At 73.7% G+C, this 114,202-nt stretch carries 100 protein-coding genes and 1 other RNA gene (1 of these 101 cut by a window edge); 33 read left to right on the top strand and 68 right to left on the bottom strand.

Translation table 11 applies throughout. The features are described from left to right. Positions 1-618, top strand: the end of a protein-coding gene (locus ACFPM7_RS10135; RefSeq protein WP_378246280.1) for an MFS transporter. Its footprint begins 948 nt before the window's first position; 618 of the gene's 1,566 nt are visible here — the last part of the coding sequence; its start codon lies off the left edge, out of view; its stop codon occupies positions 616-618. Here ACFPM7_RS10135 and ACFPM7_RS10130 read toward each other — a convergent pair. Continuing rightward, a complete protein-coding gene (locus ACFPM7_RS10130; protein WP_378246278.1) occupies positions 602-2,155 on the bottom strand; it encodes an alpha/beta hydrolase in 1,554 nt (517 codons plus the stop codon). The two genes, ACFPM7_RS10135 and ACFPM7_RS10130, sit on opposite strands and share 17 nt — an antisense overlap. Before the next feature lie 156 nt (positions 2,156-2,311). Between ACFPM7_RS10130 and secA2 the strand changes: the two genes are divergently transcribed. The 5 genes from secA2 (at position 2,312) to ACFPM7_RS10105 (ending at position 8,952) form a co-directional block, all read left to right on the top strand. Continuing rightward, positions 2,312-4,648, top strand: a complete 2,337-nt coding sequence (gene secA2, locus ACFPM7_RS10125; RefSeq protein WP_378246276.1) for an accessory Sec system translocase SecA2 — start codon at positions 2,312-2,314, stop codon at positions 4,646-4,648. Between the two features lie 53 nt (positions 4,649-4,701). Next, the gene (locus ACFPM7_RS10120) at positions 4,702-6,420 is read left to right on the top strand and encodes an NAD+ synthase (protein WP_378246274.1); all 1,719 of its coding nucleotides are present in this window, start codon (positions 4,702-4,704) and stop codon (positions 6,418-6,420) included. A gap of 130 nt (positions 6,421-6,550) precedes the next feature. Then, positions 6,551-7,411: a 3-methyl-2-oxobutanoate hydroxymethyltransferase gene (gene panB / locus ACFPM7_RS10115; protein WP_378246272.1), complete on the top strand. Its 861-nt coding sequence runs from the start codon at positions 6,551-6,553 to the stop codon at positions 7,409-7,411. Positions 7,412-7,494: 83 nt separating this feature from the next. Continuing rightward, the gene (locus ACFPM7_RS10110) at positions 7,495-8,631 is read left to right on the top strand and encodes a DUF418 domain-containing protein (protein ID WP_378246270.1); all 1,137 of its coding nucleotides are present in this window, start codon (positions 7,495-7,497) and stop codon (positions 8,629-8,631) included. A gap of 123 nt (positions 8,632-8,754) precedes the next feature. Then, positions 8,755-8,952 carry a histidine kinase gene (locus ACFPM7_RS10105; protein WP_378246365.1) on the top strand — a complete coding sequence of 66 codons (198 nt, stop codon included), beginning with the start codon at positions 8,755-8,757 and terminating at the stop codon, positions 8,950-8,952. On the opposite strand, the gene ACFPM7_RS10100 is transcribed toward ACFPM7_RS10105, so the two are convergent. After that, positions 8,947-9,855, bottom strand: coding sequence for a glutathione S-transferase family protein (locus tag ACFPM7_RS10100; protein ID WP_378246268.1), 909 nt, complete (start codon positions 9,853-9,855; stop codon positions 8,947-8,949). The genes ACFPM7_RS10105 and ACFPM7_RS10100 overlap by 6 nt on opposite strands. 25 nt (positions 9,856-9,880) lie before the next feature. Between ACFPM7_RS10100 and pip the strand changes: the two genes are divergently transcribed. Next, on the top strand, positions 9,881-10,804 hold the full coding sequence (gene pip, locus ACFPM7_RS10095) for a prolyl aminopeptidase (RefSeq protein WP_378246266.1): 924 nt from the start codon (positions 9,881-9,883) through the stop codon (positions 10,802-10,804). 357 nt (positions 10,805-11,161) lie between these two features. Here the strand turns inward: pip and ACFPM7_RS10090 are convergent, their stop codons facing one another. The 16 genes from ACFPM7_RS10090 to cobC form a co-directional block, all read right to left on the bottom strand. After that, positions 11,162-11,923 (bottom strand): helical backbone metal receptor, encoded by a 762-nt coding sequence (locus ACFPM7_RS10090; protein ID WP_378246264.1) that lies wholly within the window; start codon positions 11,921-11,923, stop codon positions 11,162-11,164. 1 nt (position 11,924) lies between these two features. Next, positions 11,925-12,602, bottom strand: a complete 678-nt coding sequence (gene npdG, locus ACFPM7_RS10085) for an NADPH-dependent F420 reductase (protein WP_378246262.1) — start codon at positions 12,600-12,602, stop codon at positions 11,925-11,927. A 148-nt stretch (positions 12,603-12,750) separates the two neighbouring features. Beyond that, entirely contained in the window at positions 12,751-14,169 is a 1,419-nt protein-coding gene (locus ACFPM7_RS10080) for an RNB domain-containing ribonuclease (protein WP_378246260.1), read from the bottom strand. A gap of 53 nt (positions 14,170-14,222) precedes the next feature. Beyond that, positions 14,223-14,414: a hypothetical protein gene (locus ACFPM7_RS10075; RefSeq protein ID WP_378246258.1), complete on the bottom strand. Its 192-nt coding sequence runs from the start codon at positions 14,412-14,414 to the stop codon at positions 14,223-14,225. An 8-nt stretch (positions 14,415-14,422) separates the two neighbouring features. Continuing rightward, positions 14,423-14,905, bottom strand: coding sequence for a hypothetical protein (locus ACFPM7_RS10070; protein ID WP_378246256.1), 483 nt, complete (start codon positions 14,903-14,905; stop codon positions 14,423-14,425). A gap of 9 nt (positions 14,906-14,914) precedes the next feature. Beyond that, positions 14,915-15,919 carry a C40 family peptidase gene (locus ACFPM7_RS10065; RefSeq protein WP_378246254.1) on the bottom strand — a complete coding sequence of 335 codons (1,005 nt, stop codon included), beginning with the start codon at positions 15,917-15,919 and terminating at the stop codon, positions 14,915-14,917. A gap of 1 nt (position 15,920) precedes the next feature. Beyond that, positions 15,921-16,541, bottom strand: a complete 621-nt coding sequence (locus tag ACFPM7_RS10060) for a hypothetical protein (protein ID WP_378246252.1) — start codon at positions 16,539-16,541, stop codon at positions 15,921-15,923. A gap of 4 nt (positions 16,542-16,545) precedes the next feature. Further along, positions 16,546-18,528, bottom strand: a complete 1,983-nt coding sequence (locus ACFPM7_RS10055; protein ID WP_378246250.1) for a magnesium transporter — start codon at positions 18,526-18,528, stop codon at positions 16,546-16,548. 34 nt (positions 18,529-18,562) lie between these two features. Next, positions 18,563-21,391 carry an ATP-binding protein gene (locus tag ACFPM7_RS10050; RefSeq protein WP_378246363.1) on the bottom strand — a complete coding sequence of 943 codons (2,829 nt, stop codon included), beginning with the start codon at positions 21,389-21,391 and terminating at the stop codon, positions 18,563-18,565. A gap of 73 nt (positions 21,392-21,464) precedes the next feature. Beyond that, a complete protein-coding gene (locus ACFPM7_RS10045; protein ID WP_378246248.1) occupies positions 21,465-21,911 on the bottom strand; it encodes a hypothetical protein in 447 nt (148 codons plus the stop codon). Between the two features lie 18 nt (positions 21,912-21,929). Next, positions 21,930-22,220, bottom strand: a complete 291-nt coding sequence (locus ACFPM7_RS10040) for a hypothetical protein (protein ID WP_378246246.1) — start codon at positions 22,218-22,220, stop codon at positions 21,930-21,932. A gap of 344 nt (positions 22,221-22,564) precedes the next feature. Beyond that, an RNA gene (rnpB, locus tag ACFPM7_RS10035) (RNase P RNA component class A) lies at positions 22,565-22,947 on the bottom strand. Positions 22,948-23,074: 127 nt separating this feature from the next. Beyond that, positions 23,075-24,187: a bifunctional RNase H/acid phosphatase gene (locus ACFPM7_RS10030; RefSeq protein WP_378246361.1), complete on the bottom strand. Its 1,113-nt coding sequence runs from the start codon at positions 24,185-24,187 to the stop codon at positions 23,075-23,077. Between the two features lie 13 nt (positions 24,188-24,200). Further along, positions 24,201-24,935, bottom strand: coding sequence for a zinc ribbon domain-containing protein (locus ACFPM7_RS10025; protein WP_378246244.1), 735 nt, complete (start codon positions 24,933-24,935; stop codon positions 24,201-24,203). After that, positions 24,932-25,768, bottom strand: coding sequence for a Nif3-like dinuclear metal center hexameric protein (locus tag ACFPM7_RS10020; RefSeq protein ID WP_378246242.1), 837 nt, complete (start codon positions 25,766-25,768; stop codon positions 24,932-24,934). The genes ACFPM7_RS10025 and ACFPM7_RS10020 overlap by 4 nt, the downstream gene beginning before the upstream one ends. Next, positions 25,765-26,823, bottom strand: a complete 1,059-nt coding sequence (cobC, locus tag ACFPM7_RS10015) for an Rv2231c family pyridoxal phosphate-dependent protein CobC (RefSeq protein WP_378246240.1) — start codon at positions 26,821-26,823, stop codon at positions 25,765-25,767. Before cobC ends, ACFPM7_RS10020 begins: the two co-directional genes overlap by 4 nt. Before the next feature lie 203 nt (positions 26,824-27,026). Here cobC and ACFPM7_RS10010 point away from each other — a divergent pair, with 203 nt between their 5' ends. Genes ACFPM7_RS10010 through ACFPM7_RS10000 form a run of 3 tightly spaced genes read left to right on the top strand, consistent with a single transcriptional unit; the run spans position 27,027 to position 29,223 of the window. Then, positions 27,027-27,443 (top strand): low molecular weight protein-tyrosine-phosphatase, encoded by a 417-nt coding sequence (locus tag ACFPM7_RS10010; protein ID WP_378246359.1) that lies wholly within the window; start codon positions 27,027-27,029, stop codon positions 27,441-27,443. Further along, positions 27,440-28,327 carry a fructosamine kinase family protein gene (locus ACFPM7_RS10005; RefSeq protein ID WP_378246238.1) on the top strand — a complete coding sequence of 296 codons (888 nt, stop codon included), beginning with the start codon at positions 27,440-27,442 and terminating at the stop codon, positions 28,325-28,327. Before ACFPM7_RS10010 ends, ACFPM7_RS10005 begins: the two co-directional genes overlap by 4 nt. Positions 28,328-28,347: 20 nt before the next feature. Then, positions 28,348-29,223, top strand: coding sequence for an SURF1 family cytochrome oxidase biogenesis protein (locus tag ACFPM7_RS10000; protein ID WP_378246236.1), 876 nt, complete (start codon positions 28,348-28,350; stop codon positions 29,221-29,223). On the opposite strand, the gene ACFPM7_RS09995 is transcribed toward ACFPM7_RS10000, so the two are convergent. Beyond that, positions 29,201-30,133, bottom strand: a complete 933-nt coding sequence (locus ACFPM7_RS09995; protein ID WP_378246234.1) for a cobalamin biosynthesis protein — start codon at positions 30,131-30,133, stop codon at positions 29,201-29,203. The genes ACFPM7_RS10000 and ACFPM7_RS09995 overlap by 23 nt on opposite strands. Before the next feature lie 91 nt (positions 30,134-30,224). Between ACFPM7_RS09995 and ACFPM7_RS09990 the strand changes: the two genes are divergently transcribed. Genes ACFPM7_RS09990 through ACFPM7_RS09975 form a run of 4 tightly spaced genes read left to right on the top strand, consistent with a single transcriptional unit; the run spans position 30,225 to position 38,162 of the window. After that, on the top strand, positions 30,225-31,763 hold the full coding sequence (locus ACFPM7_RS09990) for a DUF2397 domain-containing protein (RefSeq protein WP_378246232.1): 1,539 nt from the start codon (positions 30,225-30,227) through the stop codon (positions 31,761-31,763). Then, positions 31,763-32,956, top strand: a complete 1,194-nt coding sequence (locus tag ACFPM7_RS09985) for a TIGR02678 family protein (RefSeq protein WP_378246230.1) — start codon at positions 31,763-31,765, stop codon at positions 32,954-32,956. The genes ACFPM7_RS09990 and ACFPM7_RS09985 overlap by 1 nt, the downstream gene beginning before the upstream one ends. Further along, a complete protein-coding gene (locus tag ACFPM7_RS09980; RefSeq protein ID WP_378246228.1) occupies positions 32,953-37,029 on the top strand; it encodes a TIGR02680 family protein in 4,077 nt (1,358 codons plus the stop codon). The genes ACFPM7_RS09985 and ACFPM7_RS09980 overlap by 4 nt, the downstream gene beginning before the upstream one ends. After that, positions 37,026-38,162: a DUF2399 domain-containing protein gene (locus ACFPM7_RS09975; protein WP_378246226.1), complete on the top strand. Its 1,137-nt coding sequence runs from the start codon at positions 37,026-37,028 to the stop codon at positions 38,160-38,162. Before ACFPM7_RS09980 ends, ACFPM7_RS09975 begins: the two co-directional genes overlap by 4 nt. A 159-nt stretch (positions 38,163-38,321) precedes the next feature. Here the strand turns inward: ACFPM7_RS09975 and ACFPM7_RS09970 are convergent, their stop codons facing one another. The 6 genes from ACFPM7_RS09970 to ACFPM7_RS09945 all read right to left on the bottom strand — a co-directional run bounded on the left by ACFPM7_RS09970 (position 38,322) and on the right by ACFPM7_RS09945 (position 49,217). Beyond that, a complete protein-coding gene (locus tag ACFPM7_RS09970) occupies positions 38,322-41,678 on the bottom strand; it encodes a fibronectin type III domain-containing protein (protein WP_378246224.1) in 3,357 nt (1,118 codons plus the stop codon). Between the two features lie 395 nt (positions 41,679-42,073). After that, entirely contained in the window at positions 42,074-43,042 is a 969-nt protein-coding gene (gene nudC / locus ACFPM7_RS09965; RefSeq protein WP_378246222.1) for an NAD(+) diphosphatase, read from the bottom strand. Further along, a complete protein-coding gene (locus ACFPM7_RS09960; RefSeq protein WP_378246220.1) occupies positions 43,039-44,394 on the bottom strand; it encodes a M16 family metallopeptidase in 1,356 nt (451 codons plus the stop codon). Before ACFPM7_RS09960 ends, nudC begins: the two co-directional genes overlap by 4 nt. A gap of 201 nt (positions 44,395-44,595) precedes the next feature. Then, positions 44,596-45,879 carry a M16 family metallopeptidase gene (locus ACFPM7_RS09955; RefSeq protein WP_378246218.1) on the bottom strand — a complete coding sequence of 428 codons (1,284 nt, stop codon included), beginning with the start codon at positions 45,877-45,879 and terminating at the stop codon, positions 44,596-44,598. A gap of 106 nt (positions 45,880-45,985) precedes the next feature. Further along, positions 45,986-47,404 (bottom strand): LPXTG cell wall anchor domain-containing protein, encoded by a 1,419-nt coding sequence (locus tag ACFPM7_RS09950; RefSeq protein ID WP_378246216.1) that lies wholly within the window; start codon positions 47,402-47,404, stop codon positions 45,986-45,988. Between the two features lie 94 nt (positions 47,405-47,498). After that, complete coding sequence (locus ACFPM7_RS09945) at positions 47,499-49,217, bottom strand: DUF2207 family protein (protein ID WP_378246214.1); 1,719 nt, start codon at positions 49,215-49,217, stop codon at positions 47,499-47,501. Between the two features lie 67 nt (positions 49,218-49,284). On the opposite strand from ACFPM7_RS09945, the gene ACFPM7_RS09940 reads away from it, so the two are divergent. Further along, complete coding sequence (locus tag ACFPM7_RS09940; RefSeq protein WP_378246212.1) at positions 49,285-50,565, top strand: neutral zinc metallopeptidase; 1,281 nt, start codon at positions 49,285-49,287, stop codon at positions 50,563-50,565. On the opposite strand, the gene ACFPM7_RS09935 is transcribed toward ACFPM7_RS09940, so the two are convergent. The 4 genes from ACFPM7_RS09935 to ACFPM7_RS09920 all read right to left on the bottom strand — a co-directional run bounded on the left by ACFPM7_RS09935 (position 50,558) and on the right by ACFPM7_RS09920 (position 58,637). Further along, positions 50,558-50,977 (bottom strand): hypothetical protein, encoded by a 420-nt coding sequence (locus ACFPM7_RS09935; protein ID WP_378246210.1) that lies wholly within the window; start codon positions 50,975-50,977, stop codon positions 50,558-50,560. The genes ACFPM7_RS09940 and ACFPM7_RS09935 overlap by 8 nt on opposite strands. 35 nt (positions 50,978-51,012) lie before the next feature. Then, positions 51,013-52,056, bottom strand: coding sequence for a potassium channel family protein (locus ACFPM7_RS09930; RefSeq protein WP_378246357.1), 1,044 nt, complete (start codon positions 52,054-52,056; stop codon positions 51,013-51,015). Positions 52,057-52,152: 96 nt separating this feature from the next. After that, positions 52,153-55,419 carry an ATP-dependent helicase gene (locus ACFPM7_RS09925; protein ID WP_378246208.1) on the bottom strand — a complete coding sequence of 1,089 codons (3,267 nt, stop codon included), beginning with the start codon at positions 55,417-55,419 and terminating at the stop codon, positions 52,153-52,155. Beyond that, the gene (locus ACFPM7_RS09920; protein ID WP_378246206.1) at positions 55,416-58,637 is read right to left on the bottom strand and encodes an ATP-dependent helicase; all 3,222 of its coding nucleotides are present in this window, start codon (positions 58,635-58,637) and stop codon (positions 55,416-55,418) included. The genes ACFPM7_RS09925 and ACFPM7_RS09920 overlap by 4 nt, the downstream gene beginning before the upstream one ends. Positions 58,638-58,652: 15 nt before the next feature. On the opposite strand from ACFPM7_RS09920, the gene ACFPM7_RS09915 reads away from it, so the two are divergent. Next, positions 58,653-59,411: an alpha/beta fold hydrolase gene (locus ACFPM7_RS09915; RefSeq protein WP_378246204.1), complete on the top strand. Its 759-nt coding sequence runs from the start codon at positions 58,653-58,655 to the stop codon at positions 59,409-59,411. Further along, positions 59,408-59,695 carry an MGMT family protein gene (locus ACFPM7_RS09910; RefSeq protein WP_378246202.1) on the top strand — a complete coding sequence of 96 codons (288 nt, stop codon included), beginning with the start codon at positions 59,408-59,410 and terminating at the stop codon, positions 59,693-59,695. Before ACFPM7_RS09915 ends, ACFPM7_RS09910 begins: the two co-directional genes overlap by 4 nt. 28 nt (positions 59,696-59,723) lie before the next feature. On the opposite strand, the gene ACFPM7_RS09905 is transcribed toward ACFPM7_RS09910, so the two are convergent. From ACFPM7_RS09905 to nirB, 8 genes are all read right to left on the bottom strand, one after another. Further along, complete coding sequence (locus tag ACFPM7_RS09905; RefSeq protein WP_378246200.1) at positions 59,724-59,900, bottom strand: hypothetical protein; 177 nt, start codon at positions 59,898-59,900, stop codon at positions 59,724-59,726. A gap of 145 nt (positions 59,901-60,045) precedes the next feature. Next, positions 60,046-60,441, bottom strand: a complete 396-nt coding sequence (locus tag ACFPM7_RS09900) for a tetratricopeptide repeat protein (protein ID WP_378246198.1) — start codon at positions 60,439-60,441, stop codon at positions 60,046-60,048. Between the two features lie 56 nt (positions 60,442-60,497). Continuing rightward, positions 60,498-61,475, bottom strand: a complete 978-nt coding sequence (locus tag ACFPM7_RS09895; RefSeq protein WP_378246196.1) for a pirin family protein — start codon at positions 61,473-61,475, stop codon at positions 60,498-60,500. Between the two features lie 71 nt (positions 61,476-61,546). Further along, entirely contained in the window at positions 61,547-62,818 is a 1,272-nt protein-coding gene (locus ACFPM7_RS09890) for a BtrH N-terminal domain-containing protein (RefSeq protein WP_378246194.1), read from the bottom strand. Positions 62,819-63,009: 191 nt separating this feature from the next. Beyond that, positions 63,010-63,681, bottom strand: coding sequence for a sirohydrochlorin chelatase (locus ACFPM7_RS09885; protein ID WP_378246192.1), 672 nt, complete (start codon positions 63,679-63,681; stop codon positions 63,010-63,012). After that, complete coding sequence (locus ACFPM7_RS09880) at positions 63,678-64,847, bottom strand: uroporphyrinogen-III synthase (RefSeq protein WP_378246190.1); 1,170 nt, start codon at positions 64,845-64,847, stop codon at positions 63,678-63,680. Before ACFPM7_RS09880 ends, ACFPM7_RS09885 begins: the two co-directional genes overlap by 4 nt. Beyond that, a complete protein-coding gene (gene nirD / locus ACFPM7_RS09875) occupies positions 64,844-65,185 on the bottom strand; it encodes a nitrite reductase small subunit NirD (RefSeq protein ID WP_378246188.1) in 342 nt (113 codons plus the stop codon). The genes ACFPM7_RS09880 and nirD overlap by 4 nt, the downstream gene beginning before the upstream one ends. Continuing rightward, positions 65,182-67,695: a nitrite reductase large subunit NirB gene (gene nirB / locus ACFPM7_RS09870; protein ID WP_378246186.1), complete on the bottom strand. Its 2,514-nt coding sequence runs from the start codon at positions 67,693-67,695 to the stop codon at positions 65,182-65,184. The genes nirD and nirB overlap by 4 nt, the downstream gene beginning before the upstream one ends. A gap of 195 nt (positions 67,696-67,890) precedes the next feature. Between nirB and ACFPM7_RS09865 the strand changes: the two genes are divergently transcribed. Next, complete coding sequence (locus ACFPM7_RS09865) at positions 67,891-68,520, top strand: hypothetical protein (RefSeq protein ID WP_378246184.1); 630 nt, start codon at positions 67,891-67,893, stop codon at positions 68,518-68,520. On the opposite strand, the gene ACFPM7_RS09860 is transcribed toward ACFPM7_RS09865, so the two are convergent. From ACFPM7_RS09860 to ACFPM7_RS09850, 3 genes are all read right to left on the bottom strand, one after another. Next, a complete protein-coding gene (locus ACFPM7_RS09860) occupies positions 68,517-69,911 on the bottom strand; it encodes an MFS transporter (protein WP_378246182.1) in 1,395 nt (464 codons plus the stop codon). The genes ACFPM7_RS09865 and ACFPM7_RS09860 overlap by 4 nt on opposite strands. A 199-nt stretch (positions 69,912-70,110) precedes the next feature. After that, the gene (locus tag ACFPM7_RS09855; RefSeq protein WP_378246180.1) at positions 70,111-71,553 is read right to left on the bottom strand and encodes an FAD-dependent oxidoreductase; all 1,443 of its coding nucleotides are present in this window, start codon (positions 71,551-71,553) and stop codon (positions 70,111-70,113) included. After that, positions 71,550-73,622 (bottom strand): molybdopterin oxidoreductase family protein, encoded by a 2,073-nt coding sequence (locus ACFPM7_RS09850; protein WP_378246178.1) that lies wholly within the window; start codon positions 73,620-73,622, stop codon positions 71,550-71,552. The genes ACFPM7_RS09855 and ACFPM7_RS09850 overlap by 4 nt, the downstream gene beginning before the upstream one ends. 259 nt (positions 73,623-73,881) lie before the next feature. Here ACFPM7_RS09850 and ACFPM7_RS09845 point away from each other — a divergent pair, with 259 nt between their 5' ends. Next, a complete protein-coding gene (locus ACFPM7_RS09845; protein ID WP_378246176.1) occupies positions 73,882-74,619 on the top strand; it encodes an esterase/lipase family protein in 738 nt (245 codons plus the stop codon). 129 nt (positions 74,620-74,748) lie between these two features. On the opposite strand, the gene ACFPM7_RS09840 is transcribed toward ACFPM7_RS09845, so the two are convergent. The 4 genes from ACFPM7_RS09840 to ACFPM7_RS09825 form a co-directional block, all read right to left on the bottom strand. Next, the gene (locus tag ACFPM7_RS09840; RefSeq protein WP_378246174.1) at positions 74,749-75,537 is read right to left on the bottom strand and encodes a TIGR02569 family protein; all 789 of its coding nucleotides are present in this window, start codon (positions 75,535-75,537) and stop codon (positions 74,749-74,751) included. Between the two features lie 77 nt (positions 75,538-75,614). Then, on the bottom strand, positions 75,615-76,793 hold the full coding sequence (gene moeZ, locus ACFPM7_RS09835) for an adenylyltransferase/sulfurtransferase MoeZ (protein WP_378246172.1): 1,179 nt from the start codon (positions 76,791-76,793) through the stop codon (positions 75,615-75,617). A gap of 101 nt (positions 76,794-76,894) precedes the next feature. Further along, the gene (locus ACFPM7_RS09830) at positions 76,895-77,914 is read right to left on the bottom strand and encodes a DUF3152 domain-containing protein (protein WP_378246170.1); all 1,020 of its coding nucleotides are present in this window, start codon (positions 77,912-77,914) and stop codon (positions 76,895-76,897) included. A 46-nt stretch (positions 77,915-77,960) separates the two neighbouring features. After that, positions 77,961-78,923, bottom strand: coding sequence for an alpha/beta fold hydrolase (locus ACFPM7_RS09825; RefSeq protein WP_378246168.1), 963 nt, complete (start codon positions 78,921-78,923; stop codon positions 77,961-77,963). A 175-nt stretch (positions 78,924-79,098) separates the two neighbouring features. Between ACFPM7_RS09825 and ACFPM7_RS09820 the strand changes: the two genes are divergently transcribed. From ACFPM7_RS09820 to ACFPM7_RS09810, 3 genes are read left to right on the top strand one after another with little or no spacing between them, the layout of a single operon-like run. Next, positions 79,099-79,731, top strand: a complete 633-nt coding sequence (locus tag ACFPM7_RS09820; protein WP_378246166.1) for a TetR/AcrR family transcriptional regulator — start codon at positions 79,099-79,101, stop codon at positions 79,729-79,731. A 60-nt stretch (positions 79,732-79,791) separates the two neighbouring features. Further along, complete coding sequence (locus ACFPM7_RS09815; protein WP_378246164.1) at positions 79,792-80,508, top strand: PP2C family protein-serine/threonine phosphatase; 717 nt, start codon at positions 79,792-79,794, stop codon at positions 80,506-80,508. Then, a complete protein-coding gene (locus tag ACFPM7_RS09810; protein ID WP_378246162.1) occupies positions 80,496-81,191 on the top strand; it encodes a hypothetical protein in 696 nt (231 codons plus the stop codon). The genes ACFPM7_RS09815 and ACFPM7_RS09810 overlap by 13 nt, the downstream gene beginning before the upstream one ends. A gap of 1 nt (position 81,192) precedes the next feature. Here ACFPM7_RS09810 and ACFPM7_RS09805 read toward each other — a convergent pair whose 3' ends face one another. Both ACFPM7_RS09805 and ACFPM7_RS09800 read right to left on the bottom strand, forming a co-directional pair. Further along, complete coding sequence (locus ACFPM7_RS09805) at positions 81,193-82,104, bottom strand: alpha/beta fold hydrolase (RefSeq protein ID WP_378246160.1); 912 nt, start codon at positions 82,102-82,104, stop codon at positions 81,193-81,195. A 13-nt stretch (positions 82,105-82,117) separates the two neighbouring features. Continuing rightward, positions 82,118-83,041: an AurF N-oxygenase family protein gene (locus ACFPM7_RS09800; protein WP_378246158.1), complete on the bottom strand. Its 924-nt coding sequence runs from the start codon at positions 83,039-83,041 to the stop codon at positions 82,118-82,120. Positions 83,042-83,106: 65 nt separating this feature from the next. Between ACFPM7_RS09800 and ACFPM7_RS09795 the strand changes: the two genes are divergently transcribed. The 3 genes from ACFPM7_RS09795 (at position 83,107) to ACFPM7_RS09785 (ending at position 86,954) form a co-directional block, all read left to right on the top strand. After that, positions 83,107-83,847: a TetR/AcrR family transcriptional regulator gene (locus ACFPM7_RS09795; RefSeq protein ID WP_378246156.1), complete on the top strand. Its 741-nt coding sequence runs from the start codon at positions 83,107-83,109 to the stop codon at positions 83,845-83,847. A gap of 10 nt (positions 83,848-83,857) precedes the next feature. Then, complete coding sequence (locus tag ACFPM7_RS09790) at positions 83,858-84,229, top strand: DUF4873 domain-containing protein (RefSeq protein WP_378246154.1); 372 nt, start codon at positions 83,858-83,860, stop codon at positions 84,227-84,229. Between the two features lie 208 nt (positions 84,230-84,437). After that, positions 84,438-86,954 carry an ATP-binding protein gene (locus tag ACFPM7_RS09785; RefSeq protein WP_378246152.1) on the top strand — a complete coding sequence of 839 codons (2,517 nt, stop codon included), beginning with the start codon at positions 84,438-84,440 and terminating at the stop codon, positions 86,952-86,954. 238 nt (positions 86,955-87,192) lie between these two features. Here the strand turns inward: ACFPM7_RS09785 and ACFPM7_RS09780 are convergent, their stop codons facing one another. Then, positions 87,193-87,417 carry a DUF3107 domain-containing protein gene (locus ACFPM7_RS09780; protein WP_378246150.1) on the bottom strand — a complete coding sequence of 75 codons (225 nt, stop codon included), beginning with the start codon at positions 87,415-87,417 and terminating at the stop codon, positions 87,193-87,195. Between the two features lie 97 nt (positions 87,418-87,514). Then, complete coding sequence (locus ACFPM7_RS09775; protein WP_378246148.1) at positions 87,515-88,183, bottom strand: ferritin-like fold-containing protein; 669 nt, start codon at positions 88,181-88,183, stop codon at positions 87,515-87,517. A 284-nt stretch (positions 88,184-88,467) separates the two neighbouring features. Between ACFPM7_RS09775 and ACFPM7_RS09770 the strand changes: the two genes are divergently transcribed. From ACFPM7_RS09770 to ACFPM7_RS09760, 3 genes are read left to right on the top strand one after another with little or no spacing between them, the layout of a single operon-like run. Next, the gene (locus ACFPM7_RS09770; protein ID WP_378246355.1) at positions 88,468-90,111 is read left to right on the top strand and encodes a DEAD/DEAH box helicase; all 1,644 of its coding nucleotides are present in this window, start codon (positions 88,468-88,470) and stop codon (positions 90,109-90,111) included. Between the two features lie 4 nt (positions 90,112-90,115). Further along, entirely contained in the window at positions 90,116-91,576 is a 1,461-nt protein-coding gene (locus ACFPM7_RS09765) for an Rv3212 family protein (protein WP_378246146.1), read from the top strand. 35 nt (positions 91,577-91,611) lie between these two features. Next, a complete protein-coding gene (locus tag ACFPM7_RS09760) occupies positions 91,612-92,484 on the top strand; it encodes an alpha/beta fold hydrolase (RefSeq protein ID WP_378246144.1) in 873 nt (290 codons plus the stop codon). A gap of 34 nt (positions 92,485-92,518) precedes the next feature. Here the strand turns inward: ACFPM7_RS09760 and ACFPM7_RS09755 are convergent, their stop codons facing one another. Then, on the bottom strand, positions 92,519-92,932 hold the full coding sequence (locus ACFPM7_RS09755) for a hypothetical protein (protein WP_378246142.1): 414 nt from the start codon (positions 92,930-92,932) through the stop codon (positions 92,519-92,521). Continuing rightward, the gene (locus ACFPM7_RS09750; protein ID WP_378246353.1) at positions 92,929-93,735 is read right to left on the bottom strand and encodes a RecB family exonuclease; all 807 of its coding nucleotides are present in this window, start codon (positions 93,733-93,735) and stop codon (positions 92,929-92,931) included. Before ACFPM7_RS09750 ends, ACFPM7_RS09755 begins: the two co-directional genes overlap by 4 nt. A gap of 116 nt (positions 93,736-93,851) precedes the next feature. Between ACFPM7_RS09750 and ACFPM7_RS09745 the strand changes: the two genes are divergently transcribed. Beyond that, complete coding sequence (locus ACFPM7_RS09745) at positions 93,852-94,199, top strand: ArsC/Spx/MgsR family protein (protein ID WP_378246140.1); 348 nt, start codon at positions 93,852-93,854, stop codon at positions 94,197-94,199. A 33-nt stretch (positions 94,200-94,232) separates the two neighbouring features. Here the strand turns inward: ACFPM7_RS09745 and ACFPM7_RS09740 are convergent, their stop codons facing one another. From ACFPM7_RS09740 to ACFPM7_RS09725, 4 genes are all read right to left on the bottom strand, one after another. Next, positions 94,233-94,838 carry a MarC family protein gene (locus ACFPM7_RS09740; protein ID WP_378246138.1) on the bottom strand — a complete coding sequence of 202 codons (606 nt, stop codon included), beginning with the start codon at positions 94,836-94,838 and terminating at the stop codon, positions 94,233-94,235. Beyond that, positions 94,838-95,701, bottom strand: coding sequence for a PHP domain-containing protein (locus tag ACFPM7_RS09735; protein ID WP_378246136.1), 864 nt, complete (start codon positions 95,699-95,701; stop codon positions 94,838-94,840). The genes ACFPM7_RS09740 and ACFPM7_RS09735 overlap by 1 nt, the downstream gene beginning before the upstream one ends. Positions 95,702-95,769: 68 nt before the next feature. Further along, positions 95,770-96,339, bottom strand: coding sequence for a PH domain-containing protein (locus ACFPM7_RS09730; protein ID WP_378246134.1), 570 nt, complete (start codon positions 96,337-96,339; stop codon positions 95,770-95,772). 19 nt (positions 96,340-96,358) lie between these two features. Continuing rightward, positions 96,359-96,520, bottom strand: coding sequence for a hypothetical protein (locus ACFPM7_RS09725; RefSeq protein WP_378246132.1), 162 nt, complete (start codon positions 96,518-96,520; stop codon positions 96,359-96,361). Between the two features lie 144 nt (positions 96,521-96,664). Between ACFPM7_RS09725 and ACFPM7_RS09720 the strand changes: the two genes are divergently transcribed. Then, the gene (locus tag ACFPM7_RS09720) at positions 96,665-97,087 is read left to right on the top strand and encodes an NUDIX hydrolase (RefSeq protein WP_378246130.1); all 423 of its coding nucleotides are present in this window, start codon (positions 96,665-96,667) and stop codon (positions 97,085-97,087) included. Positions 97,088-97,103: 16 nt separating this feature from the next. Here ACFPM7_RS09720 and ACFPM7_RS09715 read toward each other — a convergent pair whose 3' ends face one another. Continuing rightward, on the bottom strand, positions 97,104-98,210 hold the full coding sequence (locus ACFPM7_RS09715) for a DUF2332 domain-containing protein (protein WP_378246128.1): 1,107 nt from the start codon (positions 98,208-98,210) through the stop codon (positions 97,104-97,106). A gap of 57 nt (positions 98,211-98,267) precedes the next feature. After that, positions 98,268-98,774, bottom strand: coding sequence for a MaoC family dehydratase (locus ACFPM7_RS09710; protein WP_378246126.1), 507 nt, complete (start codon positions 98,772-98,774; stop codon positions 98,268-98,270). A 362-nt stretch (positions 98,775-99,136) separates the two neighbouring features. On the opposite strand from ACFPM7_RS09710, the gene ACFPM7_RS09705 reads away from it, so the two are divergent. After that, positions 99,137-100,225: a magnesium and cobalt transport protein CorA gene (locus ACFPM7_RS09705; protein WP_378246124.1), complete on the top strand. Its 1,089-nt coding sequence runs from the start codon at positions 99,137-99,139 to the stop codon at positions 100,223-100,225. Positions 100,226-100,369: 144 nt separating this feature from the next. Here the strand turns inward: ACFPM7_RS09705 and ACFPM7_RS09700 are convergent, their stop codons facing one another. From ACFPM7_RS09700 to ACFPM7_RS09675, 6 genes are all read right to left on the bottom strand, one after another. Then, the gene (locus ACFPM7_RS09700) at positions 100,370-101,191 is read right to left on the bottom strand and encodes an ESX secretion-associated protein EspG (RefSeq protein WP_378246122.1); all 822 of its coding nucleotides are present in this window, start codon (positions 101,189-101,191) and stop codon (positions 100,370-100,372) included. Further along, positions 101,191-101,532 carry a hypothetical protein gene (locus tag ACFPM7_RS09695; protein ID WP_378246121.1) on the bottom strand — a complete coding sequence of 114 codons (342 nt, stop codon included), beginning with the start codon at positions 101,530-101,532 and terminating at the stop codon, positions 101,191-101,193. Before ACFPM7_RS09695 ends, ACFPM7_RS09700 begins: the two co-directional genes overlap by 1 nt. A 15-nt stretch (positions 101,533-101,547) precedes the next feature. Continuing rightward, entirely contained in the window at positions 101,548-102,891 is a 1,344-nt protein-coding gene (locus ACFPM7_RS09690) for a WXG100 family type VII secretion target (RefSeq protein WP_378246119.1), read from the bottom strand. A gap of 142 nt (positions 102,892-103,033) precedes the next feature. After that, a complete protein-coding gene (locus ACFPM7_RS09685; protein WP_378246117.1) occupies positions 103,034-103,822 on the bottom strand; it encodes an ESX secretion-associated protein EspG in 789 nt (262 codons plus the stop codon). Next, complete coding sequence (locus ACFPM7_RS09680; protein WP_378246115.1) at positions 103,822-104,184, bottom strand: hypothetical protein; 363 nt, start codon at positions 104,182-104,184, stop codon at positions 103,822-103,824. The genes ACFPM7_RS09685 and ACFPM7_RS09680 overlap by 1 nt, the downstream gene beginning before the upstream one ends. 1,315 nt (positions 104,185-105,499) lie before the next feature. Then, positions 105,500-106,621, bottom strand: a complete 1,122-nt coding sequence (locus ACFPM7_RS09675) for a WXG100 family type VII secretion target (protein WP_378246113.1) — start codon at positions 106,619-106,621, stop codon at positions 105,500-105,502. A 320-nt stretch (positions 106,622-106,941) separates the two neighbouring features. On the opposite strand from ACFPM7_RS09675, the gene ACFPM7_RS09670 reads away from it, so the two are divergent. Next, the gene (locus tag ACFPM7_RS09670) at positions 106,942-107,613 is read left to right on the top strand and encodes a metallophosphoesterase family protein (protein WP_378246111.1); all 672 of its coding nucleotides are present in this window, start codon (positions 106,942-106,944) and stop codon (positions 107,611-107,613) included. A gap of 43 nt (positions 107,614-107,656) precedes the next feature. After that, entirely contained in the window at positions 107,657-108,466 is an 810-nt protein-coding gene (locus tag ACFPM7_RS09665) for a chromosome partitioning protein ParB (protein WP_378246351.1), read from the top strand. Here the strand turns inward: ACFPM7_RS09665 and ACFPM7_RS09660 are convergent. From ACFPM7_RS09660 to ACFPM7_RS09635, 6 genes are all read right to left on the bottom strand, one after another. Then, positions 108,463-108,807 (bottom strand): peptidase inhibitor family I36 protein, encoded by a 345-nt coding sequence (locus tag ACFPM7_RS09660; protein ID WP_378246109.1) that lies wholly within the window; start codon positions 108,805-108,807, stop codon positions 108,463-108,465. The genes ACFPM7_RS09665 and ACFPM7_RS09660 overlap by 4 nt on opposite strands. A gap of 100 nt (positions 108,808-108,907) precedes the next feature. Beyond that, positions 108,908-110,089 (bottom strand): ABC transporter ATP-binding protein, encoded by a 1,182-nt coding sequence (locus tag ACFPM7_RS09655; protein WP_378246107.1) that lies wholly within the window; start codon positions 110,087-110,089, stop codon positions 108,908-108,910. A gap of 5 nt (positions 110,090-110,094) precedes the next feature. Continuing rightward, positions 110,095-110,928 (bottom strand): carbohydrate ABC transporter permease, encoded by an 834-nt coding sequence (locus ACFPM7_RS09650; protein WP_378246105.1) that lies wholly within the window; start codon positions 110,926-110,928, stop codon positions 110,095-110,097. Then, complete coding sequence (locus tag ACFPM7_RS09645) at positions 110,928-111,866, bottom strand: carbohydrate ABC transporter permease (protein WP_378246103.1); 939 nt, start codon at positions 111,864-111,866, stop codon at positions 110,928-110,930. Before ACFPM7_RS09645 ends, ACFPM7_RS09650 begins: the two co-directional genes overlap by 1 nt. Then, a complete protein-coding gene (locus ACFPM7_RS09640) occupies positions 111,863-113,119 on the bottom strand; it encodes an ABC transporter substrate-binding protein (protein ID WP_378246101.1) in 1,257 nt (418 codons plus the stop codon). The genes ACFPM7_RS09645 and ACFPM7_RS09640 overlap by 4 nt, the downstream gene beginning before the upstream one ends. Before the next feature lie 164 nt (positions 113,120-113,283). Next, positions 113,284-113,790, bottom strand: a complete 507-nt coding sequence (locus ACFPM7_RS09635; RefSeq protein WP_378246099.1) for a YflT domain-containing protein — start codon at positions 113,788-113,790, stop codon at positions 113,284-113,286. Between the last annotated feature and the right edge of the window lie 412 nt (positions 113,791-114,202).

Here is a 114,202-nt window from a genome sequence, read left to right as displayed (position 1 = left end):
TTCGCCCAGACGCTGCTGGGCCGTGACGACCGCGGCGGCGTGCTGCTCCTGCTGCGCTTCCTCGTCGCGCTGCCGATCGGGGCGGTGCTCGGCGGGTGGCTGGCCGGGCGCTTCGGCGACCGGTGGGTGACGGTCTCGGGCATGGCGATCGCCGCGGTCGGCTATCTGCTGATGTCGTTCTGGCCGGTGGACGTGCTGTCGAGCCCGCACCCGCTGGGCCTGCCCCGGCTGGACACCGACCTGGCGATCGCGGGATTCGGGCTCGGGCTGGTCATCGCGCCGCTGTCGGCGGCGGTGCTCAAGGCGGTGCCCGCGCGCGAGCACGGGGTGGCCTCGGCGGGGGTGGTCGTGGCCCGCATGACCGGCATGCTGGTGGGTGTGGCCGGGCTGTCGGCGTGGGGCCTGCACCGCTTCCACAGCCTGACCGCCGATCTGGCGGTGCCGCTGCCCTTCGGCAAGGACCCGGCGGTGGCCGAGCGGGAGCTGGCCGGCTACCGGGCCGCGGTCAACGACGCGCTGCTCACCCAGTACACCGAGATCTTCCTGATCACCGCGGCGCTGTGCGCGGTGGGCGCGGTGCTCGCGGTGTGGCTGAAGGCGGCTAGCCCTCGCAGGTGAGGTCCTCGGCGGGGAGTTCGAGGTCGAGCAGGTAGGCGATGCCGACGTCGTCCACGCACTTCTCGCCCTGCAGGAACACCGTGTGCTGCACGGCGTCGTAGGTCAGCAGCCGGGCGCTGAGCGCCTTGGCCAGGCCGACGCCCGCCTGGTACGGGGTCGCGGGGTCGCCGGTGGTGGAGATCACCAGCACCTGGGGCAGCCCGTCGACCTGCGGCTGGCGCGGCTCGGCGGTGTTGGGGGCCGGCCAGAAGGCGCACACGTCGAGGGCGGCCAGCGGCGGCTCGGTGCCCGCGATGAACGATCCCTTGGTGGCCTCGGCGACCTCGGCGGTCACCCGCTCGACCTCGGCGCGGTCGGTGATGCGCGGCTCGTCGACGCAGCGCACCGCGATCAGCGCGTCCTGGGTGTTGGAGTACTCGCCGTTCTGGTCGCGGCCGATGTAGAGGTCGGCGAGCAGCAGCATCATGGTGCCGTCGTCGTCGACCAGGGAGTCCAGCGCCTGCTGCAGCACCGACCACAGCTGGTCGTCGTAGAGCGCGGCGGCGATGCCGGTGACGACGTCGCTGGCCGAGAGCTTGCGCGACCCGACCGCCAGCGGCTTGTCTTCCATGTCCTCGATGAGCTTGTTCAGCTCGGCCTCGTCGGCGACGGCGCAGCCGCGGCACTGGGCGAGGAAGGCGTCGAGCGCCTGGTCGAAGCCCTTGGCCTGGCCGATGGCCTGCTGCACCGGGTCCTCCAGCGGGTCGACGGCGCCGTCGAGGACCATCGCGCGGACGTTGCCGGTGAACGCCTCGGCGTAGGCGGTGCCGATGCGGGTGCCGTAGGAGTAGCCGAGGTAGGTCAGCTTCTCCTCGCCGAGGGCCGAGCGCAGCACGTCCATGTCGCGCACGACATCGCGGGTCCCCATGTTGGCCAGGACCTCGGCGCCGCCGCTGCGCTCGGCGCACTTGGCGGCGAAGTCCTTGTTCTCGGCCTCGACCTCGGCGACGGTCTCCTCGGCCGGTTCCAGCCGTTCGGCGTCGGCCTCGGCGTCGGTCAGGCAGCGGATCTCCGGCTCGCTGACGCCGATGCCGCGCGGGTCGAAGCCGACGAGGTCATAGGAGACGCCCAGCTGGGTGCGGGAGTAGTCCTTGGCCAGCGACGCCGCCGACACCATGCCGGAGACCCCCGGCCCGCCCGGGTTGATGACCAGTGAGCCCTTGCGCTCGCCGGTGGCCGGGATGCGCAGCAGGCCGATGGTGATGGCGCGGCCGCCGGGATCGGCGTAGTCCAGCGGGACGTTCAGCCGCGCGCAGCGGGCGGCGCGGTTGCCGAAGGTGGCCTTGGACTGGTCGTCGTGGATGAGCGGGCGGCAGTCCTGCCAGGTCAGCGGCTGGGAGTAGAAGGTCTCCAGGCCTGCCGGGACTGCGCCCGCGGGCCCTCTGTGTTCGACCGCGCCCGCGGCGGGAACACCCTCCATGACGACGGTGCAGCCCGACAGCGGCAGCAGGACCGTGAGGAGGGCGGTCAGGAGGGCGGCGACGCGCGAACGGGGCACGGGACCCAGTCTGTCAAAAGTCCCGGACCAGGGCGGACGCGAGTCGGGCGGGGCGGGCGGGAACCGACCTGTCATCCTCCGGCGTTAGGTGGCAGGGTTCGAGTGTCGACCGACACACGGCGACGAGAGCGCGGCGAGGAAAGGCGGCCTTCGGACGTGGCTGGGTTGCTCACACGGGTCAAGGGACGGTTCCAGCGTCTGCTGGAGCGGCCCGCCACAGTCGACCTCAAGAAGTACGCAGACCAGCTCACCGCGATCGAGAAGCGCGAGAAGGCACTGGCCGACCTGGACGACGCCGGGCTGACCGGGGCGGCGGCCGAGCTGCGCGAGAAGGGCAAGCTGGACGAGGCGGGCATGGTCGAGCTGTGCGCGCTGGGCCGGGAGGCGGCGCGGCGCGGCATCGGCGAGCGCCCCTACGACATGCAGCTCATCGGCGCGATGGAGCTGCTGCACGGCCGCGTGGTGGAGATGGGCACCGGTGAGGGCAAGACGCTCGCGGGCGCGCTGGCCGCGGCCGGGTACGCCGTCCAGGGCCGCTCGGTGCACGTCATGTCGGTCAACGACTACCTCGCCCGCCGCGACGCCGAGTGGATGTCGCCGGTGTTCGGCCTGCTCGGGGTGTCCGTCGGCTGGGTGTCGCAGGAGTCGACCCAGGAGCAGCGCCGGTCGGCCTACGCCTGCGACGTCACCTACGGCGCGGTCAGCGAGATCGGCTTCGACGTGCTGCGCGACCGCACGGCCGTGGACGAGGCGGAGCTGGTGCAGCGCGACCCGGACGTGGTCCTGGTCGACGAGGCCGACTCGGTGCTGGTCGACGAGGCCAGGGTGCCGCTGGTGATGGCGGGCGCGACCGACGACGTGCAGGACGACCAGGAGGTCGCCGCGGTCGTGCGGACGCTGCGCCCCGGCGACCACTACGAGCGCGACGAGGACAACCGCAACGCCTGGCTGACCACCCGCGGCGCGGGCATCGTGGAGAAGGCGCTGGGCAGCATCGACCTGTACTCCGGCGAGCACAGTGACCGCCTCGCCGCGGTCAACGCCGCGCTGCACGCGCACGCGCTGCTGGAACGCGACGTCGACTACATCGTCCGTGACGGCAAGGTCCACCTGATCAACACCTCGCGCGGGCGGATCGCGGTGCTGCAGCGCTGGCCGGACGGCCTGCAGGCCGCGGTCGAGGCGAAGGAGAAGCTCAAGCCGACCGAGAGCGGCGAGGTGCTGGACTCGATCTCGGTGCAGGGGCTGATCAACCGCTACAAGTCGGTGTGCGGCATGACAGGCACGGCGACCGCGGTGGCCGAGCAGCTGCGCGAGTTCTACGACCTGCGCGTGGCCGTGGTCCCGCCGAACAAGCCGTGCGTGCGCGAGGACGAGCCCGACCGGGTCTACGACTCGATCGAGGCCAAGGAGAAGGCGCTGCTGGCCGAGATCGTGCAGGTGCACGCCACCGGCAGGCCGATCCTGGTCGGCACGATGGACGTCGCCGAGTCCGAGCGGCTGGCCGGGAAGCTGGTCGAGGCCGGGATGAGCCCGGTGGTGCTCAACGCCAAGAACGACGCCGAGGAGGCCGCGATCGTGGCCGACGCGGGCGCGCACCAGGCGGTGACGGTGTCCACCCAGATGGCCGGGCGCGGCACCGACATCCGCCTCGGCGGGGCCAACGGCGACGCCGAAGCCCACGACCTGGTGGCCGAGCTGGGCGGGCTCTACGTCGTCGGCTCCGGGCACTACACCAGCAGCAGGCTGGATGACCAGCTGCGCGGGCGCTCCGGGCGTCAGGGCGACCCCGGCGGCTCGGTGGTGTTCGCCAGCCTCGCCGACGACCTGGTCGCGCAGTACGCGCCGGAGGCGACGGCAGGCGGCGACGCCGACGAGGACGGCAGGCTGGACGACGCCACCTCGGCGCGCTTCATCGCCCACGCGCAGCGCGTCGCCGAGGGCGTGCACCTCGACGTCCACCGCAACACCTGGCGCTACACCCGGCTCACCGAGCAGCAGCGCGGGATCGTGCTGGCCTTCCGCGACGACGTGCTGCGCACCGACCTGGCCTCCCGCTCGCTCAAGGAGCGCTGCCCGGACCGCTGGGCCGAGCTGGAGGAGAAGCTGGACACCGAGGTGCTCGACGGGGTGGCCCGGCGGATCGTGCTGCACCACGTCGACCGGCGCTGGTCGGATCACCTGGCGTTCCTGTCCGACGTGCGGGAGACGATCCACCTGCGCGCGCTGGCCAGGGAGACCCCCATCGACGAGTTCCACCGCGCGGCGATCGGCGAGTTCAAGGGCCTGCTGAAGGAGGTCGCCGACCTGTCGGCGGAGACCCTGGAGAGCGCCGAGATCACCGTCGACGGCATCGACCTGGAGCAGGCCGGGCTGCGCAGGCCGTCCTCCACCTGGACGTACATGGTTCACGACAACCCCTTCGACTCCGACGCCGAGCAGGCCCTGCAGCGGGTCCGCGCGGCGATGCGGAAGGTGAAGGCCAAGGGCTGACACGCCGGTCACATTTTCGCCTCAAAGGCGAAAACGTGGAGGAGGATGACGACATGCCGCAGCTACGCATCGCCCTGGCCCAGGTCAACCCCACGGTCGGGGACCTCGCGGGCAACGCGGACCTCATCGTCCGCTGGACCCGCGAGGCCGTCGGGCAAGACGCCGACGTCGTCGTCTTCCCCGAGATGGTGCTCACCGGCTACCCGGTGGAAGACCTGGCGCTGCGGCACTCGTTCAGCGGCGCCTCCCGCGCGGCGCTCGACGCGCTGGCCATCGCGCTCGCCGAGGCCGGCTGCGGCGAGGTCCCGGTGTGGGTGGGCTACCTGGACCGCGACGAGGTCGGCCCGCGCAACGCGGCGGCGGTGCTGCACGGCGGCACGGTCGTGGCCCGCCAGTTCAAGCACCACCTGCCCAACTACGGCGTCTTCGACGAGCGGCGGCTGTTCAAGTCGGGCACGTCGCTGGACATCGTCCAGGTCCGCGGCCTGCACATCGGCATGGTGATCTGCGAGGACGTGTGGCAGGAGGGCGGCCCGGTGGCCGCGCTCGGCCAGGCGGGCGTCGACCTCATCGTCTCCCCCAACGCCTCCCCCTACGAGCGCTCCAAGGACGACCAGCGCCTGCCGCTGATCGCCCGCCGCTCCCGCGAGGCGCAGGCGCCGCTGGTCTACGTCAACCAGGTCGGCGGCCAGGACGACCTGGTCTTCGACGGCGACTCGATGGTCGTGGCCGAGGACGGCGCGCTGCTGCTGCGCGCGCCGCAGTTCGTGGAGCACCTGGCCCTGCTGGACCTGGACCTGCCCGGCGGCGCGACCCGCACCGACGCCGAGGTCGTCGCCGACTTCAGCGTCCGCAGGGTGGCCCTGTCCACCGAGCCCCGCGCCGTGGCGGCCGCCACGTTCCCCGGCGTGGTCGCCGAGCCGCTGCCCGAAGAGGCCGAGATCTGGTCCGCGCTGGTCACCGGCCTGCGCGACTACGCCACCAAGAACGGCTTCCGCTCGGTGGTGCTGGGCCTCTCCGGCGGCATCGACTCGGCGGTGTGCGCCGCCCTGGCCGTCGACGCGCTGGGCGCCGACGCGGTGCACGGGGTCTCGATGCCCTCGGTGTACTCCTCCGACCACTCCAAGAGCGACGCCGAGGACCTGGCCGAGCGCACCGGCGTGCACTACTCGGTGCAGCCCATCGCGGACATGGTCCGGGTGTTCGTCGAGCAGCTGGGCCTGCACGGCCTGGCCGAGGAGAACGTGCAGGCCCGCTGCCGGGGCGTGACCCTGATGGGCCTGTCCAACCAGCACGGGCACCTGGTGCTGACCACCGGCAACAAGACCGAGCTGGCCGTGGGCTACTCCACCATCTACGGCGACGCGGTCGGCGGGTTCGCCCCGATCAAGGACGTGCCCAAGACGGTCGTGTGGCAGCTGGCCCGCTGGCGCAACGCCGACGCCGAGAAGCGCGGCGAGACCCCGCCGATCCCGGAGAACTCGATCAGCAAGCCGCCCTCGGCCGAGCTGCGCCCCGGCCAGGTCGACACCGACTCGCTGCCGGACTACGAGCTGCTCGACGCCGTCCTGGACGACTACATCGAGGGCGACCGCGGCTACTCCGACCTGGTCGCCGCCGGCTTCGCGCCCGAGCTGATCGACAAGGTGCTGCGCATGGTCGACCGGGCCGAGTTCAAGCGCCGCCAGTACCCGCCCGGCACCAAGATCACCTTCCGGGCGTTCGGCCGCGACCGCAGGCTGCCCATCACCAGCGGGTGGCGCGAGGGCTGAGCCCCTGTGAGGTCGGTCCCATGCGCACGCTCGGAGTGGCGTCCGGGTGCGACGCTGGTCGGGTAACCATCCGCGTTTACCCAGGGACCCGCGACGAAGCGGGCCTTGAGGGAAGGACGGTCGATCAGCGATGTCCGACACCCAGGAAGTCTCCGCACCGTACGGGTCCGGGGCAGCGGCGCAGGGCAAGCCCGCCAAGCGAGTGCGCATCCACCACCTGCACGAGATGAAGTCCCGCGGCGAGCACTGGCCCATGCTGACCGCGTACGACATGTACACCGCCGAGCTGTTCGACGAGGCGGGCATCCCCGTCCTGCTCGTCGGCGACTCCGCCTCCAACAACGTCTACGGCTACGACACCTCGCTGCCGGTCACGGTGGACGAGCTGATGCCCCTGGTCGCCGCGGTGAGCCGCTCGGCCAAGCGCGCCCTCGTCGTCGCCGACCTGCCGTTCGGCTCCTACCAGCTCTCCCCCGAGCAGGCGCTGGCCACGGCGGTGCGGTTCATGAAGGAAGGCCGCGCCCACGCGGTGAAGCTGGAGGGCGGGAGCGCGTTCGCCCCGCACGTGAAGGCCATCACCACCGCGGGCGTGCCGGTCATGGGCCACATCGGGTTCACCCCGCAGAGCGAGCACAACCTGGGCGGCTACCGGGTCCAGGGCCGCGGCGACACCGGTGACCAGGTCGTGGCCGACGCGCTGGCGCTGCAGGAGGCGGGCGCGTTCGCCGTGGTGATGGAGATGGTGCCCGCCGAGGTCGCCAAGCGGGTCACCCACGAGCTGCGGGTGCCGACCGTCGGCATCGGGGCCGGTCCGGACTGCGACGGGCAGGTGCTGGTCTGGCAGGACATGGCGGGCCTGCGCCGGGCGAAGCCGCCGCGCTTCGTCAAGCGCTACGCGGACGTGGCGAGCGTGCTGCTCGGCGCGGCCCGCGACTTCGCCGAGGACGTCCGCAGCCGCGAGTTCCCCGGACCGGAGCACGTCTTCCACTAGCGGGCGCATCCACCCGATCGGTTGATCTCGGTCGGACCGAGGTGGTCGATGACGGTCATGGGGCCACCCGCCAGGCTGGTCCCATGACCACCGTCTCCACCCGTCCCCGGCAGCTCGCCCCCGACCTGGCCCGCGGCGGGCTGCTCGCCATGATCGCCGTGGCCAACGCCGCGCTCTACCTCTACGGCCGCCCCTACGGGGTGCGCCAGCACATCGCCGAGACCGGCCTGCTCGACCGCGTGGTGAGCCTCGTGCAGGTGACCCTGGTCGACTCGCGCGCCTACCCGATGTTCGCGGCGCTGTTCGCCTACGGGATCGCGGCGTCGCTGCGGCGGCGCGTCGACGCCGGGGTCGATCAGCGGGAGGCCCGCCGGTCGGTGCGGCGGCGCAACGCCTGGCTGATCGCGTTCGGGTTCGTGCACGCGATGCTGCTCTTCCCCGGCGACATCCTCGGCCTGTACGGGGCGCTCGGGTTCGCCGTGCTCGGGTTCACCCGCCTGCGCGACCGCACGCTGCTGGCGCTGGCCGTCGGCTGGCTGGTCGTCGTGGGCGTCCTGCAGGGCTTCTCCTACTCGCCGCCGCCGTCGACGCAGCGGACGTTCATGCTGTCGCTGGTCGAGGCCGATCCGCTGCGCGCGCTCGCCGGTCACCCGGTCGACTGGCTGCTGAGCCCGTTCGGCCTGGTCGGGGTGCTCAGCGCGATGCTGGTGGGGGTGTGGGCGGCGCGGCGCGACGTCTTCGCCGACCTGGAGGCGCACCGGGACCTGCTGGTGCGCGTCGCCGTGGCCGGGATCGGGATCGCCGTGCTGGGCGGGTTGCCCGCGGGTCTGGCCGTCGGCGAGTTCTGGACGCCGGACGGGCTCGGCGCGCGGTGGACCGTCTCCGGGGTGCACGCGGTGACCGGTGTCGCGGGCGGGCTCGGCTACGCGGCCCTCGTCGGGCTGCTCGCCGCCCGGATCGGGCAGCGGCGCGGACCGGTGGTGCGGGCGATCGCGGCCTGCGGGGAGCGGTCGCTGAGCTGCTACCTCTTCCAGTCGGTCGCGTTCGTCATACTGCTGAAGCCGTACACCCTCGGCCTGGGCGGGGTGCTGGGGTCGGCCGCCACCGCCGGGCTCGCGCTGGCCGTGTGGCTGGTGTCGGTGCTGCTGGCCGACGCGCTCGCCCGCGCGGGCAGGCCCGGCCCCGCCGAGGCGCTGATGCGGCGGCTGACCCGGCGCTGATGGCGCTGTACTTCGTCGGGCTGCTGGCGCAGAGGGCGGTGCTGCTGCGCGAGGACGGGATCTTCACCGTGTTCCTGCCCGCCTGCGACATCGCCGCGTTGTGGCCCTGCCGGGCAGGCTCGCATCGTCACCCAGCTGGAGGTGGCCGAGGCCGGCTGCGGCGAGGACGCGGTGCGCGAGCGCATCGGCATCGCCCGCGGGCTGGCCCGGGAGAGCCTGGTCGAGGTGCGCCGCTCCATCGAGGCACTGCGCCCCGGACCCCTGCGCTGCGGCGATGCTGCCGCTGCCGTGGCGACCGGGTACCGCCGCGGCCTGCTATGACCGCCCGTGCGGCTCCCACCAGCCCGACGGGTCCGGCCCGGCCGGGACGATCCGGGACGGGTTGATCTGCTCGTGGGTGGCGTAGTAGTGACGCTTGATGTGGTCGAAGTCGACGGTGTCGGCGACGCCGGGCGTCTGGAAGATGTCGCGCGCGTAGGCCCAGAGCACCGGCATCTCGGCGAGCTTGTTCCGGTTGCACTTGAAGTGGCCGTGGTAGACGGCGTCGAAGCGCACCAGGGTGGTGAACAGGCGGATGTCCACCTCGGTGAGGTCGTCGCCCATCAGGTAGCGCTGGTCGGCCAGCCGCTCGGAAAGCCGGTCGAGTTCGGCGAACAGCGAGGTGTAGGCGAGGTCGTAGGCGGACTGGGCCGAGGCGAAGCCGCATTTGTACACGCCGTTGTTGACGTGGTGGAAGATCGGCTCGATGAGCGCGTCGATCTCCTCGCGCCTGCCCTCGGGGTAGAGGTCGGGCGCGCCGGGCCGGTGGAAGGACGTCCACTCGGTGGAGAAGTCGAGGGTGATCCGCGGGTAGTCGTTGGTGACCACAGTGCCGGTGTGGGTGTCCACCAGGGCGGGCACGGTGACCCTGCCCTCGTAGTTCTCGTCGGTCGCCAGGTAGACCTCGGAGAGGAACTGGGCGCCCAGGACCGGGTCGACCCCGTCGGTGTCGAGGCTGAAGCGCCAGCCGCGCTCGTCGCGGATCGGGTCGACCACGGCGAGGGAGATCGCCTCGTCGAGGCCCAGCAGCGCGCGGACGATGACCGCCCGGTGCGCCCACGGGCACGCCAAGCTGACGACCAGCCGGTAGCGGCCCGCCTCCGGCTCGGTCACCCGCCCGGTGAACCGGTTGGGCTGGCGGACGAACTCCCCGCGAGCCGAGGTCTCCTTGCCGAACTGCGCCATGCCTGCAGACCCTAGTCTTGCCGGCATGGACTCGCTGTACCCGCCGATCGAGCCCGACCGCACCGGCCACCTCGACGTCGGCGACGGCCACCGGGTCTACTGGGAGACCAGCGGCAACCCCGACGGCAAACCCGTCGTCGTCCTGCACGGCGGCCCCGGCGCGGGCACGAACCCGATGCAGCGCAGGCACTTCGACCCCACCGCCTACCGGATAGTGCTCTTCGACCAGCGCGGCGCGGGCCGCAGCACCCCGTTCGCCGCGACGCACGCGAACACCACCTGGCACCTAGTCGCCGACATGGAGCGCCTGCGCGAGCACCTGGGCGTCGAGCGCTGGCAGCTCTTCGGCGGCTCATGGGGCAGCACCCTGGCCGTCGCCTACGCCGAGACCCACCCCGACCGCGTCACCGAGGTCGTCCTACGCGGCGTCTTCCTCCTGCGCGAACGCGAACTGGACTGGCTGTACCGCGGCGGCGCGGGCGCGCTGTTCCCCGAAGCGTGGTCCCGCTTCCTGTCCCTGGTCACCCCAGGCACCGACCCCCTCCACGCCTACCACACCCTCCTCGACGGACCCGACCCGACAGCCGCCGCCATCGCCTGGAGCGCCTGGGAGGGCACCACGGTGAGCCTGCTGCCCAACCCGGCGATGGTCGCCCACTACGAACACCCACGCTTCGCCGTCCCCTTCGCCCGCCTGGCCCTGCACTACTTCCTGAACCACGGCTGGCTGGAGGAAAACCAACTGATCCGCGACGCCCCCAAGCTCGCGCACATCCCCGCCACCTTCATCCAAGGCCGCTACGACGCAGTGTGCCCGCCGATGACCGCCTGGGACCTGCACCAGGCCTGGCCAGGCTCCACCCTCACCATCCTCCCCACAGCGGGCCACACCGTCGCCGACCCCGGCGTCCTCACCGCTTTGCGCGCCGCCACTGATGGGTATCGATGATTGTCCACAAAGGACTTAGTGGGCAGACTCCGCTGCACGAGGGTGGAGCGGGTGGAGAGCAGAGGACAAACAGGCGGAGAGCGGAAGGCGAAGGAAGAAGGCAAGAGCGAGAAGGAAAGAGGGAGAAAACTGCATCTCTGGCCCTCGCAACGCAACAGGCGCTACGGCCCTGTCCGATGGGGTGGAGTCGCTCCGGCGGGGTGCGCTGCGCCGCTCAACTCGACCCGCGTGGCTCCGGGCTTGCCCGTCCCCACGCGTGACCCGCAGCGGCGCATCGCCAGGGGTCCCCGTTGAAGCGAGTCCACCCCACCGGACCCACCACAAGGCACCGCCACGGAACCACCCGGGAACCACGGCTCAAGCCCGCAAAGCGGCGTCCAACTCCCGCCTGGCGTCAACCAGCGACGGCCCGTACCAGGTCAAGTACCGCCCCACAACCAACACAGCCCGCAACCCAGGAAAGAACTGCGGCCCATCGTCCGCAGTGAACACATACGGCTCATCCGGCAGCACCACGATGTCAGCCGACACCCCCCGCAACTCCTCCAACGACGGCCGCGGATACCGCTCCTCGTGCTCGGCATAGGCGTTGGCCACCCCCAACCGGAGCAGAACATCCCCGGCAAAGGTGTCCCGCCCCAGCACAACCCACGGCTTACGCCACACCGGAACCACCGCCGTAGCCCACACCGGCGAGGACTCCGCCCACAGCGCGTCAGCCTCAGCCAGCCAGTCCGGCTCCGGAACTCCCAACCCCGAGACCAGCAGCCGCCGCGTGGACGCGATCCCCGCCGGCACCGTCCCCGGAGCCTCGGTCACCCACACCGGAACCCCCGCAGCGCGCAAAGCGGCGACGTCCTCCGGCCGGTTCTCCTCGGAGTTGGCGATCACCAGGTCGGGCCCGAGTGCCGTCACCGCGTCGACCGTCGGATACTTCGAGCCGCCCACCCGCGCGACGTCGAGGTCGGCGGGGTGCGTGCAGTAGTCGGTCGCGCCGACGAGGACGTCGGGCGCCGAGGCCGCGACGGCCTCGGTCAGTGACGGGACCAGGCTCACGACGCGGGTGGGCTGCCCGGTCAGCGGGACCGGGGCGCCGAGGTCGTCCAGCGGGTGGGGCATCTCAGACGTCGGTGACGCGCAGGCCGGCGTGGGCCTTGTAGCGGCGGTTGACGGAGATGAGGTTCGCCGTGAGGGCCTCGACCTGGTGGGCGTTGCGGAGCCTGCCGCCGAAGATGCCGCGCATGCCGGGGATCGCGTCGGCCAGGGCGCGGACGAGGTCGGTGGCGTCGCGGTCGTCGCCGAGGACCAGGACGTCGGTGTCGAGGGTGGCGATGGACAGGTCGGCCAGCAGGACCGCGGAGACGTGGTGGAAGGCGGCCGTCACCCGGGAGTCGGGCAGCAGCGCCTCGGCCTGCTGCGCGGCGCTTCCCTCGGCGACCGGCAGGGCGAACGCGCCCTGCTTGTCGAAGCCGAGCGGGTTCACGCAGTCGACGACGACCTTGCCCGCCAACTCCGCCTTGAGACCGGTGAGCAGGTCGGCGTGGCCGTCCCACGGGACCGCGACCAGGACGACGTCGGACTCCGCGGCGCAGGCGGTGTTGTCCCCGCCCGCGACCGAGGTGGAGCCCGCGGCGGCGTTGATCTCCGCGGCGGCCTCGGTGGCGCGCTCGGCCGAGCGGGAGCCGATGACCACGCGCAGGCCCGCCTGGGCCCAGCGCAGGGCCAGGCCGCGGCCCTGCGGGCCGGTGCCGCCGAGCACGCCGATCGTGAGCGCGGTCAGGTCTGCGGTGGTGTCCATGTACCCATCTTCGCCATAGGCGCGGACAGCCCGCTGATCGGGGCTGATCGGCGACGGCCCTCCAGCCGGTCGGTCAGCCAGTTGGCCGGTGACGGCCGGGTCGAATGACCGGCGGCCGGTGGTGGTGATGGTGGTCGGCGGTGGGTGCTCAGGTGCGGGCGAAGCGGATGCGGCGGGTGGCGGGGTCGGCCTCGGTGAGGCGCAGGCGCAGGGTGCGGCCTTCCAGGGTCTCGGCGTCCTTCTCCGGGTCGCGGTTGAGGTCGGCTTTGCCCAGTACCGGCGGGGCGGGGACGAAGACCTCGGCGGTGTCGCCGTCGGCGCGTAGGACCACCGCGTCGAACTCCTCGCCCACGCGGTCGGCCAGCACCCAGGCCTCGACCTGGTCCAGGCAGGCCCGGTCGACCTTGGCGGCCAGGCCGTCGGAGGACTCCATCGCCTCCGGCAGCGCGGGCAGCGCCTCGCGCACCCAGGCCGGGACCTCGACACCGGCGCAGACGGCCAGGCAGACCTCGGTGCCGAAGCGGTCCACCAGCCGCCGCAGCGGGGCGGTGACGTGCGCGTACGGCGCGGCGATCCCGGCGTGGGAGTCCAGTTCCGGGGGCGCGCCGTCGAAGGCGGTGTAGCCCGCGCCGCGCAGCAGCCGGGTCGCGTCCATCGACAGGGCCATCGCCGCCGGGGACGCCGGGTCCAGGCCCGCGAGCACCTCGGCGGCGCTGGCGCCCTCCGGCCACGGGATGCCCAGGGCCTCGGCGGAGCGGCGCAGCCAGGCGCGGTCGTCGTCGGTGGCGGCGGGCAGCGTGCGCAGCAGGCCGATGCCCGCGTCCAGCATGAGCCGCGCCGCGCACATCCCGGTCAGCAGGGAGATCTCGGCGTTCCAGGCGTCGACGCGGGTCCGCCCGCGCAGCAGCAGCCGCCAGCCGCCGTCCACCCGCTCGACGTCCTGCTCCGGCAGTTGCAGCTCCAGCGCGCCCCGGCGGATCGCCGCCGCGCGGCGCAGCTCGCCCAGCTCGGGCAGCAGCGCCACCGACGGGTGCGTCGTGCCGGCGTCCACGGCGGCCTGCACGGACTCGTAGTCGAACTGCTCGGTGGAGCGGACAAGCGCGCGCTCGACCCGGAACGAGACCGGCTCGCCCGCGGCGTCCAGGTCGAGCGTCCACAGCGCCGACGGCGCGGTCTGGCCGGGCAGCAGGCTCGCCGCGCCTTCCGAGAGCGCGGTGGGGTGCATGGGGACCGAGCCGTCCGGCAGGTAGATCGTCTGCCCGCGGCGGCGCACCTCGGTGTCGATCGGCCCGCCCGGCTCGACGAACGCGCCGAGGTCGGCGATCGCGTAGTGCACGCGGAAGCCGTCGCCGTGCCGTTCGACGTGCATCGCCTGGTCGAGGTCCTTGGCCCCGGGCGGGTCGATCGTCACCAGCGGGATGTCGGTGCGGTCGACGCGCTCGCCCCGCGGGCCGCCGGCGACCGCGCGCTCGGCCTCGGCGAGCACCGGGCCGGGAAAGCGATCGGGCAGGCCGAACTCGGCGCGCACGCGGGAGAAGTCGCCTCGACCGATCGCTGCGGTGTCCACACCTAGACCCTAAGCGCTCGGCAGCGCGGCGTCAGGCACCCGAACCGGCGGGTTCAGCTCCAGTCGCGGTCGCGCTTGTCCTCGGCCTCGGTGCGCTCGCGCGCGGTCTGCAGCGCGCGCTCGGCGGACTCGCGGTCCGGGTACGGGCCGAGCCGGTCGATCGCCTTGCCGACGTCGCCGTGCTCGACCTGGCCGGTGCGGGTGTTGTACCACCAGCCCTCGGGCGGGTTCGGGTCGTTGGTCATGATCGAAGCTAACCCCACTTGGGGGCGTGCTGCATGGGGAGCCCGCGCGGCGGGGTGTCCTGGTTGGCGTTGAGCTGGTCGGCCGGGATCGGGTCGAGGCAGGAGACCAGCACCTCGTAGGTCTCCGGGTTCTCGATGCGCCGCCCGTTGCGCTCGCGGTAGACCAGCTCGCCGTCGGCGTCGATCTCCACGATGCAGCCGACCTCGGCCAGCTGGTCCTCGTCGAGGTCGACCAGCCGCTCCTTGCGCGAGGGCACGACCCGGTACTCCGGCCAGTCCAGGTGCGCGTACACCTGGTGGAACTCGTAGAGCAGGTAGGACATCTGCTGCTGCCACGGCAGCGGCATCGCCTCGGCCAGCGAGCGCGGCAGCACCGCGTAGCCGGGGCTGATGCCGGGACGGCGGCCGGAGGCGAGGAAGTCGCGCAGGGGCGTGCTGGAAGCCGGTGGGCCCGGATGCCGGGGGATCGGCTCCGGGGAGTACATGGTCATGCGGTTCTCCTAGACCCCGGGGCGGACCGCGTAGTCCATGAGACCGCCCTCGGTCCACTCGATGTTGCGGATGTGCACCGGGACGCCGTTCTGCTGGGCCTCGACCATCTTCCCGTCCCCCAGGTACATCGCCACGTGGTGGATGGTGGCCGGGTCGGAGGTGTCGCGGGCCCAGAACAGCAGGTCGCCGGGCTGGGACTTCGCCACGGGCAGGTGCGCCCCGGCCCGCCACTGCTCGCGGGAGGTGCGCGGCAGGCTGACTCCGGCGTCGCGGTAGGCCTGCAGCATGAGGCTGGAGCAGTCGAAGGAGTTCTGGTGCGTGGTCAGCGCGCCCCACTGGTAGGGCTTGCCCTGCTGGCCGAGGGCGAACTGGATCGCGGCGCCCGCGACCTTCGTCGCAGGCGGCAGCGCGCGGCCCATGTCGGGCCCGCAGCCGGAGGCGTTGACGACCTGCCCCAGGTCGCCGATCAGGTGGGTGGCCATGGCCTCCCACTCGTGGTAGCGGTCGGGGAAGGCCGAGCGCTCGACGTCCTGCGCGGAGTCGCCGGGGCGCTGGGTGTCCCAGTTGGGGACCTCCAGCAGCACGTCGTAGAACTTGTTGACCGCGTACTCCGGGTCGGTGACCTCGGCGGGCGTGCCCCAGCCCATCGACGGGCGCATCTGGAAGATGCCGAGGGAGTCGCGGTCGCCGTAGTTCAGCGGGCGCAGGCCGGACTCGGTCATGCCGGCCTGGATGGCGATCTGCCAGGCGCGCGGCGGCAGCTCCCGCTGCTTGCCGATGGCGATGATCGTGGTGACGGTGGCCAGCTGGTCGGGCTTGAGGTTGGCGGCGTCGGCCGCTCCCGATCCGGTGGCCCCGGTGGTGGTCGGCCCGAGCGAGGCGTTGCACGACACCGTCGTGTACGCCGCCGCGTCGGCGGCGTGGTCGCGCTGGATCAGCACGACGGCGCCCGCGCCGATCCCGGTCACGACCGCGAGCACCGCGACTCCGCCGAGGACGATCGTCCCGCGCATCTCAGCCCTCCCCCATCGCGAACTCCGACACCTTCCAGCCCTGGTCGGTCTCGACCACGGTCAGGCGCAGCAAGACCTCGTCGGTGGGCACCTCGGCCACCACCGACTTCAGATAGGAGACCACGACCCGGGGCTCGCCGGTGACGGCCGACGCGGGGATTCTCGCGGGCTCGACATCCTCCAGCTTGACCATCGACTCGGCGTCGGTGAACGGGCGCAGCTGCTCGCGCCACGCCTGCGGGGTCATGCCGTCGGGGTGGTTGACCCACGCCTTGGCCCAGTCGGCGGCGACGGTGAGCGCCTCCGGCGGGGCCGGGGCGGTGCTCGGGGTCAGGGTCGGCTCGACGCGCGTCTCCGTCGTCGCCGCCGACCCGGTGGCGGGCGGCACCACGACCGTGCGCGAGCCGAAGACGTGCGTCTCCGAGGTGGAGGTGCTCCCGCCGCCGGGGTCGGCTCGGCGGTTGGACTCAGCGCCGGACAGCTTCGGGATGACGATGCCCGCCGCGGTGATCACGACCGCCGCGACGACCGCGGCGACCGCCAGGTGCCGGGGCGAGCGCAGCGGCCAGCCCCACAGCTTCCGGTAGACCGCGGCCCGGCCGCGGTTGGTGCGGATCGGCACGGTGTCACCTCACCAGCCGGTCGGTGTCGCGCGGCCCGTCCTGGCGCGGCAGCGGCGGGCGCACCTGGTCGGCGGCCACCTCCAGCCCGCGCGAGGGCCGGTAGACGACGTGCACGGGCCTGCCCGCGACCACCTCGACGTCCGCGGGCCGCGACGGCGGCGACGGCACGTCGACCGGGTCGGGCCCGCCCGGCACCCGCGACGGCACGACGACGGCGTCCTCCCCGCGGTCCCAGCCGCGGTCGGCCACCGGCACCGTGTCGGCGGTCCGGCTGCGCGGGACCAGCCGCGCCCCCGACGTCCCGACGACCGCCGACTGACTGCCGTCGGCCGCGGGCCCGATCAGCGTCTGCGCACCGCCGATCGCCGCCCTCGGACCGCCGATCGACGCCCGCGCGGCGTCCATCCGCTCGGCGTGCACGGTGACCGGGTTCGACGCCTCGGGCCGGTGCCTGCGCCCGCCGCGCACCAGGACGCCGCCCTCGCCGGTGGCCTCGTCCTCATCGCGCAGGTTCTCCCAGAAGTTGTCCTGCGGCGTCGGACCGGCGTGCTTGTTGCGCCGGAACCGCGAGAAGATCCCCGTCCCCGGGCCAGACACGCTCGCCCCGGCCGCGCCGACCGACATCTCCACCATCTGCCACATCCGCTTCATCGGCCTGCCGACGAGGAAGAACACGAACGTGACGATGCCCGCGAGCAGCATCTGCGTCAGCAGGGACAGCCCGGCGTCCGGGGAGAAGATCAGTTCGAGGAACTTGAAGTGGATGCCCGCGAGCATCGCCAGCACCAGTACGTTGAGGATGACCGCGCCGACGGCCCGGCCCACCCGGCGCAGGATGTCGTGGTGCACCAGGGCGACCAGGCCGATGACCGGCGCGGCGAGCGCGAGGATGCGCAGCAGCAGCTGGGCCAGCAGCACGGCGAGCTTGGCGAAAAACTGGAACAGCGAGTACACGATGGACTGGAAGAACGCGAGGACGCCGGAGCCGGTGCGGCTGCCGTCGGTGCCCTTGAAGTAGCCGGTCGCCGGGCCCAGCTCGCCCGCGATCTTCTTGTACTCGGCCTTCTTGGCCGCCTCCGCCGCGTCGTCGGCGTCGCGGCCGCTCACCACGTCGTCGCGGGTCCACGCCTGGGCGGCCAGCAGCCGCGGACCGAACTCCTCGGCCTGCGGCGCCTCCGGGCTGCCGAACTCGCCGCGCAGCCAGTTCTCGTAGACGACCTTGTCGTGCAGCTGCGTGGGCAGGATGTCGTAGTCGACGCGGCTGTCTCCCGGGTCGACGAAGCCCGCCTGGATGCCGGTGGTCGTGCGCACGATGACGTCATCGATGCGGTCGTAGTTGGCGACGATCACCATGGACGAGGCCGCCAGCCACATGCCGCCGAGTGCGAAGACCGCGCGTTTGCTGACCGTCGCCAGGTCGCCCTTCCAGATCTGGCGGAACATGAAGATCGCCAGCACGAGGGCGAAGACGCTGAACAGCTGGGCGTAGACGTTGTCGAAGATCGACTCCGCCGCCTCGCCGATCTGGTCGTTGAGGCCGCCGAGGATGCCGCCGTCGAGCAGCGTGTAGTGCAGCGAGTTGGTGGCGCCGACGACGATCTTGGCGAGGTTGAACAGCTCGTTGCCCGCCCAGTTGTCGATGGTGGCGCCCGGGTCGGACACCCCGCTGGGGACGATCCCGCCGCACGACTCGTCGTAGACGTGCCAGACCATGCCCGCGAAGCCGTAGACCTGGTACGGGGTGCCCGCCTCGCCGTTGCCCTTGGGCGGATCGATCGCGCCGACCATGCCCGCGCCCGGGCGCTCGGGGTTGGGGACGCAGTCGAGTTCCTGGGCGATGGCCGGGCTGCCGACCAGGGTGTGCAGACCGATGATGGCCACAACCACGGCCATCGCGGAGCGGCGGCCCACTCCGCCGCTCTTGGATCGCCTGCGCAGCACGGCTATCAGAGCCGCGGCTGCCACCACCAGCAGAACCGTGATCATGGGGCTGCCCCTGCCAATCTCACTGATTCGGTCTTCATGCCGCGTCCTCGCGGCCTGGCTTCTTGCCGTCGTCCGGCGGTGGTGAGTCGGTGGGGTCGGTGTCCCCGACGTAGTCCTCTTCGGTCAGGCCGAGCTCGAACTCCGCGGCGCGCTCGAACTCCTCGTCGCTGGGGGCGGCCGCTTCGATCTGCTCGCGGGGCTGGGGTTCGGGGATGGCTGGGGCGTGCGGGGTGCTCGCCGGGGGCAGGACGCGCTCGCGCTGGGCGTCGGGGGTGGTGTCCATGACGCCGCGCAGGTGGTCGAGGTGCTGGCCGGAGAGGTCGATGCGGATGCGCTCCACGCCGCCTGCGCCGTCGCCGAAGATGAACTGGCGGGGGGCGGTGTCGCGCTCGGTGACGCCGCGGTGGGCGGCCGCGCGCCTGCCGAGGCTGGCCACGACCTGCTCGTAGCCCGCGCCGACGGGCACCTTGAGCAGGCGCAGGGCGTCGGCTTGGGCCTGGTCGTCGTCCAGTCGGCCGATGAAGACCGAGTCCAGCAGGGCGACGAAGCCCTGGATCTTGAGGAAGTCGGCGGGGATCTGCGAGGACAGCAGCACGCGGACGTTCCACTTGCGGGAGTCGCGGGCGAAGCGGTTCATCAGCACGCGGCCGGTGGGGACCTCGGAGAGGAAGAACGCCTCGTCGATCCAGACGCCCTTGCGCAGGTCCTTGGGGCGGTCGTAGATGGAGCGCTGGGTGAGCCAGGCGGCCAGGTTCAGCATCTCCACGCCGAGGGCCTCGGCGTCGGTCCAGTGCTCGCGGCCGACGCCGTCCTTGGGCAGGGTCAGGCCCGCCATGGTCAGCACGGTGAGCCGGTCGTCGCGCTGCTCGTCGTAGGGGTCGGCGCCGCGCTCGGGGATGAGCAGCGACATGCGCTCCTTCATCTCGTCGAGGAAGTCGGCGACGACGACGGCGTGCTCGTGGTGCTCGCTGGCGTCGCGGCGCAGCGCGTCGAAGACCAGCGACGGGTCGGCGTCGGCGCGGCCGCCGACGGTGCGCACGGCGCGCAGCAGCACGATGCGCGACTGGGGCAGCCGGGCGACCTCGTAGGGCAGCAGGCCGGTGAGCACGTCGAGGACGAGGCGGCGGCGGGTGGCGGCGGCCAGCGCCTTCTCCCGGCGCCAGGCGCGCTCGGGGTCCTCGTCGTCCAGGAAGTGCTCCAGGCGCGGCTCGGCGACCACCCGGTAGGGGTTGAGGATGCCCGCCTGGGCGTTGAGCAGGTTGATGGGCCGGGCGTAGGGGCGCAGCTCGGGCAGGTCGCACAGCTTGGCCAGCGGCCCGGACGGGTCGAGGATGGTCCAGTGCGCCCCGGCGCGCAGCGTCTTGTAGACGATGCCGCCGCCGAGGAAGGACTTGCCGCCGCCCAGCCCGGCGACCATGGCGGTCAGGCCGGAGGCGTCGCGGATCTCCTGGGCCATCCACGGGTCCCAGGCCACCGGCCTGCGGGTGGCGGTGCAGGTCTCGCCGAGCAGGATGCCGCGCCGGTCGCCGACCTCGGCGGTCGCGGTGGGCACCGCGGACGCCGCCCAGACGACGGACCCTCGGCGCATGTACGCGCCGGAGGCCAGCGGCTCGCCCGGGATGAACTCCCTGGCCATCGCGTACTGGGCCTCGGGGTGCTCGATGGCGACCTTGGGCTTGTAGAGGTCCAGCAGCTGCTGGGCCAGGCGCAGCGCGTCGCGCTCGGTGGGCCCGGAGACGGCCAGCCGCCACCAGGAGCGGACCCGGGTGGCCAGCGCGGTGAACCCGGAGGTCATCTCGTCATCGATCTCCAGCACCCGCGACGCCTGCCGGGCCAGCGACTGCGGCGGCTCCAGCTCGTGTTCGTCGGTGTAGTGCTTGACCTGCGAGCGGACCTTGTTCATCTGCCGCTGCAGCTCGCCGGAGACCTCCTCGGGCCTGCGCACGTAGATGCGCGCCGACCACTCCACCGAGCCCGGCAGGCGGTCGCTGCGCTGCACCCACGGGTCGTCCACCTCGGGGATCTGCAGACCGTGCATCATGCCGACGGTCAGCACGCACACGTTGCGGGCCACGCCCGCGTTGGAGCCGGTGCGCCCGCGCACGACCACGGTCGGCGAGTACGGCTCCTGGTGGAAGTCGGCGGCGTCGGTGAAGGAGGCCAGGTCCTCGGGCTCCCAGGCGGCGCCGGGCACCGCGGGCATGTTGCGCGGCGCGGGCAGGCCCAGCGAGCACGAGCGGTGCATCAGCCAGGACATCTCCTCGGCCGCGACCGGCCGCCCCTCCAGGCCCGCGGAGCCCATCACCTGGTCGAGGTGCTCGACCTCGCTCTCGATGGCCAGCAGCTCGGCGTCGACGGCCTCGGGGAAGACCTTGCGCAGCAGCGGGGCGGCCCGCTCGACGGCCCGGTCGACCACGTTGCGGGTCTGCACCTGGACGCCGAGGTAGACCTCCTTCTCGGCCATGGAGCGGCCCATGAGCTGCTGCTGCTCGCCGACGAGGTAGTCGTCGAAGCTGAGCGCGCCGGGCACGTCGGGCAGCCGGTTGACGGCGTTGTGGACGTGCGCCTCGGCCCACATGCGGATCGGGTACGGCCGGGTGGTCACCCGCAGGTGCATCCAGCGCCCGGACAGCTCGGCGTACTGGCCGGCGATGGCGGCGATGAGGTCCTGGCGCTGGGAGTCGGAGCGGAAGGACCAGCGCTGCGGGGCCAGCCGGTACCAGGCGTAGACGTCCGAGCCGGTGCGCAGGAGGTGGCCGTCGATGGTGCGCGCGGCGATCTCGGGCGTGTAGCTGGGGACGGTCTGCTCGCCCGGCAGGCGCTTGCCGTGCTTGCGCGACGGCGCGGGGGGCTCGTAGCGCACCGGGGCGGCGTGTCTGCCGTTCCCGGCCTGGCTCCGCGGTGTCGAGTGCCGCGCGAGCTCCTGCTCCTCGCGCTTACGGCGTCCGAACACCGCTGACCTCCCGTATCTGTTTTGTCGTCTGGTCCCGCCGCGCCCGCACCTTGCGGCCGCGCGGCTTCTTCCTGGGCAGTTCCGCGCGCACGCGCAGGTGCGCCGCGCTGGCCGCGCCGCCGGTGGCGGCCTCGGTCTCGCGCGGGGCGGTCAGCTCGCGGCCCCACATGGTGAGCACGGCCGAGAGCGGGCGCTCGTGGCTGATCCGCGAGCAGATGACCATCGTGATGCCGATGGTGAGCACCATCCCCCAGGCGAACGACCAGAACAGGCCGATGCCGATGTTGCGGAGGACGGTGAGGACGAGCAGGTAGACGACGATGCCGATGCCCCAGGCCACGTAGCGGGCCCGGAACGGGAAGGTGGCCTTCGGCGGGCCGAGCCAGACGGCGTCGACCCGGTACACCTCGTCGTCGGTGCGTATCCGCACGTGCGCGCTCCCGGCCCGTCAGCCGTTGGTGAACAGGCCGGCGATCCACTCGCCGATGCTCACACCCGCGTTGGTCACCGCGAGGCCGATGATGGCCAGCGCGACGATCACGCCGCCGAGACGGCGCATGACGCCGGAGTTGTCGCCCTTGCCGCCGCCGAGCCACAGCAACAGCAGGGCCACCACCAGCAGGAGCAGGGGAATCACATTGTCGAGGAGCCAATCCCGGATGCCGGAGGTGCCCACCTCACCCGAGGGAGGGGCCTGCTGGGCGAGCTCGGTGATCGAGGCGAGGAACGCGGTGGTCATGTCTTCTCCCAAGTGCGCGGAGACTGTCCTCAGCGCGGCAAGTCTGTGCCGTGCCTGTCGAAGTAGAGCACGACCGGCACATGATTGTCATTACGAACGGTAGCTAGTCGAGAGCGTTCCGTTGATTCACTGGGGCCTCCAAGCCGCTTCGCGGGTCCATCTGAGCACACCCATCATGATGCGGACAGGGGCGCGGGGAAGCCACCACCACCCGATTTTCCTAGTAGCGCCCCGAGTTCACCCCGGCGCGACACGGAGCGCGACGGAGCGTGGGGGAACTCACACATCACGCGGGCGATTCCGGGCAGCGAACTTACTCCGTTCGGTGTATGTCCGGTGTTGGGCGGGCGAGTCGACGCGTAAGCCGGATTCTGTCCCCCCGGTCACCCGGGGTGGCGGCCATCCATCTCGACCCGGCGTCGCCGCCGGGCTCGTGCGGCCTACCCGCAGGCTCGGGCGGGCCGCCCTCGAACGCCTGCGCGGCGGGCCTGGGCCCGCCTTCTTGGCCTTGCTCCGGGTGGGGTTTACCTAGCCGCCCCGGTCACCCGGGGCGCTGGTGGTCTCTTACACCACCGTTTCACCCTTACCTGGCCTCATGGGCCAGGCGGTCTGTTCTCTGTGGCACTTTCCCGCGGGTCGCCCCGGGTTGCCGTTAACAACCACCCTGCCCTGCGGAGTCCGGACTTTCCTCGACGGCTCGCACCGCCGCGGCCGCCCGGTCGACTCGCCCGCCCGACCAGGATAGCGAGGTCCCCCGACAGCGCCGATACCGACGGCCGAGCTGTGATCACCGCGACCGCCCGCCCGGCGTCGCGGCTGGCAGAGCGGTGCCCGCGTGCGCGCACCGCACCGCATCAGCCCAGGTGGGAGACATCGTTGACGAGGCGGACGGTGGCATTGCCGTCCGGGTAGAACTCCACGACCGACAGCGACGCCAGGTCCAGGTGCAGCCGGAAGAGCAGGCTCGGGCCCGCGTCGAGTCCGATCCGCAGCAGCGCCTTGATCGGTGTGACATGGCTGACCACCACGACCGTGCGGCCGCTGTGGCGCCGCAGCACGGTCTCCAGCGCGCCGCTGACCCTGGCGTGCACCTCGTCGAAGCTCTCCCCGCCCGGCGCGGGCACCGACGGGTCGCTGAGCCAGCGGCCGTGCAGCTCGGGGTCGCGCTGGGACGCCTCGGCGAAGGTGAGCCCCTCCCAGCCGCCGAAGTCGGTCTCGATGAGGGCGTCCTCGCCGGTCACCGCGCCGCCGGTCGCCTCGGCCACCGCGCGGGCCGTGGCCGCGGCCCTGGCCAGCGGGGAGGCGAGGATCGGCGTGGCGGGACCGACGCCGTCGAGCGTGGCCAGGCGCCGGGCGGCCGCGGCGGCCTGGGCGCGGCCGAGGTCGGTCAGCTCGGCGTCGCCGCGGCCGGAGTAGCGGCGCTCGACCGACAGGGGGGTCTGGCCGTGGCGCAGCAGGAGCAGCCGCGTCGGCTCGCCGGTCGCGCCGGTCCAGGCGGTCGGGTCGCTGCGGTGCGCGGGCTCACTTCCAGCGGGCTGAGCTGCGCTGTCCGCGGTCTCGTTGACCGGGGAGCCGTCCATCGCGGCGTTGGCGAGGCGGTCGGCGTGCGCGTTCTGGGCGCGCGGTATCCAGCTGTAGGAGACGGCGGTGAACCGGGCGGCCAGGGCGCGCGCCTCGGCGGCCAGGGGGCGCATCGACGGGTGCTTGACCTGCCAGCGGCCCGCCATCTGCTCCACGACCAGCTTGGAGTCCATGCGGACCTCGACGCCGTCGGCGCCCAGCGCCAGCGCGGCCTCAAGGCCCGCGATGAGGCCGCGGTACTCGGCGACGTTGTTGGTGGCCACGCCGATCGCCTCGGCCCGCTTGGCGAGCACGTCGCCGGTCGCGGCGTCGAAGACGACCGCGCCGAACCCGGCCGGCCCCGGGTTGCCCCGGGAGCCGCCGTCCGCCTCGACCCTGACCCTCAGCACGCCGGGTCCGTCACAGGCCGGACTCGGGGGTGCGGACGAGGATCACACCGCACTCCTCGCACTCGACGACCTCGTCGGGGGCGGTGTCCTTGATGGTGGACATGACCCTGCGGTCCAGCTCCAGCCTGCACGCGCCGCAGCGGCGGGCCCGCAGCAGCGCCGCGCCGATGCCCTTGGCGGCGCGCTTGCGCTCGTAGAGGGCCAGCAGCGCCTCGGGGAAGGTGGCGGCGCGGGTGGCGCGCTCGGCCTCGCGGCGGGCCTGCTGGGTGTCCAGGTCGGCCAGGTTCTCCTGGTGGCGGGCGCGCACGTCGGCCAGGGCGGCCTCGGCCTTCTCCAGCTCGACGGCCGTGTGCTGGCAGTCGGCCTCCACGGCCTCGCGGCGCTCCATCAGCTCCAGAAGGTCGTCCTCAAGGGCGGCCTTGCGCTTGATCAGGCTGGCCAGCTCGTGTTCGAGGTCGGCGACCTGGCGGGCGCCCGCGCCGCCGTCGAGGAGCTTGCGGTCGCGGTCCTCGCGAGCCCGGACGGCGTCGATCTCCTTTTCCTGCTTGGCGGCCTCGCGGTCGAGGTCGTCGGCCTGGGTCTGCACGGCGACCCTGGCGTCGCGGCGGGCCTGGACCGCCTTCTCCGCATCGGCGATCTCGGCCAGCTCCGGCGCGGTGCGGCGCCGGTGGTCGATGCGGGTCAGCTCGGCGTCGGCCTCGGCGAGGTCGAGGAGGCCGCGCTGCACGGCGGAATCGGCTTTCACCTGGTGGTCCTCCGGGTGGTTGGAGCGCCGGCCGCCTGGCAGGTCCAGGGGTCGGTGCGGCGGGTGGAGACGTCGATCACGACCGTACCGCCGAGAGCGGCGCGCAGGACGCCCGCCGCCTGCTCGCACCACGGCCACTCGCTGGCCCAGTGGGCGACGTCGACCAGGGCGGGGGCGCCGGGCACGGCCAGGTGCTCGCCCGCGGTGTGGTGGCGCAGGTCGGCGGTGACGTAGGCGTCGACGCCGAGCGCGGCGGCGGTGGACAGGTAGGAGTCGCCCGCGCCGCCGGACACCGCGACGGTGCGGATGGGCCGGTTGGCCTCGCCCGCGGCGCGCACGCCGCCCTCGGTGGCGGGCAGCGCGCGGGCGACGCGCTCGACGAAGACGGCGAACGGCTCGGCCTCGGGCAGGGTGCCGACCCGGCCGATGCCGGTGCGGCCGTCCGGGGTGGGGGCCAGCGGGGTGAGGCCGGTGACGCCGATGGCGGCGGCGAGGGCGTCGGAGACGCCGGGGTCGGCCGAGTCGGCGTTGGTGTGCGCGCAGAACAGGGCGACACCGCCGCGGACCATGCGGTGCACCAGCCCGCCCTTGGGGGTGTCGGCGGGAACGCCGTGCACGCCGCGCAGCAGCAGCGGGTGGTGGGCGACGATCAGCTGCGCGCCGGTCTCGATCGCCTCGTCCACGGTCTCGGCGACCGGGTCGACGCAGACGAGGACCCTGTTCAGCTCCTCGCCGGGGTCGCCGCAGACGAGGCCGACCGCGTCCCAGCTCTCGGCGAGCTCGGGCGGGTAGGCGGCCTCCAGGGCCGCGATCGCGTCGGCGACGGTCGTCACAGGCAGACCTCCAGGGCTTTGAGCAGCGGCGCGCACTGCTCGGGTGGACGGACGGCGATGCGCAGGTGGTCGGGCCCGAGCCCGGGGAAGGTGTCGCCGCGGCGCACGGCGACCCCGTGCTCGCGCAGCGCGGCGCGGACGTGCTCGCCGCCGCTGACCTGCACGAGGAGGAAGGGGGCGTGCGCGGGTCCGTGGACGGTCACGCCGAGCGCGGCGAGTTCGGCCGCGAGGTGGGCGCGGTGGGCGGTGTACTCGGCGGCGACGTCGTCGGTGGGGACGGCGGCGCAGGCGGCGACCGCGCGCAGGGCCGGCGTGCTGACCGGCCACTGAGGACGGTTGCGGGCGAGGGCGGCGAGGGTGCGCTCGTCGCCGAGCGCGTAGCCCGCGCGCAGGCCGGGGACGGCCCACATCTTGGTGAGGCTGCGGAAGACGAGGACGCCTCCCGCGTGGGTGTCTCCCCCGGGAGCCAGGGAGTGGGGCTCGCCGGGGACGAAGTCCATGAAGGCCTCGTCGACGAGGACGGTTCGCCCGGGGCGAACAAGTGTGCGAATGGCCTCGGCCGTGTGTAGCGTCGATGTCGGGTTGGTTGGGTTTCCGATGACGACGAGATCGGCGTCATCCGGCACGCGCTCCGGACGCAGCGCGAAGCCGTCCGCCGCGGTCAGCAGGACGCGGTGCACGGGCACGCCCGCCGCGCGCAGCGCGGCCTCGGGCTCGGTGAACGACGGGTGGACCACGGCGGCCTTCGCGGGCGCCAGATTCGGCAGCAGCGCGAATCCCTCGGCCGATCCGTTGAGCACCAGCACTTCCCCGGCACGCCTGCCGTGCCGTGCCGCGACGGCTTCCCGCGCGGCGCGGTCGTCGGCGGCCGACGGGTAGCGCCCGAGGTCGGCCACCGCGCGGGCCAGGACCTCGCGCAGCCACGCGGGCGGACGCTCGCCGCGCACGTTGACGGCGAAGTCGGCGAGCCCGGGGGCGGCGTCGACGTCGCCGTGGTGGCGCAGCGGGTCGGAGGTCTCGGAGGTCTTGGAGGTCTCGGAGGTCTCGGAGGTCATCGCCGGGGAGTCTAGAGGCCGGGAACCGGCAGGCAGGACGACGACCGCCGTGGTCGCCGGGCTTCGTGGCGGGCGGGTCGGCCCCGCGGTCGGGCCGGGGCGTCCGGGTCGGAGAGACTGGCGCGGTGACGCGCTCAGAGCCCCGATCCGCACCGACGGTCCACGTCTGCTTCGTCTGCACCGGCAACATCTGCCGCTCGCCGATGGCCGCGCTCGTGTTCGGGGAGCACCTGCGGCGCGCCGGGCTCGACCACGTGCGGGTGAGCAGCGCGGGGACGGGCGGCTGGCACGCCGGGGACGCCGCCGATCCGCGCACGCAGCAGGTGCTGGCGCGCGAGGGCTACCCGAGCGCGCACGTGGCCGCGCAGGTGGACGACGACCACCTTGCCGCCGACCTGCTCGTCGCGCTCGACCAGGGGCACGCCCGCGCGCTGCGGCGGCTGGTCGGCCCGGAGCGGGTGCGGCTGCTGCGCGAGTTCGACCCGGCCGCCGACGGCCTCAGCGGCGACGACCTCGACGTCCCCGACCCGTACTACGGCGGGGCCGAGGGGTTCGACGAGGTGATGGCGATGGTCGAGGCGGCGTGCCCGGGGCTGCTGGAGTGGGTGCGGCGGCGGTGAGCGCGGCCGAGGCGGTGTCGGGGGCGGTGTCCCAGGCGGTGGCCGAGCTGCTGCAGACCCCGGTCTCGGGTGTCGTGGGGCTCGGCGACGGCGTGTTCGAGGTCGACCTGGCGTGCGGGGAGTTCGGCTGCCTCGCCGGGACGGCGGGCGGGACGGTCGTGGCCAAGCGGCACCGCCTCCCCGGGCAGGCGGCGGCCGAGGTGGGCGGGCTGGAGTGGCTGGCCGAGGCCGCGGTGCCGGTGCCGGGGGTGCGCGCCTTCGACGGCACCTGGGTGGTGATGGACCAGGTCGAGCCGGGATCGCCGAGCCGGGAGGCGGCCGAGGGCCTGGGGCGCGACCTGGCGCGGCTGCACGCGGCGGGCGCGGACGCCTTCGGCAGCGGGCCGACGGCCGAGGCGTGGATCGGGCAGGCGCCGATGCGCAACGCCCCGGCCGCGGACTGGCCGCGCTGGTACGCCGAGGAGCGGGTGCTGCCGTACCTGCGGCTGGCCGTCGACGCGGGCGCCATCGGCGACGCCGGGCCGGTGGAGCGGGTGTGCGAGCGGATCGGGGAGCTGGCCGGGCCCGCCGAGCCGCCCGCCCGCCTGCACGGCGACCTGTGGAACGGGAACGTGCTGTGGGGCGCCGACGGACGGGCGTGGCTGATCGATCCGGCCGCGCACGGCGGGCACCGCGAGACCGACCTGGCGATGCTGGCACTGTTCGGTTGCCCACACTTGGCGACCGTTTTGTCCGCCTACGACGAGGCCGCTCCCCTGGCGCCAGGGTGGCGGGCCAGGGTGGCGCTGCACCAGTTGTTCCCGCTCCTGGTGCACGTGGTGCTCTTCGGCGGCGGGTACGCGCGGCAGGCGGTGAGCGCCGCCCGGGCGGCACTGGCCGGCTGAGCCTGGCTTACCGTGGGGGTGTGCGGTTGAACCTGCTGCTGCGTCCGGGGTGGCTGCTGACGGCGTTCGTGGTGATCACCTTCGCCACGGCGTGCTTCACGCTGCTCGCGCCCTGGCAGTTCGAGCGGCACGCCGAGCGCCAGGAGACCAACGCGGCGCTGGAGGCCAGCTTCGAGGCCGCCCCCGTGCCGCTGGCCGGGGCGCTCGCGGCCGCGCCGACCCGCACGACCGAGTGGCGGCTGGTGACCGCGACCGGCGAGTTCCTGCCCGAGCACGAGGCCGTCGCGCGGCTGCGCACGGTGCAGGGCGCCGCGGCGTTCGAGGTGCTGACCCCGTTCCGTCTCGCCGACGGGAGCACGGTGCTCGTCGACCGCGGGTTCGTGCGGCCCGACGAGGGCGTCACCATCCCCGGCTTCGCGCCCGCCCCGGCGGGCCAGGTGACGATCACCGGGCGGGTGCGCATCGGCGAGCGCACCGCGGCCGACCGGCAGCCGTTCACCGAGGGCGGGCACCGCCAGGTGTACGCGATCGACCCGCAGGCCGTGCTGCCCGGCTCGCTGGCGGGCTACGTGCGGCTGGAGGCGGGCTCACCGGGGGTGCTGGGCGCGCTGCCGCTGCCGCAGCTGGAGGCGGGGCCGTCGTTCTCCTACGCGCTGCAGTGGATCGCCTTCGGCGCGATGACGCTGATCGGGCTCGTCTACTTCACCTGGCGCGAGATCAAGCCCGGCGGTGTGCTGGACAAGCCGCGCAAGAAGTCCGTCGCCGAGATCCTGGCCGAGGACGAGGACGCCGAGCACCCGGCGGACCGCGCGACAACGAGCGGCGCGACAACGAGCGGCGCGACGACGGGCGGCGCGACAACGGACGAAGGGGCTAGCGCCGCAGCAGCCCGATGACGGCGGCGACCGCGGCGGCCAGCCAGCCGACGACGCGCGAGAGTTCCACGGCCCTGGTCACGTGACCCGCGTCGGGCATGCGGCCGTCACCGAGCACCGGCCGCTCCTCCACCCCGTGCGGGTAGACGGTGCGCCCGCCGAGGCGGACCTCCAGGGCACCGGCGAACGCGGCCTCGACCCGCCCGGCGTTGGGGCTGGGGTGGGCGGCGGCGTCGCGCTGCCAGGCGACCCACGCGCTGCGCCGGTTGCCGCCCACGACCGGGGCGCCCGCCACGGTCAGTCCGGCGGCGACGCGGGCGGGCAGGTAGTTGGCGACGTCGTCCAGGCGGGCCGAGGCCCAGCCGAAGCGGCGGTAGCGCGGTGAGCGGTGCCCGACCATCGCGTCCATGGTGTTGACCGCGCGGTAGCCGAGCAGGCCGGGCACACCGGCGACCGCTCCCCACAGCAGCGGGGCGACGACGGCGTCGGAGGTGTTCTCGGCCACCGACTCGACGGTCGCGCGGGCCATCGCCGGGCCGTCCAGGCGCTCGGGGTCGCGGCCGCAGAGCGCGGGCAGTCGCTCGCGGGCGCGCTCCAGCTCGCCGGAGTCGAGGTGGCGGCCGATGACGGTGCCCTCGGCGGCCAGCGACCGACCGCCCAGCACCACCCAGGTCGCCGCGGCGGTGGACAGCATCCGCAGCACCGGCCGGGTGCGCCCGGCCCGCTCGACGGCGACGCCACCGGCGATCACCGCGCCCGCCAAGGCGGTGGTGTAGACGATGCCGGCGGCCTTGCTGTCGCGGTGCACGGCCTTCTCGACCAGCCCGGCGACGCGGCCGAACCCGGCGACCGGGTGGCCGCGGCGCGGGTCGCCCAAAGCGGCGTCGGCGGCGGCTCCCAGCAGCAGTCCGATCGCTCTCGGTGCGGGCACCGGCCTCTCCTTCCCCCTGGTGGGGGAACCGTATCGCGGCTGCACGGGCGGGCTGCGCGGGTGTCCGGCGGTCGGACTATCGTCGTCCGGCGTGGAGCCACAGCACGAGAGCGACCCGGGACGCAGGCTCCAGCTCTACGCCTATCTGCAGCCGCGCGAGCACCACCGCACCTATCTGGCGATCATGCGGCTGTTCACCTCCACGCTGCTGGCCGACCTGTCGGCGGGCGAGGTGTCCAGCGCGCTGGCCGCCGCCGAGCGCGACGGCCGCGTCGACATCGGCGAGTCGCACGTCGACGTGGTCATCCCGCGGCTGCGGCAGCTGGTCGACTGGGGCAACCTCGTGCTCGGCCGCCGGGAGACGATCGCGGCGAGCATCGCCGAGTTCCAGCAGGGCAGCATGCGCTACCAGGTGGGCAAGCTGGCCGTGCGCGTGCAGCGCGACGTCGACGCGCTGCTGCGGGTGCCCGAGGGCGCGCGCGAGGTGTCCCGCGAGCTGCTGCCCGCCATCGAGCGCGGCCTGGCCGAGCTGGGCGAGACGCTGGCCGTGGCGGGCGCGCGGGCGCAGTCCGACCCGCGGTCGCTGCCCGCGCGGCGGGCGCGGGAGCTGCTGGCCGAGCGGGTGACGACGCTGTTCCTGCAGCACGCCGAACTGGCCGCGACGGTGCGCGACTTCTACGCCTACCTCGGCCAGGTCCTGACCCGCAACCACCTGGCCCCCGACGAGATCTCCGGGTTCCGCAACCTGCTGGTCGAGTACATCCAGGTCGTGGTGGAGGACGTGCTGCGCCACACCCCGGCGATCGCGGGCGCGCTGGCCTCGCTGCGTCCGGCGCGCGCGGAACTGCTGCGGCTGCTGAGCCCGGACGAGCCGCTGAGCCCGACCATGGAGCGCACCAGGGGCCGCTCGGCGGAGGACTGGCAGGAGCTGGCGGACTGGTTCGTCGACCGGCCGGGCCAGCCGAGCCAGGTGACGGCGCTGCGCGAGGCGACGACCCGGGCGATCGGCGCGCTGCTGGCCACGGTGCGCCGGGCGACGACGGGCGGCGGGCTGCTGCCCAGCCGCCGCGGCGAGCTGGTGCGGCTGGCGGCCTGGTTCGACGCCGCCGACGCCGAGACCGCCCACGACCTGTACGCCGCGTCGTTCGGCCTGTACTCGGCGCGCAACCTGCTGCCCGCCCCCGAACACGACGCCGACGACGAGCACACCTCGTGGGCGGACGGGCCCGCCGTCGAGGTGTCGGTGAGCGTGCGCGGCCGCGGCGACCGGGGCGCGCGCGGGCGCCCGTCGCGGATCATGGACGACCCGATCACCGAGCAGGGCCTGCTGGCGCAGGCGCGCGAGGCCGACGAGCTGCGCGAGTCGGCCTCGGTCGAGCTGGCGCGTGCCGCGCGCGACATCGAGTCCGCCGTCCTCTCCCCGCGGGCGCTCGGCGCGCTGTGCGAGCTGCTGACGCTGGCGATGGCGCAGCGCGAGAGCGTGCGCGACCCGGGCGAGGCGACCGACCAGGTGCGCGGTCTGACCCTGACGCTGACCCCCGCGCCCGGCCGGGTGACCCGCATCCGCAGCGCGGGCGGCGCGCTGACGCTGCGCGACACCGAGCTGGCGATCAGCAGGGCGGAGGTCTGATGCGCACCCGCGTCCCGGCGAGCCGCGTGCTCGACGAGCTCTCCGACATCGACGCCGCGAACGTGGCCCGCTGCGCGCGCGTGCTGCTGCGCCACCCGCTGCTGCGCCCCGGCGGCCCGGACGGCGACCTGCTGCCGCTGGTCTACCGCTACCGGGTGCCGCTGCAGGAGGTGTTCGCGGCGCTGCTGGGCTACCGGCTGGTGGTGCAGCGCCGCTTCGCCCGCCTGCACAAGGCCGGTCCGGGCGCGGGCGCGCACCGCGGCGAACCGGGCATGACCCCGCGCTCCTACGCCTACCTGTGCCTGGTGATGGCCGCGCTGACCGGCGTCGGTCGGCAGGTGCTGCTGTCGCGGCTGGTGGCCGACGTGCGCTCGGCGGGCAGCGAGGCGGGGCTGGCGGTCACCGACGACCTCGCCGACCGCCGCGCTCTGACCGCGGCGCTGCGGCACCTGATCGGCCTCGGCGTGATCACCGAGACCGACGGGTCGGTGGCGGGCGCGGAGGCGCTGATCACCATCGACACCGACCTGCTCGGCCAGCTGCTGGTCGGCGCTCCCGCCGAGGCGGGCTCGGCGGCGGAGCTGGTGGCGGGGGCGGCGGGCGCCGGGACGGTCGAGCACGCGGTGCGCAGGCGGCTGGTGGAGAACCCGGTCACCCTGCACGGCGATCTCGACCCCGAGCACCGGGACTGGCTGCTGCGCGGGCAGCGCCGCGAGTCGGTGCTGCTGGAGCGCTGCTTCGGCCTGGTGACCGAGATCCGCGCCGAGGGCGTGGCCGTCACCGACCCCGAGGAGTACCTCACCGACGTGGTCTTCCCCGGCACCGGCACGATCGCGCGGATCGCGCTGCTGGCCCTGCCGGACCTGCTCGACGCCCCGACCCGCGGCGACGGCCGGGTGCCGCTCACCCGGGTGCGGCTGCGGGTGGTGTGCGACCGGCTCGTGGAGGACTACCCGTCGGCGTGGTCGCGGCAGGCGACCGAGGACATGGGGTCGCTGGTGTCCCTGGTCGCCGACCTGCTGGTCCGGCTGGGGCTGGCCGAGCCGGACGGGGACGGCTGGCTGCTGAGCCCGGCCGCGCACCGCTGGCTGCCGCGCCCCGACGACACCCCGGGCCGCGCGCCCGAGCCCGCCGCCGCCGCGCCGGAGCCGGGCTGGTCCCTGTTCGACACCGATGAGGAAGGAACACCGTGACCGACGTCGGCCGGTGGCGGCTGCACCGCGGCGGGATCGTCAACATCTGGCAGTACCGGGAGCAGACCTTCGACTTCTCCGGGGGCCGGGCGATCTTCCAGGGCACCAACGGCTCGGGCAAGTCCCGGACGCTGGAGCTGCTGCTGCCGCTGTGCCTGGACGGTGACCTGCGCTACCTGGGGTCCAAGGGCGCGGGGACGGTGTCGATCCGCCGCCTGATGCTCGACGACTACGACGGCGGCCCCAACCGCATCGGCTACGCGTGGGTCGAGCTGCGCCGCGAGTCCGCCTCCGGCGAGGAGTTCCTGACCTGCGGGCTGGGGGTGAAGGCGTCGGCGACCTCGCAGGCGATCAGCGACTCGTGGCGCTTCGTCACCCCGTCGCGGGTGGGCACCCACTTCCAGCTGGTCTCCGCCGACCGGGTCCCGCTGGGTCCGGCGGCGCTGCGCGACGTGCTGGGCGCCGACCGGATCTTCGACGAGGCCGGGTTCCGGGCGCGGGTGGCCGAGGAGGTCTACGGCGTCCCCGCCGCCCGCTACGGCGACCTGCTGCACCTGCAGCGCACGCTGCGCAACCCCGACATCGGGCTGAAGGTGCAGGATGGGCAGCTGGAGCAGATCCTCTCCGACGCGCTGCCGCCGCTGGAGGCGGGCGTGGTCGGGCAGCTGGCGACCTCGTTCGAGGACCTGGAGTCGATCCGGGAGAACATCGGCCGCCTGGGCACCGCCGACGCCGCGATGGGCGCCTTCCTGACCGGCTACTCCGGCTACGCGCTCAACGCGCTGCACAGCGCGGGCGAGAAGGCGGGCGCCGCCCGCAAAACCCTCGACAACGCCCACGCCGAGGTGGACAAGCTCGCCGCGCGCGCCCAGCAGGAGGCGGCCAGGCACGCCGAGGCCGAGGAGGGCGTCCGGGTCCTTGAGGAGCGCGAGGCCGAGCTGGAGTCGGCGATCGACGCGCTGCAGTCGCTGCCCGCCTACCAGGGCCTGCGCGACCTCCGGGACCGGGAGAAGCTGGTCGAGCGCACCCGCGAGGCCGCGGGCAGCGCCCTGGACAACGCCGCGGTGCGCCGCAACCACACCGACCGCGCGGTGGAGACCGTGCTGACGGTGCTGCGCAGGCTCGGCGACGACCTGGCCGACGCGACCGCGCTCGCGGCGTCCACGGCGGACGGTCTCGCCGCCGCGGGCCTGGACCCCGCGCTGTGCCCGGCCGTCCCCGCCGCGCCGGAGCAGACCACGACGACGGTCACCGAGCTGGTGCGCGCCAAGCCGGACCCGGAGGCCGAGCCGCTGGAGGTGCAGCGCAGGCAGCCGCCGAAGGTGCACCCCGACGAGCTGACCACCGCGCTGGCCGAGGCCGCGGCGAAGGCCGACGCCGTCGGCGGGCAGGTCGCCCAGCGGGCGGCTCTGGCGATGACGCTGCACGAGCGGGCGCTGATGCTCGACCGCGACCGCCACGCCGTCGACGCGGGCCGCGGCGCCGCGCGCGACGCGCAGATCGAGGCGACCGAGGCGGCCGGGCGGCGCAACGAGGCCCGGCAGCGCTTCGCCGAGGCCGCGGCGGTGTGGTCGGAGCGGGTGCTGGGCTGGACCGGGGTGGGCCCGTTCGCCGACGACCACGCGCCGCGCCCGCCGCTGCCGCCGACCGCCGAGGACGTGCTCGCCGACCCCGAGGTCTCGCGCGCCGCGCGCGACGCGACGCGGCAGTGGGCGGCCCCGCACCTGGCCGGGCTGCGGCAGCGGGTGGTCGCGGCGCGCCAGGAGGTCGACGCGCTCGAATCGGCCATCGCCTCGGCCGAGGCGCGCACGATCGAGCTGCGCAAGGGCGTCGACCCGGTGCCGCCGTCCCCGGAGGTACCGCGGGACCCGGCCACGGGCGCGCCGTTCTACCGGCTGGTCGACTTCACCCGCGGCCTCGACGATGGCGAGCGCGCCGGGCTGGAGGCGGCGCTGCAGGCGTGCGGGCTGCTGACGGCGTGGGTCTCGGCCGACGGCACCGCGACCGATGTGACCGGGATCGTGGCCGCGCCGGGGCGGGCGGCGGTCGAGCCGCTGGCCGCGGCGCTGTCGCCCGCGGTGGGCCCGGACTCCCCGGTGCCCGCCGAGACGGTGGCCGCGCTGCTGGTGTCGGTGTCCTACGGCGGCGACCACGACGGGCTGACGGTGTGGCCGGACGGCACGTGGCGGGCGGGCGTGCTGCACGGCGGCGCGGCGAAGCCGGACGCGGAGTTCGTCGGCGCGGGCGCACGGGCCGCGGCGCGCGAGCGGGCGGCGGGCGAGCTGTCCGCCGAGCTGGAGCGGCTGCGCGAGCGGCTCGCCGAGGCCGAGGCGCAGCTGCGCGGGCACGTCGACGCGGTGGCCGTGTGGGACGCGCACCTGGACGCCTTCCCCGACGACCGCGAGCTGATCGGCGCGCGGGTGAGCGCCGAGGAGACCCGGCAGCGCGCGGGCGAGGCCGCGACCCGGGCCGAGCAGCGCCGCGCCGACCACACCGCCGCCGAGGGGCGCTCGCAGGCCGCCGAGGCCGAGCTGGCGCGCGATGCGGGCGAGGCGGGGCTGGCCACCGACACCGAGTCGCTGCGCGCGGCGCACCGCTCGGCGGCCGGGCTGCGCGACCAGGCCGCGGGCCTGCGCGACGCGCTGGGCAGGCGGTGCACGGCGACCGTGCGCGACCTGGCCGACGCGCTGCACGACTACCACGCCGCGGTCGCCGACCGGGAGGCCGCCGAGGCGGTGGCCGACGAGCAGTGCGTGGAGTTCCACCGCGAGGCCGCGGCGCTGGCCGAGCTGACCTCGGCGGTGGGCGGGGAGGCCGAGCGGGTGCGCGGGCAGCTCGCCGAGCTGGACCGCGAGCGCAAGGCGGTGCGCGAGGGCCTGCCCGCGGCGCGGCGCGCGGCCACCGAGGTGTCCAACCAGGTGGTGAAGACCCAGACGCTGCTGGAGACCCGCACAGCCGAGATCGAGGGCAAGGCCGCGGGCGCGGCGGCGGCGGCCCGCTCGTTCCGCGAGGCGCTGGACGCCCCGGGCGTGTGGGCCGCCGCACTGCCCGACGAGCGCCCAGAGTCCGATGTGGACTCCTTCGCCGCGCTGGCGCAGGCCGTCTCGGCGGCCAAGCGGCTGCCGGGCGAGGATGCCGTGCTGACGAAGCTGCAGACGCTGCAGGCCGCGCTCGCCGGAACGCACAACGTCTCCCCCGAGCGGCACGCGGGCATCCTCACCGTCGTGGTGTCGGCCGAGGACGGGCCGGCCCCGGTGGCGGTCGCGGCGCGTCGGGTGGCGGCGAACCTGGCCGAGCGCCAGGACTTCCTGACCGAGCGCTACCAGGGCATCTTCGCGCTGCACCTGGTGCGCGAGCTGGCCGAGCGGCTCTCGGCGCAGATCGCCGTCGCCGAGGACCTGACCAGCCGGATGAACGAGGTGCTGGAGGGCGCGCGGTCGAGCCAGGGCGTGCACGTGCGCCTGGACTGGCAGCCCGCGCCATGGCTGGACGAGTCCACGCTGGAGGGACTGAAGCTGCTGCGGACCCCGTTCGCGCAGCGCACCCCGGAGCAGGACGCGCGGCTGCAGCAGGTGTTCACCGAGCGCATCGAGGCCGAGCGGGACTCGGCGTCGGCGGGTTTCGGGGAGATCCTGGCGCGGGCGCTGGACTACCGCTCCTGGTACGCCTTCACCGTGCGGGTGCGCGACACCGGCGCCGACGGCAAGCCGCGCTCGCGGCGGCTGCGCCAGCTGTCCTCCGGCGAGACCCGGCTGATCTCGTACGTGACGCTGTTCGCCGCGGCGGCGGCCTTCTACGGGGCGATCAGCGCGGGCTCGCAGATGTCGCCGCTGCGCCTGGTACTGCTCGACGAGGCCTTCGAGCGCCTGGACGACCCGACGATCGCGCGCATGCTGGGCCTGCTGGTCGACCTGGACATGGATTGGGTGATCACCTGGCCGAGCGGCTGGGGGGTGTCCGACAAGATCCCCCGCATGCACATCTACGACGTGCTGCGCCCCAAGTCCGGCCACGGCGTCGCCTGCACCCACACCACCTGGGACGGCGCCTCCCTCGACCGGGACGACCCGTGACCGCGGCGCCCGATCCCGGCAGGCCCGAGTACGAGGTGCTGTGGCGCCAGGCCCGCAAGGCGGTGCAGCGCGGCCAGGTGAAGCTGGGCTACAAGGCGCCGTCGCCTGCCGCGGCGGCGGCCGTGTCCGCCCTGGTCGGCCGCCCGCTGGAGGCGGGCGTGGGCACCACTGTCCCGGTCGCCGACCTGGGCGAGCGGGTGGCGTCGGTGTTCGGCCGGTCGCTGGCGGAGGTGCTCACCGCCGTGCACGGACAGCCGTTGGCCGCGACGACGGCGTCGCAGGACGCTTCGCGTCGCGAGTGGACGGACGCGATCCTGCAGGCGGCACTGGACTCCGCGGGCCTGGCGCAGGCCTGGTGGGCCTCGACGTGGATCGATCAGGTGCGCCGGTACGCCAAGATCGCCCCCGAGCGGCTGGCGGCCCCCGCCCGGCGGGCGGCGGCCGCGCTGGCCAGGATGAACCTGACCCCGTCGGCCCCGGCGACCTGGCTGACCCGCGCGGACCTGGCCGCCGAGGTCGGCGGCTCGCTGTCCACCGGCACCAAGGCCGCAGCCCTCGCCCTGCGCGCGGCGGCGCTGGCGCACGGCGTCGACGCACCCAGGGGCCGCGCCGCCGAGACCCGCCTGTGGGAGCGCTGCGGTGTGGCCGACGGCCTGTCCACCGTCCTGGTCAGCGGCTTCCCCGGCACCCCGGGCCCGGTGGGCGTCCCGCTGCGGTCGCTGCCCGACGCGCCGGACTCCGGGGTGGTGCGGGTGTGCGCCCGCCCGGCGCTGATGGAAGCGGCCACCGGCGTCCCGCTGGTCTGCCTCTCCGGCAGGCTGAACCCCGCCGCCCGGACCCTGCTGTCCCGTCTGGTCGCCGCGGGCCGCACGGTGACCGTCCACACCGACTTCGACGCCACGGGCCTGACGATCCTGCGCGAGGCGATCACCCTGGGCGCCCTCCCGTGGCGCATGTCCGCCGCGGACTACCGCGAAGCCCTGGACCTCGCCCGCGCCCACGACACCGACCTCCCTGCCCTCGACGGCGACCCCGGCCCCACCCCCTGGGACCCGGACCTGGCCGCGGCGCTGCGAGCGGGCTGGGCGATACCGGAAGAGGTCACCACCGACCTGCTCCTCAGCGACCTGTAGCGCTGAAGCGCCGACTTCCCGACCGCCCAAGGTGCGGACGCGCGGGCTGTCGCGTGTGGAGGCTTCCCCGCGGGTGAAGGCGGCGGTCAGCGCGAGGTCGGCGATAACGCGGTGGCCCCGCCGCGGGCGCGGCGGGGCCACCGGGTCGAGCGGGGTCGGCTACCGCGGGCGTGGGGTCAGGCTTGCCTCGATGGTGTTGCCCGGACCGGTGGTCAGGGCGCTGATGAGGCTGGTCAGGACACCGCATCCGCGCAGAGCGGGAATCGTGTAGGTGCCGGTCAGGGTGCCGCCCGCCAGCGGGTCGAAGTTGGGCTTGGACCGCAGGGGGATGGTGGCGGGGTCCTTGGTCTGGCACTGGGGGCTCTGGGCGATGGGGAAGCCCAGAATGCTGACCTGCGGGAGCTTGATCGTCACCGTCGACGTGGACGTCAGCACCCCGCCGGCCAGCGAGCCCGTGGTGCGCTCGACGGCGACGAACTGGATCTTCGCCGAGGCCGGGATGAAGCCGAAGACCCTGAATCTCCCGCTGGTCGGGTTGAGCGCCAGGTCGGCGGTGAAGCCGCCGGTGGCCAGGTCGAGGTCGGCGTCGATGCCGCCCGCCAGGGAGACCGTGCCGTTGGCGGCCTTGATCGTGGACTTGCCCTTGAGGTCGTAGCCGTACTCGATGATGGTCGAGTCGCGCTTCTGGGTGCGGGCGGTGACCGGCGCGGAGGCGTCCGAGGTGTTGCCCGCGGCGTCCTTGGCCACCACGGTGAAGGTGTACTCGGTGTCGGGGGTCAGGTTCGCCACCGTGGCCGAGGTTCCGGTCGCGGTCGCGACGACCGTCGCGCCGTCGCGGACCTCGTAGCCGGTCACCCCGACGTTGTCGCTCGCGGCATCCCAGGCCAGGGTGATGCCGGTCGGGGAGGCGCCGGTGGAACGCGGGGCGCCGGGGGCGGTCGGCTTGGCGGTGTCGGGGGCCTGGTCGGTGCGGACCGACAGCGCGGCGCTGGGGGCCGAGGTGTTGCCCGCGGCGTCGCGGGCGACGACGGTGAAGGTGTAGGCGGTGTCGGCGCTCAGGCCGGTGACCAGCCTGGTCGTGCCGGGCACCGTGCCCAGCGACGTGCTGCCCCGGAACACCTCGTACTCGGTCACGCCGACGTTGTCCGACGCGGCGTTCCAGGCGAGGGCGACGCTGGTCTCGGTGGTGTCCGTGGCGCGCAGGCCGCCCGGCGCGGACGGGGCCTGGGTGTCGGGGGCGGCGGCGGTGCGGCCGGTGACCTCGGCGCTGGCCGGGGAGGTGTTGCCCGCCGCGTCCTTCGCCACGACCGTGTAGCGGTAGGCGGTGTCCGGGCTCAGACCGTCCACAGTGGCCGTGGTGGCCGACGTGCTCGCCACGGCGGAGCCGCCGGAGCGGACCTCGTAGGCGGTGACGCCCACGTCGTCGGTCGAGGGCAGCCACGACAGCGTGATGCTGGACTGGGTCGCGCCGGTGACCTCCAGGCTCGACGGCGCGCTCGGCGCCTGGGTGTCGGGCGCGGCGGCGGTGCGGGCGGTGACGGGCGCGCTCGCCGCCGAGGTGTTGCCCGCGGCGTCCCTGGCCACCACGGTGAAGGAGTACTCGGTGTCGGCGCTCAGACCGGTGACGGTGGTCGAGGTGCCCGCGACCTCGACGGTCTCCGAGCCGTAGGACACGACGTAGCCGGTGACGCCGACGTTGTCCGACGCCGCGTCCCACGCCAGGCCGACGCTGTCCTGCGCGGCGCCGGTCGAGCGGAGGTTGACGGGCGCCGAGGGCGCCTCGGTGTCCGGCGACGCCAGCGTGCGGACGGTGACCTCCGGGCTCGCCGGGGACGTGTTGCCCGCCGCGTCCTTCGCCACGACGGCGAAGGTGTACTCGGTGTCGGCGCTCAGCCCGTCCACAGTGGCCGATGTGCCCGCGCCGCTCGCGACGACGTCGCCGCCGGAGAGCACGTCGTAGCCGGTCACGCCGACGTTGTCGCTGGAAGCCGCCCAGGACAGCTGCACGCTGGTCTGCGTGGTGTTGGCCGCGGTCGGCGCGCCGGGCGCGGTCGGCGCCTGGGTGTCCGGGACGGCGGCGGTGCGGGCGGTGACGGGCGCGCTCGCCGCCGAGGTGTTGCCCGCGGCGTCCCTGGCCACCACGGTGAAGGAGTACTCGGTGCCCGCGCTCAGTCCGTCGACCACGGCCGAGGTGCCCTCGACGCTCGTGACCACCTCGCCGCCGGAGAGCACGTCGTAGCCGGTCACGCCGACGTTGTCGGTCGAGGCGGGCCAGGACAGCGCGATGCTGTTCTGGGTGATGTCACCGGCGGTCGGGGCGCCTGGGGCGGTGGGGGCCTCGGTGTCCGGGGCGCCGGTGATGGTGAAGGTGTGCAGCACCGTGCTCTGGCCCGCGGCCGGGGTGCAGTCCGCGGTGAAGGTGCCCAGGCCGGTGTCGGTGCCGTCGGCCCGCTTCGGGGTCATGGTCAGCACCAGGTCGTGCACCGACAGGGTCGCTGTGCCCGGCTCGTCGAAGCGCAGCGCGGGGGCCGACCCCGCGGCGTCGACCACGAGGTCGCCGCCCACCGGCGGGATGGCCTGCCTCGGCACCACCGTGTTCACCGCGACGGCGAGGTGGCCCTGCGGGGCTTTCACCAGCGACGTGGCGGTCGCGCTGCCCTCGACGGTCTCCGCGCCGACCAGCCGCAGGCCCTGGGTGGCCGTGGCGCCCGCGTTGGAGACGGCGGTGATGTCGATGGCGGGGGTGAAGGCGCCCGCGGCGATCTCGCCCGGCAGGTCGGCGTCGATGTCGACGGTGACGTTCTGGTTGCCGATCAGGGGGAACGGACACGAGTAGACCTGGCGCAGCGGCGGGGTGTCGCCGACGCCGCCGGGCTCCTCGGGGGCGACGGCCGCGCCGGTCACCTCATAGGTCTGCAGGGTGGTGTCCTGCCCCTCGGCCGGGGTGCAGTCCGCGGTGAAGGTGCCGAGGTCGGTGGGGGTGCCGTCGGCGCGCAGCGGGGTCATCTCCAGGACCAGGTCGGTCACCGTGAGGGAGGCGGTGCCGGGCTGGTCGAAGCGCAGGCCGGGCGCGCTGCCCGCGGCGTTGAGGATGAGGTCGCCGCCGATCGCGGGGATCGGCTGGTTGGGCACCTGGGTGGTGACCTGGACGGTCATGTCGCCTTGGCCGCCGGGGCCGCGCACCGTGGAGGTCGCCCGCGCCACGCCCTGGATGGTCTCGGCGCCGACGAGGCGCAGGCCCTGGGTGGCGGTGGCGCCCGCGTTCGAGACCGCGGTGATCGCCAGCGGCGGGGTGAAGGTCCCGGCGGCGATCGTGTCCGGCTGCTCGGTGCGGATGTCGACGGTGACGGTCTGGTCGCCGATCAGCGGCAACGGGCACGAGTAGGTCTGCACGAGCTCGCCCTGCGCGGCCGAGCCGGTGCCCGAGCCGATCACCAGGCCCGCGGCCACCAGTACGGCGGCGCCCGCGGCGGCGATCCCGGTCGTCAGTCTCTGGGGATGTCTTCTGTGTTCCACGGTCATCCTCCCTGACGCCGAGCGCACGCCAGAAATAAAGGGGGTTCGGGGTCGGCGCGTGTTCACGACACGCTACGGATCGCCAAATTAACCAGGGTTACAGATAAGCACAAGCATTCCGAATGCACACGGGTCCGCACGGCCGCGAATTGTCACTCCAGGCCAATTCCGGACACCCGTCACTGCACGGTGGATACACACGTCAGAGCCGGTAAACACCCCGCGTCGCGGCTATTCCGAAAAGGCTACCGCCTAGTCCGTTGAGCGCAACGACACAACGTGGTGAGCGTATGCTTTTATCGGCGGCCAAGCATGTTCGACAGCGGAACTGTCACCTGCGGAGCACAAAACCCCGGAATCCGGCGATGTCACCGGATTCCGGGGTGTGCGGCGGTCTAGTCGGCGGCGGCCCAGCCGTCGAGCATCTGCCGGGCGATGGAGGTCTCGCCCGGCAGGCGCAGGCCGGGCAGCTCGCCGCCCGCGGCCAGCGCGGCGCGCACCTGCGCCCTGGGCACCCAGCGGGCCTCCTCGATCTCGCCGTCGGCCAGGCGCAGCGGCTGCGCGGGATCGGCGACGGCGGCGAAGCCGATCATCAGCGAGCGCGGGAACGGCCAGGGCTGGCTGCCCAGGTAGCGCACACCGCGCACCGTGACGCCCACCTCCTCGGCGACCTCGCGCTCGACGCACGCCTCCAGCGACTCACCGGCCTCCACGAACCCGGCCAGGACCGAGTAGCGCTCAGCAGGCCACACCGGCTGGCGCGCGAGCAGCACCCGCTCACCGTTGACGCCCGCGCCGTCGTGCACCAGGCAGATGACGGCCGGGTCCGTCCTGGGGTACTCCTCGCGGCCGCAGCCGCTGCACGTCGTCGCCCAGCCGCCCGCCGAGCGCAGCACGGCGGCGCCGCAGCGGGCGCAGAACCGGGCCTTGGCGTGCCACGCGCGCAGCGCGACCGCGGTGGTGAACAGCCCGGCCGCGGTGTCGTCCAGCAGGCCGCCGACGGCGCGCAGGTCGTGCCACTCCGTGCCGTCGGGCGTGCGCGCGCCGGGCCAGCGGCCCCACGAGTCGGGCAGTGGCACCGCCTCCCCGATCAGCGCCTCGTCGGCGGGCACCGCCCAGTGGCCGACGCCGTCGAGGGTGCCGAGCAGCACCGCGTCCTCGGGCAGCTCCCCCGCCGCCGGCCGCAGCAGCAGCGCGGCGTCGGGGGTGGTCCGCACCGGGGCGCGGCCCTGCCGGTCGACCGGCAGGACCTGTCCCTTGGCCCACAGCTCGGCCAGCACGGCGGGGTCCTTGCGGACCTCGTCGTCGCGCACGGCCGTGGTGCGGGCGAGCGCGGGCGTGCCCGCCAGGGCGAACGGGCTCACCCTCGGGTCACGTCGCCGAGCAGCTCCAGCGCGTCGAAGCCGTCCGGATCGCCGACCACGACGCCGGTGAACCGGGTCGGGGCGAAGAAGCGGCGGCCCGCGTCGGCGATCTGCTCGGCGGTGACGGCCCTGATGCGCTCCGGGTGCTCCAGCAGCCAGTCCAGGCCCAGCCCGAAGGGAACCAGCCCGGACAGCTGCGAGGCCAGCCCGCCCTGCGAGGCCGTCGAGGTCAGCAGCAGGCCGACCGCGTACTGGCGGACCGTCTCCACTTCGGACTCCGACGGCGGCTTGATGCCCAGCCTGGCCAGCTCGTAGCGGATCTCCAGCAGTGCGCCCGCCGTCACCGCGCCCGCGGTGTCGGTCTCCACGAGCAGGGTCGCCCCGCTCGGGGTGAACTCCGAATAGGACCGTGCGTGGTAGGTGTAGCCCTTGTCCTCGCGGATGTTCTCCACCAGGCGCGAGGAGAAGAAGCCGCCGAAGGCCAGGTTCGCCAGCTGCAGCGCGGCGTAGCCGGGGTCGGTGCGCGGGATGGCCTGCGCCGAGAGCCGGAACTGCGACTGCACCGCGCCCGCCCGACCGACCAGGCGCAACGGGCCCGGGGTCAGCTCGGGCAGCTGCGGCAGCACCACCGCCGAGCGCTCCGAGGACCAGCCGCCGAGCGCGCGCTCCACTCGCGACACCACGTCCTCTGGGTCGAGGTCGCCCACGACGACCAGCACCGCGCCGCGCGGCACCACCGAGGCGGCGTGCAGCGAGCGGACCTCGCCCGCGTCGACGCCCGCGACGTCGGCGGCCTCGGGCATCTCGCGGGTGAACGGGTGATCGCCGTAGCGGTGGCGCTGCAGCGCCTTGCGGGCGATGACCGACGGCTGCGACTCGGCCACGGTGATCCGCTCGACCAGCCGCTCGCGCTCGCCGAGCACCTCGTCGTCGCGGTAGACCGCGCCGGTCAGCACGTCGCCGAGCACGTCGAGCAGGGTGTCGAAGCCATCGGCGAGCGCGTTGCCCGACAGCGACAGCAGCTCGGGGTCGACGCCGGCCGACAGCTCGCCGCCGACCAACGCCAACTCGGTGTCGACGGCGACCCTGTCGCGGCGCTCGGTGCCGGTGAGCAGCGCGGAGGCCAGCACCTCCGCGCGTGCGGCGTGCAGCGGGTCGGCGCCCGCGAACGGCACGCGCAGCCGGACCTCGACCATCGGCACCGTGGGGTGGCGCACGGCGAGCACGCGCAGCCCGTTGGCGAGCACGGTGTCGACGGCGGCGGGCCGGGTGGCCGGGCGCTGCTCGCCGAGCGGCGGCAGCGGCCTCGGGCCCAGCTCGGTGCGGCCGATCTGCTCGGCGGTGCGGCTCACTGGTCTCCTCCTGCGGGGCGGGGCCTGCGGATGGTCACGGGGGTGGACGGCGGGTTGGTCACGGGGGCGGACCGGGCGGGGCGGCGCCTACCGGGCGACGGCAGCGGCCTCGGGCCCAGCCCGGTGGGGCCGATTCGCTCGGTGGCTCGGTTCATCGGTCTGCGCCTGCGGGGCGGGGCCGGCGGGTGGGGGGTGCGCCGGTCACTGCTTGCCCGCCGGGGTGATGGTGAGGACGGCGCGTGAGTCTGGGCGTAGGGACTTGGCGGCGGCGGAGACGGCGTCGGCGGAGACGGCGGCGAGGCGTTCGGGTAGGGCGTCGATCATCGCTGGGTCGCCGTGCATCAGTTCGAAGGCGCCCATGGCCAGGGTGCGACTGACCAGGCGGTCGTGCTCCTTGTGCAGGCTGGCCTTCCAGCGGGCGGTGACCTTGGCCAGTTCGTCGGGCTCCGGCGGGGTGGCCGCGACGCGGTCCAGCTCCTCGTCCACGGCGGCCAGGACGCGGTCGACCTCGACATCCGGGGAGTGGATGGCCGTCACGGTGAACACGTCGGGGTCGCGGGCCTCGAACGGGCCGAACAGGCCGCACCCGGCGTTGATGTCGGTGACGATGCGGTCGCCGTAGACCAGGCGCTGCTGCAGGCGCGAGCCGTCGCCGTCGGCGAGCAGGCCTGCCAGCACCAAGTGGGCGAGGTAGCCGTCGACCTCGGTCACCGGGTCAGGGACGCGGTAGCCGACGGCGAGCGCGGGCAGCGGGGCCAGCGGGTCGGGGTGGTCGGCGCGCAGTTCGGCCGACGGCGGCGGCTCGGCGAAGGAGGGGCGCTGCGGCTTGGGCCGGGCGGGCACGTCGCCGAAGTGCTTCTCCACCAGGGCCTTGGCGTTGTCGACGGTGAAGTCGCCCGCGACGGTGAGCACCGCGTTGGCCGGGGCGTAGTAGGTGTCGAAGAACGACGCGCAGTCGGCGACCGTGGCGTCCTCGAGGTCCTCGAAGCCGCCGTAGCCGTTGTGCGCGTTGGGGAAGGTGGTGAACAGCACCGGGGGCAGCAGAATCCAGGGGAAGCCGCCGTAGGGCCGGTTCAGCACGTTGAGCCGGATCTCCTCCTTCACCACGTCGATCTGGTTGCGGAGGTTCTCCTCGGTGAGCTTGGGGGCGCGCATCCTGTCCGCCTCAAGGAAGAGCGCGCGCTCCAGGGCGGCCGAGGGCAGGACCTCGAAGTAGTCGGTGTAGTCCGGGTGCGTCGACCCGTTGAAGGTGCCGCCCGATGACTGCACGTGCCGGAAGTGCGCCAGCTTCTCCAGGCTCTCGCTGCCCTGGAACATCAGGTGCTCGAAGAGGTGGGCGAAGCCGGTGCGGCCCTCGGGCTCCGAGCGGAAGCCGACGTCGTAGTGCACGCTCACGCCGACCACCGGCGCGGTCGGGTCCGGCGCGAGCACCACGCGCAGGCCGTTGGCCAGTGTGTACCTGTGCAGCTTCTCGGAAACGGTCACGCCGCGAGCCTACGGGAGCGGGCCCGACGGCCGTCAGTTCGAGTTCCGGGCCTGTGGACAACTCAGGGGACGCCCCCGCGAGGGCGTCCCCTGAGGTCGGGAGGTGTCAGGCGCGCTTGCGGCGGCGCGCGACGATCAGCAGCCCGCCGCCCAGGCCCAGCGCGGCCAGGCCCAGCAGCGCCATCCCGGTGACGGCCGCGCCGGTCACCGGCAGGTCGTCGTCGTCACCGGGGCCGGGCACGGGCGGGGTGCTCGTGGGCGCGGTGGTCGGCGGGGTGGTGGTGCCGGAGGTCGGCGGCGCCGTGGTGGTCGTCGTCGGCGGCTGGTCCTCGTCGCACTCGACGGTGAACTCCTCGCGGGTCTTGAGCCCGTCACCGGTCAGCGTGGCGACGTAGGTGCCGTCGGCGAAGGCGTTGTCGTAGCGGGTCCACTGGTACGGCCCGTCCTTCGGGAAGGTCACCGTGTCGTCGAACTCCGGCTTGCCCTCCACGGAGAAGGAGCGCTCGGCCGGGTACGGGCCGACCGCGTAGTAGCGGAAGGTCACCGCGGACTCGCCGTCGACGCAGCGGACGACGACCTGCAGGCCGTCGGTGTCGGGCTTGACGTCCTCGCAGGTGTCGACCACGACGTGGGTGGCGGTCTCGGTGCCGTCGGAGCCCACGACGGTGATCGGGTAGTCCCCGCCGGGGAACGGGCCGAGGTCCACCGTCTCGTCCCACTGCGACGGCACGGTGACGGTCTCGGACTTGTCGCCCGCGGTCACCACGTACTCGACGTCACCGCGGTTCGGGTTGGTGATCGACACGCGCACCGACGCCGGGCTGGTGATGTCGTCCTTGTCGTCGCAGCGCGCGTAGGCGAAGATCTCCGGCTTGTTCTTGGGACCGCACTTGACCTCGAAGGTCTTCTTGATCGGCGCGTCCAGCGAGTCGCCGGTGAGCACGGCGGTGTAGCTGCCGTCCTCGAACAGGTTCTCGGTGATGCGCAGGTACAGCCCGCCGCCGAGGTCCTCGGGCTCGTACACCGTGCCGGGCGAGCCGTCGACGTTGAGCACGTACTGCTGGCTGTCGCCGGTCTCGGGGTTGGTGACCTGGAAGGTGACCACGCCCCAGCCGCCCGCGCACTTGACCTGCACGTCGAGCGTGGGCTCGGCGGGCTCGGGCGCGGTGCAGGACTGGACGCTGACCGGCGTCTTGTCCGCCGGGCCGTCGTAGCCCTCGAGGTCGATGGTGTAGTCGCCCGCGTTCACCTTCTTGAAGACGGTGAACGGCGTCTCCTGCTCGGGGTGGGTCTTGGTGACCTGGGCCTTCTTGCCGGAACCGGTCAGGTTCACCGTGAACTGCTCGTCCGGTCCGTCGAGGAAGACCGAGACGTTCGCCTTGTTCCCCTCGCACTCGGTGATGACGCGGACCAGCACCTCGGGCTGGGGGGTGTCTTCCTGCGCGAGGACGATCGGCGCGGTCGCGGCGGCCAGGGTGAGGCCTGCCGCGACGGCGAGGACCGCTCTGGTCACGGTGGTGGGCAACGAGCCTCCCCGGTTCGGGTACCTGCGCTAACGAAATCTGGCGCACGGTAACCCACGAGGTGATAACGACTCGACACCGACCCGTCGGAGCTGGTCAGCGCTTGCCGAACACCCCGTCGAGCTCGTGGACAAGAGCCGTGAACCGGTCGGCGAACTTGCGCTGGTCGAAGCGCTGATCCTGCGTCCCGTACCAGTACAGGCCGCCGGTGAAGGTCGGCGCGTTGCGCTCCAGCCACTGCGCGGTCTCGTCCAAGGCGACCGCGTAGGGCAGCGACCGGGAGAAGACCAGCTCGCGGTCGGCGGCGGGCACCTTGTCGGGCCGGGCGGCGCGCAGGTAGCCGTGCAGGCCGCGGACCTGCTGGAGCAGCACCGCGCCGCGCCTGGTCCGCGCGGGCAGCAGCCGCCCGCCGAGCACCAGGCCAACGCCGCCGATCAGCACGGCCACACCGAGCAGCGCCGGACCGCCGCTCAGCGCCAGCGCGGCGGTGAGCGCGGCGCCGACGGCGGCCAGCCCGACGCCGGCGATCCCGACCTTGCCGAGACCGGTGGGCTTGCGGGAGAGCCAGCTGCGGGAGACGGCGTCGGCGTAGACCGCCGAGCGCGCGCCGTCCAGCGCCGGGGGGTTCTCGCGCAGTCCGGAGACGGTGGCCGCGTCGGTCCCCTCCGGCAGCAGCGCGGTGTAGACGGCGCGCTCGTAGCCGGTGAGGGCGTCGTCGGCGGCGTTGCGGCGCACGAGCTGCCAGTCCTGGCCCGCCTCGGTGATCCACAGGTAGTTCCGCACGGCGAGGTCGACCACGGTCGCCGTCAGGTCGCGCGGGTCGACGCGCTCGTCGATGACGGTGCCCGCCTGACCGGGCAGCACGCCGTCGGGGGAGGCGAAGGCGACCCGCTCACCCGCCCCGACCAGCACGTCCACCGGCACTCCCTCGGCGGCCAGCGCACGGGTGTCGCGGGCGCGGGCGGTCAGCACGACGGCGAACCCGCCGATGAGCAGCAGCAGCACCAGGCCCAGGCCCGCACCGCTGAGCGGGGTGAGCGCGAACGGGCCGACACCCGCCGCGCCGCCGACGAACGTCGCCGTGACCGGGACCATGCCCGCGGGCAGAACCGCGGAGATGTCGACGCGGGCGTCGGCGTCGAGGTTGGAGTGCACCACGCGCAGGATGCCGCCCGCGTCGGTGACCGCGGCGTCGCAGCGGTCCTCGGTGCCCGCCATCCCGGCCAGGCAGACGAAGTCGCGGCCGGGCTTGGGGGTCAGCAGCGAGGTCCTGACGAAGATCAGCTTGGTGTCCCAGCCGCTGGCCGCCTGCCAGCGGAACTGCTGGTGGTCGCCGACGTCGGCGACCGCGCCGTCCACCTTGTACGTGACGGTCGACGCGCCCTCGTTGAGCCGGATGACCAGGTTCTCGCCGCTGACCTCGGCGGTGCCGTTGCCCTCGACCTTGGCCTCGCGCACGGTGAAGACGCGCTCGCCGATGCGCAGCGGCGCGGTGCGGTTCATCGTCTCCTTGGCCCCGACGATGACCTGCTCGGTGACGCTGAGGCTGCCGTCGCGCTCCAGCTTCAGCTGGATGTTGACGCTGCGCGGGAGCACGACCGGCACGCCGGGCGGGCGGGTCGGCCGCGGCTGGCCGGTCGACGGGGGCACCGGCTCGATGATCGGCGGGTCGTCCTCGCCCGCGGGCGGACCGGGGGTGGGCAGCGGGAACTCGAAGGACGGCGCGTCCGGCGGCGGTGAGAACGTCGGCTGTCCGCTCGTGACTGTGATCCCGGCCGCGACCAGGCCGGCGGCGATCCCCCATTTGGTCAACACGCCTGCGAACGATAGCCGAGCCCCCTTATGCTCACCCGCGATCTCGGACATCTGGGGGGAACCAGTCATGACGCAGCCGCCGTACGGGCCGCCGCCCTGGAACCAGGGGCCGCCGCGGTACCCGGGCCACCCGCCCGTGCCGCCGCCCCGCCCGGTCGCGCCGCCCCCGTACGCACGGCCGCTGCCGCCGGGTGTGCAGCACCCTCCACAGCAGACCGCGCCGTATCCACAGCAGACCTACGGGCAGCCGCAGCAGCAGGGCATGCCGCACTACGGGCAGCCCCCGTACGGTCGTCCCCAGTACGGCCACCAGCCGTGGCCGCACTACCGCCCGATGCCGCCGCCGAAGTCCAACACGGGCGTGATCGTGGCCGTGTCGCTGGTCGGCGTGCTGATCCTCGCCGCGGGCCTGGTCGGGGCCATCGGCATCGTGAACGAGTCCGGCTACGACGACGTGGGCTACTCCAAGCCGACCTACTCCCCGGGGTACACCACGTCCACGGACTACTCCTCGCCGACGACCGAGTACACGACAAGCACGACGACAACCACCACCGAGACGACAACCACCACCGAGACGACAACCACCACCGACTACACCACCACGACGACCACCCCCGCGGGCCCGCAGCCGGTCTACACCCTCGGTGACAACCCGTTGCACCGCAGCGACAACGGCACGAACGCGGCGAAGTGCGCCATCCCCGCCTGGCGCAGCGACGCGGCGAGCGCGAAGGCGTTCTTCACCGCCGTGCTGCCGTGCATGGAGGCGGCGTGGGCGCCCGCGATGGAGCGCGCCGGATTGCCGTACGTGACCCCCGGGCTGGAGTTCCCCTCGGGCAGCAACTGGGAGAGCCCGTGCGGCGGGGTCGCCGCGGGCACGTGGTCGGCGTTCTACTGCGGGCAGAACAACACGATCTACATGCCGTTCGAGGGTCTGAGCACGGACACCATCGGCAACCAGCCGGGCCGCTACCTGGCGCTGTTCGGCCACGAGTTCGGCCACCACATCCAGTGGATGTCCGGTGTGCTGCCCACCTACCACGAGGCGAAGTACGAGGCGGGCGACCAGACGGCGAAGGGCCTGGAGCTGTCCCGGCGGGCCGAGCTGCAGGCCTCCTGCCTGGGCGGTATGTGGTACGCCGGTGCCTGGAACGGCGGCGGGATCAGCGACGCCCTGGTCGACCAGTTCCTCTACGACGGCTACGACCGCGGCGACTGGGACTCCAGCAAGCCCCGCGACCACGGCTCACCCCAGAACAACGGCGCCTGGCAGGAGCACGGCTACCGCAACAACCGCGGCAACTACTGCAACACCTGGCTCGCCGAGAGCAAGCACGTCAGCTAGCGGCGGGTCTTCGGTACAGCGCGGCGAAGCCCGCGCCCGCCATCCCGGCGAAGACCGCGAGGACACCGCCCAGCATCCGGGCGTCGGTGGCCGCGCCGTGGCGGGCGTCGCCGAGGTGCACGCCGTCGTCGGTGATGGTGAGGACGACCTCCTCGCCCTCGCGGTGCCCGCAGGCGTCGAGCTCCGCGCGCTCGGGGACGCCGTCGCGCTCGAACTCGACCTCCTCGGCGCGGCCCGCGTCGGCGCAGGAGACGGCGGTGACCACCTTGCCGAGTGCCTGCCAGCCGTCGGCGGCCACCGACCAGGTGCCGTACGCGCCGAGCAGGGCGAGCAGGACGGCGACGAGCACGCTGAGCACCGCGACCACGCCCGCCAGCCCGGCGGGCGAGCCCAGCACCTGTGGCACGCGCACCCCCGGATACTCGCACCCCGCGCAAGAGACCCGCGTTAGTCGTCGGCGGGAGTGACCTTGCGGATGTAGAGGAGGCGGTCGCCGCGCTCGATGGCGTCGGCCTCGGCGGAGTCGACCCGGTAGAGGGTGCCCTCGCGCACGATGCCCAGGACGATGTCGGTCAGGTGCCGGGGCGAGCCGCCGACCTCGCTCTCCTCGACCTCGCGCTCGGAGATGGCCAGGCCCTGCTCCGGGGTGATGAGGTCCTCGACCATGTCGACCACGGTCGGGGTGTGCGTGGCCATGCCGAGCAGGCGGCCCGCGGTCTCGCTGGAGACCACGACCTGGTTGGCCCCGGACTGGCGCAGCAGGTGCACGTTCTCGGTCTCGCGCACCGCGGCCACGATCTGCGCCTTGGGCGCCAGCTCGCGGGCGGTGAGGGTGATCAGCACGGCGGAGTCGTCGCGGCTGGAGGCCACCACGACCGAGCGCGCCCTCGGCACGCCCGCCACCCGCAGCACGTCCGAGCGCGTGCCGGAGCCGTGCACGGTGACCAGGCCCAGCAGCGAGGCCGCGTCGAGCATGGACTGGTCGGTGTCGACCACGACGATGCGGCTCGGGTCGACCCCGTCCGACAGCACCGCCGACACCGCGGACCGGCCCTTCGTGCCGTATCCGACGACCACGACGTGATCCCGCACCGTCTTCCTCCACCGTTGGATCTTGAAAGCCTGCCGGGAGCGCTCGGTGAGCACCTCCAGGGTGGTGCCGACCAGCACGATCAGGAACAGCACCCGCAGCGGCGTGATGACCAGGATGTTGACCAGCCGCGCCGAGTCGCTGGCGGGGGCGATGTCGCCGTATCCGGTGGTCGACAGCGACACGGTGGCGTAGTACATCGCGTCGAGGAAGCTGACACCGTCCCCGTTGACGTCGCGGTAGCCGTCGCGATCCAGGTACACGATGAGCACGGTCGCGAACAGCGCCAGTATCGCGCCGATGACCCGGCGCATGATCGCCGTGACCGGACCGATCTTGGACTCCGGCATGCGGATGACACCGACGAGGTCGTGCTCCGACCGGTCGGTCAGGTCCTGCATCGCCGCCCTGAACCGGCTCACCGCCACCCCCACGCGATCCGCGCCACGCGCGGAAGGTTAACCCTCACGGAGCAGTGCCACCGGAGGAGGGCGTGATCAGCCCGCGGGAACCGAGCGCAGGAGTGCGCGCAGGCCCTCGGCGTCGAGGAGGTCGGCGGGGCGCAGGGTGTGGTCGTGGCGGACGTAGTGGAACGCGGCGCTGACCTCGTCGGGGTGGACGTTGACGAGGTCGGCCCAGGCCAGGCGGTAGGCGGCCAGCTGCACGGTGAGCGCGGGGAGCCGGTCGGGATCGGGGAGGGCGCCGGTCTTCCAGTCGACCACGGTCCAGCCGTCGGGGTCGCGGAAGACGGCGTCCATGCGGCCGCGGATGGCGAAACCGTCGATCTCGGCGGCGAAGGGGACCTCGACCTCGTGCGGGACCCGCTCGGCCCACGGTGAGGCCAGGAAGGCCGCCTGGAGGGCTTCCAGGTCGGTGTCGGGGGCGGCGTCGTCGTCGGCGGCGCCGGGCAGCTCGTCCAGGTCGATGAGGGCGCGGGAGCCGTAGCGGCGTTCCAGCCAGGTGTGGAAGGCGGTGCCCCGGCGCGCGACCGGGTTCGGCGGGTAGGGCAGGGGCCTGCGCAGTCGCTTGGCGAGGGCGTCGGGGTCGGTGGCCAGTTCGACCAGCTGGCTGACCGAGAGCTGGTCGGGCAGGGTGATCCGCTCGCGGCGGGCCGCGGCGGCGGCGCGCTCGGCCAGCAGGACGTCGGTGTCGCGGACCCAGCCGTCGGGGTCGTCGGGCGGGTCCTGCTCGCCCGCGCCGACGACGGCCAGCTCGGCGCGGACCAGTTCGGCGCCCGCGACGACGTCGGCGCGGCGCTCGCCCAGCGGGTCGGCGGGCCACTGGGCGGTGCTGACCCTGGCGACCAGCGGGTTCTCCGCGCCCTCGGCGGGCTCGGGCTCCCACAGCTCGACCGCCCCCGACCACCCGGCGCCCTCGGCGTGGGCGTGCACCTCGGTGAGGAAGTCCGACGGGCCGCGCGGCGTGGCCCCGGTCCGGCCCCACCAGTGCCCGGACACGATCATCGAGCGCTCGGCCCTGGTCAGCGCGACATAGCAGAGCCTGCGCTCCTCCAGCAGCGCCCGCTCGTCGAAGGCCTCCTTGTGCTCGGTCAGCAGGTTCTCGACCTCCTTGCGGTCGGCGGCCCCGGCCAGGTCCAGCACCGGCAGGTCGGCGGCGTCGCCGCGCAGGGCGGCGGGCAGCTCGGTGACGGAGGTGAGCCACGAGCCGCCGCGGCGCTTGCTGGGGAACACCCCGTCGACCAGGTGCGGGACGGCGACGATGCGCCACTCCAGGCCCTTGGCCGAGTGCACGGTGAGGATCTGGACCCGGTCGGCGGCGACCTCGACCTCGCCGGGTTCGAGCCCGTCCTCGGCGTCCTCGGCGGTGCGCAGGTAGTCCAGCAACGCGGCGAGGCTGGCCGCGGGCGCGGCGCGCGCGTAGTCGGCGACGACGTCGGCGAAGGCGTCCAGGTGGGCCCGTCCCGCGCCGCCGTGGCGGGCGGTGGCCTCGATGTCGAGCTGCATGGTCCGCTCGACGTCGGCGACGAGTTCGGGCAGCGGCTGGTCGAGCCGCCGCCGCAGCGTGCGCAGCTCGCGGCCCAGGGCGCGCACCCGCCGGTACCCGGGGCCGGAGTACGCCTCCCGCTCGCCGGGGTCGTCGATGGCGTCCACGAGCCCCGCCTGGTCGACCCCGTCGCCGGGCAGGGCGTCGAACACGCCCTCCTGCGGGGCGGCGTACACCCCGGACAGCTCCTTGGCCCGCGACCACAGCGCGGCGAGGTCGGCGGCGCCGAGGCGCCAGCGGGAGCCGGTCAGCAGCCGGGCGGCGGCGGTGCCCGCGAGCGGGTCGATGAGCACCCGCAGCGCGCTGACCAGGTCGCGCACCTCGGGCTCGTCCAGCAGCCCGCCCAGGCCGACGACCTCCACCGGCAGCCCGCGCTCGCGCAGCGCGGCGGCGAGGTCGGCCATGTCGGCGCGGCGGCGCACCAGCACGGCGGCGGTCGGCGCGGCCCCGTCGGCTTCGACGGCGGCGTGCCAGCGGTCGGCGACCTGGTTGGCCACCCACTGCACCTCGGTGTCCATATCGGACAGCAGGGCGATGGCGACGTCGCCGGGATCGGCTCCCTTCCTGGGGCGCAGCTCATCGACCTCCAGGCCCGAGGCGCGCAGCGGCGCGGAGATGGCGTTGGCCAGGTCCAGCACCTCGGCCGGGTTGCGGAAGCTGGTCAGCAGCCCGTAGCCCTGGGCGGGGGCGTAGCCGGCGCGCGTGCGGCGCGGGAAGTCGGTGGCGAAGCGCGGCAGGTTGGCGGCGCTGGCCCCGCGCCAGCCGTAGATGGCCTGGGCCGGGTCACCGACGGCGGTCACCGTCATCGGCGCGGCGTCCGGGTAGGACTGCGACAGGCCGAACAGGGCGCGCAGCAGCACGCGCTGCGAGTGGCCGGTGTCCTGGTACTCGTCCAGCAGGACGGCGCTGTAGCGCGAGCGCTCGGTCGCGACGACCTCGGGGTGGGTCTCGGCCAGGCGCGCGGCCAGCGACATCTGGTCGCCGAAGTCGATCGCGCCCTCCTTGCGCTTGCGCTCGGTGTAGGCGTCCACAAGAGACAAAAGTGCGACCCGGAAGCGCTGTGTCACCAGGATCTTGGTGAGATCCTGGGACAGCGCGTCCCGTTGCCGCTTCGCTTTCGGAGCCGACTCGACAGCGGCGCACAGCTCGTCGCAATGCCTGCGCAGGGCGCCCTCGTCCACCAGGTGCTCGGCCAGTTCACCGGCCAGCTCCAGCACCCGCTGGGTGATCGTGGCGGGCACCAGGTCGGTGTCGAGGTCCTGGCCCCAGGTGGACACCACGCGGTGCGCGGCCTGCCAGGACGCGGTCTCGGTGAGCAGCCGCGCGCCGGGCTCCACCGGCAGCCGAAGGCCGTGCTCGGCGACGAGCCTGCCCGCGTACGCGTGGTAGGTGAGCACGGTCGGCTCGCCGGCGTAGACCGCCGCCCTGCGCTCGCCACTGGGGTCGAGCTTGTCCAGGATCGGCGCGCCCGCCAGCCTGCGCAGCCGGGCGCGCACGCGGTCGGCCAGCTGCCGGGCCGCCTTGCGGGTGAACGTCAGGCCCAGGACCTTGTCCGGGGTGACCAGACCGTTGGCGACCAGCCACACGACCCGGCCCGCCATGGTCTCGGTCTTGCCCGAGCCCGCGCCCGCGACGACGAGCGCGGGCTCCGGCGGCGCGGCGATGACCTCGACTTGCTCGGGAGTCGGCGGGTGCAAGCCGAGTTCGTGCGCCAACTCGATCGGGCTGACCAGGGCGAGGCCCGGCAGCGGGAGGCTCATTCGGTCACCTGGCGTCCGCTGGGGTTCAGCGGGCAAGCGGTGCGCACCGGGCAGCGCGGGCAGTCCGGGTTCTCCATGGCGACGTAGTCCGGTCCGACGGTGGACTGCGCCGCCTCACGGACGATCTTGAGCCAGGTCTCCGCCGTCTCCTCGGTGAGCGGGGCCTGCTTGCGCTCGACCGCCTGCCCCCGCGACTTCTTGGCCACGTACACCAGCCGCGCCCCACCGGGCGCCTGCTCCCGCTCGAAGGCGCCGTAGGCGACGGCGAGCTGGTAGACGGCCAGCTGCGGGTTCTCCTCGGCGGCCTCGGCGCTGACCGGGGACTTGCCGGTCTTGATGTCGACGATCACCGGGTTGCCCTCGGCGTCGGCCTCCAGCCGGTCCACCCGACCGCTGACCGCGACCCCGCCGGGCAGCCGCACGTCCACGGCCTGCTCGACGGCGACCTGGCTCAGCTCGCCCCGGGTGGCGGCCATCCACTCCAGAAACGTGTCGACCATGTCCCGCACGCGGCGCTGCTCGCGCTTGGAGAACCACGGCGCGCCCGCGTCCACCGCCGCCCACGCCCGGTCCAGCTCGGCCATCAGCTCATCGCGCGTCGCCCCGGCGGCGGCGGCCTGGGCCAGCGCGTGCACGAGGGTGCCGGTGACCGCGGCCAGCTCGGCGGGGTCGGCACCGCCGTGCTTCTCGATGACCCACCGCAGCGGGCACTTGACCAGCAGCTCGACCACCGACGGCGACACCCGCACCGGGCGCTCGGCGTCGCGCAGCGGCACCACCGTGGACATCTCGGGCAGCCCGTACCACTCGTCGGGGTGCGCGCCGGGCACGCCCGCGTCGGCGAGCCGGGCGAGCTGGCGGGCGGCCAGGCCGCGCCGCGCCGGGGTGGCCGTGCCGTCGCAGACGACCTGGCGCAGCTCGCCGACGAGGTCGGCCAGCACCAGGGCGCGCTCGGGCTTGGCGATCGGCACCGGGTCGGTGTCGTCGGCCTCCACGCCGGCGACCTCGGCGAGGAAGCGCGAGGGCTGCTCCTCGTCGCCGCGCACGGCGCTGACCAGCAGCTTGCGCCGGGCCCGGCTGGCGGCCACCAGCAGCAGCCTGCGCTCCTCGGCCAGCAGCGGCGCGGTCGCCGAGACCTCCTCGGTCAGGTCCACACCGGACAGCACGTCGACCATGCGCTCCACGCCCAGCAGCGAGCCGCGCAGGCGCAGGTCCGGCCAGGCCCCCTCCTGCACGCCGGGCACCGCCACAACTGTCCACTCCCGACCGGCGGCGGCGTGCGCGGTGAGCACGCCGACGGCCTCGCCCTGCGGGGCGCTGGCGGCGAGGGTGTCGCCCGCGATGCGGTGGCCCACCAGGTGTTCCACGAACGCGCCGACACCCGCGCCGGGCAGCCGGTCGGCATAGCGCTCGGCGGCGTGGAAGAACGCCACGATCGCGTCCAGGTCGCGGTCGGCCTGCGCGCCGACCGGTCCGCCGCGGCCCGCCGTGGCCACCCAGCGCGACTCCAGGCCGCTGCCCTGCCAGAGGTCGTAGAGCACGCGCTCCAGGCCGATGCCGTCCCCGATCCCGGCGCGGGCGGCGGCCAGCAGCGCGCCGACGCGGCGCACCGGACCGGATTCGGTGTCGTCCAGGGCGGCGAGGCGGTCGTCGTCGATGAGCACCTCGACCAGCAGCGCGTCGCTGGAGCGGTCACCGCCCGCCTCGACCTCCAGCCTGCGCAGCCCGCGGCGCAGCCTGCGCAGCGCCAGCGGGTCGGCGCCGCCGAGCGGCGAGGCCAGCAGGTGCTCGGCGGTGGGCGGGTCCAGCTCGGCGGGGTCGGCCGCGCAGCGCAGCAGGGCCAAGAACGGGCGGATGGCGGGCTGCTGGGCCAGCGGCAGCTCGTCGCCGGGAGCGGCCACGGGCACGCCCGCCGCCGCCAGCGCGCGGTGCAGCACCGGCACCGACCGGGTCGCCGAGCGCACCAGCACGGCCATGTCCGACCACGCGACGCCGTCCATCAGGTGCGCGCGGCGCAGCTGGTCGGCCACCCACGCCGCCTCGGCGGCCGCGGAGGCGTGCAGGCGCACCAGGACCGAGCCGCCCTCGGCCGTGGAGCGGTCGGCGCGTGGGCGGGCCCCGGGCAGCCGGGCGGCCAGGTGCGCGACCGCGCGGCGCACCGCGGGGGCCATCCGGTGCCCGCGGCGCAGCACCACGGTGCGGTCGGGCTCGGCGTCGCGCAGCATCCGGACGTCGGCGCCGCGGAAGGAGAACACACCCTGGTCGGGGTCGCCCGCGACGACGAACTCCGCCGCGGCGGAGCCCAGGGTGCGCAGCAGCCGGAACTGCAGCGGGTCCAGGTGCTGGGCGTCGTCGACGAACAGGTGCCGCACCCGGGCGCGCTCGGCGGCCAGCAGGTCGCCGTCGGTCTCGAAGGCCAGCACGGCGCTCGCGACCAGCTCGGCGGCGTCCAGGGCGGGCGCGCTGGAGTGGGCGATGCCGGAGTCCGCGCCGCCCTGCAGCAGCGTGACCTCCTCGTACTGCTGCCCGAACACGCCCGCGGCGACCCACTCGTCGCGGCGGTGCGCCTTGCCCAGCTCGACCAGGTCCTCCGGGCCGAGGCCGCGCTCGGCGGCGCGCAGCAGCAGGTCGCGCAGCTCCTCGGCGAAGCCGGGCACGCGCAGCGCCGGGCGCAGCCGCTCCGGCCAGTCGCGGGCGCCCAGCTCGGCGTCGCCGTCGAGCAGCTCGCGGATCACCGCGTCCTGGTCGGGGCCGGTGAGCAGCCGGGGGCCGGGGGCGTCGTGCAGCATCGCCTGGATGCGCAGCACAGCGAAGGCGTAGGAGTGCACGGTGCGCACGAGCGGCTCGCGGACGGTGCGCAGGGCCTGGCCGCGGGCGGTGAGCAGCGCGGTGATCGCGGTGCGCAGATCGGTGGCGGCGCGGCGGCTGGGGGTGACGACGAGGACCTGGTCGGGGCGGACCCCGCCGGCGATGCGCTCGGCGGCGGCCTCGGCCAGCAGCGTCGTCTTGCCGGTGCCCGGTCCGCCCAGCACGCGGACCTGGCCGCCGGGGCCGTCGAGCAGCAGGCGGGCGTCGTCGTCCCACCTGCGCGCACCCCCGCCGACGGCGCGGCCCGCCGCCGCAGGTCGACGGACGAGCTGCGGGCCGAAGGGGGAGCTTGCAGCCACGCCCCCGATTGCACCACGCGCGCGCGTGCGCGCCACGCGCGGCACGCCCATGCGAGGATGCCGACCATGGCCGACGCCCTGCACGTGCACGATTTCGGACCCGAGGACGGCGTCCCGCTGGTGGCCCTGCACGGCGTCACCGGGCACGGCGGGCGGTTCCGCTCGCTGGCCGCCGACCACCTGCCCGGCCACCGGGTGATCGCCCCCGACCTGCGCGGACACGGCCGCTCGCCGTCGCTGCCGCCGTGGACGCTGGAGCAGCACGCCGCCGACGTGCTCGCCGTGCTGGACGCCTACGGCATCGAGCGGGCGGCGCTGATGGGCCACTCCTACGGCGGGGTGGTCGCGCTGCACCTGGCCCGGCTGGCGCCGGATCGGGTGCGGGCGCTGCTGCTGGTGGACCCGGCGGTGGTGGTGCGCCCGGAGGACGCCCTGGCCAACGCGGGCACGGCGGGCGACACCGTCGCCGACCGGGCGCAAGCGTTTGCCACCCAGCGCGGCGAGTGGACCGGCGTGGCCGAGGCCGTGGTGGAGGACGAGGTCGCGGCGCACTGGACCGACACCGGGCGGGGCTGGCGGCCCCGGTACTGCCCGCCGGCGGTGGCCACCGCGTGGAGCGAGATGTGCAGGCAGCCGCCGACCCCGCCACCGGGTGTGCCGACGGTGGTGATGCGCGCGCTGGAGGCCGCCTACGTGGGCGGGGAGTACCTGGCCGCGTGCGCCGAGGCCGGCTCCGACGTCGAGGTGGTCGACGTCGACTGCGGGCACGTCGTCTACCTGTACCGGCCCGAGCGCGTGGCCGAGCTGGCGGCCGGGCTCGCGTGAACGAAGAGCTGCACGAGCGCATCCGCGAGCTGGTCAGGGCGATCCCGCCCGGCCGGGTGTCGACCTACGGCGACATCGCGGCCATGGCGGGCGCCTCGACGCCGCGGCTGGTCGGGCGCGTCCTCAGCGAGGACGGCCACGACCTGCCGTGGCACCGGGTGCTGCGGGCGAGCGGGATACCCGCGCCGCAGGTGGTTCGGCGGCAGCTGCCGCTGCTGCGCGCCGAGGGCGTGCTGGCCGACGGTGACAAGGTCGACCTGCGCGTGTACCGCTGGACCCGCTGAGCCGCGTCCCGACAGGGAGGGAGGCGACTCAGCGGTGGGTGGCGTCCAGGCCGAGCATTTCGAGCAGCTCGCGGCAGTCGCCGACGTCGACGGCGTGGTCCGCCACCGTGCGCATGGCCTTGCTGCACTGCTCGGCGTGGTGCTTGGTCTCCTGCTCCCTGGCCGCGGCGCGACCGATCACAGGGACGTCGTGGGCGAGCGTCATAGAAGATTCCTCCTCGGGCAGGCAGCCGGGGAAGCGTCGAGGTCGCTGCGTGGGACAACCCACAGCGGTGCCTGCCGTGAATGACGTTCACTCTTTCAGGGGAATCAGATCTATTCAACCCCCCAAAGGACTTCACTCCGTAACGTTATCGGCGCGTCACGTGCCGCGTTTGTTCATCTATGGCAACTATCCGTGACTCACTGGCGGCGATCAGGTCGTCCAGTTCGGCACTCGGCGACATGGCCGCGGCCATCCGCAAGTGCGGCAACGCTTCCCGGTGCCGCGACGCGCGCGCGAGGGCGCGCCCGAGCAGCAGGTGGGCGTAGGCGTCGGACGGGTCGAGCTCGACCAGCCTGCGCGCGGTGCGCTCGGCCGGGCCGAGCGCGGCGGACTGGAACTGCGCGAGCGCCAGCTCGGTCAGCACCGCGCGCGCGGTCGGCTCGGCCTCGGCGGCCTCGGCCAGCAGCCGCGCCGCGGTCGCCGGGTCCCCACTCTCCCGGTAGAGCCTGCCCCTGGCGAGCAGGTCGATGACGTCGGTCATGGGATGCCTCCCCGGTGGGTCCGCGGTCGTCCTCAGAGGACGTCCTGTGTAGATGGTCAGATGATCTCGTCGGTGGAACCGCGGTGCGCGACCGGGATCTGGCCCAGCCTGCCCGCCTGGTAGTCCTCGAAGGCCTGCAGGATCTCCTGCCGGGTGTTCATCACGAACGGCCCGTAGCGCGCGACCGGCTCGTTGATCGGCCTGCCGCCCAGGACGAGGACCTCCCACCCGGTCGGCGAACCGGGCTGGGTGTCCGCGGCCCGCAGGGTGAGCGCATCGCCCGGCCCGAACACCGCCAGCGTGCCCTCCTCCAGCGGCCTGCGCTCGGCGCCGACTGTCCCGCGCCCGGAGAGCACGTACACCATGGCGTTGAAGTCCGGCGCCCAGGGCAGCGCCAGCCGCGCACCGGGCGCGACCGTCGCGTGCAGGTAGGTGATCGGCGTGGCGGTGGACCCCGGGCCGGTGTGCCCGGCGACCTCGCCGGCGATGACCCTGACCAGCGCGCCGCCGTCGTCGCTGGAGAGCAGCGTCGCGTCGGAGGCGGCGATGTCCTGGTACGTCGGCTGCGCCATCTTCAGCGAGCGCGGCAGGTTCACCCACAGCTGCACGCCGTGGAAGAGCCCGCCCTTGGCGACCAGGTCCTGCGGCGGCACCTCGTTGTGCAGGATGCCGCTGCCCGCCGTCATCCACTGCGTCGCGCCGTCGGTGATCAGGCCCCCGCCGCCGATGGAGTCGGTGTGCCGCATCGCGCCGTCGATCATGTACGTGACGGTCTCGAAGCCGCGGTGCGGGTGCCAGGGCGCGCCCTTGGCCTCGCCGGGGCCGTACTCGACCGCGCCCATGTGGTCCAGCAGCAGGAAGGGGTCCGCCAGCGCCAGGTCGACGCCGGGGAACGGCCTGCGCACCTGGAAGCCCTCGCCCTCAAGGAACTTCTGGGCGCGCACGACCTTCCCGACCGGCCGCCACGCGGTGGCGGTCTCGGGCAGCTCCGGCAGGCGGGGCAGGGTCAGGGTGTCGGCGGTGATGGCGGGCATGCCGCCCTCCTCGGGTCGTGGCCGCCGGATCTGGCGGCCGGTCAGCCACGACAACCTAGTTGCCCCAGCAATTATTCCAGCGCCGCGCGCAGGGCCGCCACGCCCGCGGTCTCGGCCTCGTGGAGCCCGCGCAGGTGCCCGCCGAGGTCGGCGAAGAGCGCCTCGACGTCCTCGACCGGGCAGTCCCGGTGCAGCTCGGCGCGCAGCTCCCACAGCTCGGTGGCCGCCGAGGCGCGCTCGTCGGCGCCCTCGTCGCCGTCGACGGCCGCGGTGGTCACCGCGACCGTCAGCTCGCGCAGCCGGGCGAACTCCGGGACGTCGGGAGGCAGTGCGGCGTCGCCGAGGGCCTGCCACGCCGCGCCGATCCCGCGCCAGCGCCCGGCCTCGTCGGCCAGCGCGGGCAGCTCGGCGATCTCGGCGGCGCGGTCGAGGAAGTCGGCGAACAGCGGGCGCAGCGACCCGCCGTCCATGCCGAACGGCGAGACGCCCTCCCACACCGAGGCCAGCGCGCGGACCAGCCCGACCCGGTCGGCGAAGACCGTCGGCCAGCCCTTGGCCGCCGAGCGGTCGGTCATCATCCTGGCCCACTTGCGCCACGCGGGCAGGGAGAACGAGTCCGACCCGGCCGACAGGTGCCCGACGGTCTCGGCCAAGCCGCCGAGCACCGCCTGCCGCAGCACACCGTCGGAGACCGGCTCCGCGCGCGGGACGGAGATCATCAGGTTCTTGTAGGAGCCCACGCGGGCGCGGGCGCGGTGGAAGTCCTGCTCGGCGACCGTCAGCGGCACCGTGTTGCGGTCGTCCACCCGCACCCTGCCGTCCTCGATCGCGTACGCCACCACCGGATGTCCGCCGTGGCCGTCGAGGAACGCGGGCAGGTGCCAGTAGCCGACGTGGTAGCGGTCGGGCCAGACCATCGCGGGCAGGCGCTCGGCGAGCGCCTTCGCCGCGCCCTTGGCCCCGCCGGTGGTGTGCTCGGCCAACTCGACACCCAGGCGCGCCGCCGCGCCCCGGGGGTGCGTGGCGATGTACTGCCAGCGGTGGGTGAAGCCCATGGTGACGACCCGGCTGTCGTCGTGGGCGAACTCCCACAGGATGTAGCCCGCCCCGATCCCGCCACCGATGCCGAAGACCAGCGCCTCATCGATCGGCGCCCCGGCGTGCCGCAGCAGCGCGGCCAGCGCGGCGGACTCCGGGTGGGTGCCGCCCGCCAGCGGCCACCCCCGGTCGGCGACGGACTCGGCCGCCGACCCCGCGACGTGGGCGCGGGCGGCGGCGTAGCGCTCGCCGGTCTTGGCCATGCGGGCGCGGATGCGGGACTTGAGCTGCTTCTTCGACGTCATCGCGGCAACCATCCCCGGCACTCGGGCTCGGCGCTCCCCCACGCGTGCGTCGTGCCCGGCCGGTCGGGTCTCGCGGTGTCCGGTGGCGGTCCCGAGGCGCGTGCGTCCCCTTTGCCCCCATCGGGCCGGCGGCGTGGGCGCCGGGACCGGGGGTTGGGCGTGGAACTGTCGCCCGCGGGCACTCTACCCGCTCAGGCGGCGCGCGCGTAGGCGCGGGCCTCGGCGTAGCGGCGCGCCACCAGTTCGGCGACCTTCGGGTGCGCGCCCAGCGGCGCGGCGACGACCTCGGCGCCGCAGTCGGCGACCGCGCGGTGGAACAGGCCGGGGGCCAGCAGCCAGGACGCGACCGCGACGCGGCCCCGGACGCCCGCCACCACCTCGGCCACCCGCGGGTGGGCGGTCGCCGCGAAGCCGACCCGCACGGCGGCGCCGGTCCGCGCGCCCAGCAGCACCGCGGCCCGGCGCACCTCGGCGAGGGCGCGCGGGTCCGAGGAGCCCGCCGCCGCCATGACCACGGCGTCGCCCGGCCGCCAGCCCGCCGCGGCGAGGCGGTCGTGCAGGGCCGAGACCAGCCCGGCCGACGGCCCGAGGTGCGGGGTGAGCACGACGTCGCGGCGGGCGGCGGCGATCTGCGCCGGGATGTCGACCCGCACGTGGTAGCCGCCCGCCAGGAACACGGGCACGACGACGGCGGGGTCGGGGGTCGCGCGCAGCACGGTGGTGACGTCGGGGGCGCGGACGTCGGCGAAGGCGACCCGGACGCCCACCTCGGGCAGCAGGTCGCGGACCCGCTCGGCGAGGTCGTGCACCACCGCGGCACCCGCGGGCGACCTGGTCCCGTGGGCGGCGAGGACGAGCGTCACCGCGGTGTCACCGCCAGCCGGTAGCCGCGCTTGACGACGGTCTGCACGAGGCCGGGCACCCCCAGCGCGGCGCGCAGCCTGCCCACCGCCGTCTCGACGGCATGCTCATCCACAGTGGACTCGCGGCCGGAGTGGCGGCGCAGCACCCCGGCCAGCGCGGCCCTCGGCAGCACCCGGCCGGGGGTGGTCGCCAGCGCGCGCAGCAGCGCCATCGGCGCGGGGGCGACCGGCCGCAGGTCGCCGTCGACCAGCGCGGCCTGCCCACGCAGCTCCAGTGTCCTGCCGTCCACCTCGACGCGGGTGGCCCGCGCGGGCATCACCGCCACCAGTTCGCGCACCAGCGCGCCCAGGCGCGCCCGGTCCGGGCAGACCACCGGGACGCCGAGGCGCACCAGCGGGCCCGCGGTGATCGCGCCGACGCCGACGACGAGCACCCGTGCGCGCAGGGCGTCGAGGAAGGCCGGGCCGCGGTCGAGCCGGTCGGCGGTCTCCAGCACGCTGGCCGCGGCCGGGGCGCTGGTGAAGGTGATGGCGTCGACCTGGCCGGCCAGGACCGCATCGATGAGCCGCTCCAGCGGGCCGGTGTCGGCGGGCCCGGTCCAGCGGTAGACCGGGATCTCCACGACCTCGGCGCCCGCGCCGCGCAGGGCGGCGACGAAGTCCGGCAGCGGCTCGCCGTGCAGCTGCACCGCCACGCGCTTGCCCGCCACGCCGAGGTCGAGCAGGTGGGCCAGGACCTCGGCGTTGGCCTCCGACTCCGGGGAGAAGCTCTCCACCAGTCCCGCCGCACGCACCGCGCCCTTGGCCTTGGGACCGCGGGCGACGACGTTCGCCGAGGCCAGCGCCGCGTGCAGGGCGCGGCCGACGCCCCAGCCCTCGGCGGCCTCCATCCAGCCGCGGAAGCCGATGCCGGTGGTCGCCACCGCGACGTCGACCGGGCCGCCGAGCAGCGCGCTCGTCGCGGCGAGCAGCTCGCTGTCGTCGGCGAGCGGGACGATCCGGATGGCCGGGCCGTGCACGACGTCGGCGCCGCGGCGCTCCAGCAGCGCCACCAGCTCGTCGGCGCGGCGCGCGGCGGTCACCCCGACGGTGTAGCCGGCCAGGGGGCCGACCTCGGTGGCGGTCACATCGCTCTCCTCCGGCAGCACGGGCAGCAGGGCGGTCACGGCCGCCCCACCTCGATGGTTGCACCGCGCACGCGGACCGGATAGGTGGGGACGGCCACGGCGGGGTCGTCCACGCAGACGCCGGTGCTCAGGTCGAAGCGCTGCTTGTGCATCGGCGAGGCGACGACCGCGACGCCGCCCAGGTCGCCGACGATGCCCCTGGCGAGCACCGCGGCCCCGCTGAACGGGTCGATGTTACCGATCGCGCGCAGGGTGTCGTCCGCCGAGCGGAACACCGCGACCTGCTCTCCGCCCTCCAGCAGCACCGCGACACCGGTCTCCGGCGCGATGGCCGCCACCGGGCACACGGGGGTCCACGCGGGAGCCGTCCTGGTCATCGACCGACCACCTCCGGGATGCCCAGCGCCACCGGGACCGACTGGCCGCGCTCGGCGCGGAAGGAGATCGTCGGGTCGGGCGCGCCGGGGGCGTTGACGAACGAGGTGAAGCGGGCCAGCTTCTCCGGGTCGGCGAGCACGCCCGCCCACTCGTCGGCGTAGCCCGCCACGTGCGCGGCCATCTGGGCCTCCAGTTCGGCGGCGATGCCGAGGCCGTCGTGCACGACCACGTCGCGGACGTGGTCGAGGCCGCCCTCGACGGAGTCCAGCCACACCGAGGTGCGCTGCAGCCGGTCGGCGGTGCGGATGTAGAACATCAGGAACCGGTCGATCACCCTGACCAGCTCTTCCTTGTCCACATCGGACACGAGGAGGTCGGCGTGCCGGGGCAGGGTGCCGCCGTTGCCGCCGACGTAGAGGTTCCAGCCGGTCTCGGTGGCGATGACGCCGAAGTCCTTGCCCCTGGCCTCGGCGCACTCGCGCGCGCAGCCCGACACCGCGGACTTGAGCTTGTGCGGCGAGCGCAGGCCGCGGTAGCGCAGCTCCAGCTCGATGGCCAGGCCGACGGAGTCCTGCACCCCGTAGCGGCACCAGGTGTCGCCGACGCACGACTTCACCGTGCGCAGCGCCTTGCCGTAGGCGTGCCCGGACTCGAAGCCCGCGTCCACCAGCCGCTTCCAGATCGCGGGGAGCTGGTCGACCGTCGCGCCGAAGAGGTCGATGCGCTGCCCGCCGGTGATCTTGGTGTAGAGGCCGTAGTCCTCGGCGACCTGGGCGATGGCCATCAGCTTCACCGGGGTGATCTCGCCGCCGGGGATGCGCGGCACCACCGAGTAGGTGCCGTTGCGCTGCATGTTGGCCAGGAAGCGGTCGTTGGTGTCCTGCAGCCCGGCCTGCTCGCCCGCCAGGATGTGCCCGCCGCCGAGCGAGGCCAGGATCGAGGCGACCACGGGCTTGCACACATCGCAGCCGCGCCCGCGCCCGTGCCGGGCGACCAGCTCGCTGAACGTGCCGATCCCGGTCACCCGGACGATCTCGAACAGCTCGGCGCGCGAGTGCGCGAAGTGCTCGCACAGCGCCGTGGACTGCTCCACCCCGCACACGGTGAGCAGTTGCTTGAGCATCGGCACGCAGGAGCCGCAGGCGGTGCCCGCGCGCGTGCACGCCTTGAGCGCGGGCACGTCGCACGCTCCGGCGCCGACCGCGGCGCGGATGTCGCCCTTGGTGACGGCGTTGCAGGAGCAGACCTGCGCCTCGTCGGGAAGCGCGCCCACCCCGACTCCGGTCCCGCCGCCCGCGGGAGCCAGCAGCGCGGCGGGCTCGGCGGGCAGCGGGCGGCCCACGAGCGGGCGCAGCGTGGCGTAGTCGGCGGCGTCGCCGACCAGGACTCCGCCGAGCAGGGTCCTGGCGTCGTCGGAGACGACGAGCTTGCGGTAGGTGCCCGCGACGGCGTCGTTGACCACGACCTCCAGCGCGCCCTCGGTGGCCGCGTGCGCGTCGCCGAAGCTGGCGACGTCCACGCCCATCAGCTTCAGCTTGGTGGACAGGTCCGCTCCGGTGAACTCCGCCGAGCCGCCCAGCAGCCGGTCGGCGACGACCTCGGCCATCGCGTAGCCGGGGGCGACGAGGCCGTAGACCGTGCCCGCGTGCAGGGCGACCTCGCCGACGGCGTAGACGGCCGGGTCGCTGGTGCGGCAGGCCGCGTCCACCACGACGCCGCCGCGCGGGCCGACCTCGATCCCGCAGTCGCGGGCCAGCTGGTCGCGGGGGCGGATGCCCGCCGAGAACACGACCAGGTCAAGGTCCAGCTCGGTGCCGTTGGCCAGGGCGGCCAGCAGCCTGCCCCGGTCGGCGGCGATACCCGCCACCGACGTTCCCGTGTGCACGGTGACGTCGAGCCTCTCGACGAGCCGCTTGAGCAGCGCCCCGCCGCCCTCGTCCACCTGCAGCGGCATCAGCCGGGGGCCCAGCTCGACCACGTGCGGGGAGACTCCCAGGTCGCGCAGCGCCTTGGCCGCCTCCAAGCCGAGCAGACCGCCGCCGACGACCATCGCCGAGCCGCGCCCGACGCCCCCGCGCGCGGCGGCCACCGACGCGCGGATGGCGTCGAGGTCGGCGATGGTGCGGTAGACGTGGCAGCCCGGCAGGTCGCGGCCGGGCACCGGCGGCACGAACGGGGTCGAGCCGGTGGCCAGCACGAGCGCGTCGTAGGCCAGCACGCGGCCGGAGGCGGTGGTGACCGTCCGCGCGGCGCGGTCGAGCGCGGCGGCCGGGTCGCCCAGGCGCAGTTCGACGGCGGCGTCGCCGGGGTACCGCGCGCCGTCGAGCTGGAGCCGGGCGGCGTCCCAGTCCTCCACATAGGACGTGAGAGCGACCCGGTCGTAGGCGGGCCTGGACTCCTCGGCGACGACGACGACCCGCCACGCGCCGCCGGGGTCGCGGTCGCGCAGCGCCTGGACGAGCCGGTGCCCGACCATCCCGTGCCCCACGACGACAACGGTCCGCGTCATGCCTGTCTCCTCACTGGCCGGTCCGGCCGCAATGCTCCGGTCCACCGGTATCACCGCCGATTCCGCGGTGTTTCCCAGCGGTTACGGGTGCCTCTCCGTGCAGGTCACGTCCCCGTGCGGGTGACCGGGCGCACGATCGGTTGATTCCCCGGAAGTAGCTTGGGATTGCGACCGCGCGCGCCCTACCGTCGTGCCGTGCGTTCCCGACCCACCTCCGCGACGGTCATGGTCGCGCTGGTCCCCGCGGTGGCCGCGGCGCTGCTCTCCTGCGCCCCCGCCACCCCCACCGCGCAGCCGCCCCGCGTGGCCGAGACAGCACCCGTCGGCACACCCGTCGGCACGCCCCTCGACACACCCGCCGACACGCCCGCGGGCGCACCGGCCGCGTCGGGCGCCGACACCGTGTCGGTCACCACGCCGAAGAAGGTGGCCGCCATCCTCGACTGCGCGGCGTTCCTGCCCGCGGTGGCCGAGGCGACGGGCATCGACGCCGCGGTCAAGAAGGGCGAGTCCACCGCCGAGCTGTGCCGCTACTCGCTGCCCTACAACCGCGGCCTGACCACGGCGTCGATCTTCTTCCGCGCCGAGCCGCCCGGCACCCCGAGCTACCAGCCGACCGACGAACTGTTCGGCAACACCGCCTACCAGGTCGACGGCGACGCCGGGAAGGACTGCGGCTTCTCCGTCGCGCTCGACGCGGCCAAGGCCGCCCACCAGCACGGCTCGCACCTCACCGTGCTGGGCACCTACGAGGGCCGCGAGGAGCCCTGCGTCATCAGCAAGCGGCTCACCGAGATCGTCTTCGGCCTTCTCGCCGCTGGCTAGACGCCCGCGTACGCCAGGCTGGGCGCGCGCTCCACGGCGAAGGACCGGCGCAGGTAGAACCACCACGTCACCCCCACGCACACCGCGTAGAAGGCGACGAAGGCCACCAGTGCCGGGGTCAGCGTCCGCGTGCTCTCCAGCGAGAACTTGAAGACCAGGTTCACCAGCACCCCGCCGAACGCGCCGACCGCCCCGGCGATGCCGACCACCGCCGCCGACTGCCGCTTGCCCCGCTTGACCGCCGCCGCCGGGTCCTCGCCGGTCTCGGCGGCCCGCGCCCGCACCTCGGCGGTGAAGATCGCCGGGATCATCCGGTAGGTCGTCCCGTTGCCCATGCCGCTGAGCACGAACAGCGCGACGAACGAGCCGAAGAACAGCGCGAAGCTGCCCGCGGTGACGCTCGCGACGACTCCCGCCGCGCCGATCCCCATCGCCACGAACACCGCCACGGTCATCCGCGCCCCGCCGAAGCGGTCGGCCAGCCACCCGCCGAACGGCCGGGCCACCGATCCGATCAGCGCCCCGATGAAGGCCAGCGCCACGAACCCCGAGTGCTCGGCGAAGGCGATCTTGATCAGCGACGGGAAGGCGAACGAGAAGCCGATGAACGAGCCGAACGTGCCGATGTAGAGCAGCGACATCACCCAGGTGTGCTTGGTGGACAGGGCTTCCCGGTAGGAGCGCCCGTCCGGCTTGGCCGAGGTGATGCTGTCCATGAAGAACCAGGAGCACGCCGCCGCGAGGATGATCAGCGGCATCCACATCAGCGCCGCGTACACCAGGTCGATCCCGGCGCCGAAGCTGATCGCGACCGGCACCAGCAGCTGCGTCTGCGCGACGCCGAGGTTGCCGCCCGCGGCGTTGAGACCCAGCGCCAGGCCCTTGCGGCCCTCGGGGAAGAAGAAGGAGATGTTGGCCATCGACGAGGAGAAGTTGCCCCCGCCCAGGCCCATCGCTGCGGCCGTCAGCAGGAAGAACCAGTAGGGCGTGCCGTCGGCGCCGACCGCGTAGGCCAGCATGGCGGTCGGGATGAGCAGCAGCCCTGCGCTGACGGTCGTCCACACGCGACCCCCGAACCTCGGCACCGCGAAGGTGTAGGGCACCCGCAGCGCCGCGCCGACGAGGTTCGGCACGATCAGCAGCCAGAACGTCTGCCCGACGCTGAAGGCGTACCCGACCTGCCCCAGGCTCACCACGACGATGCTCATCAGCACCCACACGCTGAACCCGAGGTTCTCGGCGAAGATGGAGAACACCAGGTTCTTGTTCGCCGTGCGCCGCCCGGTGCGCTCCCAGAACGCCGGGTCCTCCGGCTCCCAGTCATCGATCCAGCGCCCCTTGCGGGGCGCGGACTCAGCGCGGTCGGGCGGGGAATCGATGGTGGACGTCATGGGTTCCTCCTCGGGGAGCTGCCGTCAGCGGGCACGCTAGGGAGCGCGGATGTCGCCGGAATAGCCCTCGATGACGGCACTGACACGGTGTGCGCACCACCGCGGCGCCGCGTCGGTGAGGCGGCGCTAGGCCGTGTTTCCGATGTGGGGTGCGGGCGAACTGGCGCGGCTATCGCGTGCCCCACATCGGAAACACGGCCTAGGACTTCGCGAGCCAGTCGGCGATGCCGCGCACGGCTTCCGAGCAGCCGCCGCACCCGGTGGTCGCGCGCGTCGCGGTCGCCAGGTCGGCGACCGAGCACGCGCCACCGCGCCACGCCTTGACCAGCTGTCCCTTCGAGACGGTGTTGCAGCGGCAGACCACCGCCCCCGCGGGCAGCTCGGCGGGGCTGTGCGCCGGGGTGCCCGCGGCGGGCAGGGCACGGCCGAGCAGCAGGGCGAGCCGGTCGGCCGGGGCCGGGGTCTTGGCGTCGTAGAGCTGGGTGATCGCGGCCGCGGCGTCGGGGACGCCGAGCAGGATCGCGCCGGTGACCCGGTCCTCGCGCAGGACGAGCTTGGCGTAGCGGCCGCGGGACGGGTCCTGCAGGCACAGCACCTCGGCCCCGGGGTCGCAGACCTCGGCGTGGACCTCGCCGAGGGCGGCCAGATCGATGCCGCGGGCCTTGAGGCGGGTGACGACCGGGGTGCCGCGGTAGCGGGCCGCGGGCGCGGTGCCGGTGAGCAGGTCGGCCAGCACCTCGGCCTGCTCCCACGCGGGCTGCACGAGCCCGGAGACCGTGCCGGGGTGCTGGGCGCAGTCGCCGATGGCGTGCACGCGCGGGTCGCTGGTGCGCAGGGCGTCGTCGACCACCACGCCGCGGTCGACCTCCAGGCCGATCGCCGCGGCCAGGCCCGTCTCGGCGCGCACCCCGGCCGAGACCACCACCAGGTCGGCGGGCAGGTGGCTGCCGTCGTCCAGCTTGAGCCCGTCGCCGGGCACGTACCGCGCCGCGACCCGGTTGAGCCGGAACTCGATGCCCAGACCGGCCAGCGCGGCGGCCAGCACGGTGCCCGCGCCGGGGTCGAGCTGGCGCTCCATCAGATGCCCGACCGGGTGCACGACGGTCACCAGGCTGCCCCGCCCGGCCAGCCCGCGCGCGGCCTCCAGGCCCAGCAGGCCGCCGCCGAGCACCACCACCGGCGCGCCGGGGCGCGCCCGCGCCAGGATGGCGGCGCAGTCGTCCAGGTCGCGGAAGCAGGCAACGCCGTCGGCGAGCGCGCCGTCCTCGCCGCGCAGCCCCTCCGTCGGCGGCACCCACGCGGTGCTGCCGGTCGCCAGCACCAGCGCGTCGTAGTCCAGGGCGGAGCCGTCGGCGAGGGCGACGGTCCGCGCGGTGCGGTCGACCCCGGTCACCGACATGCCCAGCCGCAGGTCGACGTGGTGGCGGACCGCCCAGTCAGGTTCCTGCAGGCGCACCGATTCCGGCGTCATCGTCCCGGCCACCACCGAGGAGAGCAGGACGCGGTTGTAGGCCGCGTGCGGCTCGGCCCCGACGACGCTCAGCGCGACCCGCTCGCCGGTCCGGTCGCGCCGCCGGACCTCCTCGGCCAACCGGGCGCCCGCCATGCCGTAGCCGATGACCACCACGCGGCGAGCGCTCATGACGCGACCTCCAGACGTACGGCGCAGACCTTGAACTCCGGCATCCGGCTCGTCGGGTCCAGCGCCGGGTTGGTGAGCAGGTTGGCGCGCTGCGCGCCCGGGAAGTGGAAGGGCAGGAAGACCGTGTCCAGGCGCGCGGAGGCGACCAGGCGCACCCGCGCCTGGACCGCGCCCCGGCGGGAGACCACCCTGGCGGGCGCGCCGTCGGCGAGGCCGTGGCGGGCGGCGGTGTCCGGGTGCACCTCCACGAACGCCTCCGGCGCGGCGGCCAGCAGCTCGGGAACCAGCCGGGTCTGCGCGCCGGACTGGTAGTGCGCCAGCACCCGGCCGGTCGTGGCCAGCAGCGGGTACTCGGCGTCGACGGGCTCGGCGGGCCCGCTGTGGTCGACCGCGGCGAAGCGCGCCCGGCCGTCGGGGTGGGCGAAGCGCTCGGCGAACAGGCGCGGCGTGCCGGGGTGGTCCTCGGCCGGGACCGGCCAGAACAGCTGCTCGCCCGCGCGCAGCCGGGCGTAGGTGACGCCGCTGTAGTCGGCGGGCCCGCCCGCCGAGGCGCGGCGCAGCTCGGTGAAGACGGCCTCCGGGTCGTCGGGGAAGCGCCGCGCGGGCTGGCCGAGGCGCACGGCCAGCCCGCGCAGCACGCTCAGGTCGCCGCGCACGCCCGGCGGGGCGTCCAGGGACTTGGTCCGCAGCAGCACCCGTCCCTCCAGGTTGGTCAGCGTGCCGTCCTCCTCGGCCCACTGGGTCACCGGCAGCACCACGTCGGCGCGCGCGGCGGTCTCCGACAGCACGAAGTCGGCGACCACCAGGAAGTCCAATGAGGACAAACGTTCGGTGATGTGCCCGGCGCGCGGGGCCGAGACGACGACGTTGCTGCCGAAGACCAGCAGCGCCTTGGGCCCGCCGCCGTCGCCGAGCGCGTCGAGCAGCTCGTAGGCCGAGCGGCCGGAGCCGGGCAGCGAGTCCGGGTCCACGCCCCACACCGCCGCGACATGCGCGCGGGCGGCCGGGTCGTCGATCCTGCGGTAGCCGGGGAGCTGGTCGGCCTTCTGGCCGTGCTCGCGCCCGCCCTGCCCGTTGCCCTGCCCGGTGAGGCAGCCGTACCCGGAGCCGGGGCTGCCCGGCAGCCCGAGCGCCAGCGCCAGGTTGATCCACGCGCCGACGGTGTCGGTGCCGCGCGCGTGCTGCTCGGACCCGCGCCCGGTGAGCACCACGGCCCGGTCGGCCCCGGCCAGCAGCGCCGCGGCCCGCCGCTGGTCGGCCGCGGCCACCCCGGTCACCCGCTCGACCCGCTCCGGCCACCACGCGGCGGCGATCCGCCACGCGTCGGCGAACCCCGTGGTGCGCTCGGCGACGTAGTCGTGGCGCAGGTGCCCGTCGGCGACGGCGGCGTGCAGGATTCCCAGCGCCAGCGCCACATCCGTGCCCGGCCTGGGCTGCAGGTGCAGGGTCGCCAGCTCGGCGGTGGCGGTGCGCCGCGGGTCGACCACGACCAGGCCGCCGGAGTTCGCGGCGTTGCGCACGTGCTGGGTGAACGGCGGCATCGTCTCGGCCGGGTTGGAGCCCGCCAGGAGCACGACGTCGGCGCCTGCCACGTCGGCGATGGGGAACGGCATCCCCCGGTCGACGCCGAACGCGCGGATGCCCGCCGCTGCGGCCGAGGACATGCAGAAGCGGCCGTTGTAGTCGATCTGCGAGGTGCCGAGCGCGACCCTGGCGAACTTGCCGAGCAGGTAGCACTTCTCCGTGGTGAGCCCACCGCCGCCGAAGACGGCGACCGAGTCGGGGCCGTGCTCCTCGCGCAGCGCGGCGAGCCTGGCCGCGACCAAGTCGAGGGCGTCGTCCCAGGTGGCCGGGGCCAGCTCGCCCGCGACCCGGACCAGGGGGGTGGTGAGGCGGTGCGGGCTGGTCAGGAGGGTGCCGGAGGTCCAGCCCTTCTGGCAGAGGCCGCCGCGGTTGGTGGGGAACTCGCGGGGCTGGACGTCGGCGCCGGTCAGGCGCATGCCGCATTGCAAGGCGCAGTAGGGGCAGTGAGTGTCGACTGCGGGGGCTGGGGCTGCCACGCGGGTCATGCCCTCTCCCTGGTCCGGCGGCTGGGGACAGGGGCGAAGGTAGGCAGGGGGTGTTACCCGCAGGTGCGGGCGTGTTTCGGGCGTGCGAACTTGCCTGCGCAGGGGTGGTGGGTCGGCGGTGAGGACTTCAGCGACAACTCGGATTGTCGGGGGGAACAAGGCAGGTGGGCGGGCCTTGTGGACCGGGCGTGACCGCTCCTACGGTGAGGGGGATCACACATTACCGACGGGTAACCGTCGCCTGGGCAAGGAGACCCCTGTGATTCGTCGTGTCTTCGGCGCTGTCGCCGCCGCGTTGCTGCTGATGCCCGTGTTCACGCCGACGGCGTCGGCGGCGGCTCCCCGGCCGGTGGTGGTCGTCGCGGGGACGTTCGGGCCCGCGTTCTTCTACGAGCCGCTGGCCGCCCGGCTCCGGGGTGACGGGCGGCAGGTGGCGATCTTCCAGTTGACCGGCTTGGGGACCGCGGACATCCGCACCTCGGCGCGGGATCTCGATCGGTTCGTGGACTCGTTCCGGGGGCGGACGGGGGCTTCCTCGGTGGATCTGGTGGCGCACTCGCAGGGCGGGCTGGTGGCGCGGCAGTACATCAAGAACGAGGGGGGTTCCGGGGAGGTGGGGACGCTGGTGAACCTTGCCGCGCCGAACTACGGGACCGTGGTGGCGAACGTGGCGGACTTCTTCGGCGGGGGGAACTGCCTGCAGATCGTGGCCTGCCAGCAGATGAAGGTGGGGTCGTCGTTCCTGGGGGCGTTGAACGCCGGGGATGACACGGTCGGGTCGGTTCGGTACGTGAATCTGTTCACGGTGCTGGATGAGCTTGTGCAGCCGGTGTGGAACGCGGCGATGGGAGATGGGGCGGAGAACGTGTTGGTGCAGAACCAGTGTCCGCTGCGGGCGGTGGCGCATGTGGGGATGGCGTTGGACGGGACTGTGTACGACGGGGTGCGGGATGCGTTGGGCGGGCAGGCGGTTCGGTTGAACTGCTTCGCTCTGTAGGTCCCGCTCGTTCCCGGCTCCGCGGTCGGCCCGGCCGGGTGGGCAGGTGCCCGATCGGACACCTGGGCGGGGCAGTGCTCTTCCGAGGTGCCGGGCCTGCCGCCGCCCGTTGTCGCTTGTGGACAGTGCTCAGAGTAGTTCGGTGACCTTGGTGGCGGCGCGTTCCAGGCCGCGCATCGAGCGCTGGGTGGACTTGGGGTGCAGGGCGTGCACGGCCAGGCGGAAGAGGAGGGCGTGCAGGAGGGCCTGGGGCCAGTCGGCCAGGTGGGACCAGCGGCGGGCGATGCCGTCGTCGGCGCCGCCCCAGGCCAGGGCGTCGACCACCACGACCGCCGCCGCCCACTCCGGGGGGCGGTAGTAGGCGGTGAAGTCGATCAGGCCGGGGGCGGCGTCGCCGTCGAAGAGGACTGTGCCGAAGAGGTCGCCGTGGACCACCTGGGCGGGGGTGGAGAGTTCGCCTCGGCGCTCGGAGAGCAGGTCGAAGAGGCGCCCGCCCAGGTCGGCGTCGAGGTCGGCGCGTTCATCGGCCCAGGCGACTCGGTCGGCCATGGCGAAGACGTCGGCGCGCAGGCCGAGGAAGCGGGGGCGGGGCAGGTGGCGGGTGGCTTCGTGTAAGCGCAGGGAGGCCGAGACCACGTCGTCGTAGCGGGGTTCGGGGCGGCCGGGGACGAAGCGGAAGGCGGCCCAGCCGCCGACGACGTAGCGGCCGTCGCTGGAGCGGACCGGGCGGGCGATGCGCAGGTCGGGGACCTCCAGCTCGCCGAGGGTCTGAGCCACCCAGGACGCCTCGGCCGGGCTGCCCGCCTGGCGCAGCGCCACGTCGCCGCACCGCCACACCGGCCCGTTCTCGATCAGGACCGGCTCGGCGGTCCGGGCGCCGAAGGCGGCCCGGACGTGCTCGGGGGGCGGGGTGCTCACGGCCGGGGACGCTACCCGGTCCACCGGCCGTTTCCCGGCTGTGACGCGCGGGGCGGCCTGCCCCGCGCGTCACCAGATCAGTAGGTGGGAAGGCTGGTGTCGACCTGCTTGGCCCAGCCCAGCACGCCGCCGCCGACGTGCACGGCGTCGGAGAAGCCCGCCTTGTGCAGCGCGGCCAGCGCCTCGGCGGAGCGGACGCCGGACTTGCAGTGCAGCACGATCGGCTTGTCCTGGGGCAGCTCGGCCAGCGCCTCGCCGGAGAGGATGCGGTCTTTCGGGATGAGCACCGAGCCCGGGATCTTGACGATCTCGTACTCGTGCGGCTCCCGGACGTCGACCAGCGCGAAGTCCTCGCCGCGGTCGAACTTCTCCTTCAGCTCCAGCGGGGTGATCGTGTTGCCCGCCGCCGCCGTCTGCGCGGCGTCGGAGACCACGCCGCAGAAGGCGTCGTAGTCGATGAGGCCCTCGATCGGCTTGGTCTCCGGGTCCTTGCGGATCTTGATGGTCCGGTACGACATCTCCAGCGCGTCGTAGACCATCAGCCTGCCCAGCAGCGGCTCGCCGATGCCGGTCAGCAGCTTGATCGCCTCGGTGACCATGATCGACCCGATCGACGCGCACAGCACGCCCAGCACGCCGCCCTCGGCGCAGGAGGGCACCATGCCCGGCGGCGGCGGCTCCGGGTAGAGGTCGCGGTAGTTGAGGCCCTGACCGTTGGGGGCGTCCTCCCAGAACACGCTGACCTGGCCCTCGAACCGGAAGATCGAGCCCCAGACGTAGGGCTTGCCGAGCAGCACGGCCGCGTCGTTGACCAGGTACCGGGTGGCGAAGTTGTCGGTGCCGTCCACGATCAGGTCGTAGCCGCCGAAGACGTCGAGCGCGTTGTCGTTGGTCAGCTGCTCCTGGTGCACGATGACCGTGATCAGCGGGTTGATCTCGGCGATCGACTCCTGGGCCGAGACGGCCTTGGGCTTGCCGATGTCGGACTGGCCGTGGATGACCTGGCGCTGCAGGTTCGACTCGTCGACGACGTCGAAATCGATCACACCGAGCGTGCCGACCCCGGCCGCGGCCAGGTACAGCAGCGCCGGGCTGCCGAGCCCGCCCGCCCCGACCACCAGCACCTTGGCGTTCTTCAGCCGCTTCTGACCGTCGACACCCACATCCGGGATGATCAGGTGGCGGCTGTAGCGAGCCACCTCTTCCTTGGTCAGCTCCGCTGCGGGCTCCACGAGCGGCGGCAGACTGCCAGCCATCAGTCCTCCTCGAACAGGGTGAATCGCGCGGCGATTGTCGTCGGTCCCAACGCCACGATCCCACTCCGGCTTCCCGCGTCCCAACCTGCGGGATGCGGTGCTCAGCCCGCGGGCTGGGCTTGCGGATTGGGCCAGGCGTTCGGCCTGCACACCTTGCCGTCCTTGGGCACCCCGCCCAGGCCGCGGTTGAGCTGGTGGACGTAGTCGTTGGCCACGCCGAAGGTCTGCTGCATCATCACCGGGGCCAGGCCGCCCTTCTCGGCGCAGCCGATGTGCGGCAGGTTGAACACGTGGCCGACCTCGTGGTTCACCACGTACTGGCGGTAGGCGAGCTGGTCGCCCTCGAAGGCCACCGCCCCGCGCACCCAGCGGGAGAGGTTGAGCACGACCCGGTCGTAGATCAGGCACGAGGACTCGTACTTGATCGTGTAGTTGCAGACGTCCGGGCGGTGGGTGGTGTCCGGGCTGGTGAGGCTGACCCGGAAGTCCGGGTCCGCCTCGGGGCCGACGCGCTTGAGCGCCACCTCGCCAAGGCCGGTCCAGCTGCGCGGGTCGCCCAGGGTGCGGGTGACCAGGTCGGCGAAGAGCTGGTCGCCGCCGTACTCCGCGGCGGGGATGCCGTCCTCGACCTCGACGGTGTAGGTGTACAGCCGCCCCTTGCCGACCTGCTTGCCGGTGCCGGGCAGCACCCGCCAGGTGCCCTTGCCCTTCTTCGTGAACGCCGCGCCGCCGGGCAGCTCGGCGGTCGGGATGTCCAGGTCGACCGGGGCCCGCTCGGTGAGTTCGGGGCCGGGGGTGGTCGTGGTGGCCTCGGTGGTCTGCTCGGAACCGGCCACCGGGTTCAGCCCCTCCGGCGCGCCCGTCGGCGACTTCTCCCCCGCGGTCTGCACCAGCACCAGCGCGGTGATCACCAGCAGCACCGGGACGGCGTAGACGCGCCAGCCGTAGGTGTCGAGGAACCCGCGCTTGACCGGCTTGCGGGTGCCCGTCGGCGCCTGGTCGGGCGTCCACGCCGCGGCCAGCGGTTCGGCGGTGGTGCGCCGCGCGCCGGGGCGGTAGCGGCCCTCGTCGGCTGCGGACGGTGACGGCACGTCGTTGTCGCGCTGCGTCGTCCGGCTCACGGCGTCTAGGGTGCCACACCCGCGCGTGCGCGCACCGTCACCGGGGTCACCAGCGGTTCTCCGCCGCGGCGTCCCAGAGCCCGAGCACCGCGCGGGCCACGGTGTCGGGCTGTTCCATCTGCGCGACGTGGCCGACATCGCGCAGCACGAGCAGCCGGGCGTTGGGGATGGCGCGGGCGGTGCGCGGGGCCTTGCGCACCGACATCAGCTTGTCCTTGTCCCCCCAGACCACCAGCGTGGGCGCGGTGACCTTCGGCGCGGCCCGCCACAGCGAGCGCGGGCCGACCACGAGCCACGAGCGGATCAGCGCGATCGTGCTGGCCGCCAGCGCGGGCGTCGACCAGGCCATGTCGAGGCGCTCGGCGTACTCGGCGACCGACTCGGCCACGCGCTCCTCGCTGACCAGGCTCGGGTCGGCGAAGCACAGATCCAGCATGCGCCGGGCCCGCTCGGTGGGCGGCATGGCCGCCAGCGCCTCGCGGCTGCGCCTGCCGACCACCGGCAGCATCGCGAGCACCATGCGCGGGTCGGAGAGCCGCTTCGGGCTGGGCCGCAGGTCGGGCACGGCGGGCGAGACGAGGGTGAGGGTGCGCACCAGCTCGGGCGCCTCGGCGGCGGTGAGCAGGCTGATGGCCCCGCCCATCGAGTTGCCCAGCAGGTGCACCGGCCCGTCCAGGCCGCGCAGCACGCGGATGAGGGTCGCCACGTGCGAGCGCAGGGTGAAGTCGTAGCCGGTCGGCGGAGCGCTGCGGCCGAAGCCGGGCAGGTCGACGGCGAGGCCGGGCGCGTGCCCGCTGAGCTGGTCGGCGAGGTCGGTCCAGTTGGTGGCCGAGCCGCCGAGCCCGTGCACGTAGACGGCGGGGACGGCGGAGGCGGCGGGGTCGCCACCCGTCCCAGGGGTGCGGCGCACGTGCAGCCGGACGCCGCCGATGGTCTCCTCTGCGCCCGGCCACGCGGGCCGGGACCGGTCGACGGGCGGCAGTTCGGCGGTGGAGAGCGGAACGGTCATCCGACCATTTTTACCCGCGTCCACCCGGCTCGCCGAGGAGTGAGCTGGATCACGGCGGATACTTGTGGTGGCCGCGACCGGTGGGCAACCATTCCCGCAACCGGCCTACCGGCGGGTAGTGTCGGTGGACCGGTTCAGCGCGGCCCGGCGAGGATGAACGCGAGCGAGGGGACTCATGTCGGAGACGATTCAGCACAACGGCGGGCGCGGCGCGCGGCTCCCGCGCACAGCGCGCCGCGCCCAGCTGCTGGCCGCCGCGCAGGACGTGTTCGCCGCGAACGGCTACCACGCCGCGGGCATGGACGAGATCGCCGAGCGCGCCGGGGTCAGCAAGCCGGTCCTCTACCAGCACTTCCCCGGCAAGCTGGAGCTCTACATGGCGCTGCTGGAGAAGCACGTCGACGAGCTGATCAGCCGGGTGTCCTCGGCGATGGAGACGACCCAGGACAACAAGACCCGGGTCCGCAACGCGGTGCGCGCCTACTTCGACTTCGTGGACGGCGAGAGCCAGGCGTTCCGGCTGGTCTTCGAGTCCGACCTGCGCAACGAGCCGATGGTGCAGGACGCGATCAACCGCGCCACCAGCGCCAGCGTCGACGCGATCACCGCGACCATCACCGCGGACGCGGGCCTGGACGAGCACCGGGCCAGCCTGCTGGCCGTCGGCCTGGTCGGGGTCAGCCAGGTCGCGGCGCGCGCGTGGCTGGACGACGAGCGCGCCGTCCCCAAGGAGGAGGCGATCGCGCTGATCTCCACCCTGGCCTGGCGCGGCATCGGCGGCGGGTTCCCGCTGCAGCCGCACGAGTAGCGCGGCGATGAGGGAGCCCTCCCCCTGCCGTTCTCAGCTTCGCGCGGGCACGGTGGAACCATGCGGCTTTCAGTAGCGGGGTGCAGCGCCCTCGGCGGGCGCGAGACGAACCAGGACTCCTGGTACGCCGATGACCGGCTGATCACCGTCGCCGACGGCGTCGGCGGCGCGCCCGCGGGCGACGTGGCCTCGCGCCTGGCGGTCGAGTCGACCGCCGCCTCCGGCCCGGACATGCCGCCGGAGGAGACCGCCAACCGGGCCAACGCCGCCGTCCGCGCCTACGCCTCGACCGACCCCGCCACCCACGGCATGGCCACCACGCTGGTGCTGGCCGTGCTGTGCGGCGACGGGACCGTGCGCGGCGCGCACGTCGGCGACAGCGTCACCCTCGTGCAGACCGACCGGGTCGAGTTCCTCGGCTCGCCGCACACCCTGGGCGCCGAGCTGGTCGCCGCCGGGCACCTGACCGCCGAGGAGGGCGCCCGGCACCCGAACCGGCGGGCCCTGGTCCGCGCGGTCGGCATGGACGCGACCGTGCAGGCCGACACCTGGGAGCGCCCGGCGGTGGTCGGCGAGCGCTACCTGCTGTGCAGCGACGGGCTGACCGACGCCCTGGACGACGACGTGTTCCTCGCCGCGCTGGCGGGCCTGCGCGCCGCCGACCCGCGCCAGTGCGTGGAGACCCTGGTCCGGCTGGCCTGCGAGGCGGGCGCGCGCGACAACGTCACCGCCGTGGTGGGCGACGTCGTGATCGGGGATCCGGCTTGGCGGCGCTGACCGTCGACTACCACGCCCTGCCCGAGCCGGTGGAGGTCGACCGGTCGACCCGCTTCGCGCTGGACCGCGACTTTCTCAGCGCGGGCGCCGACGAGCGCGTCTCCCGCGGCCCGAACGCGCCGTACCTGCGGCACATGGACGACCGGTGGTGGCTGGTCAACGGGCACGGCCGCCAAGCGCCGCTCGCGGTGTACGTGGTCGCCGAGAGCCGCCGCTTCACCGTCGCCGAGCGCTGCGCGTTCCCGCTGCCGGACGGGGAGTCCGAGGTACACGTCTGGGACTCGAAGTACCGGGTGCGGCTGGTGGTCTCGGGCAGCGCGCCGGTCGAGGAGCGGCCCGAGCTGGGGCCGGAGACCTCGATCGGGCTGTCCGGGGCGGCGGTGCGGGTGCAGCTGCTGCTGACCCGCAAGCCCCGGCACCGCGCGGTCCTGGCCGCCTACTACCGCGAGTACTTCACCCCGGGCATCGCCTCGCCCGCGCCGCTGGGACGGGCGCAGACGCGGCTGTGCATGGGCCTGACGTCGTTCACCGCGCTGGAACGCGCCCTGGACGAGGTCACCGTGGAGATCTGGGGCGAGTCGGCCGGGCACCGCCACGAGCTGCCGGAGTTCCTGATCTCCGAGCGGCTGCTGGTGGCCGAGGACCAGGCGCTGGTGCCGCACCGGCTCTGCGGGCACCGCTGAGTCACGCGCGGCCGGCCGCGGTGAGGATGCGCGCGACCAGGTCGTCGGCGCGTTCGTACGGGAGCATGTGGCCCGCCGCGTGGTAGACGACGAGTTCGGCGTCGGGCAGCTCGGCGGCGATGGCCCGGGAGTGCTCGGCCGGGATCAGCCGGTCGCGCGCGCCGGTGAGCACCTGGGTCGGCACGTCCCGGTAGACGCGGACGGCCTCGGCGGCCTCGTGCCGGTTGATCGAGGAGCGCAGCGCCGCCGCCGAGCGCCCGTGCACCACCCCGAGCTGGTCGGCGACGGAGAGCAGGTCGGCGCGCTGGAACGGCGCGCCGAAGAGCAGCCAGCGCAGGAACGCGCGCTGGGCGCGCAGTTGCAGCGGGCTCGGCTTCCTGGGCGGCTTGGGCGCCGGGGAAGCGGGTGCCGCCTCGACTGACGCCGCCCGGCGCGCTCGCCGCTTGCCCTGCTCGCGCATCAGGGCCTGTCCCGCCTTGGCGACCGGGCGTGGCAGCCCGAAGGTGATCTCGCGCATCCGCCCCGACGAGGTCGAGACGAAGAACGCGGCGTGCGCCCGCGAGCGGACCAGGTCCGGGTGGCGCGCGGCCAGGGCCATCATCGCCATGCCGCCCATCGAGTGGCCGACGAGCACGAGCCTGCCCGCGGGCGCCAGCGCCTCGATCAGCTCGGCTAGGTCATCGCCGAGGCGGTCGATCGCCGGGTCGGGGGCGTGCCCGGAGGAGCCATGACCCCGGTGGTCGAAGCGCACGACCCGCACCCGCTCGGCCAGCCGGGGAAAGACGGCGTCCCACACCCGGTTGTCGCTGGTCCAGCCGTGGGCGAGCAGGACGGTCACCGGCGCATCGGCGGGCCCGGTGTCCTCGACGCACAGGTCGACGCCGTCGGATGTCTGGAACGCGGTCTGCGGCACGACCCTCAACCTACTACGAAGTAGCTTCTTTCGGCAGCAGCATGGACCGTCGCCACAGCAGCATCGACGGCCCGCCGACGAGGTCGGCCTCCGTGAGGAAGGCCATGATCCGCTCGCCCCAGAACCGCACGGTCTCCTGGAAGTGCGGGTTCTTCTTCGCCGCCTTCCACGCCGCGCGCCTGTCCAGCCCGACAGCCTCGTACACCCGCGGGTTCACCAGGCTCAGCACCACGAAGTAGGACACGACCGCGGCCATGACCCGGTGGTACTGCTTGGCGGCCCAGCTCGCCTCGGCCATGCCCTGGACGACCTCCTGGCGGGCGAAGGTGACGTGGCGGGCCTCCTCCAGCACATGGATGCGGTTGACCATCCTGATCAGCGGCTGCAGGCGCTCGTCGTTCATGTTCTCCCGCTGCATGCGGTCGAGGATCTCCTCGGCGACCAGGATCGCGGCGTAGGCCGACGGCCCGCGGCCCAGGACCGGCAGCACCCTGGCGATCGACTTGATCCACTTGCGCGGGCCGTAGGCGGGCACGCCGAAGCGCCTGCACGCCTTGCCGAACATCGTCGAGTGGCGGCACTCGTCGGCGATCTCGGTGAGCATGTAGTGCACGTGGTCGGTGGTCGGGTCGTGCCGGTAGACCTGCTTGAGCAGCATCTGCATCAGCAGCACCTCGAAGAAGATGCCGGTGCTGGCGATGCTGGCGGTCTCGTGCAGCCCCAGCTCGCGCCGCTGCTCGGGGGACATCCGCTCCCACAGCTCTGTGCCGTAGAGGGAGATGCGGCGCTCGGGGTGGAAGTCCTTGTCCTCGGCGATCGGGGCGTCCCAGTCGATGTCCACGTCGGGGTCGTAGAACTTGTCCGCCGACGACTTGAGCAGCCGCCCCGCGGTCCGCTCCCGATCGGCTACCTTGGCCACCTGCAGCGCGCGGCTCATCGAAGAGACCTCCATCGTGCTGTTCTCGTCATGCGTTACTTCGAGTAACAGTTACCTCTGGTAGCATGCTGGCCATGGCGGATCGTGTCAAGGGACACACAGGCAAGCTCTCCGGCGACGCCCGGCGCGACCGGTGGAAGTCGCACCGCGCCGCCCGGCGCGAGGAGTTCGTCGAGGCCGCGCTGCGCGCGCTCGCCGAGCACGGCCCCGACGTGGGCATGGAGCACGTCGCCGCCGAGGCCGGGGTGACCAAGCCGGTGCTCTACCGGCACTTCACCGACAAGGCCGACCTGTTCGTCGCACTCGGCCAGCGCGGCACCGAGATCCTCTTCGAGCGGCTCATCCCGGCGATGAACCGCGAGGAGGCGCCGCTGCCGCGCATCCGCAAGAGCCTCGACGCGTTCTTCTCGATCATCGAGGAGTACCCCAACCTCTACCGCCTGCTCGTCCGCCGCACCTTCGGCGACCGGCGCATCGACTCCGACATCGTCGCCGAGGACAAGGGCGTCATCGCGGGGGCGCTCGCCAGCCTGCTCGGCGACTACATGCGCGCCTTCAAGCTCGACTCCGGCGGCGCCGAGGTCTGGGGCCACGGCATCGTCGGCATGGTCCAGAACGTCGGCGAGTGGTGGCTGGAGCGGCGCACCATGAGCCGCGACGCCGTCGTGGAGTACCTGGCCGCGACCATCTGGGCCGCCATCGACGGCACCATGCGCGCCCACGGCGTCTCCGTCGACCCGAACAAGCCCCTGGAGATCAACAAGCTCGTCAAGCTGGGCGACGGCGGCGACGCCGCGGCCGGGTAGGGAGACAGCCATGACCCACGACCAGGCCGACCACCTGCACGGCGCCGGGCAGGCCACCGCCCACGATCACGCCCACGACGAGGACGGCTACACCGGCCAGGCCACCCTCGTCGTCGGCGAGCGCGAACTGCCCGTCCAGGTCGAACTGCGCGGCCACTTCCAGCCCATCGACGGCTACTACCGCTGGTACGGCCGCCTCCAGGCCGATCCGGCCGTCTCGGAGCTGGCGGGCGGCAGGAAGACCAAGGCGGTCCTGCGCACCCCCGGCGGCGAGGCCCCCGGCGAACTCTCCGACCCCGACCCGTGGGACCGCTACCGCATCATGGGCACCAGCAGGCCCCCGTTCGCCGTCCAGACCACCCTGGACCGCGCCGACGTCTGAGCCCACCGAGCGGTCCGCGCGGACGCCGCGGCGTGGTGGCGACCCCCAGTCGCGCCACCGAGCCCCCGCGCGGACCCCCGGTATGGCGGGGAGCCCGTCCAGGATCGGCCCGCGGCGGTCCCGGGACCAGGAAAGCGGCGTGCAACTGATCGGCAACTATCCGCCATGCCGCCCACGCCGCGAACGGCCCGCCCGTAGGGTCGTCCGGGTGGACGCCTCTCCCCCGGTCCGCGGCGAGGCTGCGGAACCGCGCCTCGGACGCCTGCTCAAGCAGGCCAGGGCCGCCAAGGGGCTCACCCAGGGCGAACTCGCCGAGCGCTCGGCGGTCAGCGTGCGGACCATCTCCAACCTGGAGGGCGGCCGGATCACCGCGCCCCGGCACTCCTCGCTGCGCGCCATCGCCGCCGCGCTCGACCTCAGCGGCGACGCCGTCGCCGAGCTGGTCGCCGCGGCCACCCCCGGCGCCGGGGAGGCGGGCGAGCGCCCGCGCAGGCCGGGCGGGGTGATCCGGGAGCCGCTGACCCGCCTGCTCGGCCGCGAGGAGGACCGGGTCGCGCTCAGCGGCCTGATCGTCGACGGCGGGAGCAGGCTGGTCACCATCACCGGGATGGCGGGCATCGGCAAGACGCGCCTGGCCCAATCCGTCGGCCGGGCGGCGCAGGACCGGGGGGTTGCCGCCTGGTGGGTTCCGCTCGCCGCGCTGACCAGCGCGGACCTCGTCCTGCCCGCCGTCGCCGAGGCCATCGGGGCGCGGACGGGCACGGTCGACTCGATCGAGGCCGATCTGCCGGAGCGGCCCGCGGTGCTGGTGGTCGACAACCTGGAGCACCTGCCCGGCGCCGACGCCGTGGTGCAGGACCTGCTCGCCCGCGTCCCGGACGTCACGGTCCTGGCGACCAGCCGCGCGCCGCTGCGGGTCGCAGGCGAGCAGGAGTGGCCGCTGCGCCCGCTGCCGGTGCCGGAGGCCGACACCCCCGACGCCGTGCGCGCGACCGCGTCGGCGGGCCTGCTGGTCGAACGGATCAGGTCGGCCGCCCCTGCCTTCGCCGTCACCGAGGACAACGCGCCCGCCATCGCCGCGGTGTGCAGGCGGCTCGACGGCCTGCCGCTGGCGATCGAGCTCGCCGCCGCGCGGTGGCGGGTGCTCGGCCCCGACGACCTCCTCGGCATGATCGAGGCCAACCCGTTCGACCTCAGGGACGAGGGCACCCGCTCCCCCGAGCACGTCTCCCTGCGGGTGGCGCTGGACGCGACCTGCTCCCTGCTCACCGACCGCCAGCTGGCCGCGCTGGGCGCGCTGTCGGTCTTCCGCGGCGGCTGGACCCGCGAGGCCGCGGGGGCGGTGGTCGGCGGGGGCGTCGTCTCCGACCTCGACGGCCTGATGGCCCTGGGCCTGGTGCAGGCCGCCGACGGCCCGACCGGGCGGCGCTTCACCACGCTGCCGACCATCGCCGCGTACTCCGCGGAGCTGGCCCGCGAGCGCGGCCTGACCGAGGCCGCCGAGCGCGCGCACGCCTCGTGGGCGCACCGCTGGGTCGGCTCGCTCGGGCTCACGGTGGACACCCTGACCGCGCACGCCCCCGCGATCGGCGCCGAGCGCGACAACGTGCGCGCCGCGCTGCGCTGGTTCGCCGAGCACGACCCCGACCGCGGTGTCGAGCTGGCCTCGGCGCTCTACCAGTACTGGGTCCACTTCCGGCACGCGGCGGAAGGGCTGTCCTGGCTGGTGGGGCTGCTGGAGCGGGCCGCGCCCGCGCCGGGCAGGGCACTGCGGTGGAGCGAGGCGGCGTGGCTGGCCCGCTCCCTGGACCGCCACGCCGACGCCGTCGAGCACGCCCGCCGGGCCGTGGCCGCCGCCGAGGACGACGGCGACGCGGTGGCGCGGGTCGCGGCGCTGAGCACGCTCGGGGACGTGGTCGAACTGCACGAACCCGGGCAGGGCATCCCCGCCCACCGCGCGGCGCTCGCCCTGGCGGAGACGGCGGGCGACGACCCGATGCTCTGCCGCACGCTGATCCGCCTCGGCACGGCCCTGTGCGACCTGGGGTCGGTCGAGGAGCCGCTGCCGCTGCTGCGCCGCGCGACCGACCTGGCCAGGCGGCTGGGGCGAGGGCACTTCGAGCTGTCGTCGCTGCTGAACGCGGCCAACTACCTCAACCACCACGGCCGGTACCGGGAGGCGCGCGAGGCGCTGGCCGAGGCGGAACCCCTGCTGCCCACCTCGGGCCCGCCGGACGCGCACACCTACTGGCGCGCGCAGACGGCCATCGCCCTCGTCCGCTCCGGCGAGGTGGCCGACGCGCGGCGCTTCGCCCACCACTCGCTGGACGACGCCACCGGCGACAACCAGCACCGCCACACCAACGAGGCGTGGATGGCCGCCGCGGAGGTCGCCATCGCCGAGGGCCGCTCGACCGAGGCGTGCGCGAGCCTGGTGCAGGTGCTCTCGTCGCGGTTCGGCCTGCACGGCCCGCTGAGCCAGAGCCTGGTGCTGGCCGGGCTCGCGGTGGCCGCCGACGACCCCCGGACCGCCGCGGGCGCACTGGCCGCCGTCGAGGGCCTGCGGAACCGGTACGGCCACGGACTGCCCGGCCTCACCAGGACCAGGGTGGCCGCCGCGGACGCGCGCTGGCGCGCCGAGCTGGGCGAACGCTGGGACGCCCTGCTCGCCGAGCGGCGCGACTCCCCCGTCGACGAGCTGGTCGCCGCCCTCGTCGCGGCCTAGACGATCGGGCCCGCGCGGGACGGGGGAGCAGGCGTCCCCCAGGCCGCCGCTGATCGCCCGCGCGGGCCGACGCCTCCCCCAGGGGTGGTGGGGAAGCGGTTCCATCCTCGCTCGCGCGGGATCGGCGGACCAGGAAAGCGACGCGCAACTGGCAGGCAACTCCGAGCCCACCGGGGTGCGGACGCCGAAAGGGGCGCACCCGTCGCGCGGGTGCGCCCCTTCGGGTCCGTTCAGTCGATCAGGGCGCGAAGCCCACCTTGCGCGGGTCGGCGCCGCCGATCTCCACGTACGCCACGCGGGCGCTGGGGACCAGGTAGCGGCGGCCCTTGTCGTCAACCAGCGAGAGCTGGCCCGAGCTGTTCTTGAGGGCGTCGGCGACCAGGGCCTCGACCTCGTCAGGAGTCAGGGTGCTGTTCAGCACGAGCTCCCGCGCGGTGTCCGCGACACCGATCTTGACCTCCACGCGACCTCCACGCTTGTAGTTGCCTGACCGAAGGCTAGTCCACCCCGGGCCGACGGGTGGCGACGGCCGGGCCGTGTTCACCACCCGCGAACGCGGATCAGCCGAGGCCGAGCGCCGACATCCGCTTGCCGTGCTGCTGCTGCAACTTGCGGAACAGCGCCGCGATGCCCGCCAGGTCGCCGGTGCCCGCCACGATCAGCTCGGCCAGGCCGTCGCGCTCGGCGACGACGTACTGGGCCTGGGTCAGCGCCTCGCCGAGCAGGCGGCGGCCCCACAGGGCGAGCCGGTCGCGGACCGTCCGGTCGCGCTCGATGGCGGCGCGCACCTCGCGCTCGGCGAAGGCGGAGTGCCCGGTGTCGGCGAGGACCTCGGTGACCAGCGCGGAGGTCTCCTGGTCGAGCCAGGAGCCGATCTCGCGGTAGAAGTCGGCCGCCAGCCCGTCGCCGACATAGGCCTTGACCAGCGACTCCAGCCACGAGCGCGGCGCGGTCGACGCGTGCCAGGTGTCGATGTGGCCGATGAAGGGGCGGACCGCGTCCTCCACGTCGACGCCGTGGTCGGCGAGGAAGCGGGCGATCGTGCGGTAGTGGCCCATCTCGGCCGCGGCCATCTCCGACAGCGCGGCCCGGCCGGTCAGCGTCGGGGCGGTGCGCGCGTCCTCGGACAGCCGGTCGAAGGCCGACAGCTCGCCGTAGGCCAGCACACCCAGCAGGTCGACCACACCCTGGGAAAGCGCGGCGCGCCCCCCGACCTCCGCGTTCTCCATGGTGGCAGGGTATCCGCCTGGCCCGCCGGGTAGACTCGGCAGGACGCCTGCCCGCCAGTACCGGCGGAAACGGGCGGCCCACGGCCTTCACGGCCGGGGCGGAGGGTGCGCGCAAGCCTCGATGAGCCCTCCCGCGACACCGGGTGCGAACCCCGCGTGCGCGGTCGAGCGGCCCGACCAGGGCCCTGCGCGCTGGTGAACTAGAGAGGTTGATCACCCTGACGAACGACAACACCGAACAGGACACCGGCCACGGCAGTGGGCCGGACACGGGCATCGATCCCGTGATCCTGGAGCACAGCGAGGCGGGCGCGCCCGACGCGGACACCTCGCACGGCCTGCAGGCCGGGGCGCCGGTCACCCCCGACGCGCCGACCTTCGCCGAGCTGGGCGTGCACCCCGAGATCGTGCGCGCGCTCGGCGAGGCGGGCATCGAGCGGACCTTCGCCATCCAGGAGCTGACCCTGCCGCTGGCGCTGGCGGGCGACGACCTGATCGGCCAGGCCCGCACCGGCACCGGCAAGACCCTGGGCTTCGGCGTGCCGCTGCTGCAGCGGGTCGTCTCCCCCGGCGACGGCACCCCGCAGGCGCTCGTGGTCGTCCCGACCCGCGAGCTGTGCCTGCAGGTCACCCACGACCTCAAGGACGCGGGCAAGCACCTCGGCGTGCGCGTGCTGGCCATCTACGGCGGCCGCCCGTACGAGCCGCAGATCGCCGCCCTGCGCAAGGGCGTGGACATCGTCGTCGGCACCCCCGGCCGCCTGCTCGACCTGGCCGAGCAGCGCCACCTGGTGCTGGGCAAGGTCGGCGGCCTGGTCCTCGACGAGGCCGACGAGATGCTCGACCTGGGCTTCCTGCCCGACATCGAGCGCATCCTGACCATGGTCCCCGAGCAGCGCCAGACGATGCTGTTCTCGGCGACGATGCCCGGCCCGATCATCACCCTGGCCCGCACGTTCCTGCGCCAGCCGACGCACATCCGCGCCGAGGAGAACGACCAGGGCGCCATCCACGAGCGCACCACGCAGTTCGTCTACCGGGCGCACTCGCTGGACAAGGTCGAGGTGCTGGCGCGCATCCTGCAGGCCGAGGGCCGCGGCCTGACCATGATCTTCACCAGGACCAAGCGCACCGCGCAGAAGGTCGCCGACGAGCTGGTCGAGCGCGGCTTCGCCGCGGGCGCCGTGCACGGCGACCTCGGCCAGGGCGCGCGCGAGCAGGCGCTGCGGGCCTTCCGCACCGGCAAGGTCGACGTGCTGGTCTGCACTGACGTCGCCGCCCGCGGCATCGACGTCGACGACGTCACCCACGTCGTCAACTACCAGTGCCCCGAGGACGAGAAGACCTACGTCCACCGCATCGGCCGCACCGGCCGCGCGGGCAAGACCGGCGTCGCGATCACCATGGTCGACTGGGACGAGGAGGCGCGCTGGAAGATGATCAGCGACACCCTCGGCCTGGACAAGCCCGAGCCGGTCGAGACCTACTCCACCTCCGAGCACCTGTTCTCCGACCTGGGCATCTCGGACAAGTCGACCGGCAGGCTGCCGCTGTCCAAGCGGACCCGCGCAGGCCTGGACGCCGAGCCGGAGGAGGACCTCGGCGGTCGCAAGCGCGCCGGCGGCGACCGGGCGCGGCGCACCAGCAGCCGCAAGCGCTCCGGCCCGGCCGAGCGCGAGTCCGCTCCCGTGGGCCAGGACGGCGACGAGAAGTCCAGCAGGCCGCGCAGGCGGCGCAGGCGCGGCGGGGTCGACATCGAGGGCGGCTCCGGCGAGTCCGGCGCGGCCCCGGCCGAGCCGACCCAGCAGGCCGAGCCCGGCGCGGCGGAGGCCAAGCCCGCCCGCTCCAGGGCGCGCAGGCGCAGGCGCGGCGGCGAGGTCGTTTCCCCGGGGTCGAACGCCGGCGAAACACCGGGGTCGGCAGACTGACCTGGTGACCGCACCGGAGCCCCCGAACAGCGAGGCTGGTTCCGCACCCGAGGAGCCGCCGCACCCGAGCACGCCCGCGAACGGGGAGCAGGCCGCGGGCCGCGCCGCGCTCGACGGCGCGGCCCACCAGGACGGCCTGTCCCCGGCGGGGGGCGACGGCGACGGGTTCCACACCTGGCGCGCCGAGGACGTCCTGGCGGGTCCGCCGCCGGAGCCGGTGCAGCCGCGGGAGCGGACCCGCTTCACCCGCCGCCGCGACCTGGTCGCCGCCGCGGTGATCGTGGTGGCCCTGGTCGTCGCCGGGGCGCTCGTATGGCAGAACGCCGACTTCCGGGCGACCGCGTCGACGCAGGGCGCGGCCCCGCCCTCGCCCGCCGGGCCGGAGGTGTTCCCGCCGTCGCTGGGCGAGGTGTGGCGCGCGCAGAGCGCGGCCACGCCCGAGCCCGTGGTGGCCGGGCCGGTCGTGGTGACCGGCGAGGGCGGCGAGGTGGCCGGGCGCGACCCGCTGACCGGCGAGGTCGTCTGGAGCTACCGGCGCGACCTGCCGCTGTGCGCGGTCAGCGGCGCCTTCGAGCACGCCATCGCCGTCTACCGCGGTGACGGCGGCTTCCTGCCCGACGGCGCCCCCCGCGCCGAGGGCGCGTGCAGCGAGGTCACCTCGCTCTACCCGGAGAACGGCGGCAGGCACACGGCGCGCAACTGGGACGCCGAGCTGGGCGCCGAGCTGACCGACGACGGCACCTACCTCACCTCGGCGGGCAAGCACCTGATCACGACGCTGCGCTCGGACCTGGTCGAGACCATGGAGTACGGCCAGGTCCCCGCGCCGGTCGTGCCCGAGCGCCAGCCCAGGACCGGTTGCATGTTCGACTCCGTGCACATGGCGGCGGGCCGCATCGGCGTCATCGAGCGCTGCCCGGACGACCTGGCCGACCGGCTGACGGTCTACAAGGCCACCGGCAAAGACGCCGACCGGCCCGAGGTCGTCTTCAGCACCGTCCTGGCGACGGAGTCCGCGCAGGTCGTGGCCATGACCGACCGCTTCACCGCGGTCGCGGTCCCCGACCCGGCCGCCCTCCTGGTCTACGGCGACGACGGCAACCAGGCCTCCAGCACGCCACTGGAGCTGGGGCCCGGCGGGCTGGCCCAGGCGGGCTCGGTGGCCGAGACGGCGATGGGGACCGGCGCGTTCTACTGGTTCACCGGGTCCTCGGCGGTGGCGCTGTCGCTGGAGGACCTCAAGCCGAAGTGGACCGTGCCGGGCGCTTTCGGCCCAGGTGTGGCGTTCGCGGGCCGGATGCTGGTCCCGGTCGCCGACGGCCTGGCGGTCGTCGACCAGACCACCGGCGAGCGCGTCGGCGTGCTGCCGGTGGCCCGGGACGGCTACATCGGGCCCATCGCGATGGGCGCGATCGGTCCCATCGTGCTCGAACAGCGCGGCCCGCTTTTGGTTGCTTTGCGATAAGACGCGGCCGGGGTCCGAGGCGCACACTGGGTCTCATGTCCGACCTACCGGTTCACTCGCAACTCTCCTCGCACAGGGCCGTCCAGGTCGAGCTGCCGGGCCGGTACGCGGCCCTGCGCTCCACCGGCGAAGGCCCTGTGGTCCTGATGGTTCCCGGCTACACCGGGTCCAAGGAAGACTTCGCCCCGCTCCTCGATCCCATCTCCGACGCCGGCTACCAGGCGGTGGCCATCGACCTGCCCGGTCAGATGGACACCCCCGGCCCGGACGACGAGTCCGCCTACCTGCCGACCGCCCTGGGGACAGGGCTGGCCGAGCTGGTGGAGAAACTCGCCTCCGACGGCAGGCCCGTGCTGCTGCTGGGCCACTCCTACGGCGGCCTCATCGCCCGCAGGGCGGTGCTGGCGGGCGCTCCTGTCGCCGGGCTGACGCTGCTCTGCTCCGGTCCCGGCGAGCTGCCGCAGGGCACTCGGCGCCAGGCGCTGGAGCTGGGCGACCCGCTGCTGCGCAAGCACGGCCTTGAGGCCGCGCACCAGGCGCAGGAGGCGCTCAACCGCGGCAATCCGCGCTGGCAGGAGATGCCGGAGCCGATGCGGGAGTTCTTCCGCGCCCGGTTCCTGCGCAACTCCGAGGCCGCCCTGCTGGGCATGGCGCGCGGTCTGCGCACCGAGCCCGACCTGGTCGCCGACCTCTCGCGCAAGCTGCGCGGGTCCAGCACCGGCTGCCTGGTGGCCTGCGGCATGGCCGACGACACCTGGCCGCCCGCGGTGCAGCGGGACATGGCCGACCGGCTGGAGGCCGACTACGCCGCGATCCCCGGCGCGGGCCACTCGCCCGCCGTCGAGGCGCCCGAGGCCCTGCTGGATGTGCTGCTGCCGACCTGGAACACCTGGATGACCTACGCTTGATGTCTACAGAGGACAGTCCTCTGTAGACGTCAGGTCAGGCCCACCAGAAGTACCAGATCGCCACACCGCAGGCGATGGCCACCATCAGCATGGCCAGCGCCGCCTGCGGTCCGCGCCGCCGGTCGGCGACGCGCTGGGCCACGACGGCGGCGGCGGCCGCGCCGAAGTGCCCCAGCAGCACCCACAGGCCGGGGCCGGGCACGTCCGGCTGCGTCCAGGCGAAGACCTGCAGTCCGAGCACGACCACCGCGAGGCCGCACAGGCCGATCGCGACCGCGCCGGTCAGGTCTCGCCACGGCCCGCCGGGGCGGGGAGGCGCGGGGGCGTCCTCGGCGGGCCGCGTGCGCGCCGAGGGCAGCTCGACTGTCGTCGCGTCCGCGTTGTCCGCACTGTTCGCCTCAGGGCGGGTGCGGCCGGGGGCGGGGAGGCGTTCGGTGGGGCCGGTCACGACGACAGCATCGCCCATGGCTCCAGGGCGGGGCCAGCGGCCTGCCCGTCGGCGCAGCTGCGCCGGAAGTCGCACCAGGAGCACTGGCGGCCGGGATTGGCCGGGAACAGCACGTCGCCGTCGCCGCCCGCGCGCAGCGTGTCGGTGGCCAGCTGGAACTCCTCCGCGCTCTCCTCGGCCCGGCGCAGGTGCCTGGCCAGCGACTCCTCGGTGTGCTCCCAGGCGGCGACGGTGCCCGTGGGCAGGTGGTGCAGCTCGACCTTGGTGCACGGCCTGCGCAGGGTGCGGCGCGCGGCCAGCACGTAGAGCGCCAGCGCCTGCGAGCCGCGGGCGTCGTCGGTGGTCAGCCCGTGGCGGCCGGTCTTGTAGTCGACGATGACGACCTCGTCGCCGCGCTGGTCGATGCGGTCGACCCTGCCCTCGGCGACGAGGGAGCCCACCGGCGCCGACACCCAGCGCTCCAGGCCGACCGGCTCGTGGGCCACGTCGAGTTCGGCGACGTAGTCGTGCACCCAGCCCGCGGCCCGGTCGCGGTGCTCGGCGGCCTGGGCGGCGTCGGCGAAGCCGTCGTCCTTCCAGTGCGTGCGCACCAGCCCGGCCGCCGCGTCGGCGCTGCGCGCGCGCTGGGGCAGGTCGAACAGGGCCTTGAGCGCGTTGTGCACGACGGCCCCGAGGGTGCTGTGCGCCCACGGGCCGCCGCGTGCGGGCGTCGGCCGGTCGAGGTAGGCCATGCGGAAGCGGCGCGGGCAGTCCGCCCACGTGCCCAGCTTCGACGGCGTCACCTTGATCAGCCGCTTCGGCATGCTCTCGAAGCCGAGCTGCCCCTGGCTCACTTGACCTTGCACGCCTCCACGGTACGCAGTCCCACCGACACGATCCGCGCCCGCCCGCCGCGGCGGGCTCGGGCAGAATCGGCGGCGTGGAGATCTGGCACAACCCCCGCTGCTCGAAGTCGCGCGCGGCCAAGGCCGCCCTCGACTCCGCCGCCCCCGGCCACACCGTCCGCCGCTACCTCGACCAGCCGCCCACCGAGGCCGAGCTGGAGGCGGTGCTGACCAGCCTCGGCCTCCAGCCGTGGGACATCACCCGCATGAAGGAGGCCAGGGCCAAGGAGCTGGGCCTGGCGGGCTTTCCCCGCGAGCGCGCTGCCTGGATCGCGGTGCTGGCCGCCAACCCGGTGCTCATCGAGCGGCCGATCATCCTCACCGACGACGGCCGGGCGGTCCTGGCCAGGAGCCAGGAGGCCATCGACCAGGCGCTCGGCTGAGCGCGGTCGGCTGAGCGCGGTCGGGAACGGTGCTCAGCCGATGAAGCCGCGCACCGAGTCGGCCACCAGCTGCACCGCGATCGCCGCCAGCAGCAGACCGGCGATCTTGGCCAGCAGGGTGATCCCGCTGTCCTTGATGAACCGGATGACCACACCGGAATAACGCAGGCACAACCACAGGAACAAATGCACGGCGACAATGGCCGCGCCCAAGGCCAAATAGGAGCCGATATGCCCATCCGCCTGGCGGACGAACACGATCGTCGCCGCGATCGCACCCGGCCCCGCCAACAATGGCGTGCCAAGTGGGACTAATGCGACATTTACGTCTTCGGCGATCTCCTGTTCGGTCGAACCGCGCCCGGTGAGCAGGTCCAGCGCGATCAGCAGGAGCAGCAGCCCGCCCGCGCCCTGCAGCGCCGGGATGCCGATGCCCAGGTAGCGCAGGATCACCTCGCCGCCGATGGCGAACAGGCTGATTACCACCAGCGACACCAGCACCGCCTGCCGGGCCGCCCCGCGCCGGGTCTCCGGCGACTTGCGGCCGGTCAGGCTGAGGAAGACCGGAATGGTGCCCGGCGGGTCCATGATCACCAGCAGGGTGATCGTGGCCTCCACGAACAGCGCGCCGTCGAACATCAGGCGCCCGCCAGGACCCGGGCGCCGGTGGCACGGCGCGCGATCTCGGCCAGCACCTCCGGCGCGGTGCCCTCGGCGCCGATCGGGGTGGTCTTGTTGGTGCCGTGGTAGTCGCTGGAGCCGGTGACCAGCAGGTCGCGCCGCCCGGCGATGGCGCGCAGCCGGGCCCGCGCGTCGGCGTCGTGGTCGGGGTGGTCGACCTCGACCCCGTCCAGGCCCGCGCCCGCCAGCTCGGCGACGACGTCGGCGGTGACGACCGGCCCGCGCCGGTGGGCGAAGCCGTGCGCCAGCACCGACACCCCGCCCGCGGCCCGCACCAGGTCGATGGCCTCCAGCACCCAGGTCTTGCGGCTGGGCACGTAATAGTGATTGCGGCCGTTCAGCAGCGTCGTGAAGGCCTCGCTGACCGATCCGACGACCCCGGCGGCCACCAGGGCCTGCGCGAGGTGTGGGCGGCCCGCTGGGACCTCGTCGGGCAGGCCGGCGAGCAGCGCGTCGGCGTCGACGGGGTAGCCGTCGGCGGCCATCCGCCCGGCCATCAGGTGAAGGCGCGTCCGGCGCTCGGCCCGCGTGCGGGCGTGCTCGGCCACCATCGCCGCGGAGGCCGGGTCGAAGAGGTAGGCCAGCAGGTGCACGGTGCAGTAGCCGCCGCGGCCGTCCTCGGAGGCGCAGGTCAGCTCGGCGCCGCGCACCAGCGACAGCCCGGCGGGCAGCGCCGCCGCGGCCTCGGCCCACCCCGCGGTGGTGTCGTGGTCGGTGATCGCCACGGCATCCAGCCCGGCCCGCGCCGCGGCCTCGACCAGCCCGGCGGGGCTGTCGGTGCCGTCGGAGGCCGTGGAGTGGCAGTGGAGGTCGATCCGCACCCCGCCAGTGTGGCCGAATGACGCAGGTCACGCGGTCACGGGTGGGCCGGGACGGGTTCGGCGGGCGGCTAGACCTTGCCCGCCGCCTTCTTCTTGCCCCGGGCGATGCGTTGGGCCTTGATCATCGAGAACCGCTCGGCCTGGGCCTTCTTGTCGCCGAAGGTCAGCTCCGAGATCGCGTCGTAGACCTGCTCGGGCCTGGGCAGGTAGTCGATCCGGTTGAGCGCCTGGATCTGACCGGCCGACTCGACCACCATCGTGCCGTAGCCGAGCATGCGGCCGATCCAGCTGCGCTCGAAGGTCAGGTCGGTGACCTTGCTGATGGGCATCATCAGCACCCTGATCGTGAACACGCCCGTGGTCATCAGGAAGCGCTTGTCGGTGACCACGATGCGCTCGACCCACCACTCGATGACCTGGTAGGTGAAGCGCAGCAGCACCGCGAGCGCGACGTACCAGAGGATGTTCTGCACGAGCCACGTCGACGGCGGCAGGACGTAGGAGATCATCACGCACACGGCGAGCAGCGCGACGGCCTCGAAGACCTGCCAGGTCAGGTACGCCCAGTGCCTGCGCACCCGGATGACCCGTCGTTCGGAGTCGAGCAGGTACTCGTCTGGGTCACGGGGCGCGAACATGGTTCGACGCTACCCGTTATCAGGTGAAAACAGTACGGACGAAGGTGATGACCGCTTCCGCGCCTTCGCGGAGGGTCGTGATGATGGAGTTGACGATTCCGGCGGACGCGACCGGCTGGGTGACCAAGAAGAAAACCAGCAACGCGGCCCCGGTCAAGACGAGAACCTTCTTGACGTCCACTGCGATCTACCCCGCTCCCTGACGCACCTTGGTCTGGCGCTGTTGAAAACCGTTGTACCGCACTCGGCTGACGCATGGGAGCCCAGTCCCCGGGATAGGTCAACGCGGACCGTCACCATCGGGATGCCACTACGCTGCGTACCCATGTCCTCTGGCGAATACCGGGTGATCCGCTGCGTCGGAGGGGTCGTCCGCGACGATTCCGGACGCGTTCTGCTCATTCGCCGCGCACATGAGCCTGGTTCCGGTTTGTGGTCACTACCAGGGGGAAAGGTCGAAAGCGGCGAGACCGACGCCGAAGCGCTTAGCAGAGAGTTGCGGGAAGAGACCGGCCTTTCCGCGACCGTTGGCGCATTCATCGGAGCGGTGGAGCGCCCTGCGCCCTCCGGGGTGTTCGACATCCACGACTACGCGTGCTCGGTGACAGGCGGTGAACTCAGGGCGGGCGACGACGCCACCGACGTCCGCTGGGTCGACCTTGCGACGTTCACCACAATGGAAAGATCCGGCCAGTTGGTGGACGAACTCGCCACCACTTTGCAGTCATGGGGACAGTTGCCGCGCTGAACGGAGTCGGCGCAGGTCAGGCCAGCCAGGTGAGGCGTTCCCCGTGCATCGCGGTGCGGCCGAGGACAGCGGTTTTCGGACGCCCCGACTCCCAGGTGGTGAGACCGAGGACCCCGAAGGCCGCGGCCCCCGGACCTGGGGTCAAGTCCCCCCGATCGGGCAGGATCAGAGAAAGCCCCGCCCGGTAGCCCTCGTGGCTGACCCACCAGGTGGGACGGCGCCCGGCCAGCTCGGCCAGCGCCGCGATGAACTCCCGGCGCCGCTGCTCGGCCAGGTACGGCAGGACGTTCGAGGTGAGCACGACCAGCGGCGCCGACTCGGGCACCCGCTCGGCGGCCGCGGCCAGGTCGTCCACGGCGTCGCCTGCCACCACCGGCGGCGGGTCCTTGCGCAGCAGGCCCACCGCGGTCGTCAGCAGCCGCTGCCGCTCCGGCTGGTCGGCCCACACGCACGCCTCCAGCCAGGCGACGGCGTCCTCGTCCTCCAGGTCGACGGGCGCGGAGTCCAGGCCGACGCGCGCGGCGAGGGCGAGCTTCTTGGGCAGCACCGGCACCGAGTCGCCCTCCAGCGCGCAGTGCAGGCCGACCGGGGTCTTGGCGGGCCCGGCGACGATCTGCCCGGACTGGCGGGTCTGGTAGCGGTAGGCGTAGCGGTCCAGGCCCAGCAGCAGGCCCGCGCTGCACCCGACCTCCAGCAGCCCGACCGAGCCCTTGGCCTGCTTGGCGGCCAGGGCCAGCGCCGGATAGACCAGCGCGGCCCTGCGCACCTCGTTGGTCTGCGTGGTCTTGGTCGCGACCAGCGTCCGCACCCGGTCGGCATGGTCGAGCACGAACGAGCGGAACAGCGGCCACGTTCCGCTGTCCAGGCCGTAGGTGCCGCCCATCGACGGGTAGTAATTGACCAGCTCGTGGAACGGGTTGGCCTGCAGCGCGCGGTGCGCGGCGGCCAGCAGCAGCGTGGGCCGGGCCTGCTCGGGCGGCGCGGCGCTCAGCAGCGCGGCGACCTCGGGGTCGTCGGCGGCCTGAGCGGCCAGGTGGGCGTAGAGAGGGGACTCACCGGCGGCCTCGGTGTCGGCGAAGGCGCGCAGCCGGGACCGGATCTCGTCGAGTTGTGCGGTCGCCACGCCCGGGAACGCTAGTCCACCGGGCGTGTCCGCGACCACCGGCCGGTCGTGGGCGGCCTAGCGGGGCTTGGGCTCGGGGCGGCCGGGCTGCTCGCCGCCGCGCGCCTCGCCGTAGGAGACCTTGGGGACCATGACCTTGCGGCGGTACACGCACACCACGGTGCCGTCCTGCTTGTAGCCGCGGGTCTCGACGTAGACCACGCCGCGGTCGTCTTTGGACTTCGACGGCGTCTTGTCCAGCACCTCGGACTCGCCGTAGATGGTGTCGCCGTGGAAGGTCGGCGCGACGTGGCGCAGGGACTCGACCTCCAGGTTGGCGATCGCCTTGCCGGAGACATCCGCCACCGACATGCCCAGCAGCAGCGAGTAGATGTAGTTGCCCACGACCACGTTCTTGCCGAAGTCGGTGGTGTTCTCGGCGTAGTGGGCGTCCAGGTGCAGCGGGTGGTGGTTCATCGTGAGCAGGCAGAACAGGTGGTCGTCGTACTCGGTCACCGTCTTGCCCGGCCAGTGCTTGTAGACCGCGCCGACCTCGAACTCCTCGTAGTAACGGCCGAACTGCACGTGGTCCTCCGCGGTGAATAGGGCTAAGTGACTGGCGAGTAGGTCACTTGTACGGGGCGGGTCGGCGGGCCGCAACAGGTCTGTGAGGGAGTGCACCAGGTTGCCGCGCAGCGCCCCCGCTGCTGCGGGTATCCTCGTGCGGGGCGATCGCCGCCGCCACCGGCCCGAGGAGGTGAGAACGCATGGGTGACAAGCCTGGTCATGAATCCGCGACCGGATGCAGTAGTCCCCGCGTCCTCACCGGGGAAGCCGCCAGCTAGGGGCTTCGCAGGAACCGGCCAGGACGCTCCGCCACCGGAGAGCGGCCCGCGCGCCCCTCCGGTCCCGTCGCGCTCTCGCGGCGTGATCCCTGGAGCACCGCGATGCCCTCCATCCCCTCGCTCGGCGGCCGCAAAGGCCGCAACAACCGGGTCGCCGACCAGGTCGTCCCGCCGCTGCCCGTGCCGCTCTCCGCCTACGTGGTCGACTGCGGCGTCTACGTCGACGGCACCCGCCTGCCCGGCCGCTGGAGTCACACCGACGCCGTGGCCGAGGTGCGCGGACGCGGGGAGGGGTTCGTCTGGATCGGCCTGCACGAGCCCGACGAGCGCCAGATCCAGGGCGTCGCCGAGACCTTCGGCCTGCACGAGCTGGCCGTCGAGGACGCCGTCCACGCCCACCAGCGGCCCAAGCTGGAGCGCTACGACGACAACCTGTTCATGGTGCTCAAGACGGTCCGCTACGTCGAGCACGAGTCGCCCACCACGGCCAACGAGATCGTGGAGTCCGGCGAGATCATGGTGTTCCTCGGCGAGGACTACGTCGTCACGGTCCGCCACGGCAAGCACTCCGGCCTGCACGGGCTGCGCGCCGAGCTGGAGCGCTCCCCCGAGCGCCTGGCCGCGGGCGGCCCCGCCGCGGTCCTGCACGCCATCGCCGACCAGGTGGTCGACAGCTACCTGGCGGTGACCGCGTCGTTCGAGACCGACATCGACGTCATCGAGCGGGCCGTGTTCGCCCCGCGCAGCCCGGTCAGCGCCGAGCAGATCTACCTGATGAAGCGTGAGATCCTGGAGCTGCGCCAAGCGGTCATGCCGCTGGCCAACCCGCTGCGGCGGCTGGCCGAGGGCTGCTCGGCGCTGATCCCCGACGACGTGCGCTCCTACTTCCGCGACGTCGACGACCACCTCACCACCGTCACCGAGCGCGTGGCCAGCTACGACGAGCTGCTGACCACCCTCGTCGACGCCACCCTGGCCAAGATCACCCTCCAGCAGAGCACCGACATGCGGAAGATAACGTCGTGGGCGGCGATCATCGCCGTCCCCACGATGGTGGTCGGCGTCTACGGCATGAACTTCGACAACATGCCCGAACTCAAATGGCGCTACGGCTACCCGATGGTGATGCTCGCGATCCTGCTCGTCTGCTTCGTGCTCTACCGCATATTCCGCAAGAACCGCTGGCTCTGACGCCGGCCCCGCCCTGTTCACGCACCCCTGTTGGGAGGTCTCCCCGTGGTCCGGTTGCTGTCCAATATCAAGTTCTGGCTGCTGGCCAGCGTCTTCACCTGGATCACGGTGGTGACGGTGCTGATCTCGCAGACGCCCTAGGGCCTAGCGCACCCGCTGGGCCAGCGCCCGCAGTTCGGCGCGCAGTTCGGCCTGCGACAACGGGTTGACGCTCATCCAGGCGTCGTCCTCGGCGACCGCGAGCCGGAAGCGCCCGCGCGGGGTGTCCAGCCAGCTCAGCTCCGGCCCGGAGCGCCGCCACTGGTCCTCGGTCTCGTCGCGCAGCGCCACCCCGGCCTGGCCGCTGCCCACCGACGGCGTCAGCGCGGCCACCATCCGGCTGGACACCCGGTCGCTGATGCCGCTGCGGCCCAGCAGCTCATCGATCTGGTCGGGAGACATCGGCACCGGGTCGCCGCCGTCGGCGGGCACGCGGGCGACCATCTCCTGGAAGGCGTTGAGCACCGCGCGCCGGGGCAGGGAGAACGGCGCGGTCAGCGGGGTCTCGGCCTGCGGCACCATGCGCGCCAGCCTGCTCACCGCGTCGTCCACAGTGGTCGGCAGCATGCGGACCATGCCGAACGGGTCGGCGGTGTCCTGGTGCACCAGCAGCGCGTCGTCGCGGGCGGTCAGCACCGCGACCGACCGCGTGCCGGACTCGGTGGCGACGACCATGTCCACCACACCGGTGCACGCGCGCAGCAGGTAGACGAACTCCTCGGCCACGTCCAGCGGGCCGCGCTCGTCGGCCAGGCCCCGGTCGCGCATCGCCTCGGCGGCCTCGCGGTAGAGCACGGCGCGCTCGACCTCGTCCTCGCCCGCCGCGGCGACATCGATCGGGAACGGGGCCTCGACCTCGGCGAAGGCGCAGAGCAGGTCGACCTCGACCGGGTGCAGAGCGGTGCCCGCGCCGCTGATCAGCTCCATCAGGTGTAGCGCAGGCTCTGCGCGCCGGTCTCGTCGCTGACCTGGTAGCCCTGCAGGGTCTTGCGCGCGCTGTCCAGGAACTCCTCCATCCGCAGGACGGCGGCGTCGAGCTGACCGCGCAGGCCGTACTCGCCGACGAGGCGGTCGGCGAACTTCTCGGCCATCTCGATCCCGACCGGGCTGGTGCCCAGCATCGCCTGCGCGCCGTTGGCCGACAGCGCCGCGACGTTGGCCTTCAGCTCGTCGAGGTCGCGGCTGACCTCTTCCAGCGCGGCGATGAACTCGGTCATCTGCTCGGGCTCGACGTGCCAGCCCGCCCCGGCGGCGTTGTCCACGTACATGGGGTAGCCCTTCCTCTACAGGCCGATGACCGGCGGCGCGGCCCGCAGGTCGTGCGGGGTGAACGGGTCTTCCTCGATCGGCACGCGGCGCTTGTGCTCGCCGTCCTCGTCCTTGCGCGCGCCCGCGGGAGCCGCACCAGCGCCCGCGCCCTGGCCGTAGCCCTGGCCGAACCCGGTGCCGCGGCCGAAGCGGCCCGTCGCCCCGCGCTGCTTGTCGCCGATCGCGCCACCGCGGCCGAGCCCGGCGCCCGCACCGGCGCCCATGCCCCGGCCCGCGCCGCCGCCCGCACCGAGCCCGGGCCTGCCCGCGCCCATCGCGCCGCGTCCCGCGCCCGCCCCCGCGCCGAAACCGCCCATGCCCCGGCCCATGCCCGCGCCGGGCATGCCGCCGAAACCCACCGGACCGCCGCCGATACCGGGTCCGCCCGCACCGGGGATTCCCGCGCCCGCGCCGGGCCCGAGGCCCGTCATGCCCTGCCAGCGTCGCTCCCAGCCGCTCTCGAAGCCGGGCGCGAGGCTGGGCGTGGTGCCCATGTCGGGGGTGGGCATCGGTGGCGGCACCCGCGGTCCGCCGATCAGCTCGGGCGGCAGCGACCCGCTGGGCGGGGGCGTGCCCTGCCCGGGGGTGATGCCCGGCGGGCGCGGGTTGCCCGGCGTGCCGCCGGGGTTGATGCCGTCGGCCGGGTCGCCGAACTGCGGGGTGACGCCGTCGACGCCGAGCAGCGCCGTCTCGTAGCGCCGCATGGTCTGCACGGCCTTGCGCTTCATCTTCTTCTTGTTGCTGCCGAAGCCGAACGCGCTGGCGATCCCGCCGATCGCGGCCCCGAACGCCGCGCCGATGGGTCCGCCGATGGCCATGCCCACCGCGGCGCCGCCGCCGATGTTGCCCGCCCACGGCGAGCTGGGCGAGCCGCCGGGCATCGTGCTCTGCGCCGAGCGCAGCGCGCCGCCCGCGTCCTGGATCGGCCGGGCCATGTCGACGGCGACCTCGCCGGTCTCGGCCAGCCAGGTGACGTTGCGCTGCACGGAGTTCTGCGCGGTGTCGGCCGACGCGCCCGACCAGAACTGCATCAGCCGCCGCATCGACTGTTCGAGCTCCTGGGCGCTGCGGGTGATGTTCTGCCCGTTCTGCACCCAGACGTCGGCGAGGGCGTCGAGCTGGTGGGAGTTGGCGTTCATGCCCACCATGCGCTGCAGCGACTTGAGGCTGAACCCGTCCCAGTTCACCCCGCCGGTGACCCACTGGTCGTTGTCCCTGCGCTTGGCCCGCCGGTCCCGCTCAGCCGCCTGCCGCGCGGCCGCGGCCCGCTCAGCGGAAGCGCGGAAGCGCTGAACCAGCTCCTCGACGTTGCCGATCATGCCCGGCCCCCTCGACCCTCGTTTCCGACTGTCACGGTAGCGGATGCCCCCGACGTCCTGAACGCGTTCACGTTCACCAGAGCTGTCCCGCCGGCGAACAGCTTCCCCATCCCGCGGCTGCCCGCCGCGGCCGATCCCGCGCTCACCACAGCTGCCCCGCCATCGCGCGCACCTCGGCGCGCAGCTCGTCGGGGCCGATCGGGTTCACGCTCATCCACTCGCCGGTGCCGAGGCGGAACCGGCCGCGCGCGGAGTCCAACCAGCGCAGTTCCTCCCCGCCGCGCACCCACCCGGTCCCCCGGCGCACGGCGGCGCCGGTCTGGCCGTTGCCGAGCACGGGCTGCAGGTGGCTCACCATGCGGCGGGCGGTCTGGTCGTCGATGCCGTGCGCCGCGCGCAGACGGTCCAGGTCATCCGGTCCGAGCGTTCCGGGCGAGGACACGATCGCCTGGTGCAGCCGGTCGAGCGCCGAACGGGCCACGCTGAACGGCGCCGCCCTCGGCGCCGGGTGATCCGGCACCAGCCGCAGGAGACCGTCGACGGCGTCGCGGACCCCCAGGCCCAGCAGCCGCACAGCCCCGTTGGTCCGGTCCATGTCCTGCTCAACGAGCACCGCGCTGTCCCGGTGCGCCAGCACCACGGCCCCCGAGGCCTTCCCCCGCCGGGTGACGACCAGGTCGAGCGCGCCCCCACCCTGCCGCAGCAGGTGCACGAAGTCGGCCGCCACCCCCAGCGGCCCCCCGTGCCCGGCCAGCCCCCGGCTCTGCAACCGGGCCCTGGCCTGCCCGAACCCAGCCCGCCGCTCCTCCTCGGTCGCCCCCCGCGACCGGATGCGCACCGGGAACGGCGCCCCCACCCCCGCGAACGCGCAGAGCAGGTCGACCTCCTCGGGGTGCAGCACGGCGGCCCGCGCACTCTGCATGGACGTCATCAGCCGCCCTGACCAGCCCGCTTCACCGCGTCCTCAGCCACGGCGTCCGACTCCTCGTAGGCGTCCCGCACCGACTCGGCGCTGTTGATGAACTCGTCCATCCGCCGCACCGCCTCAGCCAGCAACGGCCGCAGACCGGCATCGCTGTTCAGCCGGTCGTCGAACTTCCTGGCCAGCTGCTGCCCAACAGGACTGGTCCCCAACTTGGGCGTGTAGGCGTCCCCCTGCATCTGACTCACCAACGACTGCACCGCCGCCAGCCCGGTCCGCGCAGCGGTCACCGCGACGGAGAACTCCTGCAACTGCTCCAGATCGACGTCCCACCGCCCCCGCGACTCCCCGCCCGCCGCCTTCTCCGGCACCGGCTGCCCGTGCGCGGGAAGCGTGATCGGCTGGCCCGCTCCAGGCGCGGGAAGCGTCGTCGGCTGCCCCTCACCGGGCGCGGGAAGCGTCGTCGGCTGGCCCGCTCCGGGCGCGGGAAGCGTGGTCGGCTGTCCGTCCCCCTGCCCACCACCCTGGTCGGACCCGGCACCCTGCCCGGGCCCACCACCTTGGACAGGCCCACCGATCTGACCGTCACCAGGCCCCACCGGGTCGGCAGGTCCACCGGCAGGCACCTCACCACCCGGAGGAACAGAGCCCTCCCCGTCGGGGGCATCGGGGACCGGCTCACCGTCACCGGGAGCGACAGCCCCCGGCCCCGAGTCCGCCGGCGAGCCGCTCCCACCCTCCCCGCTCGGCGGCACGACTCCCCCGGATTCACCGGTTCCCGGCGTTCCCGGCGCTTCCGCACCTGGACCGCTGCCCGGGCCCGCGTGGCCCGCTCCCGGGCCTGCGGGCGCGTCCGGCGGGACAGCTCCAGCAGGCTGCCCCGGCTCCCGACCAGGGCCGTGCGGAGGCCCGGCGTCGGCAGGCCCCCCGTTGACCGGCGGATTCAATGTCTCCCCGATCGACGGCGGCCCCCCAGCCACCGGCTGTCCCACCACCGGCTGCCCTACCACCGGCCCGGCTTCAACACCCGCAGGCGCACCAGCCCCGGGATAGGTCGCCGCCCCTGCGGGCGAGGTCGCCCCGCCCGCACCAGGCGCCCCCGGGAAGAACGGCGCACCAGACGGCGCGGTAGGCACCCCCACACCCGGCCCACCGGCGACCGGCGGCCCACCCACCACACCAGGACCCGCGACTCCAGCAGACCCACCCGCCCCGCCAAACGGCTGCCCCACGGCCCCAGCAGGACCGACCGCCCCGTTGAACGCCTGCCCCGCCACCGGGGCAGGCCCACCTGCCCCGCCAAACGGCTGTCCCGCCACAGCGGCTGGCCCGCCGGGCCCGCCGAAGGGCTGTCCCGCGGGCACGGTCGGACCGCCTGGTCCGGTGAAGGGCTGCCCCGTGGCCGCCGCTGGGCCCATCGGTGTGCCGAAGCGCTGGTCCGGGAACGGTGGAGCAGGAACCGCCGAGCCCGGCCCGGACGCCGGGACCGTCCCCGGGAATGGCGGGGTGGGCACCGCGGCGGCCTGGTCCGGGAAGGGCGGGGTCACCCCGGTCGGCGACGTGGGCGCCTGGTCCGTGCCCAGGTCAGGGCGGGGGAAGGCGTGCGTGCCGAAGGGGGCGGCCTGCTCGGGGGTGGGCCAGCCGGGGTCGGTGGGGTGGTTCTGGTCTGGCATCTGCTGGTTCTCCTCAGAGCCCGATCACCGGCGGTGATGCCTTTTGGTCGTTCGCGAACGGGTTCTCGGCGTCGAACGGGTAGCGCCTGCGGTGTTCGCCGGAGTCGCCGCCCGCACCCGCGCCCGCACCCATGCCGCCGCCCATGGGCATGCCGCCCATGCCGGTTCCCGCGCCCGCGCCGCCTGCGACCGGGCCGCCCGCCGCGGCGGCCGGGCGGTTGCCCGGGTTGAACGTCTCGGTGAGGCCGACGCCGGGGCCAGGGGCGACCGGACGCGCGCCTGAGCCCGGGCCGCTCTCGGTGAGGCCGGTGGCGCCCGAACCAGGAAAGCCGCCCGCGCCTCCGCCGGGCATGCCTCGGGCCGCCAGACCGTCGGCGCCCGCGGAAGCAGAAGCACCAGCCCCGCCGGTCGATGACGCGCTGGTGCCGCTGCCTCCGGTGAGGTCGTCCCAGCGTTCGGTGTCGGTGGGGGTGCGGGTGTTCGGCGGGGTGGTGGTGCCCGGGACCCGGTCGATGGGGGTCGGGGGCGTGGTCCCGTCGGGGGGCGACGGCTCGGAGAAGGCGGGGGTGGCCTGGTCGATGCCGATGGCCGCGCCCTCGAAGCGGCGCATCGCCTCGACGGCGACCGCCTTCAGCTCGGCCTGCTGCTGCTCGGCGGCGAACGCGCTCTCGGCGCCCGTCGCGGTCCCGGAGATGGCCGCGGCCAGCGGGCCACCGGTCCGCAGCGCCGTGTCGGCGCCCTCGACCGAGCGCGCGGGCGGGATCAGCGCGGGCGGCGGCAGCACGGGCATCGCGTCCTGGGCCGCCTTGAGCGCCCCCGCGGCCTCTTGGATCGGGACACCGATCTGGTGGGCGGTCTCCCCCAGGTCACCGAGCCATTTCGCGTTCGCCGACACGTCCCGGCGCGCCTGCTCGGCGGCATGGCCGGACCAGAACTCCATCAGCTGCGCGAGCGCGGTCTCCAACACGGCGGCCGCGTCGCTGACCTCGCTGCCCGCTTGCCGCCAGTCGTCGGCCAGCTGCTCCAACTGGGGCGGACTGGCGTTGTCGGCCACCATCGCGATCAGCGCTTCGAGCGTGTACGACTCCCAGTTCACCCCGCCGACGACATATCGGTCCCCGCTACCGGCGCCCATCGCCCGAACTCCCCTCATGGCGGCAGACGATCGCTCTTCAACGATCACGCTAGTCGCTACGACGTCCCCACGGCACCCAATCGTTCCCTAGACCTCCGACGTTGCACCCTCCGCACGAACGCACCTCCCCGACCAGCCCCTCAAGCCCGCCACCGCCCGTTCGGAACCGTTCGGGCCATCGTCGGAGCCACCGCCCGAGCCTCCCCGCCCGGAGCCCGCCACCGGAACCTCTCCGCTCGCCCAGGGCCCCCCTCCCCCACCCTCCTCCACCTCTCAGCCGATCGGACGCGGACCGGCGGTGCTCGACGTAGGCTCAAGCTGTGCCCAAGGTGCTCACCGTCTCCGACGAGGTCGTCGACCGGCTGTGGAGCGACCAGGTGCGCCGCCACCGCGTCGACCTGGTGCTCGCGGCGGGCGATCTGCCGTTCGAGTACCTGGAGTTCCTGATCGACGCGCTCGACCGGCCGTGCGTGTTCGTGCCCGGCAACCACGACATGGACCTGTCCGGGTACGACCGGTCCGGTCACGGCCTCTGGACGCGCGACGGCCTGCCCGCCGCGTGGCCGGGGCCCGCCGGCGCGGTCAACGCCGACGGACGGGTCGCCGACGTCGCCGGGCTGCGGATCGCCGGACTCGGCGGGTCGATCCGCTACAACAGCGGGCCCAACCAGTGGACCGACCGGCAGATGGCCCGGCGCTCGCGCGCGCTGCGCCGCCGCGCGGCGGTCCGCAGGCTGCGCGACGGCCGCGGCGTCGACGTGCTGCTCACCCACGCCCCGCCGCGCGGCGTCGGCGACCGGGAAGACCCGCCGCACCGCGGCTTCACCAGCCTGCACACGACCGTCCGCAAGTTGCGGCCCCGGTATCTCGTGCACGGCCACATCCACCCGCACGGCGAACCCGTACCCGATCGCAACCTGGGCGACACCCAGGTCATCAACACTGTCGGCTACCGAATCCTGGACATCCCGGAGGCACCCCGTGCCACGTGACACCGGTTTCCCCCAAGCCGACGCCGAGAACGACTTCCTGCGCATGCGCCGGAGCCAGATGCTCTCCCGGCTCGGCGCGTGGCTGCGCCGCGAACCCGACGACGTCAGCATCATGCTGCCGTTCGACGAAGTCGTGGCCGCCCTCGGCCGCACCGGCGAGCGCAGGCTCGGCCTGCAGGTCATCTCCCTGGACTCGATCGTGGGCAGCGTCGACCGCACCCGCGACTTCGACCGGCGGTTCCGGCCCACCTCGGCGCGCGCCCGCGGCCGCTGGGAGCGGCTGGCGCTGGCACAGCGCCGAGGCGAGGCCTTCCCGCCCATCGAGGTCTACCGCGTCGGCGACATGCACTTCGTCATCGACGGGCACCACCGCGTGTCAGTGGCGCACGCGATGAACCTGCGCACGATCGACGCCTATGTCACCGAGATCGTCACCCGCCTCTCCGCCGGGGGCATCCACCACCGCGGCGATCTCACCGTCAAGGACTACCGGCGCCTCTTCCTCGAACGCGTCCCGCTCACCGGCTCCGCCCGCGCGGCGATCCGGCTCACCGACGCCTGGGAGTACTCCGAGCTGAGCGAGGCCGTCGAGGCTTGGGGCTTCCGGCTCATGCAGGACGAGCACACCTTCCTCGACCGGGCGACCGTGGCAAGCCGGTGGTACGCCGAGGAGTTCGTCCCCGTGGTCACCATGGTCCGCCAGGCGGGGATGATCAACACCCAGACCGAGGCCGAGGCCTACCTCTGGGTCATCGCCGAGCGCTACCGGCTGATCCGCGCGCACCGCTGGGACGACGAGGTCATCACCGCGATCCGCGAACAGCCGAGGCTCCCCCGCCGCATGGGCCTCTAACTCGACCAGATCTGCACCCCTCTGACCACGAACGGCGCGCACGGCACGTACACCCCGCGCCCCGGGTAGGTGTCGAACTCGCCCTCGGTCGAGCACTCCTGGCTCTGGTACACCGTGACCGGCTGGCGCAGCAGGTTGGCGAACGAGCGCGCCTCCACCCCGATCGGCACGCACTCGCCCGGGTTGGTGTCCGAGAGGGTCAGCTTGACCAACTGCCCTCGGTAGGACGTGCCCGACCACAGACACACTTCCCCCGCGTCGCACCCCACCGACGCGGAGGCGGGCACCACGAGGAACGCGAGCCCGAACACCGACAGCACAGCCACAACAACAGCGCGCACAACATCTCCCTGGGTTCGGGACGCCCCGCGGATCGGGGCGTCACCGACTCCAGGTTGCCGCAGCCGGGAGATCAGCCGCGGAAGTTGTCCACAGGGTCGCTCACTCCGAATAGGTGAAGTTGCGGCCCGTCTTCGGGTCGAACAGGTGGATCTTGTCGGTGTCGAACCAGATCCGCGCGTCCGAACCCTCCTTGGCCTGCGACGACGCCGACAGTCGGGTCACAATCTGCGTGCCGTCGTCGGTCATTTCCGCGGAGCCCAGGTCCGCAGCCAGCTCGTCCAGCTCCGAGGAGGTCGCGGTCTCCCCCTCGACGGTGAAGTAGGCGAACTTGTCCGACCCCATGGACTCCAGCACGTCCACCGAGGACTCGAACGTCGCCCCGCCGCCGACCGCCGAATCGTCCAGCAGCGCCGCATCCTCGAAGTGCTCCGGCCGCAATCCCATGATCACCTCGCGGGAGCCGCCGCTGTCCTCCATCAGGGTGCGGATGCGGTCGGTCAGCCGGAAGTGACCCAGCGGGCTCGCCACCTCGTTGTTCTCCAGCCGCGCGGGCACGAAGTTCATCGACGGCGACCCGATGAACCCCGCCACGAACAGGTTCACCGGCTGCTCGTAGAGGAACTGCGGCGACCCGATCTGCTGCACGAGGCCGCCGCGCATCACCACGACCCGGTCGCCGAGGGTCATCGCCTCGGTCTGGTCGTGGGTGACGTACACCGTCGTCGTGCCCAGCTTCTTCTGGATCTTCGACACCGACGTGCGCATCTGCACGCGCAGCTTCGCGTCGAGGTTGGACAGCGGCTCGTCCATGAGGAACGCCTTCGGGTTGCGCACGATCGCGCGCCCCATCGCCACCCGCTGCCGCTGCCCGCCGGAGAGGTTCGACGGCCGCCGGTCCAGGTGCTGGGTCAGGTCGAGGATGCGCGCGGCCTCGTCGACCTTGGCCCGCACCGTCTTGTCCTCGACCTTGGCCAGCCGCAGCGGGAACGCCATGTTCTCGCGCACGGTCATGTGCGGGTAGAGCGCGTAGGACTGGAACACCATCGCGATGTCGCGGTCCTTCGGGGCCTTGTCGTTGACCCGCTCGCCGTCGATGCGCAGCTCGCCGGAGGTGATGTCCTCCAGCCCGGCGATCATGTTGAGCGTGGTCGACTTCCCGCAGCCGGACGGGCCGACCAGGATGATGAACTCGCCGTCGGCGATCGTGATGTCGACATCGGACACCGCCACCGCGCCGTCCGGGTACCGCTTGCCGACCTTGTCCAGGATGATCTCAGCCATAACCCTCAGCCCTTCACGGCGCCGGACGTCAGCCCCGCGACGATGCGGCGCTGGAAGAACAACACGAAGATGATGATCGGGATGGTGATCACCACAGCGGCCGCGCAGATCGTCCCGGTCGGGTCCTCGAACTGCGAGGAACCGGTGAAGAACGACAGCGCGGCGGGCACGGTCCGCGACGCCTCGGTCGAGGTGAGCGAGATCGCGAACAGGAAGTCGTTCCAGCAGAAGATGAACACCAGGATCGCCGTGGTGAACACCCCGGGCGCCGCCAGCGGGGCGATGACCCGCCGGAAGGCCTGCGCGGGCGTCGCGCCGTCCATCTTCGCCGCCTTCTCCAGCTCCCAGGGGATCTCCCGGAAGAACGCCGAGAGGGTGTAGATCGCCAGCGGCAGCGCGAAGGTGATGTACGGCAGGATCAGGCCCGGCCAAGTGTCGAAGAGACCGAGCGAGCGCTCCATCTCGAACAGCGGCGACACCAGCGACACCTGCGGGAACATCGCGATCAGCAGGGAGACCCCGACGAGCGCGCGCTTGCCGGGGAAGTCCAGCCGGGCGATGGCGTAGGCGGCCATCGTGCCGAGCACGACCGCGATCACCGTGGAGATGAGCGCGATGCCGATCGAGTTGAACAGCGCCCGCAGGAACTCCGTCGTGCTGAAGATGTCGGCGTAGTTCTGCAGGGTCCACGAGCGCGGGATGAAGTTCCCGTCGGTGATCGTGTCCTTGGTCTTGAACGACAGCGACACGATCCACAGGACGGGGACCAGCGCGTAGACGACGACAACGACGTTGAGCAGCGACCAGCGGGCCTTGGCCCCGGCCGTGATGGCGGCCATCAGCGCTTACCCCCTGGTTCACTGCCGGGCGCCGATGTCCCGAACACCTTGATGAACAGGAACGCGATCAGCGCGACGGCGAGGAAGATGAGCACCGACATCGTCGAGCCGATGCCGAGGTTCAACCCCTTGATGAGGTTGTTGTAGGTCTGCATGGACACCGATCCGGTCTCCTGCGCGCCGTTGGTCAGCACGAAGATGTTGTCGAAGATGCGGAAGGCGTCCAGCGTGCGGAACAGCAGCGCGACCAGGATCGCGGGCTTCATCACCGGCAGCATCACCTTGGTGAAGCGCTGCCAGGCGCTGGCCCCGTCCATCGACGCCGCCTTCAGCAGGTCCTCTGGCACCAGTGCCAGGCCCGCCATCAGCAGCAGCGCCATGAACGGCACGGTCTTCCAGACCTCGGCGATGATGATGATGGTCAGCGCGGGAGCCCGCTCTGTCAGCAGCGCCGAGTCCGACGCCACGAGCTGCGCGAGGTAGCCGGTGTCCTGCGTCCAGGCGTAGCGCCAGGAGAACGCCGCCACGACGGTGACGATGCCGTACGGGATCAGCGCGACCGTGCGCACCAGCCCCCTGGCCACCAGCGTCCTGTGCATGATCAGCGCGAGCGCCATGCCGAGCACCAGTTCGATGGCCACCGAGATGACGGTGAGCAGCGTCGTCACCCCGAACGCCGTCCACCAGTAGGAGTTGCTCAGCACCGTCACATAGTTCTCGAACCCGATGAACTCGGTCTGGTCCGGGAACCGCAGGTCGTAGCGCTGCAACGACAGCCAGATCGAGTACACGATCGGGTAGCCGGTCACGGCGACCATGACGAACGCGGCGGGCGCGCACAGCATCCAGCCGAGCTTGCGCTCGGCCCGCTTGCCCTCGCTCAGCGCCACCTTCTGGCTGTGTTTGCCCCCCGGCCTGGCCGGTGCCGCTGTGCTCACGGCAGCACTCCCTTCGAGTCGAGGGCGTCCTGCACCTCGGTGCGCAGCCGCTCGGCGGTGCGCTGCGGATCGATGGCGCCGGGCGGGGAGAGGATGGTGGAGATCAGCGTCGAGACGTTCTGGTAGGCCGGGGTCAGCGGCCGCACGGCGGCCTTCTTCAGCTCGGCGAGGATCGCGTCGCGCATCGGGTAGGGCTCGGCCATCTCCGGGTCGCTGTAGACCGACTCGATGGTCGGCGGCACCCCGGAGTTGATCGCCGAGAACTTCTGGCTGTCGGCGCTGCGCAGGCACTTCACCGCCTCGATCGCCTCGGCCTTGTGCTGGGAGTAGGCGCTCACGGCCAGGTTGAACCCGCCGATGGTGGCGGTCCCGGAGTTCGCCGCGTCGACGGCCGGGTACGGGGCCCAGCGCAGCTCGCGCGCCAGCTCCGGGTTGCCCTCGGTCATCGCCGCGTAGACAAACGGCCAGTTGAGCTGGAAGGCGGCCTCGCCGTTCTGGAAGGCCAGCCGGATGTCGTCCTCGCGCTGGTTGGACAGCGACGGGCTCGCCGCCGGGGACGCCGCCAGGTCGCGCAGCGCCCGCAGCGCGGTGACCGCGCCCTCGTCGAAGATCGCGGTCTTGCTGTCCTCGGAGAGGATCTTGCCGCCCGCGCCGGCGACCAGCTGCGTGAACTGCACGACCAGACCCTCGTACTGGGCGCCGGTCATCAGGACGGTGCTGGGCTTGTTCTCCGAGCGCAGCCGCTCGGACATCTCCAGCATCTCCGACCACGACTTCGGCGGCTCGGGGGTCAGGTCCTGGCGGTACCAGAGCAGCTGGACGTTGGTGTTCTTCGGCGCCGCGTAGAGCTTGTCCTCCCAGCGGGCGGTCTCCAGTGGACCTTCGAGGGTGCCCTGCTCGACCTCGGCCTTGTCGGCGCCGGTCCACTCCTCGATCCAGCCCGCCTCGGCGAACTCGGCGACCCAGGTGACGTCGAGGCCGAGGACGTCCATGTCGGTGTCGCCCGCGGCGAGCCTGCGGACCATCTGCTCGCGCTGGCCGTCGGCCTCGCGCGGGAGGATGTTGAGGGCGATCTGGTAGCGGCCGCCCGCCTCCTCGGTGCACTTGGCGACGACCTGGTCGAAGTTCTCCTCGGTGGAGTAGTACACATTGATCGTCATCGGGCCCTCGTCGGACCCGCACGCGGCCGTGCCCGCCAACACCGCGGCGGCGAGCACCGCGGGGAGGCGACGGCGGCCGGGGGGATGCTTCATCGCCCTGCCTCCTTCCGACGGACACGTCGGAAGGCGCTGCACCTCGACGTGCCGCCGGTGCACCCGGGACTCGCGCGCACCGGTCCACCGAACCTAGAACCGGTGATCACCTGCCGCAATTCGGCAGGGCGCGCTGGGCCGGATGGGCTAGCCGGGCCGGATGGCTAGCTGGGGCGCATGGCGAGCTTGGCAAGCAGGTCGCGTCCGCGCTCGGCGTTGCGCGGCTGGGCGAGCACGTCGTAGCGGCCCGCGACGAGCTGGGTGGCCGAGGCGATGTTGCGGCTGCGGGTGCTGGCGTAGCCGACCGCGGCGAACACCAGGCCGAACACGACACCCGCGCTCAGTCCGACCAGGATCGGCGCGAACGACGCCTGCTGGGTGCTGAACAGCCCGAGCAGCAGTCCCACGAACAGGCCGAACCACGCCCCGGACAGCGCGCCGGTGCCCAGCACCTTCGGCCAGCTCAGCTTGCCGATGACCCGCTCGACCAGCATCACGTCGACACCGACGATGGTCACTTCTTCGACCGGGAACTCGCTGGTCGCGAGGTGCTCGACCGCCCGGTGCGCTTCTTGGTAGGTCGAATAGGACCCGATGGGCCATCCGGTGGGCGGCGTCGGGACCTTGGGAAGACCCTGGTTGCGGCCAGAGCCGGAGAACGCACCGGTCATACCCCCATACTGCCAATTCGGCACGACCGGTGCGAACCCGACATGCGCTAGCGAGCAGCGCGTCGTGGCGTGCGCGGTCGCGCCGACGTGCCAGGTTGGGCACGACGCCCGGCCTGAAACTGTCAGCGGTGTCGAGCCACCGTCGCCCACCTGCACCTCCACCTGGCGCAGGCGGGGTCGGCGATGGTGCCGCCGACGGCGATCGGGATGCCCGCCACCGCCCGGTGCCTCCAGGCAGAGGCTCGTCCACCCGGTTGAGCAGGGTGAAGTCGGGGTTGGGCACGGCGACGACGACCGGGTCCGGCTCGGCCGGCACCGCGCCGAGGCGCGCTCGGGCCTTGCTCACGCAGGCCCGCGCGCTGACCTCCGCGCCGCCCACAGCTCCCCATTCGGTGGTGACCGCGGGGGCCGG

Source organism: Actinokineospora guangxiensis (assembly GCF_042657845.1).
GTDB lineage: Bacteria > Actinomycetota > Actinomycetes > Mycobacteriales > Pseudonocardiaceae > Actinokineospora > Actinokineospora guangxiensis.
This window is presented reverse-complemented; position numbering and strand designations above follow the sequence as displayed.

What these genes read in the sequence shown, in the direction of transcription:
- ACFPM7_RS09930 (WP_378246357.1), bottom strand. Translation starts at nt 52,056, where the DNA reads ATGCAGGACCTGACCGACCGGTCGGAGCACGACCTCGTCGGTGTCATC.
- ACFPM7_RS09920 (WP_378246206.1), bottom strand. Translation starts at nt 58,637, where the DNA reads ATGGGCGTGCCGCGCGTGGCGCGCACGCGCGCGCGTGGTGCAATCGGG.
- ACFPM7_RS09675 (WP_378246113.1), bottom strand. Translation starts at nt 106,621, where the DNA reads ATGGGCGCCGGTAGCGGGGACCGATATGTCGTCGGCGGGGTGAACTGG.
- ACFPM7_RS09825 (WP_378246168.1), bottom strand. Translation starts at nt 78,923, where the DNA reads ATGACCGTTCCGCTCTCCACCGCCGAACTGCCGCCCGTCGACCGGTCC.
- ACFPM7_RS09855 (WP_378246180.1), bottom strand. Translation starts at nt 71,553, where the DNA reads ATGAGCGCTCGCCGCGTGGTGGTCATCGGCTACGGCATGGCGGGCGCC.
- ACFPM7_RS09900 (WP_378246198.1), bottom strand. Translation starts at nt 60,441, where the DNA reads ATGACCGACGTCATCGACCTGCTCGCCAGGGGCAGGCTCTACCGGGAG.
- ACFPM7_RS09815 (WP_378246164.1), top strand. Translation starts at nt 79,792, where the DNA reads ATGCGGCTTTCAGTAGCGGGGTGCAGCGCCCTCGGCGGGCGCGAGACG.
- ACFPM7_RS09940 (WP_378246212.1), top strand. Translation starts at nt 49,285, where the DNA reads ATGACGCAGCCGCCGTACGGGCCGCCGCCCTGGAACCAGGGGCCGCCG.
- ACFPM7_RS09640 (WP_378246101.1), bottom strand. Translation starts at nt 113,119, where the DNA reads ATGAAGCATCCCCCCGGCCGCCGTCGCCTCCCCGCGGTGCTCGCCGCC.
- ACFPM7_RS09850 (WP_378246178.1), bottom strand. Translation starts at nt 73,622, where the DNA reads ATGACCCGCGTGGCAGCCCCAGCCCCCGCAGTCGACACTCACTGCCCC.
- ACFPM7_RS10010 (WP_378246359.1), top strand. Translation starts at nt 27,027, where the DNA reads ATGGCCGCGCTCGTGTTCGGGGAGCACCTGCGGCGCGCCGGGCTCGAC.
- ACFPM7_RS09760 (WP_378246144.1), top strand. Translation starts at nt 91,612, where the DNA reads ATGTCCGACCTACCGGTTCACTCGCAACTCTCCTCGCACAGGGCCGTC.
- ACFPM7_RS09895 (WP_378246196.1), bottom strand. Translation starts at nt 61,475, where the DNA reads ATGCCCGCCATCACCGCCGACACCCTGACCCTGCCCCGCCTGCCGGAG.
- ACFPM7_RS09790 (WP_378246154.1), top strand. Translation starts at nt 83,858, where the DNA reads ATGACCCACGACCAGGCCGACCACCTGCACGGCGCCGGGCAGGCCACC.
- ACFPM7_RS09635 (WP_378246099.1), bottom strand. Translation starts at nt 113,790, where the DNA reads ATGACCGGTGCGTTCTCCGGCTCTGGCCGCAACCAGGGTCTTCCCAAG.
- ACFPM7_RS09665 (WP_378246351.1), top strand. Translation starts at nt 107,657, where the DNA reads ATGCGCCGGAGCCAGATGCTCTCCCGGCTCGGCGCGTGGCTGCGCCGC.
- ACFPM7_RS09705 (WP_378246124.1), top strand. Translation starts at nt 99,137, where the DNA reads ATGCCCTCCATCCCCTCGCTCGGCGGCCGCAAAGGCCGCAACAACCGG.
- ACFPM7_RS09655 (WP_378246107.1), bottom strand. Translation starts at nt 110,089, where the DNA reads ATGGCTGAGATCATCCTGGACAAGGTCGGCAAGCGGTACCCGGACGGC.
- nirD (WP_378246188.1), bottom strand. Translation starts at nt 65,185, where the DNA reads ATGACCAGGACGGCTCCCGCGTGGACCCCCGTGTGCCCGGTGGCGGCC.
- ACFPM7_RS09860 (WP_378246182.1), bottom strand. Translation starts at nt 69,911, where the DNA reads ATGACGTCCACCATCGATTCCCCGCCCGACCGCGCTGAGTCCGCGCCC.
- ACFPM7_RS10040 (WP_378246246.1), bottom strand. Translation starts at nt 22,220, where the DNA reads ATGACCACCGCGTTCCTCGCCTCGATCACCGAGCTCGCCCAGCAGGCC.
- ACFPM7_RS10090 (WP_378246264.1), bottom strand. Translation starts at nt 11,923, where the DNA reads ATGCCCCACCCGCTGGACGACCTCGGCGCCCCGGTCCCGCTGACCGGG.
- ACFPM7_RS09690 (WP_378246119.1), bottom strand. Translation starts at nt 102,891, where the DNA reads ATGATCGGCAACGTCGAGGAGCTGGTTCAGCGCTTCCGCGCTTCCGCT.
- ACFPM7_RS09800 (WP_378246158.1), bottom strand. Translation starts at nt 83,041, where the DNA reads ATGAGCCGCGCGCTGCAGGTGGCCAAGGTAGCCGATCGGGAGCGGACC.
- ACFPM7_RS09775 (WP_378246148.1), bottom strand. Translation starts at nt 88,183, where the DNA reads ATGGAGAACGCGGAGGTCGGGGGGCGCGCCGCGCTTTCCCAGGGTGTG.
- ACFPM7_RS09650 (WP_378246105.1), bottom strand. Translation starts at nt 110,928, where the DNA reads ATGGCCGCCATCACGGCCGGGGCCAAGGCCCGCTGGTCGCTGCTCAAC.
- ACFPM7_RS09795 (WP_378246156.1), top strand. Translation starts at nt 83,107, where the DNA reads ATGCTGGCCATGGCGGATCGTGTCAAGGGACACACAGGCAAGCTCTCC.
- ACFPM7_RS10065 (WP_378246254.1), bottom strand. Translation starts at nt 15,919, where the DNA reads ATGCGCGGGACGATCGTCCTCGGCGGAGTCGCGGTGCTCGCGGTCGTG.
- ACFPM7_RS10075 (WP_378246258.1), bottom strand. Translation starts at nt 14,414, where the DNA reads ATGACCAACGACCCGAACCCGCCCGAGGGCTGGTGGTACAACACCCGC.
- ACFPM7_RS09700 (WP_378246122.1), bottom strand. Translation starts at nt 101,191, where the DNA reads ATGGAGCTGATCAGCGGCGCGGGCACCGCTCTGCACCCGGTCGAGGTC.
- nirB (WP_378246186.1), bottom strand. Translation starts at nt 67,695, where the DNA reads ATGACGCGGACCGTTGTCGTCGTGGGGCACGGGATGGTCGGGCACCGG.
- ACFPM7_RS09985 (WP_378246230.1), top strand. Translation starts at nt 31,763, where the DNA reads ATGCGCACCCGCGTCCCGGCGAGCCGCGTGCTCGACGAGCTCTCCGAC.
- npdG (WP_378246262.1), bottom strand. Translation starts at nt 12,602, where the DNA reads ATGGACACCACCGCAGACCTGACCGCGCTCACGATCGGCGTGCTCGGC.
- ACFPM7_RS09685 (WP_378246117.1), bottom strand. Translation starts at nt 103,822, where the DNA reads ATGACGTCCATGCAGAGTGCGCGGGCCGCCGTGCTGCACCCCGAGGAG.
- ACFPM7_RS09695 (WP_378246121.1), bottom strand. Translation starts at nt 101,532, where the DNA reads ATGTACGTGGACAACGCCGCCGGGGCGGGCTGGCACGTCGAGCCCGAG.
- ACFPM7_RS09720 (WP_378246130.1), top strand. Translation starts at nt 96,665, where the DNA reads ATGTCCTCTGGCGAATACCGGGTGATCCGCTGCGTCGGAGGGGTCGTC.
- ACFPM7_RS09820 (WP_378246166.1), top strand. Translation starts at nt 79,099, where the DNA reads ATGTCGGAGACGATTCAGCACAACGGCGGGCGCGGCGCGCGGCTCCCG.
- ACFPM7_RS09905 (WP_378246200.1), bottom strand. Translation starts at nt 59,900, where the DNA reads ATGACGCTCGCCCACGACGTCCCTGTGATCGGTCGCGCCGCGGCCAGG.
- ACFPM7_RS09750 (WP_378246353.1), bottom strand. Translation starts at nt 93,735, where the DNA reads ATGCCGAAGCGGCTGATCAAGGTGACGCCGTCGAAGCTGGGCACGTGG.
- ACFPM7_RS09915 (WP_378246204.1), top strand. Translation starts at nt 58,653, where the DNA reads ATGGCCGACGCCCTGCACGTGCACGATTTCGGACCCGAGGACGGCGTC.
- ACFPM7_RS09730 (WP_378246134.1), bottom strand. Translation starts at nt 96,339, where the DNA reads ATGTTCGCGCCCCGTGACCCAGACGAGTACCTGCTCGACTCCGAACGA.
- ACFPM7_RS10110 (WP_378246270.1), top strand. Translation starts at nt 7,495, where the DNA reads ATGACCACCGTCTCCACCCGTCCCCGGCAGCTCGCCCCCGACCTGGCC.
- ACFPM7_RS09925 (WP_378246208.1), bottom strand. Translation starts at nt 55,419, where the DNA reads ATGAGCCTCCCGCTGCCGGGCCTCGCCCTGGTCAGCCCGATCGAGTTG.
- ACFPM7_RS10120 (WP_378246274.1), top strand. Translation starts at nt 4,702, where the DNA reads ATGCCGCAGCTACGCATCGCCCTGGCCCAGGTCAACCCCACGGTCGGG.
- moeZ (WP_378246172.1), bottom strand. Translation starts at nt 76,793, where the DNA reads ATGGCTGGCAGTCTGCCGCCGCTCGTGGAGCCCGCAGCGGAGCTGACC.
- ACFPM7_RS09890 (WP_378246194.1), bottom strand. Translation starts at nt 62,818, where the DNA reads ATGACGTCGAAGAAGCAGCTCAAGTCCCGCATCCGCGCCCGCATGGCC.
- ACFPM7_RS10055 (WP_378246250.1), bottom strand. Translation starts at nt 18,528, where the DNA reads ATGATCACGGTTCTGCTGGTGGTGGCAGCCGCGGCTCTGATAGCCGTG.
- pip (WP_378246266.1), top strand. Translation starts at nt 9,881, where the DNA reads ATGGACTCGCTGTACCCGCCGATCGAGCCCGACCGCACCGGCCACCTC.
- panB (WP_378246272.1), top strand. Translation starts at nt 6,551, where the DNA reads ATGTCCGACACCCAGGAAGTCTCCGCACCGTACGGGTCCGGGGCAGCG.
- cobC (WP_378246240.1), bottom strand. Translation starts at nt 26,823, where the DNA reads ATGACCTCCGAGACCTCCGAGACCTCCAAGACCTCCGAGACCTCCGAC.
- ACFPM7_RS10100 (WP_378246268.1), bottom strand. Translation starts at nt 9,855, where the DNA reads ATGGCGCAGTTCGGCAAGGAGACCTCGGCTCGCGGGGAGTTCGTCCGC.
- ACFPM7_RS09740 (WP_378246138.1), bottom strand. Translation starts at nt 94,838, where the DNA reads ATGTTCGACGGCGCGCTGTTCGTGGAGGCCACGATCACCCTGCTGGTG.
- ACFPM7_RS10070 (WP_378246256.1), bottom strand. Translation starts at nt 14,905, where the DNA reads ATGACCATGTACTCCCCGGAGCCGATCCCCCGGCATCCGGGCCCACCG.